We start from the raw sequence: 104764 nt of genomic DNA, 5'->3' as shown, positions 1-104764 counted from the left end.
ATACAATAGGTCTGTTTATTTTGAAAAACAAACTTGGCAATAAAAACAGCAACAAAAGGACTTTACACTAAAAAAACAACTGGTTGTTTTAAAATTTTATTCAATTGTATAAAATTAAAAACAAAACTTAAAAATGTCATTTAAGATTCAGCTTCGATAGTTTTTATTAGCTTTATAGTGGTATAAAACCATTTCATTTTTAAAGAATAAGACCTTTCAATTTTATAGCTTTAAGAAAAATAAAGAATACATAAATTATCATTTTGCCCAAATAGAATTGACATAACTGTAAGACGCTTCAAAAATGTTAATATAGGCTTCAAAAATTACAAGCTTATAATAAGTTTCAAGCTATTTTTACAATTGAGATTTAAGAAAATGGCACGTAAAAATACAGCTTACTCTATAAAGTTTTCTAACCAAATCATCAATAAAAACTAAAAGAAGAACCATTATTATTTATGAATAACAAATCGCAAAAACTTTCTGTACTAGAAAAAATAGGTTACGGTTTAGGTGATTTTGCAGCAAATTTGATTTTTCAAACTTTGCTCACATTTTTAGCTTTTTTTTATACTGATGTATATAAAATTCCAGCTGGAACAGCCAGTATAATTATTTTTATCGGAGGTTTTATCGGTGCGTTTTTTAATATTATTATGGGTGTTATTGCAGATCGCACTCAAACAAAATGGGGGAAATTTAGACCCTGGATTTTATGGACGGCTTTTCCGTTTGGAATTGCCGCTGTTTTGTCTTTTTTAACTCCAGATTTTGAACTTGGAGGCAAGATAACCTACACACTCTTAACTTACTTTTTTTTGGTTCTGATTTATTCAGCAAACAACCTGCCTTATGCTGCTTTGAGCGGTGTTCTAACAGGAGATATGAAAGAGAGAAATAGTCTTTCCTCCTACCGTTTTGTTGCAGTAATGGTCGCTCAATTTATTATTCAGTCTCTTTTATTACCACTGGTTTTAATTTTTGGAGACGGCGATAAAGCGGTTGGTTTTAAAAATACCATGATGTTATTTGCAGTTATTGGGGTTATTTGTTTATTGATTACTTTTTTTACCACACGAGAGAGGATTATACCTGCGCAAAATCAGGAATCTTCTGTTAAACAAGATTTTACAGATTTATGCAAAAATGGCCCATGGCTGGTCATGCTGCTTGTTACGATTCTTGTATTTATAACCTTATCCTTAAAAGGCGGCATGTATGTTTTTTACTTTAAATATTATTTGGACGCCGCAGCACAGGCTGCTTTTTTGAAGGATATTGGTTTTACTTCGTTTATTACTCAAATGAATTCTATCTTGTCATCAATGGGATTTGTTGATTTTCTGTGGCCGCAAGATGCTCCAACCTCAGCATTCAGTCTTTTTAATGCAGGAGGAATTATTTTTATGATTATCGGAATTTTATTTTCTAAACCGCTTGCTGATTCTTTTGGCAAAAGAAACATTTATATCATTTTCATTTTTTTGTCTGCTGTAAGCCTGCTTTTATTTAATTTTTACAGCAGAACTGCTATTGCAATGGTTTTTGTAACACAGCTTTTACATGGTCTTATTTATGGAGTAACAATTCCGTTATTATGGGCTATGATTGCTGATGTCGCAGATTACAGCGAATGGAAAAATAACCGAAGAGCAACTGCAACTGTTTTTTCGGCAATGCTCTTCGGTTTAAAAATAGGAATTAGTATAGGCGGTGCGCTTGGCGCTGCATTTTTATCTAAATACGGATATGTTGCAGAAGAAGTCAATCAGGTACCGGCTGCAGTAGAAGGTATTAAACTTTCTGTTAGTATTTATCCAGGATTTATATTTATAATAAGCGCAGTGCTTTTGTGCTTTTATGTTATAGATAAAAAAATGGAATTTGAGATTGAAAGCGATTTACAAGAACGAAGAAAAAACTAATTGCAGCGTTTTTTGTTAGTTGAAAAAACCTTTTATAAGCTAATGCACCGTAATCTTTATGGTACTTAATATGTTTTTTACTGATGTTCCTGTATAAAGTACAAATTGGTCCTTTTCAATTTTCCAGTCTGCTGTTTTTTCATCATAAAAAGCCAAGTCTTTAACCTTGAGTTTTAACATCCCTTTTTTTTGCTCTCCCGATTTAAGAAATATTTTATCGAATGCTTTTAATTCTTTTAAAGGTCTTAAAACAGAAGGATTTGTTTGACCGGCATATAATTGTACGACTTCTGCTCCATCTGATTTTCCGGTATTTTTGATGTCAAATTTCACTATAATTTCGTCATTAATATTGTAGATTTTTTTATCAGCATCAACATTAGAAATTTCAAAAGAAGTGTAAGACATTCCGTAACCAAAAGAATATTGAGGTTCAATTCCTTTGGTATCAAACCAGCGGTAACCTACTAAAATATCCTCATCATAATTTACTTTTAAATCATGCCCGGGATAGGTTCCCAGCGCATGAGCCGGAGACTGGCTTAACGAAACAGGAATCGTAAAAGGCAGTTTTCCCGAAGGAAATTCTTTTCCGCTCAATACATCAATTACAGCATTTCCAGCTTCCATTCCGCCGTACCAGCCCCAAACCAAAGCAGGCACACGAGATGCAACATTTGCAAGTTCCAGTGGTGAACCTGCGATAATTACAACAATCGTTTTAGGATTTACCTTAGCGACTTCCTCAATTAACTTTTCCTGTCCATACGGTAAATGCATGTGTAATCTGTCAAATGATTCCGAATCAAAATCATGGTTTAAACCTGCAAAAATAATCGCAGCATCCGATTTTTTGGCTTGAGCCACAGCTTCTTCAATTAATTTCAAATCAATCTTATCTGTATTCAATTGTCCGTCACTGCTTCTTTCTACCACATGAGATTGTTTTTCATATCCTTGTGCAAAATTTACCTGCATAGACTTTCCGTATTTTTCAGTTATCGCATCAAGCGGTGTAACCTCATACAAAGCCTTGATCTCTGAACTAAAACCTCCGCTGGAATGTTTTCGAACAGCATTATCTCCAATCACAGCAATTGATTTTAAAGCCCTCATATTTAGAGGTAAAACATTTTCATTTTTTAAAAGAACAATTGCTTCAACTGCAGAGCGGTAAGCGGCTTGCTGGTGTTCTTTGGTGTTGATCGATCCTGTTTGACGTGTTTTAGAATCCAAAACTTTAGTTTTAATCATGACTCTCAAAATGTTCGCCGCCTTTTCGTTAACTACACTTTCTTTTATACGGCCTTCTTGTACTGCTTTTATTAAAGGATCTGCAAAATACCAATCATTGTAATTTTCTTTTTCGGTTCCCATTTCTAAGTCTAAACCGGCCAAAGCTGCTTTCTCTGTGCTATGAACCGCATCCCAATCTGACATGTAAACGCCTTTGAAATTAAATTCCTTACGCAAAATCGTTCGGCTTAAATAATCATTTTCCGTACAATATTCACCTCTAAATTTATTATAAGCTCCCATAACACCCAATGCACCGGCATCGACAACTGAGGATTTAAAGCCAGGCAGATAGATTTCGCGCAAAGCTCTTTCGCTCATCGTGACATCAACTACAAAACGATTTTGTTCCTGATTATTGGCGACAAAATGCTTTACACAGGCAGCAACATCTTTGGTTTGTAAAGCTTTTATATAACTTATAGAAAGTTGGGAAATAAGAAAAGGATCTTCACTAAGATATTCAAAGTTTCTACCACAGAGAGGCGTGCGAATAATATTGATTCCGGGACCCAGCAAAACATCTTTTTTGCGAAAACGAGCTTCTTCGCCTAAAACGATACCACGTTGTTTTGCGAGTTCTAAATTCCAGCTTGCCGCCATTGCAGTTCCCGGAGGAAAACAAGTAGAATAGTCGTCTGTTTGTCCGGTATACTTCCAGTCGTGACGGTTCATTTCTGCCCTTACGCCATGCGGACCATCAGATAGAGCCCATTCTGGAATTCCCAGATGTTCTATTCCTGTTGTATAAAATTTTGAATTGCCGTGCAGCATACCGACTTTTTCCTCCAAAGTCATTTTATTAAGTAACTGCTGAATTCTTTTTTCAGACGCTTCATTTGTCTGTGAAAATGCGCTTTGAAAAAATACTGATAACAAGACATTAGTTATAAATCGTAATTTCATTTTATATATTTTAGAAAAACCTTTGGGTTAAATTGAAAAATGGATTTGGTGTTGATTCGTGAATAAAATCAATTATGAACGTTTAAAAAGCGACTGAATAAAGAAAATAGGATTGCTGCAAATCGAACATTTCATAGAATAAATGAAACCGATTTGCCTGAAATAATTTATCTGAAAATTGCAGCTTTTTTTGTCTTTTTTTTGAAGTAAAAAGGAATATTGAAATTGATAAAAAGTATATTAAGACTAATACATTAATAAACAGCGCATATAAAATGCGCTGTTTCTCAAAATACTAACTTAAACTAACAAAATTAACTTCCTTTAATAACCAGGATTATTATCACTTGGTTTTATATTTGGGTTAGAAGACGTTTCTCTGTTTGGTATTGGCCATAATTCATTTTTACCAGCTTGAAAACCAGTTCCTGCCAATTCTACGCTGGCGTTGCCCCATCTCATGATATCATCAAAACGGCTTTGCTCTCCGGCAAATTCTACTTTGCGTTCGTGAACAATTGCTGCAAAAACAGCTTCTTTTGTTGGGACAATTGAAGTGGTTAAACCTGCACGATCCCGAATTAATGTGATATATGCAATTGCAGCTGCTTGAGAACCTCCATCTCTTTGGTTTTCACATTCTGCTTTCATAAGAATTACATCTGCATAACGCATCACTTTGAAGTTAATACTGGATTGTACGGCCTCGTCTTCTTTTTTGTAATAGTTTTGATATTTTTTCCATCCGGCTTTTCTAAGACCTGCAGAGGTATTAAAATTTGATGCTATCATAGTTTTAGTTCCATTTAAATATTTGGAACCCGGCACATAAAAAGTATCTCCAAAACGTAAATCTCCGGCTTCATAAGAATTTAATAAATTGTCTGGCGGATAGACATTGTACCAGCTTAAATTACCATATTCCTGTCCTCTAAGAGTCGATTCTGCAAAACCTGTTCCGCCGCTGTTTCCCGGATCATCCCATTTGTTACCCGTTCCATTTTTTTCATCAAATTCAACTTCAAAAATTGATTCTTTACCGTGCTCGGTTTCTTCCATAAAATTATTATAAAAACTACCTTTATCTTCAAGACTAAATCCGGTAACATTGTTTAAAGCATTTAATGCCAGATCGTATTTCTTTTCGTAGAGCAATACTTTACCCAAATAAGCATAAGCAGCTTCTTTAGTTGCTCTTCCTACTACTTCGGCACTCTTAGACAATAAATTTTGAGAAGCGAATTCAAAATCTGCCCGAATCAAATTGTAAACTTCTGCCTTGGGACTTCTTGCAGCACCAATAATAGTTCCGGCTTTATAAATTGGCACATTTCCAAAACGATTCACTAAAAGAAAATAATAATAGGCTCTTAAAAAATGGGCTTCTCCTAAAAATTTATTCTTTTTCTCTTGTGATAAAATTGAATTTGGCAAAGCATTAATTTTAGCTTCATTCTCAAGTACAAAATTAGCTCTGGATATTCCTAAAAAGCAGGATTCCCAATAGTACTGAATAATATCATTTCCTGCATTAAAAGAAAAATCCTGAAAAGGTTTTTTATTACCTTCTAATTGCGGATTTCCTGCTGCATCCTGCCCCATAAGATCCATGGCAAAAGCAAGATTTCTGGCATAAAGACCTCTTGTCTGCAAATTGGCATAGGCTGCATTTACAGAAGATTCTACCTGAGCTTCGGTTTTAAAGAAAGTGTCGGGAGATAATGTGTTTGGATTAGTTAATTCTAATTCCGAAGTGTCACATGAACTTATTGCGAAAACTCCCAACAATGCTGTAACTATATGTTTTATTTTTTTCATCATCTTATATATTAAAATTTAACATCAAGTCCAAAAATCACTGATTTAGGCTGAGGATATCTTCCTAAATCAATACCAGCAGAATTTGCATTAGTATCTGCACGCGCAATTTCAGGATCTAAACCAGAATATTTTGTAATCGTAATAAGGTTCTGCCCGCTTATGTAGAATCTTATATTAGAAAAATGACTGTCGAATGTTTCTCCAGAGAGTGTATATCCTAAAGTTATATTTTTCAATCTTGTATAAGAACCATCTTCAATATAACGCTGATTGGCAGAAGACCAGTTGATATCTGCTCCCTGTGCTCTAGGCAAAGTAGCCGATGGATTTGTTACCACTCCATTTACAACAACTGCTCTGTCTAAAACCTCTGTACTGGCATTAAACAAACGATTCATTCCTTTTAAATCAAACGTATTTGCATTGTAAATATCGTTTCCTTGAACTCCTGTTATGAAACAGTTAAAATCGAATTTTTTATAAGCTGCCGTAATGTTCAAACCATAAGTAAAATCCGGATAAGGATTCCCAATATTTGTTTTGTCACTAGAATTGATGATTTTATTACCGTCACGATCAATAATTCTAATATCACCTGGTTTTATAATAGTCTGACCCGGTCCAAAAACAGCATCTACTTCTGCCTGGTTTTGATAAATTCCGTTGGTCTGATAACCATAAAAATAGAATAATGGCTGTCCTACTTCCAGTCTTGAGAAGTTTTCTAAACCTGCTCTTGCTGTTGGCCCGCCTAATACACTCGTTACTCCGGGCGCCAAACTTGTTACTTCGTTTTTACTTGTTCCTAAATTAGCCGTTGCAGACCAGGTAAAATCTCCTTTTCTGTCATTGTAACCTAACGTTATTTCATATCCTGATACTTTTACATCGGCAATATTTTGAATTTGAGTTCCTCCGCCGGCAGATCCAACAGAAGCCGATAATGGTACCGCAAAAAGAATATCACTGCTTTTACTATTAAAATATTCCAAAGATCCTGTAAACTTATCCTCAAACAAACCAAAGTCCAAGCCAATGTTTCTGTCATTTTTAGACTCCCATTTCAAATCAGGATTCGAAGCAACTCCCAGAGAAACTCCCGGCGCATTGCCGCCGCCAATTGGATAATTATAATCTGCCAGTAATGTAGCACTGTATTGATAATTGTCTATTCTGTCGTTTCCTGTTGTTCCTGTACTTGCTCTAAGTTTTAACGTGCTAAAAACAGAATTTGCCATAAAACCTTCTTTGGCTATATTCCACCCTGCTGCAATGGAGTAGAAATTACCCCAGCGGTTATTGGCTCCAAAACGAGAAGAAGCATCTCTGCGTCCTGAAACAGCCAGTATGTATTTATCGTCATAATCGTAATTAATACGGGCGATGTATCCAATATTCTTTTCTACATAATTTGCAGAACTCAAATTTCCTTCATTATAGCGCAGCTGATCAATTTCGTCTGAAATATTGTAACGGCTTCCGGCTATTAAATTTTGTGACTTTCCATCAATTTTAGTGATAACTCCCAATACTTCAATATTATGCTTTGCTGCAATTGTAGTTTTGTAGGTTAAACTGTTATCAAAAACAATGGTTTGACCTTGAGTATTGGTTTCATTAGTTGTAGAAAATGCTTGTTTATGGTAAGAACCATCACTATAACTCGGAATAAAAGTATGATCCTTGCCTGTATAATAATCTAAGGAAACTTGTGATCTAAATTTTAGACCTTTAAAAATGTCTAATTCTGCGTAGATATTTCCTATTATAGATAAATTATTAATTTTCTGGTATCCTAAATTTGCGACACGAACAGGATTTTCTGCATCATTACCATCAATAGCGCTGGGTCCTTGGTATCCGCCTAAATTAGTACCATTGTAAACAGGTAAATAAGGCGCCATTTTAATCGCGTGTTCTAATAAGGTTCTTCCTCCTGAATTACGCTCTGGATTAATTGTACTAAAAGAGATTCCGACATTGCTTCCTACTCTCAGTCTGCCAATATCCTGAGTATTATTTGCTCTAAAAGAGTAACGTTCAAAACCAGTATTTATAACAGCTCCTTCTTGCTTTAAATATTCAGCAGAATAACGGCCTGTCGAAGTCTCTGTACCATTTGAGAAACTCAAATTATAATTCTGCATCAAACCAGTTTGAAAAATTTCATCCTGCCAATTGGTATTTACATTTCCAAATTCGGCAGCTCTTGCTGTTAAATCACTTCCTAAATCTTTAGCATATTGAAGATATTGCTGTGTATTTAAAACATCATATCTTTTTGTAATGGTTTGAGAACCTATATAAGTACTAAAATTGAGCTGACCAGGTCCTTTTTTACCTTTTTTGGTAGTGACCATAATTACCCCGTTAAAGGCTTTTGAACCGTATAAAGCTGTTGTAGAAGCATCTTTTAAAACAGACATTGATTCTATATCATTTGGACTAAGTCCTGATAAGTTGCTTGTAAGTACGCCGTCAATTACGTATAATGGAGCACTATTTCCCATTGTAGCCAGACCACGAATCGTAACTGTAGGATTAGAACCCGGTGCGCCATTAACAACTGTTACACCCGCAGCTCTACCTTGCAAAGCAGACTCAGCATTTGTAATAGGCACTGCTGCAATATCTTTTGAACCTACAGTTGAAATTGCTCCAGTTACCTTGGTTCTCTTTTGAGTACCGTAACCTACTATAACTTCATTTAAGTTCTGAGTGGTTTGGACTAATGTAATATCAATTACACTTCTGCCGCCAACAACTATAGTTTGTGAATTCAATCCTACATAAGAATACGTTATTTTGTCTGAAGCATTAACTCCTTTTAAAGAGTATTTACCATCAAAATCTGTTGAGGCACTATTTTGTGTACCTTCTACATTAACACTGGCACCTGGCAGCGGAAATCCTGAGGGATCCGTTACCGTACCTTGTATGGTCTTTGTTTGTGCAATCACATTTTGACTGCTGATTGTTAGCAATGCGATTATTGCAAATTTTAATACTAACTTCATAGTAATTTGGTTTTTTGATTAGTTTAAATAGTTAAGTGGTTGTAAGTTTTGTTATAATATTCTGAATCAGTCTACAGTATCCTGGTTATCATTAAAATTTGAATTAAAACGTAGACTGCAATACCTAATTCTGGTTTTATTTCATACTGTATTTTTTAAATTGTTAATACTCATTTTCTTTTGTTATGTGATTCAAAAATAAAAGGTTAACATAAATTTTGCCTGTTAATAATGATGCATAAACTATCAAATTTGTAGCATGAGGATTACAAAAATGAGTAAAATCAATGTTTTGTTATTTTTTTTCGTCGAAAACATAAATATCATATTAATATTTATACACTTAAATTTCAATCAAATAACAAAAATCAAGTAGTATTTATATAGATTTAATAATTATTAAAAATTAACTTACAGCGTTAATTTATTGTTCTATTAGGATCAAATTGCATTTATAAACAAAAATAAAACCCAACAAAAACCTTTAGATTGAAATTAAACCAAAAAAAGACGGTCTGTAAAACCGTCTTAAAAAGCACTTTTCAAAAAATCTATTATTTGTTGTCTGTCGGCAGCTTTCCGTATTTTTCTTTATAACACTTCGTGAAATAGGAAGGCGAGCTAAAACCTACTTTTATACTGATTTCGGTTATATTATCATTACCGATTTCGATCAACTCTTTTGCTTTTTCTAAACGAACATTTCTTATAAATTCATTTACTGATACACCAGTCAATGTTTTTATTTTTCGATACAGCTGGCTTCTGCTCAAAAACACTTTCGATGCCAAAACCTCAACACTTAAGTTGTATTCGCTCATATTTTCATTAATATAATTCAAAACACTTTTGATAAATTCATTATCCAATGTGGTTGTTTTTTCTTTGGCATTTGGAGAAATTCCGTTGTAGAATTTATTAAATATAATCTGCCTGCTTTTAATCAGCTGGATTAAACTGGATCTTAAAATATCCATATCAAAAGGCTTACTTAAATACAGATCTGCACCAGAATCAATCCCTTCCAGTCGATCCTGAACTAATGCCTTTGCAGAAAGCATCATTAACGGAATGTGACTGGTTTTTAAATTTGCTTTAATGTTTTTGCACAATTCCAAACCATTCATAACGGGCATAATTACATCTGTTAGAATTAAATCCGGCAATTTTTGCAAAGCCAATTCTAAACCTGTTTGTCCATTTTCTGCAACGATCACTTTGTATTCTTTTTTTAGTTCATTTTTTAAATAATTTCGCAGTTCAACATTATCTTCGACAATCAAAATTGTATAGGTTCGATCTTGTTTTTCCTGCTCTTCTGGCAACGAAATCTCTTCTATTTCGACAATTGGTTTAAAACTAATTTTATTTTCTTTTTTAAATTCCTCTGGATGGATTTCGTTTTCGTTAAAAAACTCTTTTCCAATAGGAAATAACAATTTAAAAGTAGTTCCAGTTCCCAGCTCACTTTCTACTTCTATAATTCCTTTATGTAATTCGACAAATCCGCGAACCACTTCAAGTCCAATGCCTGTACTTCCGTAATAAGCTTTATTCAAATTATTTACCTGATAAAAACGATCAAAAATTCTTTTAATATCTTTTTTATCTAATCCCGCTCCTGTATCTTCAACACTAATTTCAAAAGAAGGTTTACGGCTCGAAGCGTTTATTAGAGGGAAATGAATTAACTCATCCTTAACTGCAATTTTTATCTTAATACTGCCATTATCCGGAGTAACTTTGAAGGCATTAGAAATTACATTAAAAATAATTTTCTCAAACATTTTAGGATCTATCCAATCTTTTAGTTTGATTTTATCAGACTCAAACTCCAGTTTTATGCCTCGGCTAAAAGCTTCTTCTTCAAAATAACTCACAATGTCTTTTGCAAAACTCACTACTTCGACCAATTGGACTTTAAGTGTCATTTTATTGAATTGAAGCTGATTAAAATCCATTAACTCATTGATCAATCTTGAAAGTCTGTCTGAACTTTTTTGAATGGTTTGTATTTTATTCAATACATTTTCTGACAGCTCCTGACTATTGTTTTTGAGTATATCTCCCAACGGATTTAAGATCAGAGTAAGCGGCGTTCTAAACTCATGTGAGATATTGGTGAAAAATTGCAGTTTTTTATTGTTTAATTTTTCTATCTGCATTGCTTTTTTCTTTTCAAACTCAATCATTTGTTTTTGTTTGAAACGATTTTGATAATATTGATTTCCAAAATAGATTGCAGCTAATAACAAAAGTGAATAAAATAAATAAGCAAATGATGTTTTCCACCAAGGCGGTAAAATTTCAATTTGCAGCTCTAAAGGTTTCTGGCTCCAGGCTCCATTTTTTTCGGCAGTTTTTACCTTAAAAACATATTTTCCCGGTGCTAAGTTCGTGTACGTTGCAGAGCGTTTATTGCCAACGTAATTCCACGAATCTTCAAAACCTTCCAAATAATACGCAAATTCATTTCTGGCAGGAAAAGAATAATTAATTCCAATAAAATCAATTGTAAATACAGACTGATCATGTCTGAGGATAATCTTTTTTGTTTGCGATAAGACTTTTATTAAAGGCGAATTTTTTTCGAGAGGACCTACCGATTTATTAAAAAGCTTAAGATCTGTCAAATAAATTGGCAGCTGCTTTTTACTTTTTACCAAATTAGAAGGATTAAAATAGTTTAAACCTTCGTAACTGCCAAAATAGAGCAATCCCTTTTCATCTTTTAAAACAGAATTGTTATTAAAATCATTTGCCAGAAGACCGTCGTAAATAGAATAATTTACAGTTGTTTTATTTTTTAAATCAAGCCGGGTAATTCCTTTTTTACCGCTCAGCCAAATACCTCCATCATTGGATTCTACAATAGATGAAATTGATTTTTCATAAAGTCCTCTAAAATTTACATACCATTTTAGAGCAGCTGTTTTTTTATTGTAACTAAATAGTCCTGCCCCGTCTGTACCAATCCAAATTTCTTTGTTTTTGGCCTGATATAACGTATTAATTGTATGTGTACTCTTATGATTTTTAAGCTTTTCAGACATTTTATTCCGCAAAGAAGTTACCGAAAAAGTAACAAAATCCTTGGTACTTACTTTGTACAAACCTGTTGTAGAGCCAACCCAAACATCATCATCAGAATCTACCATTACATTTCTAATGTCTAAATTGACTATTCCGTTTGTATAAAAGGGCTTAGAATTACAATGATGAAACTGCCCGTCTGAGGGCGTATAATAATGAAGACCCTTTGAGAAAGTTCCAATCCAGATTACGCCTCTTGAATCTTCGGTAATACTCATAATATTGTCGGAGGCAAGATTTGGAGTATTTTTTGTATTGTAATTAATAAAGGTTCTGCTTCCTTTTTTTAAAACAAAAATCCCTTCATTCCAGCTGGACAGCCAAATGTTCTCCTTTTTATCAATAAATACTTTTGTGATATTATCATTGGTTAATCCGGAACAAAAACCAGTATCAGATTTGGTAATATGCCTGAAGGTTTTGGTTTCAGGATTGTAAACATCAACACCTCCGCCTTCCATCGAAATCCATAAACGGCCGTCGCTATCTTTGGCAATACCTGTAACACAATTAGTCTGCAGCGATTGTGGATTTCCGGCTAAACTTTCGATTCCTCTTACCTTGCTGTTTAATTTATCAAAAACGCCTAAACCTTTATTATAATAGCCGAGCCAAATTCTTTTTTCTTTGTCTAAAAATAAGGACCAGACCGAATTTGAGCCTAAACTGCGAATATTGTATTTGCTGTTTACATATTTTTTCTGAACAATGCCTTGATCGTTAACGATAATTAGTCCGTCATTTTCTGTTGCACAAAGAATTGTTTTACTGTCGGCGGCCAGTATTGACATAATTCTTTTTTTGGTAATAGGATAAGAAACCGCTTTTTTTGACTGAGTATTTAGATCTGCCTTGACAAGTCCTTTGTATCCGTTGCCGATCCATAAATTTTGTCTACTGTCAAAAACCATCGATACTATCGTCCCCGAAAGTAATTGGTCTCCTATTTCTGCCTTTACTTTTTTTACCTCATTCTTTATCTCATCCACCACTTTTAACCCAGAATTAGTTCCCAGATAAATAGTTCCTTTATGATCTTTTGCTAAACAGTTTATAAGGTAATTGGATGGATTTAAAACATCAAGTTTAACATTGGAAATCTCGTGCGATTTAATATTTAACTTCAGCAGACCATTATTAAATGTTCCTAAAAAAAGATTGCCATGGTTGTCTTCGATGATACTTTTGACTGAAATAACCGCTTCTTTCGTGCTTTTTTGTTTAAGATTTATATTTTCAAACGAGTCCAGATTTCTATTGTAAAGACACAATCCTTCATCGGTTCCGACCCAAAGCTGTTTATTTTTATCCATGTAAACAGCATAAATTAAATTACTGTTGATCGAATTGCTGTTGTTTGAGTTTTGCTCATAAGCTTTGTAATTAACACCATCATATTTATACAAACCTGCACCGTTTGTTCCCATCCACATTACACCAAAATGGTCCTGTGCAATGGTATAAATACCACTTTTTGAGGTCTCATTGTCAACGATCCGAAATTGGTAATTTTCAAATGCATTCTGAGAAAACAAGCAGTTTATTGTAAAAGAAAATAAGACAACAATAATTCTTAAACATTTTTTTGAGGACATTATAAATGATTATTAAATTAAAATTCAATGTGTATTATTTAATAAAAGCCAATTATTTATTTTAGAAAGAACAGCTTAAAACAACAGACTTACAACCTATTAGCTTTATACTCTTTGTTAATTCAACAACAATATTCCCCCATTAGAAGGAATTTTTACTTCAATCTCTCTGCCGTTAAATTTCAGGGTTTTAAGTTTTCCGTTTAAGTTCTCGTCATCAAAATAGTATTTTAGAGTTGTGCCAGAAGCAATCATTGGCAGTTTTATTTTTATGCTAAGTATTTCTTTCTGCCCGTTTACTCCAGCTATGTACCATTTTGTTCCTTTTCTTCGGGCAAGCACCACATATTTGCCGGGATATCCTGCTAAAAAGCGCACCTCATCCCAAGTGGTCGGTACTTCTTTCATAAAATCTACTGCCCATGCAGGCGCATCTGTTAAATTATTTGGCGCCAAAGCAAAATGCTGTACACCACTCTGAAAAAGCACTGCAGCTACCAAAGCAAATACATCAGAAGTCATTCTTTTGGACCCTTTGTTGGGAGTATTTTCGCTGTTGTAAAATTTATTTAAGGCACTTCCTCCAAAATCCATACTTCCTACCGCATTTCGAATAAAAGGATGTATCGAAGCATTAACCGCTTCCTGATCACAGCTTGCCTGGCCAAAATGAAGGTTTTCACTAGCCAGAACAGCTTCACTGGATGCAAAGTTTGGATACATGCGTTCCCATCCCCGAGGCAGTGTACAACCGTGAAAAATAACCATTAATCCAAAATCATTGGCGTCTTTTAGAATCTCTTCGTATAACTTCATGGTAACTTGCTTATCACCTCCAAAAAAATCAACTTTTATTCCTTTTACATCAATACTTTTTAGCCACGCCATTTCTTTACGGCGTATTATTCCATTTTCCATCATGCCTCTAGGACCTTGAGGAGCATCATTCCAATAGCCATTGGAGTTGTACCACAAATACAAACCAACTCCTTTTCGGTCACCATAATGGGCCAGCTCTGCTATTTTATCTTTTCCTATCTGAGTATCCCAGAGCGCATCGATCAAAATGGTTTCATACCCCATTGAAGCGCTAAAATCAATGTATTGCTGCTGTACAGGATAAGTAGTATTATTATCCATTTTCATTATCCAGCTCCACGACCCTTTGGTGTATTTGTATTCTTTAGAAGCTTCGTATTTTGGCTTAACCAAGTCAAATGGTATTGTAGTTTCTACTATTGGAGCAAGGTTTTCGCCTATTGTAATGGTTCTCCAAGGAGTTTCACCAATAAGCGGAATGCCAGGTGCAGTTGTCCCGTTGCCGTTATTTTCTCCTTCCATAGGAAATCCTATTGTATATAATCCTTTGTCCTTACCAATTAACCTGCTGGCACAATAACCGCTGTCTACGCCTGTCTCGGATATTAAAACCCATCCGTTAGTATTGACTTTAAAAAGACATGGAAATGTATACCCTTCTCCAATACCATTTTTTCCCATCGGAGCATCCAAAGCATAGGAAGTTTCATAACTTGGCGCTGTTCTGGCATATCCTGTCATAGATTTGCTTTGCGGACAGAGAAATGTAGTTGTTCCTTGCGGCAGTAGATAACCAGAAGCTTCTTCCTGTACAACACAGGCTCGGGCGTCATTTTGCGGTTTTATTTTATATTTAAAAGCAACATTATTATTACTTACCCTAAACACAATATCGAGAGCTTCTTTATTGTTTTTGGTGAATGAAAAAATAGCTTCTGTTGCTTCATAATGCACATTGCTGTTCTTAATATTCGGAAGCTGATAGTTTTCATCAATTTTATTCTGCACTGCATCGGCTTTTAAAACTAATTCTGTTGTAAAATCGCCGACATTGGTTTTTAAACCCAGCGGAGACTTTTCTAAAAATGTTTTATCATTATAGGAAACACTGTAAAAAGTCATTCCGTTGGTGATGAATAAACTAACTTTAGTTTTTCCGTCAGGACTTTTTACAACTGATTGTGCATTTAATTTAAAAAAAACAAACAGGCATAGACATAAACTGTATTTGAAATTCATAAACGCTTTAGATTAATTATTTTTATACAATAAACTGAAAGATAATTATTTATATTTTTAAAATCAGCTTTACTTTCAACGATAGATTAGATTCTCATTTGATTTTTTGAGAACCGTTTTATTCCTGCGCTTGATCTTCAAGATGGAAATAATCAAAATCGACATAACCTCCGAGTTCTTTAACGGCATAGTTGAACAACCCAAATCGATATCCCATAAAATGAGGAATTGTATAGGGCATTTTTATTGGGTTTCCGATACTGGTCCACTTTTTACCATCTAAGCTGTAAAAAAATCTGCCTGTATCTGTTTTATCTTTAAAATCGCATACGACTTTAAAATATACTTTATCCTGAAGTAAAGAAACACTTTCGACTTCCCTCTGATTCCCTTTGACGGCATCAAGCATGACCATTTTTTTTGAACCATTCTCAACTTTTACAGCTAAAAGTCCAAATTCTTTCTGTAATAAAGAAAGTCCCGCAAAGTCACCCTCTTTCATTTTAGAAACTTCCAATAATACAGACGCCGAACATTCAGGACCAAAAGTTCTTTGTGTCAAAGTATTTTTAGCCTGAGTTAATGTGTTTGTAACCGAAGCCGTTCTTAATCTTAAATATCCTTTTCTTTCCTTTACAGACCAAGAGGAATTATCCGGATTATGATTCCACTGCCAGACTAACGGCAGTTCTCTGTCTCCTTTTTTACGGCTGAAATCATCAGAGCTCACTATTCCCGGAATTAAGCCTTTGCTGACAGGCAAATCCAGATATTGAGGAACTTTTCCATTTTCACCCAAAATGGGCCAGCCGTTTTCCCATTGTACGGGAACGAAATAAGGAATTCTCCCTACTCCTCCAAAATCTCTAAACAAATACGAAAACCATTTTCCGTCTGGAGTATCAATAAGTCCTCCCTGTGCAACACCTAAATCCTGAAGCCCCACTTTTCCTTCCCAAGGTCCGGAGAGATTATCGGCTTTGTGAATAACGACCGTTCGCATGCCTTCTTTGGGCCAGGTTATGTTAAACAGGTAATATTTACCCTTTACTTTAAAAAGCTGAGAACCTTCAGACTGAAGCATGATGTTGTTTCCGGCGGGCGCACTGGCATTTTCAATCAATACTCTTTTTGTTTCTTTTTTAACCGCCAACAAATCAGAATTTAACTCTATAATCTGCAATTTTCCTGCTCCCCAAACCATATAAACGCTGCCATCATCATCAAAAAAAATCGAATGATCATGATACGATTCATTTAAAACTATTCTCTTCCAAGATCCTTTTTCAATATCTTTTGTTGAAAAAATATACGTTTTTCCAGTTGTCCCAGAAAAAGTACTTACATAATAAATGCCATTATGATAACGAAGACTGCTCGCCCATGAACCTCTTCCGTAGTCATTTTTTCCGTTATTCAGATTTAAACGGTCATCACTGTCTTCCAGTGTTTCGTATACATAAGTTAAAAGCTCCCAATTTATTAAGTCCTTCGATTTCATGATCGGCAGCCCCGGATTCATATGCATCGTGGTGCTGCTCATGTAATAAGTGTCGTTAACTCTTATTATCGAGAGATCAGGCACATCTGCAAAAATTACCGGATTCTGTGCTTTTTTCTGCTGGGCATAATTGCTGGTACAACTTAGCACTGCAATTAAAACAACGTACAAAAAAATATTTTTTATTTTCATAGTATTGCTGTCGTATAAAATTTTAAAACTATTTACAAAATGAAATTGATCCATATGCAGAAGCATTATAAAATTCGTAATTGATGAAATTTTGGACTGGACATTCCTTCCTTTACTACTATTTTAATGCTGATATTTTCCTTTTTTTCCATATCCAATCTGATTTTTTTATCCTCTAAAGAAATTATTTTAGCAGGTTTATCATTAATAAGAATGCTGATTTGATCCATTTTAAATTGATCCAGAACAGTTATATCCAAAAACTTTCCCGATGCATTTTTATTTATCATTTGGTATGAAATATACGATTTGGTACTTCTCCAAAATTTACCTTCGTCATAACCCGAATCGCTTTTTTCTCCTCTGTAAAAATGATCAACTTCGGGCTGCTGTTCTCCGCAGTTAATTTTATCTATTGTCGCACTTTCAAGAGCGAGTTCTTTTATTTCCTGCTCACGCATTTTCTGTTGTTTTTCTTTATACTCTTTTTCCGAAAAAATTTGAAAATACATTTGATAACGAGCATCATGCAGTTCGAAAAAAGGTTCTAATTCTAATGAATCCAAAGCAAAATGCATATTTCCTAATTCCTTTAATCGTAAAATAGAACTGGCTTCATCTCCTATTAATGTGTAGGCTTTGTCGATCGGAATGTATTTTCCGGCTGCAACATGTCCCATTCGGCTGTCATCTGCAAATAATCCGTCTAATGCTTGTGCAGACGTCTTAGCCGCCAGAACAATTGGTCCGTTTACAAAAGCACTCCAATTAGAGCCGTCGGGCAGGCGCTCCAAATGAGTTTTGGTTTTGAATATGATATTTACGCGGTCGGCAGATTTCCACTTTCTGGTAAGTGTAACATAACCAGATGTTTTTACTTCGATTTGTTGTTCTTTTCCGTTTATGAATATTTTAAAATCTTCTGCCCATTTAGGATGACGAATGTTTAAATCAAAAACTTTAGATTTCTTAACTTTTAAAACGAGTTCTGAACTGTTTTCATAAGGAAATTTTGTTATCTGTTCTATTTCAATTCCGTTTTCATTCCAATTTAAAACTGACGCGATAAAAAGGTTCACAAAAACAGCATTGTCTGTATGGCTGTAAATTAACTCGCCGTATTTGGTATGATTTTCCAGCCCTGATCCTACACAGCACCACATACTGGTTTCTGGCTGAGAATATACCCGATAATGATTCGGTCGAATTGGAGTAAAATATACAAAACCTCCTTTTTGAGGATGCTGGCTCGAAAGAATGTGATTGTAAAGTGTACGCTCATAGAAATCGAGATAATTTATATCGTTTTTATGCAGGAACAAGGCTTTACTCAGACGTTCCATATTATACGAATTACACGTTTCTGGTCCTTGATTCGATTTCAGCATACCGCTAAAATCATCAATAGCATTAAAATGTTCGGCAACGCTATTACCTCCAAATGCTACACTGCGTTTCTGCGTAACATTATCCCAGAAAAAAGCCGCCGCTTCGTGCCATTGCTTGTTTCCAGAAACAGATCCTATTTTTTCGAAACCAATAACTTTTGGTATCTGGGTGTTGGCATGCATACCGGTAAGTTTATCTTCTTTTTTTAATAAAGAATTCAAAAGGGATTTATGCGAAATTTTTTGTGCTGTTTCGAGGTATTTTTTATCCTTTGTAATTAGGTATAAATCTGCAAAAGACTCGTTGATGCCGCCGTGTTCTGTTTTTAAAATATTTTGAATCTGCTCTTCTGTAAGCGGCTCAATTAACTGAATAAACCAATCTCCTAATTTTATTAAAATCTCTTTTGCTTTTTCATTTCCGGTATATTGATACGCATCGTTTAAACCGGCAAAAAGTTTATGAATATTGTAAATGGGAACCCAAGTATTATTCAATCCAAAATTACTTCCGTCGATGTCTCCATTATGAATTCGTTTCCAAAAAACCTTTCCTTGAGGAATGCCTCCCACATAACCGTCTCCATTTTTTTCCTGACAGCGGGACAGTTCAGAAAGCATATAATCTAATCTGTTTTTAAGCTCTGTATTTCCGGTAGAGGCATACATCTGGGATAAAGCTGATAAATAATGACCTGCAATATGACCGTCAAGACCCATACTTTCCCAATTGCCATACCGTTCCGATTTTACAGGTAAAGCGGCGTCTATTAGATAAGGTGCCAAAAGTTTATCGGGATTTAAGGCAAGAATATAATTAAGATCAACATCTTGTGCATTTTTAAACGGACCTGCATTTAATCTTACTTCCTGAAGAGGAAAAGTTTTCAGCTGGGCAACTGCCGAAAATCCAACAAATACTACCGCTGAACAAAATAATCTTCTGTATTTTACTTTAAAATTCACCATAATCAATCTTATTAATTTTCTGGATACAAACAGGATAGATTGCTTCATTTTCAATATTTTATAAACTTAAAATTTATCCTGAAGGATGCTTGCACTTTCAGGAGCTCCAAGATAAGAAGATTTTAATGCACCAGTATCAATCAAAATTTTCTGCAATACGATTCCGGGATCTAAGACTCTAAATCGCAAGGTATGCCTTCCTGTTTTTAGAATTTTATGTGAAGTTACAGAATGAATCATGTGTTCTGCCTGCCATTTTCCTAACTCGCCACGATAATTTGCGTTAAAATTAACCTGCTGCGGTTTTTCTCCATCAAAAGAAATTTCATAACGCAGTCCCTTATTGCTGTTAAAATTAAGTGTAGGAGCCAAAAGCAGTTCTACTTTAAAATCGCCTGTAGAAGTAAAATTCATTTCATATTCAACAAAAATATTTTCCTTCGAATCTGGATATAAATTTGAAGGAAATACCGTTATACCGCTTTTTGTTTTTCCGAAATCCGGAATTACTTCCCAATGAATTTTGTCTGAATTATTTACTTTAGAAAAATGTTCGGCTTCTATAGAAACATACCCTTCTTTCTCTAAAAATACTTTTTGTGCTGTCTCACTTGTTTTAGTAACATAGCTGATTTTTGGGAGAATATTTTTGGGAGTATCGTGCCAGGCTTTGTAACCAATTCTCATTTGATCCATTATATGAGTCCATTTCCCGCCTGAAATTTCATTGTTGTATTTATGCTGCAAAATAGAATCTCTCGAAAAATTAAATTTAACCTGATCTGCATACGTATTGGCCAGAATGTTTTCTTCTGCAGCCAGTTTTTTATTTTTGGCTTGTGCATAATACATTTCATAAAGATTGCTGCAGGCATCTATAGGATATAAAACCAACTGAAAATAAGCATCTTTATATTCATTTGGAATATCATTGTAAATTCGATACGCATCGAGGGATAAATTTTTATAATCATTTACAACGGTTTCAAATTCATTATAATTTTCCAGACTGTAGGTATTGCTGTCCAGCATTTCTGGGGTAACGCGTCTGTTGAATTTTGGATATGTATTTAATAAAACTGCGATTTCTTTAGAATGCTTTTTTCCAAACTGTTGGACAGCCCAGCTTTCGGTAAATTCAAAAAGATTTTGAGAATTGAATTTCTTTGGATTCCATGCCATATCTAAAAAGAAGCTTATCGGAAATTCCATTGGTTTAAGATCCCCAACATTTACAATCCAAACCTTATCGACGCCATGCTCATAACTGAGATTCATTTGCTCCCAGACTCTTTGTATCGGACTAATATTTATCCATTTTGAATTTCGGGGTCCTCCCACATAATCAAAGTGATAATACATTCCGTAACCGCCTTTGTGCAGCGGTTTGGTCAAATCAGGAAGTTTGCGCACATTTCCCCAATTGTCATCACAAAATAATAAAATTACATCGTCAGGCACGCGCATTCCCTGATCGTAATAATCCTGAACTTCTTTGTACAAAGCCCAGACCTGAGGTGTTTTTTCTGGTGATTTTCCTGTTTCTTTCTCAATAATAAGGCGCTGTTGTTTTACGATATTTTCCAGCAGACTGATATTTGTTCCTTCGCTCATTGCTTCATCTCCATCGCCGCGCATTCCTACCGTTACCAGTTTTTCCCAGTTTTTACTACGCTGGATACCGCTTTTCCAGAATTGATCTAAAACCTCTTTATTTTTAGAGTAATCCCAAACATTAGCAAGATTGTTTTTCTTAATATAACGATGCCAGTCTGTTTGTGCCAAAGCCATAGGTTCATGATGCGATGTTCCCACAATAATGCCCATTTCATTTGCCAGAGGCCCGCTTGCAGGATCATCATCATAAAAAGCACTACCCCACATGGCAGGCCAGATATAATTGGATTTTAAACGCAGCAGCAATTCGAAAACTTTCTCATAGAAACTGCTGTTAAATCCTCCGAAAGTTTTTTTTGCCCATCCGCTCAATGCCGGAGCTTCATCATTTAGAAAAATCCCTCTGTATTTTACGGCGGGTTCTCCATCTGTATAAATTCCTTTTATAAAATAAATAGTTTCATTTTTTTTTACAGGAACATCTGCCCAATAATACCAGGGAGATACACCTATTTGTTTGGACAACTCATATATTCCGTAAATGGTTCCCCTCTTGTCGCTTCCCACAATAACGATGGCTTCCTCAATTCCTTTAAAGGGATTTTTTATGTTTTGAATGATAAATTTTTCGTTTTTACCTTTGAGTTGTTTTCCATCGATTTTATTTGCTTTAACTAAATCATCAATCACAGAATTGGTTCCGATTGTTCCAATGATAATTAATGGCGATAATGCATTTTGTTTCTGATTTAAGATTGATGGTTTTTCTCCAGTCACTTTCTCAAAATCTATTTGTAAATTAGTGATTGCACGCAAAACTCCGGCATCAGATCCGCTGCTGACAAGAAAATATAAGTGTGAAGATTTCTCTTTTATTGTAATAACATTGTTCTCTTTTTGAGTTGTAATAAACGACTGCGCTTTTAAAATACCAGAACTAAAAACGATAAGAAGTGTGAGGATATATTTTGAAAATGTCTTCATGAACTTTAGTATTATGCAATTCAATTACTTTTTTTTTAATCTTTATTTATTCTGAAACAATAATGGCGCAAACATCGATAAATCGTGTCTCCATACTGGCCACGTATGTCCGCCAGAATATTCGCTGTATTTGTATTTGATTCCGAGCTGGTCGAACTTTTTCATCATTATTTTGCAATTTTCATAAGCAATATCTTCTATGCCGCCCATCGAAATCCAAAATTCTTTAAGGTTTGAATTAATTAACGCGGTATTGTTTTTCATAAATTCATATTGTGGATCAGATAAAGTTGTATTATTTGCCCACCAACCCGAACTGAATACGCCTATATAAGAAAACAAGTCAGAATTTTTAACGCCCGCATAAAGCGTTTGCAAGCCTCCCATTGATAATCCGGCCAAAGCTCTGCTTTCAGCGTCTTTTGCGACTTTAAAATTACTTTCTACAAAAGGTATTGCTCCGGTTTTCAATTCATTTTCAAAAGCTTTTAGTGCATTTTCATTAAAACCTGCCACGCCGCCTGTATTTCCCATATTGCCGTCCAGCATTGCGATGATCATGGGTTTTGCTTTATTTTCGGCAATCAAATTATCTAATATTAAATTTGCTTTTCCCTGAGCATACCAGCCTCGCTGATCTTCACCTCCGCCATGAAGCAGATACAAAACCGGATATTGTTCACCACCTGTTTCATAACCGGGCGGTGTGCACACATACATTTCACGCCAGGAATTCGTTACTTTTGAAAAATATTTTTTGATTACAATATTGCCATGCGCAACCATTTTTAAATCGTAGAATTCTCCTTCTTTATTAGGAATCTCGATACCCGAAGCCATGCGGCTCATTCCATAAAACGATTCACTTGCCGGATCAGCCACAGCCACACCATCAATAATCAAAGAGTAATAATTAAATCCTTTGTTTATAACATCTGTGGTAACGGTCCATAAACCCGTTTCATCTCTCAGCATATCATATTTTCGTCCTAAATCTATTTGCACTTTTGAAGCTTCTGGCGCTTTGATCTTAAAAATAACGCGGTTGTCCGGTAGAATTTGAGGATATTTATTATTTCGAATATTGGTCTGCGCAGCTTCGCCCAAAATCGTATATGCAGCAAAATTAGACTGATCTACTGCCTTAAATAAAAACTGAGAAAACATATATAAACCATTTTTCCAGACTTTAAAATCATGAACACCCGGCTCAATATAGTAAATATGAGGTACGTCATTTTTATAAAGATACTCGTGCGTTCGCCTGCTGTTGCCAATAAGTCCATCATTATCGCCACAAGAAATCCACAGTAATTTAAGTTTCTTTTTTGCTTCCTGCGGATTTGGAAGTAATTCCTCCGGCATTTTTGTATTTGGTGCTGCGGAGAATGCACCCACCCACGCAAATTTATCTAAATTCCCTAATCCGAAATTCAAAGACTGACCTCCCCCCATTGAAAGACCTGCAATCGCTCGGTGTTCTCTGTCTTTATAAGTCGAATATTTTTTTTCAATAAAAGGAATTAAATCATTTAAAAGGTCTTTTTCAAATACTGCAAAGGCTTTTATTTTATCTGGAGCCATAATATTTCCTGAAGCACTATCGTCCTTCATTGCCCGGCCATTTGGCATTACTACGATCATAGGCTCAATTTTTCCATCGGCATAAAGATTATCCAATATAATCTGCGGATTTCCTCCGTTCAGCCATTCCTTTTCATCGCCACCTATTCCGTGTAAAAGATATAATACAGGATATTTTTTCTTTTTATTAAATCCCGGCGGTGTATAAATAGTGGCTCTTCGTGTAGATCCTACCGTTTTAGATTCATAAGTGATGGTTTCAATTTTTCCTTGCGCCGCATCTGAATTTAACTGATCAAAACCAATAGGCCCCTGAACCGTAATAAACTCTTTGCCATTGTATATTTTATAACCTAATAACGAAAGCATTTTTACAGCATAACGCCTTCCTAATTCTCTGTAACCATCTGCTGTAAAATGCAAATAATCTGATGCAGCTTTGCAGCCACTAGATGAAATCACGTAGGCATTTGGTATGGTTTGCGGTAATGTGGCAATAATTTTATTCATACTCGCACATTTTCCATTCTGGTCTTCGCTGACCGTTTCTCCAGAAAGCAGCGGTACTTTTTTTGGATCTAAATTCAGGTCCTTCATTAAATTATCATATACAATCTTTAGCTTTTTTGTCCAAAGTGTATCACCTGTATTCGATTCTCCCTGGTGTACTAATATCCCTTTGATTACCCCTTTTTTCTGGGCAATTTTAGCCATATCTACTAATCTTTTGTAAGGATTGCCATCGTACTGCTGGATCATGCCTTTCATCCAGTCTGGTGCTGTCGAGATGTAACTTTCAGATTTATCTTTATCAAAAAGTTCAATCTTACAACCGCCAACTGCAACATTAATGATACCTATTTTTATATTTTTGGGAAGATTTTCGGTCATGGTTCTTCCAAAATAATCTGTTGGTGTTAATCCTGTAGTACAGCGGCATAATGGGGAAACAGCTTTATACCATTCCCCCATTTTTCGACCAATTTCCGGACAGTTGACTGCTTCCAGAACCTGAAATCTATCATCAATTCCGGTGGCATCCTGCGGTTCAATTTTTGCACTGCCTTCCATATTAGACTGGCCAAAACTCAAATAAACCTGAAAGTTAGGATCTTGCGAATACGCTTTTTGTCCGATTGAAAATAAAACTGCAAATGCAAAAAATCTAATTATTGATTCCATTTTATAATTTGTTTAGTGTCAAAAAACATTAAATGCTGGCCGATAAATTTGTAAACAAACTGCTAAGCCACGCACAATTTTATTTAAATAAATTCAAATCTATCGCTTGTCCCATTGTGAGATAACCGAGTTCGTTTGGATGCAAAAAGTCACCGTCGTGCAGGTTTGATGAAATGGTTTTTGAGCCTATTTCTGAAGTCATTATTTTATCAAAATCAATAACAGCATCAAAGTTTTTACTGCTACGAATCCAGTTATTGACAATGTCTCTCGCTTCTTGTTTGAAAGGCGCGTCATAGAATGATTTTTGAAATGGTAAAATTGTACATCCATACACTTTAATCCCTTTAGAATGCGCCTTTTCTATCATGACTTTATACGCTTCGATTAGTTCGTTGGCTCTGATGGGGGCATCTTCGGCACGTTTAATACCGCCAATATCGTTTATGCCTTCCAGAATAATGAGCCATTTTGTTCCTGCCTGAGAAAGCACATCTCTGCCAAAACGATCCAATGCAGTAGGTCCCAGACCTCCTTTTAGAACACAATTTCCTCCGATTCCTAAATTTAATACTCCAATATGACGCGTGCTTTTGTCTGCATTTAGACGTGCTGCCAAAATATCAGTCCAGCGGTTTTGTTTATTTGTTCCTGAGCCGCGTCCGTCGGTAATTGAATTTCCCAGACAAACTACGTTAACCTCATCATTATCGGCACAAATATCCAACCCCGTAATAGAATACCAATGGTCTGTTTTTACAGCTCCGGCAAAAGAGGCATTGTTGTTTTGATCTCCTTCTAAAATGTAGGATGTCGTGCGTGAACCAGGATGACCGGATACTTTTGAGGAAACTTCTCCGTAATGAATCGTAATCGCTAAAAGCTGTCCCGGTTGTAATTCAAAATCAAAAGCATCTGAAAACACTTCTTGTCCAGGTTCGAGTGTTATTTCTGAATTTCCATTAAACAGAAGCATCTTCTGCGTTTTTGGATCAATAACAGGCGCATCAATTACATTGGCAACACTTACAGATTTCAAAACTGTAGGCTGATCACTAAACAAATTAGAAAATCGTAATTTAATACGTTTGCCTCCCAATGATACTTTAATAATCTGACGCAGTGTATGCTGTGCAAGTCCCGGCGATGGAGGCATATTGTTTGGTTCAACCAGCATTTGAGCCGAAGCCCAGCTGCCTGTCCAATTTTGATGGTCTTTTTTGGATACTGATGAACTGGATTTGCAACCTGCAATTAAAAACAGGAAACTTAAAAGGACAATCGATTTTATATATCTTCTTTTTAAATTCATGTATTAAAAATTAAGGTTTTGTTGTTAATTCAAATTAAAATAAATCCTGTCTTATTGTGGCTGCGCATCATTTGCTGTTGTAGCATACAATCCTATTAATGCTCCCGTAAAACCTCCGGCTGCATTTGTTGACAGAATATCTCCTGAAACTGCTGTTCCTAAATTTACAAAATCAGCACCATTAAGAGCATAGCTGTATTCATAACTATCACCCGCTGCTTTTACCTGAAGACGAATGTTTTTTATATTGTCAATTTTAGCACTTGCGATAATTTTTGACTGTCCACTTTCTGTTCTTTGTAACAGGATATATGTATCTTTTCCTTTTTTAGTTACACCAAATACATAATTAAATCGCTCATTTTGCAGATTTACAATTCCTGCCAGTTCTTTTTCAGATGAAGGATTGTAATCTAAAGTTGCTGTGAAAGAAAAGGTATTGTGCTGTTGTCTGTAAAAAAGCGTTGAAGTGGGTTTAAGCTCTTTAATATTTACATTAAAGGGATTAATCTGCAGTCCTTTTTTTGTTATAGAAATAAAATTTTCACGAGGTCCTCTTAATCCAATCCATCTGTAATCTAGTTTTTTAGAATTAAAATTTTCAATAAACGTAAAGTTTCCATTGGGGAAAAATCCGTCTTTGCCTGTTTTATTTTCGGTAACTCCCTGAGGCATTTTTAGTTTTGGTTCTAAGGGCACAAGTCCGTTTTCAAAAACAGGAAAAACACCTGACCAATCTACTGGCAGGATAAAGGTTTCACGGCCTGTATTCACTCGATCTTTATCATTAGGGCGAACACCTAGAAAAACTCCGTAATATTTATCATCAGGTCCTTGAATTAAATCAGCATGTCCAGCCCAGTCTACTTTTTGTGCTCTGTCTTTTGGAAAATAACGCTGTGTCAGAATCGGATTACTGGATGATGGTTTGAATGGTCCTTTAGGGCTGTCGCTTACAAAAACAACTTCACTGTGATTACCTCCTGTACCACCTTCGGCACACATTAGATAATAACGTCCGTCTTTTTTGTACAAATGAGGAGCTTCAATCCAGATCGGTTTTTTAGAGAGATCTACGCCTCCGTCTACTATAATTTTATCTGTGCCGGGAATAACTTTATCATTCATTACGTCATATTCCCAAACCTTAATGACGCGATGTCCCTGATACAAATCTTTGCCTTTATCGGGTGCGTCATTATGAACTACATAGCCTTTTCCGTCATCATCAAAAAATATGCACGGATCAATGCCATCAAATCCTAATTTTATAGGACTTCCCCATCCTTTCATAGGATCTTTTGTTTTTACTATAATATTGCCCAGCCCTCCTGAAAATGCCGTTACAATCATATAGAAAGTATCGTTATGAGGGTTGTAGGTTATTCCCGGAGCATATACGCCTTGGCTTATTCCTGTATCATGCGGATTAAATTCATCTATATTATTTAAAACGCCTCCTAAATCTGTCCAGTTTACCAAATCTTTAGAATGGAAAATGGGTACTCCCGGAAACATGGCAAATGAAGAACATACCATGTAGTAATCGCTGCCTTTTCTTGTAATGGCAGGATCGGGATAACATCCCTGCAGTATTGGAGTATAAAATTCGTCTGGTTTTAAAGGGTTATTTTTATAGATCTCATCCTCTCCTGTGTAAGTAACATTAGAAAAAAACGGACCTTTTTTGGATTGTTCTTTTTTAGGAATATTTCCCTGTGCCATGCCATGAAAAGAGCACAGAAAAAGTACTGTAAGCACAAAAAATATTTTTCTTGTAATCATTGTTATGGTGTATTATGTACTAAATATTTCAGAAAATCATAAAAAGCCGAGAGTATTATCCCTCGGCTTCCAACTAACACAAACTTAAATCATGACATAGGCACACTAAAACCTATAAATAATTATTTAATTTGCTGGAAAATTTTAAATATTAGTACCCAGGATTCTGATAAGCTTGTTTGTCTGCTGCCGACATTTCCATACCATCTAATTGTCCTTGTGGAATTGGTCTCAAATAATGGTGGGCATCAATTGTTCTTGTTACTACCTGTGGTGTATGCTGACCAAAATTTGAACCGCCAATAGAATATTTTCCAGCCAGTTCATTCCATTTTTGAGTTCTTACCAAATCATACCAGCGGTAACCTTCACCGTAATATTCGCGAGAACGTTCTGCCAGAATATAGTTAATATCAATTACTGCAGGAGTTGCATTTGTTAATGCAACGCTGTTGTCTGCATTTTTTGCCACTTTACCATTATTGTCCCAGCGCCATTTTCCTGCACGGGCTCTGATTACATTTATAAGATTTCTGGCAGATGCAGCGCCAGAAGCTCCTTTTACTGCAGCTTCTGCGGCAACAAAATAAAGCTCTGAAAATTTGGCTACAGGAAACGGTCTGGTACTTCCGGCATTTGGCTGTCCTAATCCTCCGGCATTATCTGTACGATAAGGTCCTAATTTCCATAAACCCGGATAAACTATTCTGCTTATTCCTAAAGGAGAAATTACATAATCTGCTCTTCCTGGTAAAATTCCGGCGCCAACACCGCTGTCACCTGCTCCAGAAGGATAGGTAATTGGTGCAGCCGGTTCTTCATTAAGAAAAGTTAGAATCGCATCACCTGGTTTTACAGGTAAGCCATTAGCATTATATAAGGTTGCCACATCGGTTAATCCGGTTCCTATAAGATTCCAGTTGCCGCGGTAAACAGCTGCAAATGTTCCATCATATCTCGAATCATTTGTTTTATCTGCAAAAGTATTGGTAATAACTTCTATAGGCGGCACCATTCTTACCCACGGACGGCCTAAAAACTGATCTGCCGCACGCTGCACTGTAGATACCGATGCTCCTGATGCATTTTTACTTCTTATGGCTGTATAATTCCATGTTCCCATCCAGCCTGCAAAATTATCTGGAGCACCGCCGCTGCCGTAGGAAAGACTTCCTCCGTTGTAATATTCGCTGTCTTCTGTATGGTCTGCATAAAGCAGCATTTCTTTATTACGGTCATTAGATCCTAAGCTGACATCATAAAAATAATTCTGTAATGCATACGGTCCCGGATTATTAATTCCTTCTATGGCAATATTATAAGCCTGTTGAAAATACCATTGTGCATTATGTCCGTCCGGATCTGTTCTAGGCGTTTCCGGATAGGTGGGAATATTATTTGGATTTTCCAGCCACCATGCGTATGTCAAATAGGCTTTAGCTAATATTAAACGAGCCAGAGTTTTAGTTGCTGTACCTGTTAATCTAGGAGCATCCGGCAGTTCGTTTACTGCAGCTAAAAGATCTGGAAAAACGGCTTTTGTGTAAACTTCTGTAACGGTATTTCGTTTTGAAGATCTGGAAGGCTTGCTGTTAAATTTGAGTTCGCCTGCTCCTAAATCTAAAGGCACACCTCCAAAAGTCTGCACGAGCAAAAAATAATCAAAAGCTCTAAAAAACTTAGATTCTGCTATAAGGCTGGCGGAGACACCCACTGCGGCTCCATTATCAATAATACCGCTGGCTGTATTTATATCATTATATGAATTATTCCACAAAACGTCGGAACGGCTTGAGTTAGGATTTATAACTCCAACTCCGGATAGATCGTGATCTTTGAAATTCCCATCGGCCTGCTGTCCATAAGTTGCTTCATCGGTACCGGTTTGGCAGGCATTATAAAAATAGGCTTGTCCGTAAATGTAACGAAGGTGTGCATAATGCGAGGTTAATCCCTGAATTACTCCCTGTTCTGTTTTAAAGTAACCCGGTTCGTAAAAATCATGCGGCTTTTCTTCTAAAATATCAGAGCAGCCTGCAAAGGAGAACAAAACTACTGATCCTATAACTAAATTTTTAAAAATATATCGTTTCATGATTCTCTTGATTAAAATGTTAAATTAAGTCCGAATAAATAGTTTCTCGTTGTTGGAGTATTTGTTCCAATAACCAGAAATCTACGCTGGTATGACGCTACAGCCTGATTTTCGTCACCGTACGAATTGGTTTCCGGATCCATTCCTGATTGTTTGTGGTATGGTGAAAAAAGAACAAAAGGGTTTTGAGCCGTAAAATAAACGCGCAGTTTTTCTATACCTAAGTTTCTCATAAATTCCTGATCCAATGTATAACCAAGAGTTAATGCTCTAATTTTTACATACGATGCATCAAAATATCCCATTGTCGACATGTATTTTGGATTATCACCGCTTCTGATTCCTCTTGGATTTGGAAATTCTGCATCTCTATTATCTGGTGTCCAATAATCTACATCAACATTGCTTCGGCGGCCGTTAAGAAGATTAAGATAACTTGCTCCTCCATAAAGTGTACTAACTAATACACCCCCGCTTTTGAATGCTCCAACAGCAGAAAAATCAAAACCTTTGTAAGTTAAGTTTGTATTGAAACCTCCCTGAAAGTCAGGATCTGTTTCTATAATTTGTCTGTCACTTGCATTAATTGCACGAGTTGGGGTTCCGTCTGGATTAAAACCTCCGGTATATTTAACTTTGATAGACCCAACAACCGTTCCCTGCTGATTGATACCCGTTGGTCCCGGCTCTAGTACAGACATATAAGGATCACCTTCCTGCCAAATACCTACTTTTTGATAATCATAAATAGAGTTAATATTATAGCCTACAAACCAAGAATTACTCTCGTCTCTTTGAGATCCGGAAGCAAGTGCAACCAGTTTATTCTGATTTGCATATAAGTTGAATCCAACAGTCCAAGTCAACCCTTTTGGATTGTCCAAAATGACTCCGTTTAAAGATATTTCGTAACCTTTATTTTCAGTCTCTCCAACGTTTGCAACATAACTGCTTACACCAGATGTTGCCGGAAGTCCAACTCTCTGCAAAAGATCTTTTGTGTGTGTTTTATAATATTCAATAGTACCCGATAAACGATTGTTGAAGAATCCAAAATCTAATCCGTAGTTCCATGTGGTAGAAAACTCCCATCCCAAATCCGGATTCGGCAGTTCGGTAACATATACACCTGTGGAGTTTGTGGTTCCAAAATTATACGGTCTTGTGCTTAGAGCGCCCAAAGTAGCATAAGGATTAACAGCCTGATTAGACGTCTGGCCATATCCTGCACGTAATTTTAGTAAATTAATCCAGGAAATCTTTTTCATGAAAGATTCATTAGAAATGGTCCATCCTGCAGAAACGGCCGGATAAGTTACCCATTTATTTCCATCAGATAATCTTGATGATCCGTCTGAACGAATTGTACCTGAGATAAAATAACGATTATCATACGAGTACATCAGTCTAGCCATGTAAGATGTCAAACCCCATTGTGTATAATCCTGATTTGCGGGATTGATCACTGCTTCTTCTTCACTTTGTCCTAAATTATAAAACTGAAACGCATCAGAAGTAATTCCGTTTCTTGATATCTGCGAAGTATTTCCTGTAAACTGCTCATTCGAATATAATCCGACAAAATTAATAGTGTGCTTTTGTGCAAAAGTTCTATCGTAGGTCAGCAAGTTTTCTATAAGCCACTGTGTTGATAAAGTATTACTAATAGAAGCATTTGATATGGTGGCAGGATTTACATCAAAAACACCTTGTCCTTCATAATAACCGCTATTGGATATACGAAAGTTCAATCCGGTATTCATACGGTATTTTAAACCTTCTACTCCGGGTATCTTCAATTCAGCAAAAATATTATTATACGAACTAAAAGCTCTGGTTAAATTGACATATGATTCATTCAGATTATTAATAGATTCTCGGGTGTACACCCATTGATCATCTGCTGCCATCCTAACGGTTCTTTTTAACGAACCATCTGCATTATACGGATTGGCTAACGGAGAGGTTGCTAAAATTGTACCTGTACCAATATTATCTCCATTGGTAACAGCATAATTGCTGTTTGTATTGAATCCTACACGAAAAGAAGATCCTAACTGCTGGTCTACACCTGCTCTAAGACTAAAGCGCTCAAATTTCTGCCCCGGCAAAACCGACTCTTCTTTATAATATCCTAAACCTGCATTATAAGAGCCGCGCTCACTTCCTCCGGAAACACTCACATCATGACTAATCATTTCACCAGATCCGTAAAGCGATTTCTGCCAGTCTGTATTTGTGCCTCTTGATTCATCAATACCATCTGTATATAAACCGGTATAATCACGAAGTGCAGCAAACTTAGCTCCATCCATCATATCATAGTTGCCAAAAACCTGCTTAATACCGCTAAAACCATTATAATTAAATGTCGCTTTTTGATTTTTACGCCCTTTGTTACTGGTTACTAATATCACTCCATTTGCACCACGAGAACCATAAATAGCCGTCGCAGAGGCATCTTTTAAAATATCTACAGATTTGATGTCTACAGGATTGATATCTCCTATTGAACCTGCAAAGGGAACTCCGTCAAGAACAATTAAAGGGTCATTACTTCCCGTCAATGATCTGGTTCCTCGTATGCGTATCTGCATTGCCGCTCCGGGTTTTGAAGAAGTTTGTGTCAATTCTACTCCAGGCAGTCTTCCCTGCAATGCCTGAGTAATATTTGCGGCAGGAACTTCGCTTAATTGTTTTCCTCCAATTGAGGCTACAGATCCTGTTACGGCTTCCTTTACCTGAGTTCCATATCCAATAACTACAACTTCTTTTAAAGCATTTGAATCTTCTTCAAGTTTTACGTTAATAATAGTTTGTCCATTTACGGTTACCTCTTTTGTTTTTAAACCCAAAAAACTAAAAACAAGTACACCGTTAGAAGGTACATCAATAGAATAAGTTCCATCGAAACCAGTGCTTACTCCAGTTTTTGCACCCTTTAAATTCACATTAGCCCCGGGAATAGGCCCAGCGCCATCAGATACTGCTCCTGTAACTTTTGTCTGCGCATTTGAATGTATTGATAACGCAAACATTAAGATTAAAAAACAAAAGCATTTAAAATGCTTTGTTTTACTTATAACAATAAGGTTAGTCATAAAAATTAATTTAGTTAGTTAATATTCTGTTGGTTTAGTTAATAAGTGTATTGGTAACAAATATATAAAAAACAACTAATACACAATCGGTTGTTTGTATTTTTTTTTAATAAATAATTAAAAAAACAACACTAAAAAAACATTGTATATAATTTATATCAAAATAAAATAACAAATATCTATTTTAACAATTCCTTTTATTGCTAATTTTAATAATTATATGATGTTTTTTGTGTTTTATTAAAAAAAATATAAAAGAAAAAAAAGTGAATTAAAGTATTGTGCGAACAAGAAAACAAACCCAATTTCACAAGAATAGCTTGTTAAATCAGCACTTTAAAAATATTTAGCTTCCGTCATTCAATAATCACTATACTAATGATAATCAAATAAGTAAGAAATCACTACAATAAAAACAATCGGTTGTTATAAACAAAAAAAAAGAGCTATTTTAAAATTAATTTAAAAAAGCTCTTTCATTGGACAGAAAAATTAAAAAAGATAATGATCTACTTAGCAATACATTAATAGAATTCTACAAATTCATTTTTTTAGCATCTTCCACAAATTGATTCAAACCAATATCTGTTAAAGGATGCTTTAATAATCCTTTGATTGCCGATAAAGGTCCTGTCATAACATCAGATCCTGCTTTTGCACAATTTACAATATGCATCGTATGCCTGATCGACGCAGAAAGGATCTGTGTCTGATAATTATAATTATTGTAGATTTCTCTTATTTCAGCAATTAAATGCATTCCGTCGGTAGAGACATCATCTAATCTTCCCAAAAAAGGAGAAACATAAGCCGCGCCTGCTTTGGCTGCCAATAATGCCTGACCCGCAGAAAAAACCAAAGTAACATTTGTTCTTATTCCTTTAGACGAAAAATATTTACATGCTTTTACACCGTCTGCAATCATAGGCAATTTAACCACAATCTGCGGATGGAGCGCTGCCAGTTCTTCTCCTTCCCTAATCATTCCGTCGAAATCTGTCGAAATAACTTCAGCAGAAACATCGCCGTCTACAATGTTACAAATATCAAGGTAGTGTTTTAAAATATTATCTTTTCCGGAAATGCCTTCTTTGGCCATGAGCGACGGATTTGTTGTAACGCCGTCTAAAACACCCAATGACTGAGCCTCTCTTATGTCTTGTAAATTGGCTGTATCTATAAAAAATTTCATGTTTTTTAATTAAAGTTGTTAGTACTATCAGCTGTAAAGCCACAGTAAAAATGGTATTGGTCAAAAAATTAAGGGAAACCTAATGTATAATTCTGTTTATTTAAATTTAAACGATCTATAGCTATCACATAGGTTTTAAATGTTCTTCCTTAGAAAAAAACTTTCAATCTATCGATCTTCTAATTCCATACGGATCAATAGTGATGATTGAACCATCTTCTAAATAATCGATTTTGGTTACTTTCATACTTCTCAAATGTGTTATTCCTTTTGAAAGACTGGAATCGTGGTAAAATAAGTACCATTCGTTTTCGACTTCACAAATAGAGTGATGCGATGTCCAGCCCACAACGGGATTTAATATTCTTCCCTGATACGTAAATGGTCCGTACGGATTATCTCCGATCGCATAACAGATAAAATGCGTATCACCTGTAGAGTACGAAAAATAATATTTTCCGTTGTATTTATGCACCCAGGAAGCTTCAAAAAAGCGACGATTATTATCACCTGCCAGTATCGCTTCTCCATTTTGATCAAGTATTACTATCTCCTTCGGATCTTCTGCAAACTCCAGCATATCAGCTGTAAGCAAAGCTACAATTGGTCCAAGAGCAGTTTCTCTTGCCTGCGGTTCTTCATTATTCCGGTTGTAGATATTGTTTCGATACTTCTGAAGTTGTCCGCCCCAGATACCGCCAAAATAAATATAATGTTTGCCATCTTCGTCTTCAAAAACTGCCGGATCTATACTGTAACTTCCTTTTATAGCATCGGGTTCCGGTTTAAAAGGTCCTGCCGGATCATCTGCAGTCGCAACGCCAATCTGAAAAATTCCATTGGCGCGTTTGGCTGGGAAGTACAAATAATATTTTCCGTTTTTATGAGCTGCATCCGGCGCCCACATTTGTTTTTCTGCCCAGGCAACATCGTCTACATGCAGTGCAACACCATTATCTACTGCTTTTGATGAAATACTATCCATTGAAAAAACATGATAATCTTCCATTCCGAAATGATCTCCATCATCATTAAACGGAATTCCAGCATCGATATCGTGTGACGGATAAATATAAATTTTACCATTAAATACATGAGCCGAAGGGTCGGCGGTATACATGTGTGATACTAAAGGCTTTGAAATCGCCTGTTCATTAATTTCCTCGAAATTAATTTGGTCAATGCTATCTTCAGGCATAGTGCTATTGTTGTTATGTTCTTCTTTCTTTTAATTCTGTTTCTATTTGTATTTCCATTTGTTTATTAATTTTATAAAAAAACAGCAATCCAGCTCCAATTAAAAATGGGATTGCAGGGAAAACACTTACCAATAATTTTATTCCACTAATAGCCGTTTCTGTCTGTACCGTCGTATTTGGAATGTAATTAAAATAACCTAAAAACAAGGTAGTCAAAGCTCCTCCAATACTCAAACCGGCTTTTAATCCCACCATCATTGCAGAGAAAATAATAGCCGTTGCACGACGATTGTTGAGCCACTCTGAATAATCGGCTACATCTGCAATCATTGCCCAGAGAATTGGAATTGTGATTCCGTAGAAAAATCCATGTAGAATCTGGGAGAAAAATATTAAGGAAATTGAAGTTGGCGCAAAGAAATAAAAAGCGATGATAAATAATGTTGAGATGAATAAAAACAAACCAAAAACATTCCGTTTCCCGTATTTATCCGCTAGGTTTTTAGACAGTGTAATACCGACAATCATAAAAATAATACCGCCCGCATTAAACAATCCAAATCCCGCAGCAATAGGATCACTGCCAAAATAATTCAATCCAATATTGGATAAAAAATCTAAGATTGGCTGAATAAAAACCTCCAGCTGTTGTTTGTTTACATAATTTTCAAAATAATACACATAAGAACCGCCTTTCATCGCCAAGGTTATAAAAACCAGAGTTGTCAGCGTCAGCATAATAATCCACGGTCTGTTTTTGACCAAATCACTCAAATCTTCTTTTATACTTGATTTTTGTTCTGGTTTAGGAATAATTCTTTCTTTGGTCGTCAAAAAGGTAATTAAAAGCATTATCGTTCCAATAATCGCCAGAACGGTCATTACTTTTTCGATTCCGATTGCCTTATCGCCGTTTCCGGCACTTTTTATTATTCCAAGCATAAAAACCTGCACAAAAAACTGAGCAAACATTACTGCCACAAAACGGTACGACGACATACTGTTTCTTTCGGCCATATTCCCTGTAATTACACCGCTCAAAGCAGAATAAGGCAGATTATTTCCCGCATAAAAAAGCAATAAAAAGGTATAGGTTACCACTGCATAAATTACTTTTCCATTATATGAAAAATCGGGAGTAGAAAAAGCCAATAAGGCAACAACTCCAAGAGGAACCGCTGTTAACAAAATCCACGGTCTGAATTTTCCCCATTTTGTTCTCGTTCTATCGGCCAAAACTCCAATAATCGGGTTGAATACAAAAGCCGCAATCAAGCCTACAATTAACATGATAATGGAGGAATCTGTAGGAGACAATCCGTAGATATCGGTGTAAAAATAAGCCAGATAGGTCATCAGAGTCTGAAAAACCAAATTGGCTGCCAAATCTCCTAAACTGTATCCGATTTTTTCCTTGATGGATAATTTTTGTGAAATGTTATTCATTATTGCTTTTGGTGGTTAGTTAGTAGTTTAGATTCTGTACTGTTTTAAAACAATACAGAAAGACAATTAAAAAAAAAAACAATCGGTTGTGTAAAATTATATAAAAAAAGGTTTTATACAAATTTAATTAGCTTTATTTAAGCATTTTATACATTTCACAATCGATTGCTGTTTTATTACTTATAATTTGCGATTTTCGCTGTTTATTTCTTATCTTCTTTTAAATTCAAGATGCTTTCGTAAGCTTTTTTATGTTTTAGATCTGCATCAAATGGCAGCGGATAATTGGTTCTTCCTTTTATCGGCCAGTCATTAAGCCAGGACTGCCCATCGTGAACACCCCAAAAAGTAACTCGGCTAATTTTATCTTTATGTTTCAGGAATAATTTAAAAATACCTTCATAACGTGCAGCTAGTTTATTTTGAATCGAATCTGGCAATGATTTCGGATAGGGATTCATTTTGGCACTTCCTTCAAAATTCTGATTCACATCTGCACCTTTCAAGTCCCACGGATTTGGCAAAACGGTTATATCCAATTCTGTAAAAGCAACCTTAATTCCTAAAGCAGAATACTCTAAAATGCTTTTTTCAATTTCTTCCAAAGACGGACTAGCCAGCCTCCAATGTCCTTGAATACCAACTCCATCAATTTTTCCGCCTGCAGCTTGAATTTTCTTAATCAAATTTATTGCTCCCGCTCTTTTTGCCGGTTCTTCGATATTATAATCATTATAATAAAGTGCTGCTTTAGGGTCTGCTTTTGCAGCAAGTTTAAAAGCGTCTGCCAAATATTTTTCGCCAAGTGTATTCAAAAAAACAGATTGTCTCAAAGTTCCATCTTCATTTAGAGCTTCATTTACCACATCCCAGGAACTTATTTTTCCTTTGTATCTAGAAACGACAGTATTAATATGGTCTTTCATAAAGGCTTTCATCTCGGTACTGTCTTTGATTTTTTCCATCCAAGGTGCCAATTGACTGTGCCAGATCAAAGTATGTCCGTGAAGAAACATTTTATTGTTTTCTCCGTATGCTATAAATTTATCTGCTAAAGCAAAATCGTATTGATCCTTTTGCGGATGCACATACATTGATTTCATTATATTTTCTGCTGTAATCGCATTAAATTCTTTTCGGATCAAAGAATCTTCCTGTGCATTTTTTTCTTCAATTTGATCTGCACTTAAGGCTGTTCCTATATAAAAATCGTTTTTATACGCCTCTTTTAAGGAAAGACTTTCTTTCTGTGAAGTACAGCTTACCACCAGAAAAGTCGTGACGACAAATAAGTAAGGATTAATAAATTTCATATCTTTTGGTTTAATAGTTAATAGTTTTTCTTCTTACAGAGACCTGACAGGTTTTAAAACCTAAGGTCTAATCCCGTATAATTACAAATCTAATTTGTACACAATTCCCATTTCTAAACCTCGTAATTCGGCAAGACCTTTTAATCTTCCCGTGAGAGAATAACCGGGATATAGTTCCTTTACTTCTTCTACAGCATGCAGAAAACCATGATCAGGACGCATTGGCAGACTTATTTTTGTTTCATTCATCAACAAAAGAAGTTTCTCTACAATTCTTTCCATTTTAACATCGCCGTTTAAATGTTCCGATTCCCTAAAAATAGTTTCGCTTTCGCGAATGGTATTTCGAAGATGTAAAAAGTGAATTCGGTTTCCATAATCAGCTATAATTTTTTCCAGATTATTTTTTGGGTCTGCACTTAGCGATCCAGTACAGTAACACAATCCGTTTGCTGTTGAAGGAACTGCTTCAAAAATGTTTTTTAGATCTGCCTCTGTAGAAACAATTCTTGGCAAACCCAAAACCGAAAACGGCGGATCGTCTGGATGAATGGCTAATTTTTGCTCGTTTTTCTCTGCAATTGGAACCACTTCTGCTAAAAAATAAATCAGATTTTCTCTTAGTTTTTCATTATTAATATTGGCATAATTATCTAAAAGAGATAAAATCTGTTCTGCTGTAAAGTTGATTTTACTTCCCGGCAATCCCAATAAAACATTTTTAAAAAGCAGTGCTTTTTCTTCTTCAGACAATTGACTGCCAAACTTTAAAGCGCTTTCTTTTTCTGAATCCGAATAATCGTTTTCTGAATTAGGTCTTTTCAACAAAAACACATCAAAAAAAGTAAAAGCATCCTGATTGTACAATAAAGCTTTGCTCCCATCCTGATTGACAAAATTATGCTGGGTTCTTACCCAATCCAGAATCGGCATAAAATTATACGTAATAATTTTAATGCCGCAATCTGCCAGGTTTTGTAAACTGATTTTATAATTTTCGATGTATTGAAGATAATTACCAGAAGCTCGTTTGATTTCTTCATGAACCGGAAGACTCTCGACAACCGTCCATTCCAGACCTGCATTTTTAATCATCAGCTGTCTTTCCTTAATATCTTCAATTGTCCAGACATCTCCAACCGGAATCTGATGCAGAGAAGTTACAACGCCTGTGGCTCCGGCTTGTATAATATCAATTAGTTTTACGTTATCCTGAGGTCCAAACCAACGCATGGTTTGCTGCATTTTTATCATACTACTATTTTTTATAAACACATAGAAACATAGATTTTTATTTAAATTGAAAAGATTAAACAAAAGAAACGAGTTTCTAACACATAGTCTATGTGTATTAATGCAAGTGTAACGCCTCTTTAGACAAAAAAAAAGCTATGTTTCTATGTGTTTAAAATATTTAAAAATTAAAATCCGATACTGTTACCTCCGTCAACTGGTAAAACTGTACCAGTAGTATATTTTGATTCGCTTAAAGCGAAATAATAAACTGCATCTGCAATATCCGAAGGTTCTCCTAAAAATCCCATTGGCGTTCTGGAAAGCACTTTATTCTTTCTTTCCGGATCGTTGTCGAGTGCCGTAGAAGACATTTTTGTTTTTATAAATCCCGGTGCAATACAATTTACGCGGATTCCGGCTGGAGCCAGCTCAACTGCCATAGCACGTGTCATCGATTCTATTGCGCCTTTGCTTGAAGAATAGGCAATTACTTTTGGAATTCCGTATTGCGATGCCATCGAACTGATATTGATAATACTTCCGCTTCCATTGGCTTTCATATTTTTTACGACTTCTCTGCTTACTGCAAAGACACTCAAAAGATTAGTATGAATTACAGATAAAAAATCTTCATCGGTAACATCCAAAAACTCTTTTTTTAGATTAATTCCTGCATTGTTTACCAAAATATCGATTGGACTTTTTTGAGCAATGCTCTCAATCATTGCAGGAATTCCTTTGAGGTCATTTAAGTCGAATATTACCGGAATGGCATTTTCACCAATTTCTGCACAAGCTTCTTCTGTTTTTTCTTTTGATCTTCCGATAATGTACGTTGTGATTCCGTTGTCACAAAGTTTTTTTGCGGTTGCAAATCCTAAACCTGAATTTCCTCCGGTTACAATTGCTGTTTTTCTGCTCATAATTTTTAAAATATATTTATTCGTACGCGGATAAAACGGATTCGCTGTCGCGAAAACGCGGATTTACGCGGTTTTTTTTTATTTTATTTTTATTGGAAAAATCCTTTTTTTTCAGTGTCTTCGCGAAAGCGAATCCGTTTAATCCGCGTTACAATTTATCCATTTCCCGGTGCAAATGGGAATTTTAATGATTTAAAATAATCTAATGCTTGTGCTGGTTTCTCAACGCCCGCCGGAAGATCTTTACCAGAAAACTGCTGAAAATAAAGTAAACACGCATCACGCCACCACTTTGCTTCTTTGTATTGAATTTCCAATAACATTTCTACTTCTTTAAAACGTTCGCTGTCAATGTATTTTTCTGCATTCTTCCAAACCTGCTGCATTTCTTTTACCTGATTAACTCCTTCCTGATATTTCAATGCCATGCCGTTCCAAAGTGTTTCTCCATTTTTTAATTTATAATCCCAGGAAACGTGATGAAACCACAATAAATCTTTCTCCGGACAGGTTTCTAAATTACCAAAAAAAGCTTTTACTTCTGGTGCATATTGCAAAATAGCATTTGTACCTGACTCAGATCGATCAAAACCAATTCCGTTTTTATCTGCTTTATGATAATAAGTCGGATTCCATTCTGGCCGTGACAAATTAGAAACCCAAGGTCCGGGTCCATAGTGATGTCCTGTGTCCATAATATGATGAAGTCCAAGCGGTGTCATGTAATTAACTACAGCTTCACGCGATTCAATCATCATGTTTTTTACCGGTTTTATAAAATTTTCATCGTTAGAAAAAGTACATTTCAGCCATTCCTCAGCAATAGTTTCCGAATCTAAATAAGGATTCCACGCCAGTCTTCCGAAACCGTACCAGTTTGCCTGCGCAAAAGGATGTCCAGTCCAGTTTAGATCATTTCCTATATTGGCAACACCTGCAATTCCTGTAATCTTATTGCCGTGCAAAGTCCCGTCAATAACTTTTGCCACGGTGGAACCTTTTCCTTTTTTATACGTATCTGATTCTAAAACCTCCTGAAATAGTTTAGGAAGAAAAACCAAATGTGTACTAAACCCTAAATATTCCTGTGTGATTTGAAATTCTATCATCAAAGGCGTTTTGGGCATTGCGCCAAATAAAGGATGAAAAGGTTCTCTCGGCTGAAAATCGATTGCTCCATTTTTAACCTGAACGATTACATTTTCTTTAAATTTTCCGTCATAAGGCTCAAATTCTGCATAAGCTTGTTTGGCACGATCATTTGCATCATGTTCAGAATATACAAAAGCTCTCCACATAATTACACCTCCAAAAGGCGCAACCGCATCGGCAAGCATATTGGCGCCGTCAACGTGATCTCTTCCGTAATTTTGAGGACCGGGCTGGCCTTCTGAGTTGGCTTTTACCAAAAATCCGCCAAAATCAGGAATTCGTTTGTAAATTTCTGATGCTTTATTTTTCCACCACTTGATCACTTCAGAATCTTTTGGATCGGCAGTTTTCAGATTTCCAATTTCAATTGGTGCCGAAAATCTTGCTGTTAAATAAACTTTTATTCCGTATGGTCTAAAGACATTTGCCAGAGCTTCGACTTTTTCTAAATATTGAGGTGTCAAAATCAAGGCATTGGCATTTACATTTGTCAAAACTGTTCCGTTAATTCCGACTGAAGCATTTGCTCTCGCATAATCTATATAACGCTGATCGATAAAATCGGGAAGTTTTTGCCAGTTCCATAAAGAAAATCCGGCATAACCTCTTTCAATTGTTCTGTCCAGATTATCCCAATGATTTAAAATTCTAATGTTCGTTTTTGGAGAATCGGCAATATTTAGATTTTTTATCGTTTTATTGGTCTGCATGATTCTCAGAAAATTAAAAACACCATACAAAACAGCGATATCATTTTTTCCTGTAATAATAAGTTGTTTTTTATTTTTAACAGCAATCGATTTGATGATAAAACCTTCTTCATTTAATTTTTGGAAATCTGATTGAAGACTATTTTTTAGCTCTGTATCCAAATTAGATTGAGAACCTGCAATTAGATTATACTCTCCTTTTAAAGCTGTTTTGATTTCGGGAACGTTTCCTAACATTTCCAAAAAACCTGTTTCGAGTTCTTTCTTCGCTATTTTGATAGTTTCAGAATTTCCTAATACCACAATTCCCTTAAGATTGTTTTTATATTCTAAAGCAATCGAAGAATTTACTATTGCATTATACTGCAGCCATAATTTATAATCTTTTTGAGCTGAAGCTGAAAAGGAAATTAAAACTGAAAGAATTAGATAACTGATATAACTCTTATTGGTAAATGGAATTATTTGAGATACTTTGAGATTTTCTAATTTGAGCATAATTCATTTATTAGTATTAAAACCTGATCATTAAACAAAAAATATATTTAAAAAATAAATTATTAAAAATATTTTGCCTCTTGCAATCGGTTGTGCTAAAATACAAAAATTCAGGAATAAAAAAATAAAAAAGGCAATTGTTCGCTTTTTATAACAAAAAAATATTTTTCGAATGGATTTTTCAAATACATTTTAAACAAAAAAAACCTGCTGATATCAAGAATATCAGCAGGTTTGCTTGAATTTTTATATAAAGTTAAATTCTCTTAGAAGATTCTCGTACTACAACCTGAGTATTTAAAAAAGTAATTTCTTTCGCATCTTCTTCTTTAACAGATTTTAGATTTTTTATAATCAATTCAGCCGCGGCTTTACCCATTTTTTCTGCAGGATGTGTAATAGTCGAAATATTTGGCTCAATTATTTCTGAAATTGGATCGTCATTAAAACCAATGACCGCAAGCTCTTCGGGTACTTTTACACCTCTTTTTTTGGCGGTCTGGACTGCACTCACCGCAAGAATATCTCCAGGAGCAAAAAGTCCGTCAGGCGGTGTTTTTAAGTCAAATAACTGATTACAGGCCTTTACTCCTTCTTCATAAGTCATATGTTTTAGAACTACAATCAGATCATCTTCAATTGCCAGATCGTGTTCTGCCAATGCATCCATATAACCGCGCTTTCTTTCATTATAAAGAGTACCAAATTCTGATCCGGCAGTGAGATGCGCAATTCTTTTACAACCTTGTTCTATTAGATGTTTTGTAGCTTTATAGCCCGCTAAATAATTATTGATTACAACTCTAAAAGTATCATAATCTCTTGGAACCCTGTCTACAAATACAAGCGGAATATTATTATTGGAAAACTGATGAAAATGAGAAGTATCTTTTGTCTCCATTGCCAGAGAACAAATTACACCGCTTACTCTATTACTGTACAATGATTTAGCCAAATCTACCTCCATCTCGTACGAATCATGAGATTGCATAATAATTACAGTATAATCAGATTTTTGCGCCGTGATTTCGATCCCGCTGATTAAAGAAGATAAAAAGGGCTGTGTGATTGTTGGAATTAAAATTCCAATAGTTCTGGATTTATTGCCACGCAAACCTGCTGCTAATGTATTGGGAACAAATCCCATTTCTTTAGCGGTCTGCTTTACTTTTTTTATTGTCTTATCACTTATGCTGTGATGATCTTTTAAAGCCCTCGAAATTGTTGATGTTGCAAGATTCAAACGCTCCGCAATATCATAAATCGTTACATGTCTGTGCTCTTCCATGAGTTTTAATACTATAGTGCGTAAATGTAGCTATTTTAACTATATAATAGCTGATTTCTAAGAGATTTAGTATAAGTGAGAATCAGATATTGAACTAAATCGAATAAACTTATTTTTTATTTTCAGAAAAAAATCATTACTTTACACAATCGGTTGTTATAAGTGTTGGTAAATCTAAATTGATCTTTTTAATAATATCATGTAAAACCTATGAAATCAAAAAAAATAACCTCCCTAATTGTCCTGTTAATTACTGTTTACTGTTATAGTCAAAAAGAAAAAAAAGAAAAATTTTTATTTCAGGATCCAAACTTAAGTTTTGAAAAACGAGTTGATGATCTTGTAAAACGCTTAACATTAGAAGAAAAAGTATCGCAAATGCTCAATTCTTCTCCGGCAATTACAAGACTGGAAATTCCGGCTTACGATTGGTGGAATGAAACATTGCACGGCGTAGCAAGAACTCCTTTTAAAACTACCGTTTACCCTCAGGCAATTGCAATGGCTGCAACATTTGATAAAAACTCACTTTATAAAATGGCCGATTATTCGGCACTGGAAGGAAGGGCAATTTACAATAAAGCAGTTGAGCTAAACCGAACAAACGAGCGTTATCTGGGATTAACGTACTGGACGCCAAATATCAATATTTTTCGAGACCCGCGCTGGGGACGCGGACAGGAAACTTATGGAGAAGATCCGTATTTGACAAGTATTTTAGGAGATTCCTTTGTTAAAGGTTTACAGGGAGACGATCCTAAATATCTAAAAGCTGCTGCGTGTGCCAAACATTATGCTGTACACAGCGGGCCTGAATCGCTGCGTCATACTTTTGATGTTGATGTAACTCCATACGAACTTTGGGACACTTATTTACCTGCTTTTAAAAAGTTGGTAACAGAATCTAAAACAGCCGGTGTCATGTGCGCTTATAATGCTTTTAGAACTCAGCCTTGCTGTGCCAGTGATATTCTTATGACTGATATCTTAAGAAATCAATGGAAATTTGACGGTTATGTGACGTCCGACTGCTGGGCGATTGATGACTTTTTTAAAAATCACAAAACACATCCCGATGCAGAATCAGCATCTGCAGATGCGGTTTTTCACGGAACCGATATAGATTGCGGTACAGATGCTTACAAAGCCTTGGTTCAGGCTGTAAAAAACAAAAAAATCAGTGAGGATCAAATTGATATTTCGGTGAAACGTCTGTTTATGATCCGCTTCCGATTAGGAATGTTCGATGCTCCGGCAATGGTAAAATATGCCCAAACGCCATCTTCTGTTCTTGAAAGTGCAGAACATCAACAGCATGCATTAAAAATGGCCAGACAATCAATTGTTTTACTTCGAAATGAAAAAAATATCCTGCCTCTAAAAAAAGACCTGAAAAAGATTGTGATTCTTGGTCCTAATGCTGATAATTCCATTTCGATTTTAGGAAATTATAACGGTACTCCAAGTAAACTAACTACTGTTTTGCAAGGCATTAAAGAAAAACTTGGCAGCAGTACAGAAGTAGTTTATGAAAAAGCGATCAACTTTACCAATGATACATTATTAGTGTATCAGAATCTTAAAAATCAATATTCTTATGAAGGAAAACAGGGTTTTAAAGCGGAATATTACAATAATGTAAATTTATCAGGAAATCCCGAGACAGTAAGAACTGAATCAGAAGTGAATAACTTTTGGCAGGAAGGAGAAGCTGTTGTTAAAAACATCAAAGCAAACCATTTTTCGGCACGTTATACCACAAATTTTACAGCATCTCAGGACAGCTCGATTACTTTTGAACTCAATGCTGATGACGGATACCGCTTTTTAGTAAATGGAAAAGAAGTTATTAACGCATGGAAAAAAAATCGATGGGGAGAAAAAACTTTTAAATTAAACACCTCAAAAAATACGGTTTACAATCTGGTGCTGGAATATTGGCAGGGAGAAGGAAAAGCAAACGTAACATTAAATACAGGCAATTTTGAAAAAACTGATTTTAAAAAATTAGTAGAAAGAAATAAAGATGCTGATGCTTTTATTTTTGTTGGAGGAATCTCACCACAACTTGAAGGCGAAGAAATGCCGGTTAACTTTACTGGCTTCTCCGGCGGTGACAGAACTTCGATTCTGCTTCCGGAGATTCAGACACAGCTGATGAAAGCTTTAAAAAACTCAGGAAAACCAGTAGTTTTTGTGATGATGACCGGAAGTGCAATAGCGATTCCGTGGGAAGCAGAAAATGTTCCCGCAATACTCAATGCGTGGTACGGAGGACAAGCTGCAGGAACTGCAGTTACTGATGTTCTTTTTGGAGATTATAATCCTGGAGGAAAACTGCCTGTAACTTTTTACAAAAGCGATTCAGACTTACCTGCTTTTGTAGATTACAGTATGGACAACAAAACCTATCGTTATTTTAAGGGAGATCCTCTATATGGTTTTGGATATGGCTTGAGTTATACTTCATTCAAATATGATCAGCTAAATATTCCTTCTAAAATTAAAAAAAACGAATCTGTTCCTGTCTCAGTAAGAATTAAAAATACTGGCAAAACTGAGGGGGAAGAAGTTGCTCAATTGTATCTAATCAATCAGGATTTATCTATAAAAACACCTTTAAAAAGTTTAAAAGGATTTGAACGACTTCACTTAAAACCGGGCGAAAGCAAAACAATTGTTTTTAACCTTTCTCCTGACGATCTTTCGTATGTTACGACCGATGGAAAACTTAAACAATATGATGGAAAACTTAAACTAGCCATCGGAGGTTCTCAGCCAGATGAAAAAAAACCACTAAACAGCAATATAGTTTCTCAGATTATTCAAATAGGAAAGTAACATTCAAAAAAAAAATCCAAATCCCAACTTTACAATTGGAATTTGGATTTTTTAATTTATGATCTATATCGTTTAGTCTAAAACAAAACTCACACTTACATTTGCTGTGATTTCGATTTCTCCAATCGCTAATGTTTCATTTGAAGCTCCCATTGTATCTGCTTCTTTCATTCTCATCGCAGCATACATTGGCTGTGGATGATATACTTGAGAATTATCAGAAATCGTAAATGCTTTACCTACTTTCTGTCCTAAAACAGACACGTATTCTTCTGCTTTTACTTTAGCATCTTTCATAGCCAGTTTTCTAGCTTCTGTTTGATATTGTGCTAATTTAGAGGATTCAAAAGAAACTTTGTCAATGCGATTAATTCCCTGCTGTACCAAACCTTCCATCAATTCATCATATTTAGACAAATCTTTTACAATGATTTCTACAGTTTGTACTGCATTATAAGAAGTTTTCTTTTTCTCATAATCGTATTGTGGATTAAGAGCAACTTGTTTTGTTTTGAAATCTGCTGTCGGAATATTCATTTTTTTGATGAATTTCAGAACGGCATCCATCTTTTCGTCATTTTGTTTTTTAACGTCTTTAGCATTATTCCCTTTTGTTTCAACCGAAGCTGAAATACAAACCTGATCAGGCGCTACTTTTACTTTTCCTTCTCCATTAACATTAATTAGAGGTATTTGTTTGATTTCCTGGCCGTAAGACATAGTCATAAACATGATTGTTAAAAATAATACTAGTTTTTTCATTTTTGTTAAATTTTTATTGTTCGGGAAAAGCAATTCAAAAGTTATGCCATCCTTATAATTTACCCAATTTTGCCATTCCAAAAAGGATCAAAATCGGAATTGCGAGCAGTACAACCATCAAAGTATTGTCTACAAATAATGAAGGTTCTTTTATCAAAGTAATCAAATAACCGCCTACAGCACCTCCAAAATGCGCAGTATGCCCAATGTTGTCATTTTTGGCTTTCATTCCATAAATTGAATACAATAAATATAAAATTCCGAATAAAATTGCCGGTATAGGAATAACAAAGAACAAACCTAAAGTCTTTTCCGGATGTAATAAAATTGCCGAATATAAAACTCCCGTTACGGCTCCCGAAGCTCCAACTGCCCTATAACTATAGTCGTCTTTGTGGAACAGCAGCGTAAGTAAGTTCCCAAAAATTAGACTTCCGAAATAAATCAGAACAAAAGAAAGCGTATCAAACCAATTGATAACTTCGGGTGCAAAAACCCAAAGCGTATACATATTAAAAATCAAATGCAGCATGTCTACATGCAGAAAACCAGAAGACAACATTCTAATCTGTTCGCCTGAACGAATGCTTCCGATATGGAATTCGTATTTTCTAAAAAAAGAAAAATCATTAAAACCCTGGTAACTAATCAAAGCGTTGGCCACTATGATCCCAACTAAAATAACATTCATATATAATATTTAATTTGAATTGTAAATATAATCAATATCGGGCATAAGTTAGGAAAAACCCAAAATATCAATCACTATCGATTTTTGCTTTATATTTGTAAAAAAAAATTCATGCAGTTTCTTGTTTATATATTAGCCTACCCAATTTTATGGCTTATCTCTATACTCCCTTTCCGAATTTTCTATTGGTTTTCAGATTTTATATTCTTTCTGGTATATTATGTTTTAGGATATAGAAGAAAAGTGGTTAGAGAAAATCTTACTTTGGCTCTGCCTCATTTAAGTGATGCTGAAAGAAAAGTGATAGAAAAGAAATTTTACCAGCACATGTGCGATATGTTTCTCGAGATGATTAAAACAATGAGCATGTCTGCTGAAGAAATGGACAGAAGATTTGCTATTACCAATCTCGAAGTTATTCAGGAATACGAAAAAAGAGGCAGAAGCGCTATTTTGGTTACTTCACATTATGCCAGCTTTGAGTGGATTCTTACCATTAATACAAAACTAAAATTTAAAGGAATTGCTGTTTACAAAAAGATTGCGAATCCTTATTTTGATAAATTAGTTCGAAAAATCCGCTCTAAATACAATACTGAATTAGTGGAAACCAGAAAAACTATTCCGCTGATGGCACAGAACCAAAGAAACGGAATTTTAAGTCTTTACGGTCTTGCGAGCGACCAGTCACCAAAACTGGACCGAATCTTTCATTCGAGTACTTTTATGGGAATTGAAGTTCCAGTACACACAGGATCTGAGATGCTGGCAAAGAAATATGATTTAAGCGTTATTTTCTTTAAAGTAAAAAAAGTGAAACGAGGATATTACGAAGCGTCTTTTATTCCGATTGCAGATAATCCCAGAGAATATGATGATTTTAAAATTACAGAAATGTATTTACATGAAGTCGAAAAACAAATTCTGGAAGCTCCCGAATTCTATTTATGGACACATAAAAGATGGAAACACAGAGTTCAAAAATAATTATAAGTCTGAAAAGCAGTTTTGTTTTTCAGACTTTTTTATTTAATGAAAGTTCAATTTAGAGACAAATACTTTCTGATATTCTAAAAAATATTTTGATGGGTTTTTGTAATGATTTTTTTTAATATGATAAAGAGTAAACCTTATATATTTGACGTGTTATAATTTCTATAAAACAAACTAAATCAAAATCATTAACCATGATCAATAAAGTACTTTATACTAATTTATTATTGTTCACTTTTATTGTTTCTGCTCAAAGTCCAAAACGCGGTATTGCTTACGGATATCATTCTAAAGCAGATTTGCTGGCATTAAAGCCCGGAGTTTCCTGGTGGTACAACTGGTCGCCACAACCCGATACAGAAGTAAATGCCGATTATGAATCTTTGGGAGTTGAATTTGTGCCAATGGTTTGGGGTAAAATCACTGATGCAGAAGTACAGACTTTTATAAGCAATATAAAACCGGGAGCTAAATATTTATTAGCTTTTAATGAACCCAATTTTAATGATGGAGCAAGATTAACGCCTCAGGAAGCAGTAAATGCGTGGGCGAATGTAGAAAAAATCGCGGCTGCAAAAAATCTAGAAATTGTAAGTGCTTCTCCTGCTTACAACGGCCCGAATAATTATGGCGGTTACAGCGATCCAGTTGCCTGGCACAATCAGTTTTTTCTTTTATGTCCAAACTGCAAGGTCGATTATATCGCTTTTCACACGTATGATAGTACGGCAGGTTCTGTACTTGGTGTAACTGGAAATCTTAAAAGTTTTAATCGTCCGATATGGGTAACTGAATTTGCAAACAGAGTGATTCAAAGCGCTGCAGAAAAAACTGCATTTATGAAAGAGATTATAACCGGTTTTGAAAATGATCCTGATATCTATCGCTATTCATGGTTTTCCGGCAGAGTTCAGGCAGATTGGATTGATATGCTCGAAGGACAGCTTTTAAGTCCGCAAAGCGGCGTTTTAAACCCTATCGGGAAAGAATATGTTAATACTTCTTATACTTCTAAAAAAATAAATATTCCCGGAAAAATAAATGCTAACAAGCATTATCGAAGAAAAGGCACAACGCTTCAAACTACAACAGATTCTGATACAGGACAAAATGTAGGCTTGATAAACGCAGGAGACTGGAATGAGTTTATGCTGAATGTTGCAGATGCGGGGAGCTATAATTTGAATTTTAGAGTGGCTGCTCCGGCAATTTCAGGCAAATTTGACATTCTTGTAAACGGAGTAAAAGTTAAAACAGACGAGACTTTTCCGGCAACTGGAGGCTGGCAGACTTATACAGATAAAATGGTAAATGGGATTGTTCTGCCCAAAGGCGAAGTTTATCTTAAGATTCTTTTCAAATCAAATGATATGAATTTTAATTACATTACTGTTACCGCAGCAAATTTAGGCGTTCATGATTCTGAATTCGAAAAAAACAGCCTTACAGTTTATCCGAATCCAATAAAAAATGAATCTATACTTCATGTTAAATCCGAATTCTCAGAACCACTGACTGTAAAAATTATAGACTTAAAAGGAGCTCTGATAAATAGTTTTGACAGCTATTCTACAAATGAGGATATTAAAATTGGAGACAAACTTTCTAAAGGAGTTTATATTATAAAAGCTTCTTACGGCTCGGTAGAAAAGTCAATTAAAATCATTAAAAATTAAATTAAAACTTCATTTCAAAAAAAAACTCTTTCAAATAATGAAAGAGTTTTTTATGAATTTTACTGAGAATTAAATTCCAGCAATTACTTTTATTTCGTCAATAATTCGCAGTGCCAAAACATCTGCTTTTTCCTGAGACGGAGCTTCAGTATATATTCTGATAATTGGTTCTGTATTCGATTTTCTTAAATGTACCCATTCTGCAGCAAAATCAATTTTTACACCGTCAATTGTCGAAATTTCTTCGTTTTTGTATTTCTCAGTCATTGCCGCTAAAATGGCATCAACATCAATTTGAGGGGTTAATTCAATTTTATTTTTGCTCATATAATACTCTGGATAAGAAGCACGCAAAGCAGAAACCGACATCTTTTTATTCGCTAAATGTGTCAGGAATAAAGCTACTCCAACCAAACTATCACGGCCATAATGAGATTCAGGATAGATGATTCCGCCATTACCTTCACCGCCAATAATAGCATTATTTTTTTTCATCAATTCAACTACATTCACCTCACCTACTGCGCTGGCTTCGTAATTTCCTTTGTGTCCCACTGTTACGTCACGCAAGGCACGTGAAGAAGACATATTTGAAACTGTATTTCCCGGAGTTTTGCTCAAAACATAATCGGCACAAGCCACTAATGTATATTCTTCTCCAAACATTTCTCCGTCTTCGCTGATAAAAGCCAAGCGATCAACATCCGGATCAACTACAACTCCTAAATGAGCACCTTCTTTTACAACCAATTCAGAAATATCAGTCAGATGCTCTTTTAATGGCTCCGGATTATGAGGGAAATGTCCGTTTGGTTCACAGTACAATTTCACAACTTCAACACCCATTAATTCCAGTAATTTTGGTATAATGATTCCACCAGAAGAATTTACGCCATCAACAACCACTTTAAATTTAGCCGCTTTTACGGCTTCAATATCTACCAAAGGCAGATTTAAAACTTCGTCAATATGGATATCCATATAAGCATCGTTTATCGTGATTTCGCCCAGATTATCAACATCAGAAAAGTCAAAAGCTTCTGCCTCTGCAATTTCAAGAATTTTAGCTCCTTCTGCACCGCTTAAAAATTCACCTTTTTCATTTAGTAATTTTAGAGCGTTCCATTGTTTCGGATTATGAGAAGCAGTTAAAATGATACCGCCGTCTGCTTTTTCTAAAGGCACAGCAATTTCTACAGTCGGCGTTGTAGAAAGACCAAGATCAATTACATTAATTCCTAAACCAATTAAAGTATTTACCACCAGGTTATGAATCATTGGTCCGGAAATTCTGGCATCACGACCAATAACAACTGTTAATTTATCTTTTGAAGTATTATTTTTTAAAAAGGTTCCGTACGCCGATGCAAATTTTACTGCATCAACCGGAGTCAGGTTATCTCCAACTTTTCCACCGATAGTTCCACGAATTCCCGAAATTGATTTTATTAAAGTCATTTTTGTGAGTTAGGGTTATTTTTACTACAAATATAAAAAAGTTACTACGGTTCTGGGTAACTAAGGTGGTAAGATTTTTTAAAAAAAGTTGCTAAGGTACTAAGATACTAAGCTGCTAAGGTTTTAAATATTAAATTAAAGCTATACCCATCAATGCAAATCAAGGCCTAAAAGTTTTTTCTTTGTGTTTAAAGGCACATTCCGACTTTTGATTTTTATCGTTCACTAAAAACGATGTGAAAAAGTTTTCATACTTTTACTAAAAACAACTTAGTGTCTTAGCATCTTAGGAATTTAGTATCTCAAAAAACTCAGAACCTTAGCATCTCAGAACCTTAGAATCTCAAAAAAATGAACTTCCTAGCCCATATATATCTTTCTGGTGAAAATGATTTAATCAAAATTGGCAATTTTATGGCCGATGGTATTCGAGGAAAACATTTTGAACATTTTCCTCAAGATATCCAGAAAGGAATTTTACTGCATCGTTTTATTGACACGTATACTGATTCTCACGATATTTTTAGACAAAGCACCAAAAGGCTGCACGAAAAATACCATCATTATGCAGGTGTAATTGTCGATATTTTGTACGACCATTTTCTAGCAAAAAACTGGAGCAATTATTCAGACGAAAAACTCGAAAGTTTCATTAATAGGTTTTATCGTTCGCTTCACGAAAATTACGATATTTTAACTGAGAGAACTCAGGATATAATGCCGTATATGATTCAGAGAAACTGGCTTTTAAGCTATAGAACTGTCGAAGGAATTCATCAGATTTTAACTCAGATGGACAGGAGATCAAAAAATGCTTCCAGAATGCAGTTTGCCAGCGAAGAGTTAAAAGAATTTTATACCGAATTTGAACAAGAATTTACACTTTTTTTTGAAGACATTCAGAAACAAGCAAAATCAAAACTCCTTTCTTTATAAATCAATTTGTTTATAAAGACTAAAACTATTTCTGCTATGAAAAAAATTACCATTTTACTTTGTTTTATTTCGGCTTATGGTTTCTCACAGCAAACTCCAAAACCTACTGGTTTGGTGGTTACCAAAGCTATGGTAGTCTCTGCACGCGAAGAAGCTTCAAAAATTGGAGCAGATATCATGAAAAAAGGCGGTAATGCGTTTGATGCTATGGTGGGCACAGAACTGGCTTTGGCTGTTGCATTTCCGTTTGCTGGAAATATTGGTGGAGGCGGTTTTATGGTTTACCGAAAAGCAAACGGTGAAGTCGGATCATTAGATTATCGCGAAAAAGCACCTTTGGCTGCCACAAAAGATATGTTTTTGGACAAAGACGGAAACGTAATTAAAGGAAAAAGTACTGCTACTGCTTTGGCTGTTGGTGTTCCGGGAACTATTGCAGGCGTTTTTGCAGTACATAAAAAACTGGGATCAATGCCCATGTCTGAAATTTTGAAACCTGTAATTGCACTTGCAGAAAGAGGTGTTATTGTTACTAAAAAACAAGAAAAAAGTTTAAAGGATTATCATGAAAGTATTGTAAAAATAAATGGTGAATCTTCTGATGCGTCGAGAATTTTTAAAGAAAACGATACTATTAAATATGCCGCTTTAGCGAATACTTTAAAAAGAATTCAAAAAAATGGAAGAAATGAATTTTACAAAGGAAAGACTGCCAAAATTCTTGTACAATATCTTAAAGAAAAAGGTGGTATTATTACGCTTCAAGATTTGGCCAAATATGAAGCAAAATGGAGAAATCCACTTCAATTTACTTATAAGGATTTAAAAATTACCTCGATGTCGCCTCCAAGCAGCGGTGGTATCTGTCTGGCTCAAATATTAAAAATGATTGAACCTTATGATTTATCTAAATTAGGTCATAATTCAGATAAATCGATTCAGGTAATTGTCGAAGCCGAAAGAAGAGCGTATGCCGACAGAAGTTATTTTTTGGGTGATCCCGATTTTGTAAAAATTCCGATAAATGAACTTTTGGCAGATGCTTATTTAAAAAACAGAATGTCGTCTTTTAATGTTGAAAAAGCCAGTTTATCATCAGAAATAAAAGAAGGAAAAGTAAATTATAACGAAAGTACTGAAACAACACATTATTCTATTGTGGACCAATTCGGAAACGCGGTTGCTGCAACTACAACTCTTAACGACGGTTATGGTTCTAAATATTATTGTGATGAGCTGGGTTTCTTTTTGAATAATGAAATGGATGATTTTAGTGCCAAACCCGGTTCTCCGAATATGTTTGGTTTAGTTGGAAATGAAGCCAACAGTATTGCACCGCAAAAGCGAATGTTAAGCTCTATGACTCCAACAATTGTAGAAAAAAACGGCAAACTTTTTATGGTAGTAGGAACGCCGGGAGGTTCTACAATTATTACTTCTGTATTGCAGACTATTCTAAATGTTTACGAATATAATTTTAGCATGCAGGAAGCTGTAAATGCTCCTCGTTTTCATCATCAGTGGCTTCCTGATCTTATTACTTTTGAGCCCGATACTTTTGATGCAAAAACGATAGAAAGACTAAAAGCAAAAAATTATTTGATTAACGAAAAAGCAACTCCTATAATTGGTAAAGTAGATGCAATTCTCGTTTTACCAAATAATAATCTTGAGGGTGGAGCCGACTTTAGAGGCGATGACAAAGCTGTTGGATTTTAGCACTTAATAACCTGACTAAAAACTACTTACAAAATATAATTTTAACATATTTTTTTTTAAATAAATGGAGTATTTTTTTTACTAAATTTGCCCCGAAACTAAAAAAAACTATATGTCGGAAGAATCTTTTTCAGAAGAAAAACAACCAAATAAAAAGTCAAGAAATATAAAAATCGGAGTTGCAATAGCTATTGTTGGAGTACTTGGATTTATTTTTATTCCTAAAATTTGGGCCAAGTATAATAAAAAGGAAGCAATATGTCTAAATGGACAAACCGAAATCTACGAGAAATATAAAGATGCTGTAGTTTTAGTAAAACATACTTATACTGTCGAAATTTCTATAAAAGGATCTAAACCTTTTCAATTAGAAGTTGATGACAGCAATCTGGAAGAAAAAACAATATCAGGAACAGGATTTTTCGTTTCTGAAGATGCAAAAATAGTAACCAATCATCATGTTGCCGAACCTTGGCTGTACGGTGAAGACAAAAACGTTCCTTCTTCTTTTGATTATTTAAAAGAACATATTGCTGGTATTTTACCTGATTCTATAAATGAACGTGATTACAAAACTTTTCTTGAAAAAAACTGGGACAATTATTATGCTGAAGAAGGTGAAGGAGAAGGTGATGGTGAATATGAAGAAACGGCTCAAGCTGCGGCGAGTGCTGTAGATTCTTCTGCGACCGTTGTAGCTGCAAACGATAATACTGAAGCTGCAGAAAGCACTACAGTTGAAGCTGCTCCGGCAAAAGAAATAAAATATGTAAGTACAGATGATATTACAATAACTTCAAAATCGGTTGAAATAAGCGTTGCACTTCATGGTTCTAAAGAAGATTGGCTTAAATGTAAAGTCTATAAAATTGCTGACGGAAGTGAAGTTGATGTAGCTGTATTACAACTAGTAAGCGAAACATTACCGGGATCTGTACGTAATATTGTTGATTTAGATACTGCCATAACGGATGATTCTAAAATTAAGCCGGGAACAAATGCTATTTTGATAGGTTACCCAATGGGAATGACGCTTGCCAATACACGAAGCGGTATAAAAGTTCAAGTGTATGAAGGTCAGATAAATAAAGAATCTGATGGCGTAAGCATTCAATATAACGTTACTTCTACTCATGGAGCAAGCGGATCTCCTGTATTTAATGAATGTGGTCAGCTTATCGCTGTTAATTATGCCGGATTTGATGTCGCTCAAGGATACAATTTTGGAATTGTCGCCAAGCACGCAGCGTCTTTAGTCGACTAATTTTTTTATAAGAACTATTATTAGCTTAACTTTATGGAATAAAAGGCTAAATTTGCAATCCATAATTTTTTAAAACAGAATGCTAAAAAAATATTTCAGAAGACTAGAAAGCATTATTGCTTTGGCTAAATCATTAATGACGCCAAAGCAATTTATTTTTTTATCAAGTGTTTTAATCGGTATTTCATGCGCATTTGCCGTAATCGTTCTAAAAACTTTTGCCCATAGCGTTTTCTCTTTTGCTACTTATATTAACGGAATTTTAAAACTAAGTTTTATTAACAGTATTCTGCCTATTATTGGTATTGTTCTAACGGTTTTGGTGGTGAAAAAAGTATTAAACGGAAGTATCCAAAAGGGAACCTCACAGATACTTTATGCAGTTGCTAAAAAAGCAAGTATAATTCCGAAAAAGCAAATGTATGCGCAGATCATTACCAGCTCATTAACAGTTGGTTTAGGAGGTTCTGCAGGTTTAGAAAGCCCCATCGTAATTACAGGTGCTGCATTTGGTTCTAATTTTGCTCAGAATTACAAATTATCATATAAAGACCGGACCCTCATGATTGGCTGCGGTGTAGCAGCAGGAATCGCAGCAGCATTTAATGCTCCGATAGCAGGCGTTCTTTTTGCGATTGAGGTTTTGTTGGTAGATGTTAGTATTTCTGCCTTCACTCCTATCATGATTTCTGCAGCAACAGGTGCTTTGGTTTCTGCCATTGTGTTAGACGAAACTATTCTATTGAGTTTTAAAACGCAAGAAGATTTTAACTACCGTAATATTCCTTTTTATGTCATTTTAGGTGTTCTTACAGGACTTGTCGCAATTTATTATTCTAGAAATTTTCAGAGAGTTGAACATTATTTTTCTAAACTCGAAATCGGACCTTACAAAAAAGCTTTACTAGGTTCATCTTTGTTAGCCATTTTGATTTTTATATTTCCGACCTTGTTTGGCGAAGGTTATGAAAGCATTAAAACACTTTCTGAAACTGATCCTGGAAAATTACTTGACAACACACTATTTGCAGATTTTAGAAATAATAACTGGGTATTGCTGCTGTTTGTAGGAGCAGCAATGATGGTAAAAGTATTTGCCTCGGGTCTTACGATAGGAAGCGGAGGAAATGGAGGAAACTTTGCTCCTTCTCTATTTTTAGGTTCTTATCTGGGTTATTTTTTCTCAAAATTCGTCAGTATGACTGGTTTATCAAAATTACCTATTGGCAATTTTACTATGGTTGGAATGGCGGGAATTCTCAGCGGATTATTTCATGCCCCGCTTACTGCAATATTCTTAATTGCGGAAATTACAGGAGGTTACGGATTGATGATTCCGCTTATGATTGTTTCTTCAATAAGTTTTGCAATTTCTAAAAAATTCGAAAAATATTCACTTGATGTAAAAGGTCTTGCTAAAAAAGGACACGCTTTTACGAGTAATAAAGATTCTAATATTTTATCAACTTTAGATATTGATACCATTATTCAGTGCGATTATTTAACCGTTCATCCGGATGAAAATTTAAGCAAACTTGTCGATTTAATTTCGCATTCAAATCAAGTGGTTTTTGCTGTTGTAAATAATGAAAAAGATTTGGTGGGAATTGTTCATTTTAATGATATCCGCGAAATAATATTTAATGCTTACAGAGTAAAATACACACAGATAAAGGATGTCATGAAAATACCTCCGGCTACTATATTATCTAACGACAGTATGGAAATTGTAATGAGCAAATTCGAAAGTTCAAAATCTGCATTTCTTCCCGTTTTACGACACGACAAATACTACGGTTTTATTTCTAAATCTATTGCTCTAGAAGCCTACAGAACCAAACTTCGTTCTATGACAATTGAATAAGCTTAATATCGGATAAGTTAAAAATTTTTATTATCCGATATTAAGAAGTACTTTTGTAGGAATATGTGGAATATAGACTTAACATACAGAGAAGAATTTCAATCAACATTTGATAGATTGTACCAAAAAAGGCTTGATTTGCAAAACAGCAGACCACTGCCAAACATTGCCTTGCATAAAATCCGCGAAAGCTTATCTCTGGAATGGACCTACAATTCTAATAGTATTGAAGGAAATACGATGAGTTTGCGGGAGACACAAATGGTTATACAAGAAGGAATAACGATTAAAGGGAAATCTTTAAGAGAACATTTTGAAACCCACAATCACGATAAAGCAATTGATTATTTATATTCAATCGTTGATGATAATTATAAAATGAGAAGTATTGATATACTGTCACTCCACGGATTAGTTTTGCGTTCTATCGAAGATGATTTTGCAGGACGATTACGAAATGGCGGTGTTCGAATTTCCGGCGCTAATTTCATGCCTCCAAATGCGAATAAAGTTTCAGATTATTTAGATGAACTGATTGATTTTATCAATACAAATCCGCTGGGTTTAAACGATATTGAACTGGCAACTATTTACCACCATAAACTAGTTTGGATTCATCCTTTTTTTGATGGAAATGGCCGTACCGTTCGCCTGAGCATGAATTTGCTTCTAATGCGTTGTGGTTTTCCGCCGGCAATTATTCTCAAAAATGATCGAAAAAAATATTACGAAGCACTCAATCAGGCTAACAATGGAAATTATCAAAAGCTAACACTTTTGATGTGTCAGGCTTTGGAGCGAACTTTAAACATTTATTTAAGCTCGATGCCAGGCAGTACTTATGATTACCAGCCAATTATAGATATTGTGAGCGAACCCGATACTCCTTACGGCCAGGAATATGTTAGTTTACTAGCCAGAACAGGAAAAATTGACGCTTATAAAGAAGGCCGAAATTGGTATACCACAAAGGAAGCTATTGAAGAATATATGGCAACCCGAAAAAGAAAACGCTAGTTCATACTGGCGTTTTTTGTTATTAATTGTAACATAAAGTTTTGCTATTGAGCACAAAAAGAATAAATCAAAGTGGTAACTTTGCGTTTTGCTCAAATTTATGCTAGATAAAGACAATACTATTGAAGTTCTTGGTGCAAGAGTTCATAATCTAAAAAATATCGATATTTCTATTCCGCGTGAAAAACTTGTTGTAATAACAGGACTTTCTGGCTCGGGAAAATCATCATTAGCGTTTGATACCATTTATGCCGAAGGACAGCGCCGCTATGTTGAAACGTTTTCGGCGTATGCAAGACAGTTTCTAGGCGGATTGGAGCGTCCGGATGTGGATAAAATTGACGGACTTTCGCCAGTAATCGCTATTGAACAAAAAACAACCAGTAAAAGTCCGCGTTCTACAGTTGGGACAATTACGGAAATATATGACTTCCTTCGTCTTTTATATGCTCGTGGCGCAGACGCTTACAGTTACAACACTGGCGAAAAAATGGTTTCTTATTCTGATGATCAAATTAAAGATTTGATCATGGAGGATTTTAATGGAAAACGAATAAACATTCTCGCTCCGATTATTAGAGCCAGAAAAGGTCATTATGCGGAATTATTTCAACAAATTACCAAACAAGGATTTCTAAAAGTTCGTGTCAATGGTGAAGTTCAGGATTTAGTTTCGGGAATGAAATTGGATCGTTATAAAACTCATGATATTGAAATTGTGGTTGACCGAATGCTGATTGAAGATACGGAAGACAATCAAAAAAGATTGGCGGAAAGTATTAATACCGCAATGCATCACGGAGAAAATGTTTTGATGATTTTAGATCAGGACTCAAACGAAGTGCGTTATTTCAGTAGAAATTTGATGTGTCCGACAACTGGAATTTCATACCAAAATCCAGAACCGAATTTATTTTCGTTCAACTCTCCAAAAGGGGCTTGTCCGCATTGCAACGGTTTAGGAACAGTACACGAAATCAATGTTAAAAAGATTATTCCGAATCCGAAGTTATCGATTAAAGCTGGTGGTTTTGCTCCGCTTGGCGAGTATAAATCGTCGTGGATTTTTAAGCAATTAGAAGTTATTGGAGAAAAATTCGGATTTAAAATAACAGACTCTATTGAAAAAATTCCCGAAGAAGCCATGAACATGATTTTGCATGGCGGAAAGGATAAATTCACAGTAAATTCAAAAGATTTAGGCGTTACGCGCGATTATAAAATAGATTTTGAAGGAATCTCGCATTTCATCAAAAATCAATATGACGAAAGTGCTTCTACAACAATAAAACGCTGGGCAAAAGATTTCATGGACGAAGTAAATTGTCCAGTTTGTGATGGCTCACGTTTGAAAAAAGAATCGCAGTTTTTTAGGGTAAATGGAAAAAATATCACAGAATTATGTGATATGGATATTTCAGACTTAACAGCATGGTTTGCAGATTTAAACAGTCATTTATCAGACAAACAACTTTTGATTGCTTCTGAAGTAGTTAAAGAAATTAAAGACCGTTTGAACTTTTTGATGAATGTTGGTTTGAATTATTTGGCTTTAAGCCGAAGTTCAAAATCACTTTCCGGAGGTGAGGCACAGCGTATTCGTCTGGCAACCCAAATTGGTTCTCAATTAGTTGGGGTTTTATATATTTTGGATGAGCCAAGTATTGGTTTGCATCAAAGAGATAATGAAAAACTAATCAAATCTCTGGAACAGTTACGCGACATAGGGAACTCGGTTATTGTGGTTGAACACGATAAAGATATGATCGAAACGGCAGATTACGTAATTGATATTGGACCAAAAGCTGGAAAATACGGTGGAGAAATTATCAGCATTGGAACTCCGGCTGAAACTTTAAAATCGAATACGATTACTGCTCAATATTTGAACGGTACAATGAAACTGGAGATTCCGAAAGAACGCAGAAAAGGAAACGGAAAGTTTTTAAAACTGTCCGGAGCAACTGGAAATAACCTAAAAAATGTTTCGATCGAATTGCCTTTAGGACAATTAATTTGTGTTACAGGAGTTTCAGGAAGTGGGAAATCGACTTTGATTAATGAGACGCTCTACCCTATTTTGAATGCGTATTATTTTAACGGCGTAAAAAAACCACAACCTTACAAAAAGATTGAAGGTCTGGAACATATTGACAAAGTAATTGATATTGACCAAAGTCCGATTGGGAGAACGCCGCGCTCGAATCCGGCGACTTATACGGAGGTTTTTACCGAAATCAGAAACTTGTTTACCATGACTTCTGAAAGTATGATTCGTGGTTACAAAGCCGGACGTTTTAGTTTTAACGTAAAAGGCGGACGCTGCGAAACCTGCGAAGGTTCTGGAGTTCGAACCATAGAAATGAACTTTTTACCGGACGTTTATGTGGAATGTGAAACTTGTCAGGGGAAACGTTTTAACAGAGAAACGCTGGAAATTCGATATAAAGGAAAATCAATTTCGGATGTATTGAATATGACGGTTGATGAAGCGGTTCCGTTTTTTGAAATGATTCCAAAGATCTATAGAAAGGTAAAAACAATTCAGGATGTTGGTTTAGGGTATATTACGCTTGGTCAGCAAAGTACAACACTATCTGGCGGAGAAGCGCAGCGTATAAAACTAGCTGGAGAATTGTCTAAAAAAGATACGGGAAATACATTTTATATCCTGGACGAACCAACAACTGGACTTCACTTTGAAGACATTCGCGTTTTGATGGATGTTATCAACAAACTGGTTGATAAAGGAAATACAATTCTGGTTATCGAACACAATATGGATGTAATAAAACTTGCAGATTATATTATCGATATTGGCCCGGAAGGCGGAAAAGGCGGTGGACAATTAATCGCCAAAGGAACTCCGGAGGAAGTAGCGAAAAATAAAAAAAGTTATACGGCCAAGTTTTTGAAAAAAGAATTAGGGTAAAGAAGAGATCTTTTTCAAAGTTTAAAACACTAAAATTCTATCTATGAAAAAAAATATAGAATTTATGATAAAACATCAAAAAATCGTTTAAAAAGAATTGAAAAAGCAAAACTTTACCAGAGAGAATGCTTGATTAGGATAAAGTTTTCGGATTTTCAATTCAATAATAGGTGACAAATGAATTTTAAAAAAGAAGCATATCCCGAAAATTTAAATAATTTATTTAGTTCTGCAGATAAAATAGCTAAGAGTATTTTAGAAAAATTAAATTCTCCTGAGTGTCCAACTGTTTCAAATTTATATGACTCAATCAATGGTAAAATTTTCATAAATAAAAAAAAGATTGACGAATTGGGATATAGTGCAACTAGAAGTTGTACTAATCCAAATGACTTTAAGGGATTGTATGTTTTTGGCAAAGAAGAAGATAATTTTATAATTCCTGTATATGTTGGTATAAGCCGAACAGTTTTTAGAAGATTAAGACAACATGCTTGGGGAAAAAATCATAACCAATGTAGTTTAGCGTATTTAAAAACTGGAGAAAAATGGAAAACTGAAAATAGAGATATTGATCGGGCAACAATAACAAATGATGAAATGAATCCTGCAAGAGATATAATAAAAAAATACAAAGTTGTATTGTGGCCAGTAGATAATGATTACGAATTATATTTCTTGGAAGTAACTTTAGCTGGTATATTCAAAACCTATTGGAATAGTTTTAAAACACATTAATTCATATTATACGATTTATAAGATAATTAAACCTAACAGGTTTTAAAAACCTGTTAGGTTTCTTTTGATTATCAAAAACTTATAAACAAAATCCAAAATTTCCTTATTAACTAAACATTACTTTTAGATTATAAACTTCCGTTTTTATAAGAATTATAATAAAAAGTGCTAATTTAGCATCCGCCCTTTTTTAAATTCAAACTTTAAAAAAAGCTATTTCAATTGAACCAAATGTTTATTTTGAAACCTAATGCCCTAGCCCTGATGGGAACGGCATCCTTTTGTGGTGGTCCCGAAGTCTCGGGACACCACAAAAGATATAGTGGACAGCAGGAAATAGCTCCTTACTTCGACTACATTTAAAACGACACAGCTAGAAATAAAAATATAAATAATTAAGATACCTAAAATGAGATTAGAAGATTTTGATAATGATGAAGATAAAATAATTCAGGACCGTTTGAAACAAAAAACGTGGAATGAAATCAGGACCAATGACAGTTGGGCGATTTTTAAAATCATGGCTGAGTTTGTAAATGGTTACGAAAGCATGGGAAGAATTGGTCCGTGTGTGTCTATTTTTGGATCGGCGAGAACAAAACCAGAAGATAAATATTATTTACTGGCTGAAAAAATTGCATTTAAAATTAGTAAGGCTGGTTATGGCGTAATTACAGGCGGAGGGCCGGGAATTATGGAAGCTGGTAATAAAGGCGCACATTTAGGAGGCGGAACTTCTGTTGGTTTGAATATTGAACTGCCTTTTGAACAGCATTTTAACCCTTACATTGACCATGATAAAAACCTGAATTTCGATTATTTCTTTGTGAGAAAAGTAATGTTCGTAAAATATTCGCAAGGTTTTGTAGTGATGCCGGGAGGTTTTGGAACTCTGGACGAAATGTTTGAAGCGATCACTTTGATTCAGACAAAAAAAATTGGAAAGTTTCCAATTATTTTGGTTGGAGTTGAATTCTGGTCTGGTTTGATTGATTGGGTAAAAACGGTTTTGGTGGAGAAAATGCAAACTGTAAGTCCTGATGATTTGAACTTATTTAAGATTGTAGATACTGAGGATGAAGTTGTTGAAGCGCTGGATAAATTCTACAAAAAATACGATTTGAGTCCTAATTTCTAGAAATATTTTAAACCATATAAGCGATATAAGTAAATATAAATTGACACTCATGAAACTGATTCGCTAAAGCGAAAACGCGGATGAAAATGGATTTGTTTGAATTTTGGTCCAGAAACTGGGATAAAATTTGGGATTTCATTCTCTAACTTATATCACTTATATGGTAAAATCATATTAAATTTCAAAGCTGTTTTTATAACAGCTTTTTTTATTCTATTTTTACAGAAAACCAAAACAACTTTATGCTCGTAACTTAAGTATATCGTTAATTTTTAAGACATCCTTGAAATCAATTTATAAAATTATAATTTTTGTTTTTGTTTTATTAAACTCAATAAAACAGTATGCGCAGCATCAGTCTAAGATCGAGGCTGCGGTAAATCTTGAAATGAAAACACTCAATGTCAGACAGGACATTACATTTTACAACACTTCTAACGATTCTATTATTTCGATTGTTTTAAACGACTGGAACAATGCTTTTTCTGATAAAAATACACCATTGGCTAGACGTTTTTCTGATGAATTCTACAGGGGATTTCATTTGGCTAAAGCCGAAGAAAGAGGAAATACAACCATTTTGAATCTGCTGGATTCTGACAATATGGCTCTGCAATGGGAAAGAACTGATAAGAATCCGGATTTTATTGTGGTAAAACTGAATCGGAAATTAGCTCCAAATGAAAAAATTGATCTGCATTTAATTTATATTGCAAAAATCCCGAATAGTAAATTTACTCATTATGGTTTTGATCAGAACGGTAATATGAGCTTGAAAAATTGGTTTTTAAGTCCTGCACGTTTTGAAAATCATCGTTTTATAAAGTACAACAATTTTAATCTGGATGATATTGCAAATGCGGGTACAGATTATGAAATTGAGATTAAAATTCCGAATCAATATACTATTACAACAGATTTAAATTCGGTTTCTAAAGATATCAGTAATACGGCTTTTACTACTTACTCTTTTTCCGCAAAAAACAGAACCGATTTTAATTTTATTATTGAAAAGCAGAACAGTTACAAAAGTTACACCAGCAACGGCTTGGAGGTTCTCTCTAATTTAAACAGTAAAAAGCTTGACGAGATTCAGAAAGCTATTATTATTAATAGGGTAATTTCATTTTCTGAAAGTTTTATCGGAAAATATCCGCACGAAAAAATTACTGTTTCTGAGGCAGATTATGAGCGAAATCCCTTTTACGGACTCAATCAGCTTCCATCTTTTATCAGTCCGTTTTCAGATGATTTTATCTTTGAAATCAAATTCCTGAAAACCTATTTGAATAATTACCTCAAAAACAGCCTTCGTTTGGATCCAAGAAAAGACAATTGGGTCTATGACGGAATCCAGATTTACACGATGATGAAATTTATTGAAGAAAATCATCCGGATCAAAAAATGCTGGGAAGTCTTTCGAACATGAAACTTTTTAAAAGTTATAACATTACCAATCTGACATTTAACGAGCAATACAGTTATTATTATATGCTGATGGCGCGTAAAAATCTTGATCAGCCGCTTGGTGAACCAAAAAATAATCTGATAAAATTTAATGAACAAATTGCGAGCAAATACCGTGCAGGCTTAAGTCTGAGTTATCTGGATGATTATTTAAACCAAAATTCGGTTCCTAAAAGTGTTCAGGAATTTTATAATCTGAATAAAGAAAGACAGGCAAATCGATATGATTTTGAAAAAATATTAACTAAAAACAGTTCAAAAAATATAGATTGGTTTTTTACGACCATTATTGATTCCCGAGATATTATTGATTATAAATTTTCTAATGTTTCTCGAACTGCAGACAGCGTTCGGTTTTCGATTAGAAACAAAAGCGGCATTTTTGCTCCTATTCCTGTTTATGGTATTAAGAAAAATGAAGTCGTTTTTAAAAATTGGATAGAGCCAAAAAACAGCGATTCTATCTACCAGTTTGATCGGAAAAATGCAGACAAAATAGTACTGAATTACGATAATGAAGTTCCGGAATTTAACCTGAGAAACAACTGGAAATCATTAAAAAGTGTGGTGGTAACCAACCGCCCAATAAAGTTTAATTTTGCCAAAGATCTGGAAGATCCTTATTACAACCAGATATTATATATACCTACGCTTACTTATAATTTGTATGATGGTTTTACGCCTGGAATACGTTTTCATAACAAAACTATTTTAGACAAACCTTTTGTATTCGATATCAATCCTGCATATTCTATGACTGCCGAAACAATAACCGGTTCATCGGCTTTTTCGTGGAGTGAAAATTACAGAGACAGTAAACTTTACAATATTAGGTATTCGATCAGCCAGAATTATTTTCATTATGCCGAAAATGCAACATATTTACGATTGAATCCGATGGTTCAGTTTCGAATTCGTGAAGAAAATTTCAGAGACAATAGAAAACAGCTTATTCTGGCCCGTCAAGTAATTGTAAACCGAGAAGCGAGTCAATATATCACTGATAATTCTAAACCCAATTATTCGATTTTTAATGTTCGTTATTCTAACGTAAAAACCGAACTTATTGATCATTTTAGTTTTATGAATGATGTACAGTTTTCTTCTGATTTCGGAAAAATTTCCGGAGAAGTAGAATACCGGCATTTATTTGAAAACAATCATAAACTCAATTTACGATTGTATGCCGGAACCTTTATATACAATACAACAAATTCAGATTATTTTAGTTTTGGTTTAGACAGACCGACTGATTATCTGTTTGATTATAATTTTTTAGGAAGATCTGAGAGTACAGGTATTTTCAGCCAGCAGTATGTGATTGCAGAAGGAGGCTTTAAATCTAAAATAGCACCACGCTACGCCGATCAATGGATGGCGACAATGAATGCGAGCTATGCACTCTGGAACTGGATCGAGGTTTATGGAGATGTTGGTTTTCTTAAAAACAAACATTCTAAGACTGATTTTGCGTATGACAGCGGTATTCGTTTAAATCTTGTTCCTGATTATTTTGAACTTTATTTTCCGGTTTATTCTAATAACGGGTGGGAAATTTCTCAAACAAAATACAATGAAAAAGTTCGATTTATTGTCACATTTGCTCCTCGAACATTAGTCACACTTTTTACCCGAAAATGGTTTTAATTAAATAAATTTTAAAGAAAAACATACGAAATTATCATTAAAAATAAATTTTATATAAAAATACATCAAAAAAAGTACGTAGTTTTTTGATTTTAAATACAAATAATTAAATTATATTTATTTTAAAGAATTATGATTATTGATTGTTTTTAAGTAATTTCGCAGTCTAATACATGACCCTCAAGATTATGATAAAAGAAAAAAGCAATACTACATTAACATTTGAAGATTTCAAAACTGAGGTATTGAACGACTATAGAATTGCAGTAACCAGCCGCGAATGTAGTCTTTTAGGTCGTAAAGAAGTATTAACAGGAAAAGCTAAATTTGGAATATTTGGCGACGGAAAAGAAGTACCGCAGCTTGCAATGGCTAAAGCCTTTAAAAATGGGGATTTTCGTTCTGGATACTATCGCGATCAAACTTTTATGATGGCTATTGGAGAATTAAATCCAAAGCAGTTTTTCGCAGGTTTATATGGTCACACTGATTTAGATTTTGATCCAATGTCTGCCGGAAGACAAATGGGCGGACACTTTGTAACCCACAGTTTAAACGAAGACGGTTCTTGGAAAGATTTAACAAAACAAAAAAATTCAAGCTCAGATATATCTCCTACAGCAGGGCAAATGCCAAGATTACTTGGATTGGCTCAGGCATCAAAAATTTACAGAAACGTTGACGGTATTACTACTAAAGATAAATTCTCTGTAAATGGTGATGAAGTTGCCTGGGGAACTATTGGTAACGCAAGTACTTCTGAAGGTTTATTTTTTGAAACCATAAATGCTGCAGGAGTTTTACAAGTTCCGATGGTAATGAGTGTTTGGGATGATGAATACGGAATTTCTGTTCATGCCAGACATCAAACAACAAAAGAAAACATTTCTGAAATCCTAAAAGGATATCAGCGTGATATGGACTCAAAAGGTTATGAAATCTTTAGAGTAAAAGGCTGGGATTATGCCGAATTAGTTTCGACTTACGAAAGAGCCGGCGCCATTGCCCGTGAAGAACATATTCCGGTTTTAATTCACGTAAACGAATTAACACAGCCACAAGGACATTCTACTTCAGGATCTCATGAACGTTACAAAAATAGCGACAGACTGGCTTGGGAAAAAGATTTTGATTGTATCCGCCAAATGCGATTATGGATGATTGCGATTAATATTGCGTCTCCGGAGGAATTGGCAGAGATTGACTTTCAATTAAAAAAAGAAGTTCTGGAAGCCAAAAAAGAAGCTTGGAACTCTTTTATAAATCCTATTATTGAGGATCAAAAGAATCTGATGGCTTTATTGGAGCAGATTGCTGAGGTAAGTATAAACCATAAAGAAAAAATTCAAAAATACATTACGGAATTAAACGCGATAAAAGCGCCTTTGAAAAAAGATATGCTTTCTATTGCGAGAAAGATTCTTCGTTTTATTGAAGTTCCAAACAGTAAAGTTTTATTGTCCGACTGGATTACGAATTATCTTGCTGTGACTCAGGAAAAATTCAGCAGTAATTTACATTCTGAATCTGCCAAAAATGTATTTTCTGTAGAGAAAGTACTTCCTGAATATGCAGAAAATGCTAAACCGGATCTGGATGGCCGAATGATTTTACGTGACAATTTTGACGCTTTGTTTACCAAATATCCAGAAACATTGATTTTTGGTGAAGATGTAGGAAACATTGGTGACGTAAATCAAGGTTTGGAAGGCATGCAGGAAAAATACGGTGAACTTCGTGTTGCCGATGTCGGAATTCGTGAAGCTACTATTATTGGTCAGGGAATCGGAATGGCATTGAGAGGTTTGCGTCCGATTGCTGAAATTCAGTATTTAGATTATTTACTATACGCTATCCAAATCATGAGTGACGATTTGGCTACCTTACAATATAGAACTGTTGGAAAACAAAAAGCACCGTTAATTATTAGAACACGCGGACACCGTTTAGAAGGAATCTGGCATTCTGGTTCACCAATGGGAATGATTATCAATGCTATCCGCGGTATTCATGTTTTGGTACCTCGCGACATGACGCAAGCGGCAGGTTTTTATAACACGCTTTTAGAATGTGACGAACCAGCTTTGGTAATTGAATGTTTAAATGGTTATCGTTTAAAAGAAAAAACACCTCTGAATTTTGGAGAATTCAAAACACCAATTGGAGTAATTGAAACCTTAAAACAAGGTGCTGATATTACTTTGGTTTCTTACGGATCAACTTTAAGATTAGTTCAGCAGGCGGCTAATGAATTGCTGGATTTAGGAATCGATTGTGAAGTGATTGATATTCAATCTTTGCTTCCGTTTGATATTAATAAAGATATTGTAAAAAGTATTGCCAAAACAAACCGTCTTTTAGTTATTGACGAAGATGTTCCAGGCGGTGCTTCTGCCTATATTTTACAGCAGATTTTAGAAGAACAAGATGCTTATAAATATTTAGACAGCAAACCGCAGACATTGGCAGCAAAAGCACACAGACCAGCGTACGGAACGGATGGTGATTATTTCTCTAAACCTTCTGCCGAAGATATCTTTGAGAAAGTTTACAGTATGATGAATGAAGTTAATCCTTCTAAATTCCCTAGTTTATATTAAGGATTTAGAATTTTAGATACTAAAAAAGCTCCAATATTTGGAGCTTTTTTGTTAATTTTAATTCTTTATCAACTTTGTCAAAGTTTAAAACTTTGACAAAGTTCTACATAATCTTTAGCGAGCTGCTTGCGAAGATTTCTCCTTCGTCGAAATGACATAAAATCATAAAAAAGAAGAAAAAATCCGCGTTAATCTGTGCTTTCGCGACAGCGAATCCGTGCAATCCGCGTACTATTTCGCAAACTAAGATCCCAAAATAGCCCTCGCCTTTTCTAAATCTTCAGCCGTATCAATTCCGATTCCGACATGCGTTGTTTCGACCATTTTAATGCGCTTTCCGAATTCTAAATAGCGAAGTTGTTCTAACTTTTCAGACGCTTCTAAAGATTTCATTGGTAAACTATAAAAGTCTAACAAAGCCTGTTTTCTAAAAGCATAAATCCCAATGTGTTGAAAATAACGAACACCTGCATCTTTGTCTCTGGGATATGGAATAACCGATCGTGAAAAATACAGTGCAAACTGAGATTGATCAACCACAACTTTTACATTATTTGGATTATTGATTTCGTCTTCGTTTGTAATTTCGCGCATTAGTGAAGCTAAATCAATCTTTTGATCGGTGTCATTTTTAAAAACAGACAAAACTTGCTCCAAAGGTCCTCCTTCTGTAAAAGGTTCGTCACCTTGTACATTTACTACAATATCTACATCAAGATTTGCAACAGCTTCTGCGATACGATCACTTCCAGATTCGTGTTCTTTGATGCTCATTATGGCTTTTCCTCCATGAGAAACGATTTCATCATAAATTAAATCTGAATCGGTTACCACAAAAACATCATCAAACAATTTTGTAGCTACAGAAGCTTCGTAAGTTCTAAGGATTACAGTTTTTCCACCCAAATCCTGCATTAGTTTTGCAGGAAAACGCGTCGATGCGTATCGTGCCGGAATTACAGCTATTATTTTCATATCATTTATTTATTCTTTGTGAACCTCCGTGTAAATCTTACTGTTTCTCTGTTGTAAAATTATATCACAAAGTTGCACAAAGATTTACACAGAGTTGCACAAAGTTTTTTTACATTATTTTTACGGATGTCATACTTAAGGAACCCGCCAACAATTTATCATTGAACAAACTCAGTTCTTCTGATTTTTCCTTTAAACCTAAAGTATATAACAAAGGTAAATAATGGTCTGGAGTTGGAATTGCAACTTGAACTGCCTTATTCATTTTTTCGAAATCAATCAAAGGCTGAAAATTTCCATCTAAGAGATAATTATTTACAGTTTCTCTTGCTTCAATTGCCCAATCATAGCCGTAATTGTCTTTGTCAAAATTCCTGAAATCAACCAAGCGAAGATTGTGCACGATATTTCCACTCCCAATAATTAAAACACCTTTGTAACGAAGTGATTGTAATTTTTGAGCCAATTCAAAATGATACTGTCCAGATTTTGTATAATCAATACTTAACTGAATTACAGGAACATTGGCTTCTGGGTACAAATGTTTTATAACACTCCACGCACCATGATCTAAACCCCAATGTTCGTCTAACTCGACATTTACTGGATCTAATATTTTTTTTGTTTCCAAAGCTAATTCCGGACTTCCTTTTGCGGGATACTGAACATCAAAAAGTGCCTGCGGAAAACCTCCAAAATCATGAATTGTTCTCGGCATCTGCATTGACGTAACTTTGGTTCCATTTGTAAACCAATGTGCCGAAATACATAAAATGGCATTGGGCTGAGGCAATGTTTTTGCCAAATCACGAAAACCTGCTACAAATTGATTTTCTTCGATTGCATTCATCGGACTGCCGTGTCCTAAAAACAAAACCGGCATTTTATCTGTATTCGAAAACGTAGACGAAATCGAATGTAAATCGTTTAATGTTGTCATAGTAAAAAAATTCAATCACAAATTTTACTAATTTACACAAATCTTCATGTAAAAATAATTCGTGCTAATTCGTGAAATTCGTGTTTTATTCCTCAAAACTTTCGTCTTTAAATCCTATCAAATATAATTTATTTTTAGCACGCGTCATAGCCGTATAAAGCCATCTGATATAATCTCGGTCAATTCCGTCGGGAAGATAAGGCTGTTCTATAAAAACAGTATCCCATTGTCCACCCTGCGATTTATGACACGTTATGGCGTACGAGAATTTCACCTGCAGGCCGTTAAAATATTCGTTATTTTTTACTTTCTGAAACTTCTTGTATTTCGTCGTTTCATCTTCATAATCTTTCATCACTTCTTCGTACAAACGATTTGATTCTTCGTAGGTTAGAGACGGAGATTCGCTTTTTATTGTGTCAAGAATCAAAACTGTTTCAAAAGGTTTCTGATCGGGATAATCGACCATTCTGATTTTTACTTTCGCAAAAGTAAATCCGTATAATTCTTTAATTCCGAACATTTCCAGAACTTCGATAATATCGCCGTTGGCAATAAATCCAGCTTCATCAGTTTCTTTCAGCCAAAAATAATTATTCTTTACAACCATCAAAAAATCACCCACAGAAAGTTCACTTTCCTTAAACAAAATTCTGGTTCTGATTTGCTCGTTGTATTGATTTGCTCTTTTATTTGAGCGAACTATAAAAGCGGTATCTTCGATACTATAATTACTGTACGCGGTATTTATAGCGTCCTGAATATCGTAACCATCTGTAAGTCTAACTATATCTTTAAACTTTTTTACATTAAATCGAAATTCGGTTATAAAAGATTCTTTCAATAACTCACGTAATTCTGTGGCATTAAACAAAATTCCTGAGTTCTCTTCCTGACGCATAACTTCGTCTAATTCGATATGTTCTATCTCTTTATTATAATGAATTCCAAGAGTCTGAATATCTAAAGCCGGGCTGATATCCAGATTTACCGGCGGAAGCTGTGCTGTATCTCCCAGCAGAATCATTTTACAATTGACTCCGGAATAAACGTAGCTAATCAAGTCATCTAGCAGCGAATTGCTGTCTAAAGTGCTGTCTGAAATCATCGAAGCCTCATCTACAATAAAAATCGTGTTTTTATGTTTGTTCACTTGTTTGGTAAACGCTACTCCGCCGCCAGAAGATTTCTTAGGGAAATATATTTTTTTATGAATCGTAAATGCTGCCGTATTTGAATAATTGGCAATAACTTTTGCCGCGCGTCCAGTTGGCGCAAGCAATACAAACTTCTTATTTATATCTTCTAAATTATGTACAATTGTAGAGATTACAGTAGTTTTTCCTGTTCCTGCATACCCTTTGAGTACAAAAATGGTATCATTTTGAGGCTCTGTTAGAAAAATAGCAATTTTCTGAAAAAAAATATCCTGTTTATAAGTGGGTGCAAAAGGAAAACGTTTTTGTAAAACGCTGTAAAACAGTGATGAATTCATAAGTTAAAATTGAAATACAAAGTACGGTTTTTTTAATGGCAATAACAATTGTAATGTCGATGTCAATTACAATTGCAATTGCAAAATTCGATCTAAATTTAAAAAGTAACTTCATGAAAATTTAAACCTAGCAATGCGAAACCTTTAAAATTAAATTACCTAAAGCTTAAAAATTAAAAATATAACATCTTACTAACTTTCATATAACATTAATTTTTGAAATTGCAGTTGATTTTTGAATTTTGATTTTTGTCATTGATATTGCTGCGGCAATTATTTTTCTTGCTTTTTAATTTGTAAGTTTGTGTTCGAATTAAATTCCTTCTTGAAACCAAAAACAGGTAACGAATTATAAATCAAATATGTCATTGCAAAACCTTAACATTACTTCCAAAAAATACAAAAAACTTTCTATTCAGGTTTCTCTTACCGGGTTATCATTTTGTTGTTTTGATACTTTAAATAATATTATCACAACCATGAAAGAAGTTGAGTTCGATACTTCAAACAAGACGGTAAAAATTGAAGATTTATTGACAGATGTTTTTAAAAATAATGCTGAGCTGAAGCAGTCTTACGATGAAATAATGGTTATTCACACTAATAATCTTTCGACATTTGTGCCAACTGCTCTTTTTGATGAAGATTATTTGGGAAGCTATTTACAATACGACACTAAAGTCTTTGAAACAGACTTTTTTACCTACGATCAGATTTCAAATTATCATATGAATTCTGTTTATATTCCGTACATTAATATCAATAATTTCCTGATAGATAATGTTGGATCTTTTGATTATAAACATGCTAACAGTATTTTGGTCGAAAAAATACTGGATGCTTCGAGAAATAATGACGAAAAGAAAATGGTGGTCAACTTCAATCCCGGCCATTTTGAAATTATCGTTGTACAAAATCAAAAACTCTTACTATTCAATTCATTTGAATACAATACACCAGAAGATTTTCTCTACTATATCCTTTTTACAGCAGAACAATTGAGTTTAAATCCAGAAACTTTTCAGCTTGAACTATTAGGCACAATTAGCGAAAATGATCCCTTTTATGCAATTGCGTACAAATACATTCGGAAAATTTCTTTTTTAGATGTAACTTCATTGCAGGAAAAGAATAATTTTTCTACTGCTCAAAATCAAAAACATTATATTCTATTTCAATCATGAGAATTATTTCAGGAAAATACAAAGGGCGACGCATATTTCCACCAAAAAACCTTCCTGTAAGACCTACGACTGATATGAGTAAAGAAGCATTGTTTAATGTTTTAAATAATCATTTTAGTTTTGACGGCTTAAAGGTTTTAGATCTTTTTTCAGGAACTGGAAATATCAGCTATGAGTTTGCTTCACGAGGAAGCGCGCCAATTACGTCTGTAGATGGTGATTTTGGATGCGTAAAATTCATCAAGCAGGTTTCGTCAGAATATGATTTTGATATTGCAGCAACAAAAAGTGATGTTTTTAAATTTCTTGAAAACTGTAAAACATCGTACGATATTATTTTTGCAGATCCGCCGTATGGTTTAGATCAGGCTGTTTTTGAGAAAATTGTTCTTACGGTTTTTGAAAGAGATCTGCTTGAGGACGATGGAATGATGATCATCGAACATTCTAAATACACAAAATTAGATCATTTGAGTAATTACTCTTTTCAAAAAAGTTACGGAGGTTCTTTCTTTACGTTCTTCGAACTGAATTCTACAGATGATGACGAAGAACTTCCTGATGATTCTATTATAAAAATTATTGACGAAGACGAAGGATAATATCTCTTCTATAAAACTAAGAAATCCCTTGAAATTCAAGGGATTTTCTATATCATCTAATTCGGTTTTCATTCTCATTTATACTCTTTTCTTTATACTGAGAATCTTTAATCTTCCCGAAAGAATAACGAATTGCAATAGAAACTTCCTGTACATCACCCAAATATCGTGCTTTCGAATTTACATTATTAACCGTGAATTGTTCTGCATAGATTGTATTCTTAAAAACATCATTAAAATTTAAAGTGCAATTCCATTTTTTTCCAAAAGTCTTATTTAGCGACATATCAAAAACCAATTGGGCTTTTCTTTCAAAAACGCCATCGTTTTGTTTGGTCATCCCCCAAAACGAAAGCACATATGTAAAATCTTTTGGCAGTTTAAAAGTGTTATTCGAGTAATAATATAAATAAGGTTTTAAAGAGCTGGACAATGCAGAATCATCTTCGACTTTATTTTTTATAAAGATTAAAGAGTTTGTTGTGGTCCAAAATTTATACGTAAAAGGCAATGTCAAATCAATCATAAAACCACTTTCTCTTTTATAATTCACGTCAGTTATCGTCAGTACATTGGTTTCTTTATTGAATATAAAGCTAGAATTGACCGTGTTTTTGGTATTATAAAAACTTAATTTTATCGTTTTATCATGATATTGATAAGAGCTTGAAATTTCATCTACTAATGCAGGAACCAAATTTATACTGCTGCCGTACAAAAAATACGGATTTATATAAACTGCAATCTGACTCAATGAAGAATATTTTGGCCTTACAATGCTTTTTGCATAATTAAGATTGATACTTTTTATGCTGTCTATTGGAAATGTAAACTGAACTTTGGGAAATAAATTGGTATAATTTTTATTAATCAAAGGCGAAATTTCAGATTTGAATTTGCTGTATACATCTGTATTTTCTACTCTTAAACCAACAGAAAAATCGATTTTTTTTATCTTTCCGGAAAATTGTGTGTAAGCTGCTAAATTTCTTTCTTTAAAATCATAATTTGATACTGTATTTTCATTTTCATCAAAATTATAAATATCAGAATCTGATTTAGAATCGGCATTCAGATAAAGTGCTCCATATTCTAAATTCATTTCGTTTTTAAACTTTTTTTCTAAATCGATTCTTCCGGAAAAAACATCTACATTAAACTTCTGATCTCTATTTTGCGACAATTCAAATCCATTTTCATTGAAATTATTTTCAACAAGACTCCACCAATGCTGTTTATAATTAGAATACTGAAAACCTGCAAATAACTGTGTATTAATTGCTTTTATCTTTTTAGAATAATTTACAAATGCATTTACAAAATTCTTACTGCTGGTATTATCACTTAAGGTAAAAACATTGTTTTCGTCATTTTGATTTTTATTATAAGTAAAAGTATTAATATCAAAAGAGTCGTCTTGAAGTTTACTATTTACATTTATAGAAAAATAATCATCGTCATTTATTTTATAAAATAAACCTCCGCCAAATATATACTGCTTTCTTTTTGTAGTGGATTCTACATTATAATTAGAAATAATAGACGCTTCCGGAATCTGATAAGCAATACTATGACTTTCCCAAGGATTTAGCCGGTTATAATTAAAATTGGCTTTCCATTCCAGTTTTCCTCTTTTAAAACTCGAATTGAATCCGAGGTAATTATTGTAATTTTTTTTAGATGAAGCAACTTCGGATATTTCAGTTCTAAAACTATCTTTTTTACTTAGTTTTCTGGTAATTAAAATTACAGAACGACCTTCTGCTTCATATTTTGAAGATGGATTCTTAATAATTTCAATCGTTTTGATGTCGGCAACCGCCAAAGCATTCAGATCATTCATTTCGACTTTTTGATTATCTATATAAATTAATGGATTTCCTTTGCCTAAAACTGAAATATTCTCGCGATCTGAACTAATCTGAACCAATGGAAGTTTTGAAAGCAGGTCAATCGGATTTGGAATTGTATTGTAGATTGAATTTGCAACATCTACTTTTATGTTTCCATTCGTATTTGTAAAAGTCTTTTTGTTTTGACTGATTACGACTTCACTCAGATTATTTGAAATAGAGTCTTTGGGCGTTTCATTTTGGGCACTTACAAACAACGAGAGAAGAAAAAATAAAAGAATCAAAAAGATTTTTACGGGCACAGAAATAAAATTCATCTTAAAGAAATATGGGTTAGCAATACCACAAAAATGCTTTGAAAAACCAGTTCTGAAAGTTAATTGAAGGTTAATGCGGGGTTAAAGCCTTTTTTATCTCTTAAAAACATTATTTTTGAAATGAATTGTCAAGTTATATGAAGCAAAGAATCAATTTATTAATCGCTTTTTCTGTTGTCGCGCTAATCGTTTTATCGAGTGTACAATGCTATTTGGTAAAAACGACTTACGATTATAAAGTTGCGCAGTTTCATACAGAAATCAAAAATGAAATCGCTCAGATTACCAATAATTACAGCGATATTGATTCATTTTTAGCAGCGAGAAAAGATGCGCTGTACAAAACATTATCTGAAAATTATATTCAGGGAAAAAATACGAAGTCGGATATTAAAAAAGGGATTCTGGAAAATGAATTTAAAGATGCTTTGACTCAGAAAATTCAAAGGAAACTTGAAAGAGATCTGCCAAATTTTAAAATTGATTTTGCGATCATTCTAAACAAATTCATTTTGTATAAAAATGCCTGGAAAAACGATACGATCTTCTCTGAAAAACCTTTTATTGAGAATAAATTATACGGAAATCTGGCTTCTTTAAATCATTCTTTTCTGGTACGAAATTATGTGGGAACTACAAACGGAACTTTTGAAAATCAGGATTACAAATTATTGACAGAAGATTCTATGTATGTTTCTGTTATAGATTGGGAAATGATCATTTTAAGGCGAATGACCGTTATTTTGATATTGTCTTTATTTTGTATTCTCACATTGATCAGCCTTTTTGTAATTGCAATTAAAGCTCTAATTAAGCAAAAAAAGGTAAGCGATGTCAAAACCGATTTCATCAATAATATTACACACGAACTCAAAACACCTCTGGCTACTTTGGGTATTTCAACAAAGATTTTAGAGCAGAAAAATATCCGTGATAATGATGAAAATTTTAATGCGATTGTAAATACAATTTCCCGTCAGAACAATCGACTCCAAAACTTAATCGATCAGGTTATGGCTAATTCTCTGGCAGAAAATGAAATAGAATTAGAGAAAGAAAAAATTGAAACCGAAGATTTTCTTTTTTCAATTGTAAATGATTTCAAATTAACGTTTCCTAAAATTGACATTCAAACTGATTTTCAGACTCAGAAAACAAATCTTATTTTGGATAAATTTCATTTGACAACTGCACTATTAAATGTTTTGGAAAATGCTGTTAAATATGGTTCAAACAAAATTGTGGTAAAAACAAAACAAATAGAAAATCAGTTTTCTATTGCTATTGAAGATAATGGAATCGGAATTTCAAAAAACAAACAGGCTTTACTTTTTGAAAAATTTTATCGAGTTGAACAAGGCAATCTGCACAATACAAAAGGGCTTGGTTTAGGACTTTATTATGTGGATCAGATTATTAAAGCGCATCAGGGAACGATTGCTGTTATGAGCGATTTAGGAAAAGGCGCTGTGTTTACCATTATGTTTAAAGTTTAATTTATTCTTTTGAAAAAAATTCTTTTAGCCGAAGACGATGCAGATTTTGCAAACGTTTTAAAACAATATTTAGAATTGTACCAATATGAAGTTTTGTGGGCTGAAAATGGTCAAATCGCTTTAGATTATTTTCAAAAGCAAACTTTTGATATTTGCGTTTTTGATGTCATGATGCCTAAGCTTGACGGATTTTCTTTAGCTGAAAAAATAATCAAAATCAATCCTGATATTCCATTTATTTTCCTGACTGCCAAAAAATTAAAAGAAGACAAAATTAAAGGACTAAAACTTGGCGCCGACGATTATATCGTAAAACCTTTTGAAGCTGAAGAATTGATTTTAAGACTTCAGAATATTTTAAAAAGAAGTACTAAGAAAACAGTTTTTCAGGAATCAGAATTAATGCAGATCGGATTGTATTCTTTTGATACCAAACGTTTTTCTTTAAAAATAGAAAACAAAACACAGCAGTTAACAGAAAAAGAAGCTGCGCTGCTTCAATACTTTTATTCGCATCAAAATCAATTATTAAAAAGAGAGCAAATCCTGAAAGCTGTGTGGGGAAATGATGATTTTTTTTCTGGCAGGAGTATGGATGTTTATATCAGTAAAATTCGGAAATACTTAAAAGACGACGCTTCAATACGTATAGAAAGCATTCGGAATATCGGAATAGAATTTAAAATAGCTAAGTCATAACTTTTAATTTTTCTTTTTTTCGAATCCTAAATAATAGCTTATTCCTAATCCTAATGTATTAGTATTAAGAGAGCTGTCATAATTATTTACTTCTTTTAAAACTTTACCGAGATCTACACCATTGTAATAGAGATTTATAGAAAAAGAATCATAGGTTCTGTCTGAAATGACAATATCGATTCCGACGCCAATTCCAAACGTTTGCTGCCATTCTGAAATCGCTTCTTTTTTAGTATCTGATTTTAATGGATTACTTTGATTTATAACTGTATAATATCGCTCTGCTCCTATTTTTGCCACATTAAATCTGGGCAGTATCTGGATAAATACATCGCCGGAGTTAACTTCACTGCTGTACAATGAGATTTTTGGCGTTAGGTTGATATTAAACGCATAAGCTCTGCTGGTACGCAGATCAAGTGCAATTCCCTGCTCGTTTACTTTACTGTAATCTTCTAAACTTCCTGCAAAATAACTTACTCCAATTTCTGGTTTAAGAAAACGGTGAATTTTTACTTCAACACCACCTCCTACTTCCGAGAAAAGATTGTTTTTGAAGTCTGAATGTTTATAGATTGAAAGATTTGCATAAACTCTTGCGTGTTGTGCATTTGCATTTGCGACAAACAAAACGAGCAAAAGGCAGCATATTATTTTCTTCATTATCTTATTTCAATTACAAATATTGTAAAAAATGGCGTTGAAAAACAAAACAATAAAATGAGAATAATAGAGCTCTTTTCATCTGTGCCAATTTGGTTAGTCAGCACAAATATAACATTTAAACCATGCGGTGAAATTAAAAATATAATTTTTTCTTACAGAAAAATAATGTGAAAAATATAATTTTTGCCACGCAATTATATAATGGTAAAACGTTGTAAATTAAATAGATTTGTTATGAATCATAAAACTAAATATCATGAACCTTAAAAGATTTTTCGGAGGATTACTTACAGTCCTCGGTATTGTCGGCCTAATATATACAGCAGTTATTTTTGCTGGGACTTCTGGTGAAACCAGAGACATCAAATCATTAATTATATACGGAATATTAGGCGTCGTGTTTTTCATGTCCGGAATCAGTCTGGTACGTGCTACAAAAGACGAAGCATAAATAAAATATTGATACTGCCACGAAGACACAAGTCTAAAAAAAAATTGTAAACATTAAAGAATAAAAATTACCATCTTGTGTTTTCGCGGCAAATCAAAATTATCCCTCTGATATAGGATCTAAATTCAAATCTGTAAAATCTCTTTCACTTTTAGAGATCACGATTGTTGCTGTTGTATTTCCTATTAAATTGGTAATTGCTCTTGCTTCGCTCATAAATTTATCTACACCGAGCAAAAAAGCCAATCCTTCTACCGGAATTTTATGAATTGCGGTTAATGTAGAGGCTAAAACAATAAAACCACTTCCGGTTACTCCCGCAGCTCCTTTAGAAGTTATCATTAAAATTCCTATAACGCTCAGAATTTCGAAGAAACTCAAATGAACGTCATATAGTTGTGCCAAAAAAATTACAGACATTGATAAATAAATAGAAGTTCCATCGAGATTAAAAGAATATCCTGTCGGAATTACTAATCCTACAACCGATTTACTACAGCCCATTTTTTCAAGTTTTACCATGATATTGGGCAGTGCAGCTTCTGAAGATGAAGTTCCTAAAACAATTAAAAGTTCTTCTTTAATATATTTTAAAATTGCAAGAATACTGATTTTATAATATTTTAGAATACTTCCTAAAACAAGAAAAACAAACAAAATCATGGTAAGATAAACGCACAGCATTAATTTGCCCAGCGGAATTAAAGTCTGCAGACCAAACTTGCCAATCGTATACGCCATGCCGCCAAAAGCACCAATTGGCGCGAGATACATTACATATTTCAACCCCATAAAAACTACTTTTGAGATACGCTCTAAAACTAAAATAGTCTGCTCTCTTTTTTGATAGAAATTCAATGCTATACCGCAGATAATTGCTGCAGCTAAAACCTGCAGTGTAAAATTGGATAAAAAGAATTTCAGCCAAGAGAAATGTTCTGCAGTTCCACTTGTATATTGACTTGCATCCTGTAAGGCCAAACCGGTTTTGTCGATTTTTCCTGGTTTAAAAACGTAGGCAATTGTAACACCGATTGCGAGTGCGATAGTCGAAACAATTTCAAAATAAGTTAAAGCTTTAATTCCGATCCTGCCTACTTTTTTTAAATTTCCCATTCCTGAAATTCCCAAAACAATGGTCAGGAAAATAATAGGTCCTATAAAAAGTTTGATAATATCTACAAAAGTTTTCCCGACAATTTCCATTTTCACTCCGTTTTGAGGAGAAAAATGCCCCAATAAAACACCTGTAATAATAGCAATCAGCACCCAAAAGGTAAGATTGGTCAGGATAGTATTAAGAGTGCTTTGTTTGGGTTTATTTGAAGAATTAGGAGTTGTAATATTCATGAAATTTAGTTAGATAGTTTCACAAATATATAAAAAAAGCAGACCTATAAGCCGGATTCTGTCCCTGATAAATCAGGGCCTTATCATTTATCTAGACTTACAATTACTCATAAGCTCAAGCTACCTACCCTTCAGCAACGAACGAGAAGCCCTTAAATGCTGATATACTTGGTATTTCACCGCATAGAGTTTACCTGGTTTCACTACAGCATTACCTGTACATACTTTCTGTTGCACTTGTCCTTGACTTATTACTAAGACCGACGGGTGTTACCCGCTATGCTTCTCTGTGGTGTCCGGACTTTCCTCCCTCCCGATGAATCGGAACGACGATAAGGCGGTCTGCGCGGCAAAAGTAACACTTATAACTGAGGAATTGAGATTTTAGAATTCAGATTTTCAAATCAAATTCATAACATTTTAATTTTAAAATGGTTATCTTTAAAATTCAATAATTTTAAAATGTAATAATCATGAGTAAAATGTATCATTACGCAACCGTTTCAAAAGCTTTAGATCAATTGCATGAAAAAGGATTTACCTGCGACTTCAATTTAAACTCAGACGCGATCAAAAAGAATCCCGAAAAATTTGAAATTGTACATGTGTATCGATACGAAGGGGAATCAGACCCAGGCGATGAGGCTGTTGTGTACGGAATAAAATCAAATTCTGGAAAAAAAGGCGTTTATGTATCCGGATTTTCTGCAGATTCAGACTCTGAAACTTCGCAGTTATTACTAGAATTGAGTATTAAAGGGAGGTAATTTCTCAATTTATTTTTTTGAACGCTATCTCCAATTCAACCAAAATTTGTCTTTCGACGAATGAGAATCTTAGTTTAAAATCTTCATTCGTCGAAATGACGTAAAATGTAAAAACGCTATTATTTTTGGATTTAAGACATAAAAAAAAGTCCATCATCGAGACGGACTTTAATTAATTATTCTGTTGGTATTTTCAATTTCCAACCCACTTGTATGAGATCTGGATTTTTAATAATGTCTTTATTGGCTTCAAAAATAGTCTGCCATGAAACGCCGTATGCTTTTCCTATTTTAGAAAGTGAATCTCCTTTTTCTACGGTATATTCTCTCGAGATACCTTGATTTACTTCTATATTCATTACAACATCTGCTGATCTGTAATCGGGATCAAGCTTATTGTAAGCATCCCAAAGTTTATCTTTATCTTCTGCCGAATTTACTGAACCATCAATATACAAGACATTGTCCTGCTCTCTCACTTGTAAATTTGCAGTTTTTAGCTCAGAAGCTAAATTTGTCAAATTTCTATATTTATCTTGTAAACTCATAACAGCGTTATTTAATGATTAATTTGTTTTCAACTTTTTTAGGTTTCAATTCCTGCACACTTTGCATTAAAGGCTGCAATTGACTTCTTTTAACTTCACCCGAAAGAGTAACAACACCACCTACAACAGTAGCGCTCACTCCATCGTAAGCTTTTACAACCTCACTAACAGATTTATCCAAATCGCCGTCTGAATTAATGATAACAGCTGCCGCAGCAGGTTCTTGATTTGCAACAGGAAGTTCGCATGCATTTACTACAGATTTTACTCCTTTAGTCGCTTTTACACTGCGTTCGATATTTTTTTTGAAAGCTTCGTCTTCACAAGTTCCTGTAATTGTAGCAACACCTTCATGTACTGTAACTTGTACTTCTGGCGCATCGCCTAATTTTTCACTAATTGCTTTTTCAATATCCGCATCTTTAGGTGTGCAAGATGCAAGGGAAACAACCAGCCCCATTCCCAATAAAATTGATTTCATTTTCATAACACTATCTTTTAATAATTAAGTATTTAAAATTAAACAGATTAAATATCAATACATTATAAGAATGCTAGTGGGTTTTATATCTTTTCCAGTAAGGTCAATTGAGCTTTGCAAGTGAGCTGTATGAAATGTGCGGGAAATTCTCAAGTTAAAAACAGCAACTAATACCTTGGGTAAACATCGTAACTTGAACGCTCTTCATTTGTATTTTTTATTAATTTATTCACGCAGTTTTGTTGAAACAATAACTCCAATTGTTTTTTGCTCAGATTTTGAGCATTAACAATGTCACTATTTTTAATTCCTAAAAATAACCTTCCGCGAATCGTAAGATCCGTAATGCTGTCTAATTTAATAATCGTGTTTTTATGTGAATCTTCCTTAATAGTGGTAATGGCAGTCGCGTAAGTATTGTAATCATTAATATAAAAAGTAAAATTTATAAAACTATGAGATTCCGTGTAGGGAGCACCAACAACGCTTTTATTCCATTTATTATACAATGCATTTTTAGAAATGGGAAGCTTATAAATTTTATCGCTTTTTACTTTAATATTAATCTGCAGTCGAGGCTGACTGTCTGCCAAAAGCGTAAAAAAACAGAATATGCCAATTATTGCATTTAGCATAAAATAAGACTTCTTGCTTTCTGCTTGTTTTTTTTCAAAGTATTTATAAGAAAAAGGTAAAATCGAAATCGCTATTAAATCTGAAATATCTACAGTTCTGTAAAATGCCAAATTGGAGACTTCTGAAATAAAAGCAATAAAATTATTTGAGATTTCTAATTTCCAAAAAATAAAAAACAGAGCAGTTACAATATAAATCCTCAATGAATGTTTCGGAAGGAATATCGAAACGAAAAATGGAAAAACAAATAATCCTGCAAAATCGCTTAATTTACCCGTAATCACATTGTGAAACTCGTATTTTAGATAAAAGTCATTTAAAAGCAGGACTATAATTCCTAAAACAAGCAGCTCCGAAGTGAAAAGTTCTAACTTAATTTTTTTCATATTTATTTATTAATTATTGATGCTGAGAAACATCATTATACTGCCAGAGAACATTTATGATTTTCCATTCTCCGTTGGTCTTCACAATATGCATATAGTCGATCCAAGCATCTGCAAGCAATTTTACCGACGCAGTTCTAGTCGAAACATCTAATAATTTGATTTCTTTTCTCGGATTGTTCGGAAATTTATCGCCTTTTACATTGTAAGTTTCGGCCAAAATAACCATATTTTCTGCAAAAAATTCAGAAATAAAATCTTTCTGGGCTGTCTTATTTCTAAAAACTGATCTTTTGACCATACGAGGATGCAGCGCACTTTCCATAAGTTTTGAATTCGGGTTGTGCTGTGCCTCAATATAAGCCAAAGCAACACGTTTAATCTCTGATGTGTCTTGTGCGGTTTGCGCCTGAATTTTATAAGAACAAAATATAACAGCCAGAATTGCAAAATATTTTTTCATGCTATAGGATTAATTAAGTATTTTTTAATAAAATTCTGATTAACGATTTTCGTTTATTAACAGTTAAAAATAATCCTTTTTTATCTACAAATAATAAATCCAAAAAATTAAAATTAACAAATATCAAATGCAATAAACTAAAATCTCTTAATGCCCGGTAATAAAACTTACACCTATTCAAACACTTAAAAATCTTTCAATTTTTAAATTTTTAAATCATTAAATTATACTCTATATTTGCTATCGAATAAAAAAGAATATGGAACAATTTGTAGTATCGGCTCGTAAATACCGCCCGCAGACCTTTAAGGATGTTGTGGGGCAGAAAGCCATTACCAACACGTTGTTGAATGCCATTGACAGCAACCACCTTGCTTCTGCTCTTTTATTTACAGGACCACGTGGAGTTGGAAAAACGACTTGCGCGCGTATTTTGGCCCGAAAAATTAATCAGCCTGGATACGACGATCCAAATGAAGATTTTGCATTTAACGTTTTTGAATTAGATGCTGCTTCAAATAACTCGGTTGATGACATTCGAAGTCTGATTGATCAGGTTCGAATCCCGCCTCAAACCGGACAATACAAAGTTTATATTATTGACGAGGTGCATATGTTGTCTTCGGCTGCTTTTAATGCTTTTCTTAAAACATTAGAAGAACCGCCAAAGCATGCTATTTTTATTTTAGCAACAACAGAAAAACACAAAATCATTCCGACGATTTTATCTCGCTGTCAGATATTTGATTTCAAAAGAATTACTGTAAAAGATGCAAAAGAACATTTAGCAGAAGTTGCAGCAAGTCAGGGAATCAATTTTGAAGATGATGCTTTGCACATTATTGCCCAAAAAGCAGATGGCGCAATGCGTGATGCTTTGTCTATTTTTGACCGTGTGGTTTCGTATTGCGGAACAAATCTTACGCGTCAGGCCGTAACCGAAAACCTAAACGTTTTAGATTACGAAACTTATATTTCGATTACCGATTTACTTTTAGAAAATAAAATTCCGGATCTTTTATTGGCATACAACGATATTCTGGCAAAAGGTTTTGACGGACACCATTTTATCGCTGGTCTGGCTTCTCATTTTAGAGATTTGTTAGTGAGCAAAACTCCTGCAACTATTGCTTTATTAGAAGTTGGAGAACAAGCACAGCAAATGTACGGCGTTCAGTCTCAGAAATGTTCTCAGGAATTTTTATTAAAAGGAATTGACATTGCCAACGACTGCGATTTAAAATACAAATTGAGTCAGAATCAACGACTTTTAGTTGAGTTATGTTTGATGCAATTGGCCTCTATCAACTTTGATGGAGAAAAAAAAAAGCTGAGCAATTCATAATTCCACCCGTTTATTTTAAAAATGGCGGTTATTCTATAGTTGAAGTCGAAAGTCAAAAGCCAAAAGCTGAAACTCAGACCGCAACTGAAAATCCAAATCAAAAAACTGAAAATCCTGCAGCAAACATTCAAAGCACTGTAAAAGAGCAAGCTGTAGAAACACCAAAAGTTCAAATTTCTGAAGCACCAAAATCGGAAGCAGGCGGCGCACCCAAAGTTTCTGCTTTTTCTCTATCGAGTATTCGCAAGAAAAAAGAAATGGAGGCAAATAGTAAAAGCTACGTTAAGCCTTCTTCTGTCATGCCTACAGAAGATTTTACAGAAACAGAAATGCTGGTGCAATGGAATAAATATGCAGAACGTTTAGGGCAAAAAGGTTTAAGGATTATGGAGTCTTTACTGCTTATAAATGACCCGACTTTAAACGGAACTGTAATTACGCTTGAATTGCCAAATGAAGGTTCTAAATTAGATTTTGAAAGCCAGCTTAATGGTCTTTTAGGTCATTTAAAAGGACATCTGCACAATCATGATATTACGATTGAAGTAGTTGTAAATGAATCGATAGAAACCAAACGTAGTTTTAATGATCAGGATCGATACAATCGTTTATTAGAAATAAATCCAAACATTGAACTTTTACGCTCTACGTTTGGATTGGATATTAATGCTTAATTTTTTTTCTTCGAATTTGCGGTTTTTGCAGCAAAAATAAAAAGATTCTATTTATTTTTCAGTCCGAAATTATAGATTTTTTCAAGCCATTTTTTCTTTTGGACTTCATCGGCAGTTTTTACGATTCCGATATAACTCACTTTTACGGGCTTTACACCGCAAAACTCCAAAACAGTTTTCTTCAATTGATTTACACTTGGTTTTCCATAAAACAACTTGTAATACCAGCTTGGCTGGTCTAAAGTGGTAATAATATGAGCCGTTTTTCCTTTGAGTAATTTATCCCACCAAACTGAATTTTCACGGTATTGAAAAGCCATCCCAGGCAAAAATAAACGATCGATAAAACCTTTAGTAATTGCAGGAAGTCCGCCCCACCAAATTGGATGTATCCAGACTAAGTGATCTGCTTTTTTAATTTTCTCCCACGATTCCAGTAAATCAGGTTCTAAATCGGTTCGTTTTTGGTAGCCAAATTTTAAATTCGGATTAAAATTTAAAGATGCAATTGTAATGGTTTCAACAATTGCCCCAGAAGCAAGTGCTCCTTTATTATATTCGCTTGCGATAGCAAAATTAAAGCTGTCGGGATTAGGATGACCGTTTATAATCAGTATTTTTTTCATATTGTTCTTTTTCCAAAAATACTATTCAGCTTATTTATTTCACTGGACAAATGTCTATAAAACTGCTTTTCTAATTCGGCTTAGATGTCGTGGTGTAACTCCCAAATACGACGCTAAATATTGCAATGGAATTAACTGCAGGTATTTTTGATGATTTAGATATAATTCTTCATAACGCTGTGCGCCGGATAATTTCTGAAAAGAAATCATTCTTTTTTGAAGATTTACAAATTCTATTTCAGTTAATTTCCTGCCTGTTTCCTGCCAGTTAAAACCTGATTTATAAAGTTTCTCCAAGGCTTTTCGATCTAAAACCTGCAATTGGGTATCGGCTAAAGCCTGAATGTTTTCTTCGGCTTTTTCTTCGGTTATAAAGCTGGCAAATGAAGCCATAAGTTCATTTTCGAAAGCAAAACAATTGGTAATTTCATCACCTTTATGATTCAGAAAAAAGGAACGTAAAATACCGCTTTCAATAAACACAATTTCATTACAAACCTGATTTTCGGTCAATAAAATTTGTCCTTTTTTAAGAGAACGAAATGTAATCAAACTATCTAAAAGATCTAATTCTTCGGGAGAAAAATTCTGAAGAGATTGAAAAACTGATTTCATTATGAAAAAGGTTTGACGCTAATTAAAACCGGCGCCTTAAAAATTAAATTTTCCCGTAATACATTGCTTTTACGATACCATCAGAAAGTCCAATTTTGGGTACATAAATCTGGCGCGCACCACTCCATTTCATTGCATTAAGGTAAATTCTTGTCGCATGGATAATTACATCGGCACGGTCAGAATTTAAACCTAATTCTGCGATTCTCTGTTCGTAAGTCAGCGAATTTAAAAATGCATATTGAGAATTAATATAAATGTAAGACAGCGGTTTTTCCTGCTGTTTTCCAGACATTTTAAACAATTTATTGATGTTACCACCAGAACCAATCAGTGTTACTTCTTCATAATCTTTGGTATTGGTTTTAATCCATTTTTCGATTTCATCCCAAACCACATCGTGAACCATATTATTTAACAAACGTACAGTACCTGCTTTAAAAGATCTTGAATTAACCATTTTCCCGTCAGAGAAAAGAGTAAATTCTGTACTTCCGCCGCCGACATCTACAAAAAGATACGTTTCGTCTGTTTTAAGCAAATGGTGCAGATCTGTAGAAGCAATAATAGCCGCTTCTTTTTTACCATCAATAATTTCAATTTTAATGTCTGCTTTCTTTTTAATCAGCGCTACAACTTCTTTGGCATTATAAGCTTCTCGCATTGCAGAAGTTGCAAATGCCATATAGCGCTCTACTTTATGTACTTTCATTAAAAGGTGGAATGCTTTCATAGCATCGACCATCCTTTCTATATTTTCTTCTGAAATCTCTCCAACTGTAAAGGCATCTTGTCCCAAACGTATTGGCACACGAACAAGCGAGCTTTTATTAAATTGAGGCTCTTTGCCGTCTTGTTCTACAACATTCGATATCAGAAGCCTCATAGCGTTTGATCCGATATCTATTGCTGCATATTTCTTAATATTAATCATGCTCACTTATGATTTTTAATTTTAAATTTATTGTTTAATTAGCTCTTCTGCCGGATTATTACCTTGTTCTAACAATTCAATTTTTTTTTGGTAATATTTATAAGTTTCAAGCTGAGCTCTAAAAGGGGCATGATGATTTCTTGGCTTGTATTTATTGTCTAATTTATAAGAATGATATCTTACTTTTACGTTTCCTTTCCAGGCAATATTAAAGTTATCTATTAGTTCTTTTTTAATTTCAAGATCATAAATAGGGCACGTAACTTCTACTCTTCCGTCCAGATTTCTAGTCATAAAATCTGCTGACGAAATATAAACTTCTGTCAATCCGGCATTTCCAAAAATATAAACTCTAGAATGTTCCAGATAATTATCTACAATACTAATCGCTTCTATATTTTCGCTCATTCCCGGAATTCCTGGAATTAGCGAGCATATACCTCTTACCTGAAGCTGAATTTTTACTCCTGCATTACTTGCTTCGTACAATTTGTCGATCATTTTAAAATCTGACAAACTATTCATTTTTAACTTTATATGCGTTTTTCTACCGGCTAAAGCGTGCAAAATCTCACGATCTATCAGTTTTATAAATTTGGTTCTGGTATAATGAGGCGATACGATTAAATGCTTGTATCTATGAACTCTGTAATTTATATCGAAGAATTCAAAAATCTTAGTAATATCTTTTAGAATTCCCTGATGACAAGTAAAAAGCGTAACATCGGTATAAATTTTTGCTGTTGATTCGTTGAAGTTTCCGGTCGAAACAAATCCGTAACGACGCGTTTTTCCTTCTTCGGTTCTTTCTATTACACAGATTTTACTGTGAACTTTTAATCCCTTTATTCCAAAAATAAGTTCAATTCCTTCGGTCTGCATTTGTTCTGCGTAAGAAATATTGCTTGCCTCATCAAAACGTGCCTGAAGCTCGATCTGAACGACCACTTTTTTTCCATTCTTAGCAGCATTAATCAAGGAGCTAATTACCTGCGAATTTTTAGCAAGTCGATATAAAGTGATCTTTATACTGGTAACTTTTGGATCTAATGCAGCTTCACGCAAGAACTTTGTCAGATATGAAAATGACTGATATGGCGCATGCAGCAAGTAATCTTTTTTACTGATTTTTTCAAGAATGCTTCCTCCAAGTCTTAAATCAGGAATTGGCAGCGGATCATTTGTTTTATAAAGAAGATCATATCTTCCTAAATTTGGAAAACTCATATAATCACGTCGGTTATGATATCTTCCGCCGGGAATTATACTATCTGTTTCTACGATTTTCATTTTATCTAAGAAAAAATGAAGTGTGTCTTTTTCTATTAAACTGTCGTAAATAAAACGAACAGGTTCTCCTATTCTACGATCTTTTACCGATGTTGCAATTTTTTCGAGCATACTTTTACTCAAATCGCTGTCGATATCCAGCTGTGCATCACGGGTAATTTTGATCATGTGTGCTGATACACTTTTATAATCGAAAATATTAAAAATGTTCTTCAGGTTATATCGAATTACATCGTCGATCAATATAACATACTGTTTTTCATCATTTGAAGGAAGTACAACAAAACGATTTATGGTTTTCGGTATTTCGATTACTGCATAACGAACTTCATCGTTTTTATTCATTTCTAAACGAACTGCCAAATAACCTAATGTATCTTTTAAGACCGGAAATTCGGCTAAATCATTTAGAATGATTGTCACTAATTCGGGACTTAATTTTTGAGTAAAAAAGTCTTTTAAAAAATTTTCCTGATCAACATTAATTTGATCTTCGTTTATAATAAAGATATTTTCTGCTTCTAGTTCATCTTCTATATTACCCAAAATACGGAGACTTTCAGATTGCTGCTGAATAACAATTTCTGTAATATCTTTAATTAACTGATGCGCAGAAACCCCACCCAAATATTTTTCTCCGGAGATACCAGAAAGACTTAATCTTCGAATTGCGGCATACCGAACTCTAAAAAATTCATCTAAATTGTTCGAAAAAATTCCAACAAAACGCAGTCTGTCTAAAAGCGGTACTGTGTTGTCTGCTGCTTCCTGAAGCACTCTTGCATTAAACGCTAACCAACTTTTTTCTCTATCGATATATTTCTGTTCGTACACTTTATTTATTTTAGATCTTTGGGGAAAATTGTTTTATGTGTTATGCCTTTGTTGATTGTATCCCAGCTTTCTGATTCGAATTTTAAAGCTACAAATCCTGAAGTTGGAACATTTTCTATAAAAACATCTCCAAATTTATTAACAAAATTTGTAATAGCCTCGTTATGTCCAAAAAGAATAACGCTTTCTAAACTATTATCACATGATTTAATAACCTTTTCCAGCTGTTTATCATCAAAGGTATAAAGGTCGTCTTTATAAACGATACTTTCTATAGGATACGAAATATTCTGAGCAAAAATCAGAGCAGTTTCTGAGGCCCGCGCTGCTGTACTGCTCCAAATTATATAGGTCTTCGGAAGAAATTTTGAAATATTAGTGGATACTTCATGAGCATCTAAAATCCCTCTTTTCATTAAAGGTCTGTCGAAATCTTTTAAAGGTGCTTCCCAGCTTGATTTTGCATGACGTATTAAAATTAAATTTTTCATAAGTAGAAGTTTAGAAACCTCATAAAGGCTTCAGATTTTAATTAAGTTCTAATTTACAAAAGATATTTTAATCCCTTTCATTTTTTTAACTCCCTTAACATTTTTCCTGAATTCAAACAAGAATTAAAATTTTAGGAAGCTGCAAAAAAAAATCGCTGTAACTCCAAAAAGTTACAACGATCACTAAAAAACCAACCAAGTTCAATATTTTAAATTTTCGCAAAAATGTTAGTGTAATATTTTCTTCCTGAAGCATCTGCTGTAACAGACAAACCAAAATGAGTATAATCTCCCTCTATATTTTCTTTATGTCCGGGACTTTCCAGCCAGCCTTTTACAGCATCTGCCGGTGTTTTGTAATTGTAGGCAACATTCTCTCCTACTTTTTTTGCACCAAGAAGATTCATAATATTCGAGGAACGGGATTCAAAATTATCATGATTTACAACATTGTTTTTAATCATGTATTTGTTGTGCTCTTCGCTTTTAAAAGAAATATGATTAACCGTAGTTAATGATTTTAAACCAATACTTACACGGTATTCGTTTATCAATCTCATTGTTTCTACTTCAAAATCATTATAAGTATAATTGGTAACAATAGTTGTCGGCGTTATTGGAGTACCATTGTCGGCAGCTTCGCTGTCAGCAGAACATGCATTCATTGCAATAAATATTGCAATGAATAACATGGCGCGCATAATCTTTTTCATAGTCGACTTTGGTTTATGCATTAAAGTAGATGTTGGGGCAAATCCTTTAAATCTTTATATAAATATCATTGTTTTCTACTTCAAACATATCTAATTTATCGATAAACTACAAAAATAATCGATAAAATGCATTATTTTATGTTAATTAAATATAAAATTCTTACATTTAAGAAGAAAGTCTTTCTGTTTTCCATGAAAAATCAGATTGGCTTGTATATCGAATTCTATCGTGAAGTCGGTTAGGTCTTCCCTGCCAAAATTCTACCTGTAAAGGAGTTACTAAAAAACCGCCCCAATTATCAGGTCTCGGAATTTCTTTTCCTTCAAACGCAGCTTCTAATTTCTTTAAATTTTCTTCGAGAAAAGTCCTTGACGGAATTACTTCACTTTGATTGGAAACAATCGCGCCCAGTTTGCTGCCGTCGGGACGGGAATCAAAATAACCGTCTGATATATTTTCTGATGTTTTTTGAGCAATTCCTTTTATAATAACCTGACGCTCCATTTCCTGCCAAAAAAATGACAAGCAAACATGAGGATTTGCTTCAATAGCTTTTCCTTTATCTGAATTATAGTTCGTATAAAATATAAATCCTTCTTCAGAGAATTTCTTCAACAAAACAACTCTTGCTTTAGGAAAACCATCCAGACCAATTGTAGAAACTGTCATGGCATTTACTTCTCCGTTTCCTCCAAAATCTTCTACTTCATGAAACCATTTATTAAAAAGATTAATAGGATCTTCTGGAATATTACTTTCCAGCAGTTCACTCTTTTCGTAAGATTTTCTATAATTGCTTAAATCATTCATTTTTTTTAGGTTTTAGTTTTTTTGTTTCATGTTTGAAGTTTCAGGTTTCATGTTTGAAGTTTCATGTTTCAGGTTTCATGTTTCAAAAGAAAAAACTCAGAATCTTAGTACCTCAGAAACTTAGAAACTTTAAATTCAAAACTCAAACGAAACTCCATCATCTGCTAAAAGAACATTTGGAAAAACTTCCTGAGCTTCGGTTTTAAAAGATTCAATTCCATCATATCTTGTAGAATAATGCCCTAGAATCAATTGTTTTACATTTGCTTTAACCGCAATTCTTGCCGCTTCTTTTGCTGTCGAATGCAGCGTTTTTTCTGCAAGTCTGGCTTCTGATTCCAAAAATGTAGCTTCGTGATATAAAATATCTACATTTTCAATAATCGGAACTACGGCTTCATGATAAACCGTATCTGAACAAAAAGCATAACTTTTTGGTTTTACAGGATCAAAAGTAAGTTTTGCGTTTTCGATTACAGTACCGTCATCAAGTGTAATATCACTTCCGTTTTTTATTTTCTGGTAATATGCTATATGTATGTCATATTGCTTTACGGCTTCCACATTTAGTTTTCTTTCGTCTGGTTTTTCCTGAAAGAGAAAACCGTTTGTATAAACACGATGTTTTAGCGGAATTGTTTTTACAATAACACGTTTATCTTCAAAAATAACTTCACTTTCCTTGGATTCTAATTCATGGAAAAATAAATTATAGGTCGTCCAGGATTCCGTTAATTTTAATTGAAGAAGAATTAATTCTTTAATTCCTTTTGGACCGTAAATATGAAGATCGGTAGTTCTTCCTAAAAGGGAAAAAGTCGAAATGGTTCCGATTAATCCATATAAATGATCTCCATGAAGATGAGAAATAAATATGTGATTAATTTTTGAGAATCTAATCTTGTTTTTTCGAAGCTGTACCTGAGTACCTTCACCACAGTCAATTAAAAACAATTGATTTTTAATTTCTAAAACCTGCGAAGTCGGATTAGTAAGCGTTCTGGGAGTTGCGGCATAACAGCCAAGTATGGTTAACTTCATTTTAGATTATTGATTTTAGATTTCAGATTGATAAAAATTTTAGAATTGATAATAAGATTTTAGATTCAGTGATAATCTAAAATCAACAATCTAAAATCTAAAATTAAAACCCGAGGTCTCTTTCGATTTCTTCCATTTCGATAATATCGTGTGCTTCCAAAAGTGAAGGAACAACAAGTAATTTATCTGAAATAGCGTTAAAATCAAGATCAGACACCACAATTACAAAAGACTTTTTTGCTTTTTTATGTGTTTTAGAAAGAGGCAGAAAAAGCTTCAAATCTTTTTCTGTCAATGCAGAATCTGATGACAAATCGATTATAATATTGTGTTTTTCAAAGGTTTTAAACTGCTGCGTAACTTTTTCAAGAAAAGAATTTACATCTTTTTGTGTATCTTTAATCGTAACGGTATGTCCTTTTTGATCTACTTTCATTTTATAATTATAGGGCTTGTTTTACAAAAGCTAAGGTACGAAGTTTTTTTATTTTTTAGTTTCAGGTTTCAAGTTTCAAGTTTCAAGTTTCAGGTTTGTCGACCGTTTGTCAAAACTTGAAACCTGAAACTTGAAACAATATCGAATTATTGAATTTTTGAAGCTAAAAGATAAATAACAGCCATTCTGATCGCTACGCCATTTTCTACCTGATTTAAGATCACTGAATGATCAGAATCGGCTACTTCAGAAGTTATCTCAACTCCTCTGTTGATTGGCCCCGGGTGCATGATTACGATTTCTTTTCCGAGAGAATCCAAAAGTGGTTTATCAACTCCGTATTGTTGTGCATACTCACGTGTTGAAGGAAAGAAATTTACATCCATACGTTCGTTTTGTACACGAAGCATGTTCGCAACATCGCACCATTCTAATGCTTTCCTTAAATTCGGCTCTACCGTAACACCGAGCGATTCAATATATCTCGGAATTAATGTTTTTGGTCCGCATACTTTTACCTCTGCGCCCTGCATCTGCAAAGCATATATGTTGGATAAGGCAACTCTCGAATGCAGAATATCGCCAACAATAACCACTTTTTTTCCGGCAACATCACCCAATTTTTCTCTGATAGAATAACTGTCTAATAATGCCTGAGTTGGGTGTTCGTGTGCTCCGTCTCCTGCGTTTACAATACTGGCTTTGACATTTTTAGATAAAAAATAAGCCGCTCCGGGATTGGAGTGGCGCATTACAACCATGTCTACTTTCATGGAAAGGATATTATTTACAGTATCGATCAGGGTTTCTCCTTTTTTTACCGAGGACTGAGCTGTAGAAAAACTAATAACATCTGCAGATAAACGTTTCTGCGCTAATTCAAAAGAGAGTTTGGTTCTGGTACTGTTTTCAAAGAAAATATTGGCAATGGTAATATCTCGTAATGAAGGAACTTTTTTAATTGGTCGGTTGATGACTTCTTTAAAATGATCTGCCGTTTCAAAAATCAGGTTAATATCATTCTCGTTGATGTATTTTATTCCTAATAAATGATTTACGCTTAATTCTTTCATTTTTGTTTCTTTAATATTATTTGTCAAGTTCCTGAATTTCTGAAATTATTCAGTTCTTCAATGCTTCTTTAAAGAGCAGCTACTCTATTGAATCATTCTGTCTACAACCTCGCTGTAATCCTGCAGATCTCTTGCATCTTCATCAAAAATTTTCTGCCATCTGAAACCCGGAATTTCAATTTTCGATCTTGAAGTTTCATTCCAGTTTACTTCAAAACCATTGTTTCGTAAAACTTCGGCAACTTTTTTTCCAACCTCGATTGTAACTGCATCATCAGAATTATCAACTTTTTGGAAAGCGATATACAAACTCGGATTTTCAACAGCTACTGCTCTGACTAAATCCTGTTCGTGATAAAAACAATAACCGTCAGATTCGACTTCATTTTCCTGAAGTTCTCTTTCAACTTCAACTACCTCATATTCTCCGTCACTTGTAGTGTAACCTGCATTATGAAGCGCAATTATATTTTCTCCGCATAATTCATCAAACGCTTTTATAAGCCTTTCAGTATCTGTCGGACTTTTCCATTGTTTACTTTCTGAAAGTAACTTTTGGTATTCTTCTCTTATTTTATCAAAAGCCCATTCTTCTGAGATTTCATCGTCAAATTCGTTATCTTCAATTTCTTCCAGAATATTTTCCTGAATCTCATCAAGAGAAAGAAATCCCATTCTTATCTGATTAAAAATTGATTCATAAATAAACGCTTCGTTCTCTGTCATTTTTTTTATTGTTTAACCGTTTATTTGTTTAACTGTTGATTTTGTTGATTTGTTTAATTGTTTCGATTTGACGATTAAACTAATTTGTTACTAAATGAACAACATCTTCACCATCATTTTCTTTCCAGCTCACTATTACTTTCTCCCCATTTATAGCATCAACCTGACGGCCTCTGTAATCGGGCTGAATTGGAAGATTACGACTGAAACGTCTGTCGATTAATACCAACAATTCGATTTCTGAAGGTCTGCCAAAAGATTGAATTGCAGTTAATGCAGAGCGAATGCTTCGTCCTGTAAACAAAACGTCATCGATAAAAATGACTTTTTTATTTTCGACTATAAAGTTGATTTGAGTTTTATTGGCTTCTAATGGTTTATCGGTTCTGCGGAAATCGTCTCTAAAAAAAGTGATATCCAGATATCCTAAAGAGATTTCAGGTGTCTGGTATTCGTTTTCTAAAATTTGTTTTAAACGCTCTGCCAAATAAACGCCTCTCGGCTGAATCCCGATTAGAATAGTATCAGAGAAATCAAGATGTTTTTCGATTAACTGACAAGCCAAACGATGGAGTATGATAGTAACTTCTTTTGAATTAAGTAATACTTTTTGGCTCATAATTAAGTGTGATGTTTGGTTGGGCAAATATACGAAATCAGAATTTATTTGTTGGGGTGTTGGGTGGGGAAATATTTTTTTTTGGTTTTGAGAAGTCTTTAATAATAAAAGTTATACTTTTTATAGATATTTTAGCACTAGTAACTTATTTCTATATTTATTATACAAAGAGTTGGCAGTATTTATTAGACAAAAACCTTAACATCAATAAGGTAATGATATGAAAGATATTTGGAAACAGCCTGCAAAAGGTTTTAGTGAACAAACCATTGGAAGAACAGAAGAGCAAATCGTTCAAAAAGAAATCGAAATTGGTTTTAAATTTCCAGAACTTTACAGAGAACATATGAAGCTACAAAATGGTGGTCATTTATGGAAAAGTGCCTTGAATTATAACGGAGAAGTAAACGAACTTTTATGTAATGACGCTACTTTTGATCCAATAATTAATCACAATGGGTATAAGACCTTAAAGGATGTTTTATTAGAATACATGGATAAAGAGAAATTAGAAAGTTCTACAAATACAAATTTTCTGTATTTAGACAGACTTCCTATTCTTTCAAATATGGGCGGTCATACAATATTGTGTTTTGACTATGGTTATAATGTTGAAAACGAATATGAAATACCCGAAATTGTATATTTTGAATTAGAGTATGCCGAAGATGGCTACGAAGAGAGAATAAGATTAAAATCCTATGATGAATTAATCAGCAACTTAGTTTATTATGGCTATGAATCAACTTCATATTATGTTGGTTTAAAGTCAAATGAGTCTATTGAGAAAATTTCTGAATTGATTGAAAAATCACTTGACCTGCAACTTGAAATAAAGACAGATGATGGTTATGGCTGGTACAACTTCGAAAAATGGTATTATGGAGTATTTAAGTTAAATGCAAGTCTGTCAGCATATGTTAAATTGACACCAAATCAATTTTTGAGTAACACATTTCTTTTCCAAAATAACAAAGAATTTAATTATGTTATTGATATTCATCTAAGAATTGGAGTAGATTCTTTTCAAGATAATTCCAATTTTGTAAAGTCAATAATACAGAAAAAGTTTCAACAATTTTTATCGAATGTAGATTGGATTTTTTTAGAAATACCATTTAATAAGGAAAATAAAATTGAGTTAGAAAAGGTAATGCAAACATACAAGGATTAAAACCGTCTTATAACTAATACATTATAACGACACAAAAAACAATTTATGGGAACTTGGGGAACAGGAATTAAATCAAACGACACTTCGTCAGATATATATGATGACTTTTTTAAGTTGTACAATGAAGGAAAATCTGTCAAAGAAATCTCTGATCAATTAGTTACAGAAAACAAAGAATTAATCGAAAACAAAAGCGATTCAAATAATTTTTGGTTTGCTTTGGCTTTGTGTCAATGGGAATGCAAACAATTAGAGAATCCACTATTAGAAAAAATAAAAAAGATAATAGAATCTAAAAGTGACCTTTTAATCTGGAAAGAGTTAGAAGCAACTGATGTTGATATCAAACAACGTGAAATTGATTTAAATAAATTTCTAACAAAACTCCAAACAGAGAAAAAAACTGCTAAAAAAATAGTTATAACAAAATATTATAATTCGATATTTAAAAAAGGGGATTGCTTCATTTTTAAAATGATTGATGGGAATTATGGAGGTGCTTTAGTATTAACAGACGAACAAAATACAGAAATTGGTGCAAATTTTATAGCATTAACCGATATAAGCAAAATTGAAAAACCAACAATTAATGATTTCAAAGAAGCAGAAGTTTATATAAAAAGAGAAAAAGATGTAAATCATTTGCTTGCTAAATTTGGCAAAATTAAAATTGAGGTTAATGATATTTCTCAAATTGGAATGGTTACTGCTGTAGATTTTAAAAGAGAAAAAATAGAGTTTGAAACAATTGGCAATCTTAAACTATATAGAGAATACAAAATTGGAAATAGTTTTAGAGGAATTCCTTGGAATCAACTTTTGCAAATAGTGCCAAATAAAGAAAATGATGAAAAGTTATATGGAAAACCAAAAACTAAAATAAAATTAAGCAAATGGACAAAATGGCACTGGTTGTAAAATATTGATTTTTGCGGTAAACTCGTATTTACGTTCGTAAAAAATTTACAATTTGACAGAAAATAATCAGCTCATAAGTTCATAACCTTGCCAATCTTAAGAACGTTAACAGACATCTTTAACGACCACATAAACAAAGTATTGACTACTGCTTCAAATGTTTAGATTACTGATGGCTGTACTGCAAAATATATTCAACTTAAAGTGAACAAAAAGTAATTATTCTAAATAAAATATGATAATAGGAAACAAAGAGACTTTTGCTGTTGAGCTTATTGCAAACGAAAATAATCCAAAAATGGGTTATGGAAAATTATGGCTGCAAAATAGTTTTCTAGGAACAAGTGAAGATTTAATTTATTTGAATGGTTATCTAATTTCTTTAATTGATGAAATTATTAATTCAAAAGAAATCAATTTTGAACTTGAAAATAGAAATGAGATCGAAATCTTTGAAGTCTTGAAATCTAAGTCAAAAAAACGTTCCGACTATGCCGTTATAGGATCTACTTTCACAGATGATTTTGAAATTTATTCTTATAAAAAAGACGACAGTATAATTGTATTATGGAAATTGATGCATGAAAAGGAGATGATTTTTAATGAACTGAAAAAATACAGTAAAGAAATTCAGTTTGCGACTGTTCCATTATTTGAACTTGAAATAGTAAAGAAAAAAGTATTAGAAATAATAACTTAACTGATCTATTATAAACTTAAAAACAGTCTGCTTTTTTCTTTCAATACTTTCATTTTATGCTACTTAACATGTTTTTATTCTAAAAAAACAATCAATTTAAGTATATTTGAAAAACAAAAAAACTTACGACTATGAGAAAAATAATTGTCTTATCGATGATTACAATCGATGGAGTAATGCAGGCGCCAGGCGGACCTGATGAAGATACATCGGGCGGTTTTGAATATGGAGGCTGGGTGGCACCTTTTGGAGATGAAGAATATGGAAAAGTGATGCAAAAACAAATGGAACCTGCGGATATTCTTTTAGGCAGAAAAACATTTGATATTTTTGAAGACTATTGGCCGAAACATGCAGAAGGCTGGCCGGGAATTAATGAAGTCAGTAAATACGTTTTGTCTTCGACCCGACAAAATTCTGATTGGAAAAACTCTGAATTCCTTTCTACCATAGAAGATATAAAAAAACTTAAAAATTCTGAAGGCGGCGATATTAAAGTTTGGGGAAGTGCAACGCTTGTACAACTTTTGCTTAAAAATGATTTGGTTGATGAACTTGCCTTAAAAATTCATCCCATAATTCTGGGTAAAGGAAAAAAATTGTTTGATGATGGAGCAATTCCGTCGGCGTTTACTTTAATAGAAAGTACGATTACACCAAGCGGCGTAATTGCTGTGAGTTACAAACGAGCCGGAGAAGTGAAGACAGGAACTATTGGAGAATAAAAATCTTGACTGTCCTCAAAATCATAAAACTTTTTCCATAAATTCTATAAAATTTTTTCCTGATTCCTGAAGTAATTTTATTATTCAAATTTTAAAACAGCAAAATCATGCAAAAAATCATTACACGTTTGTTAATGGTATTCGTAATACTATTTTCATTTACAAGCTGCGAAGTTATTGGAGATATTTTTAAAGCCGGAATGGGAGTCGGGATTTTTATTGTGGTTTTTATCATCGCAATTATCATCTGGATTTTCGCCCGATTTTTTAGAAAGTAAAACATAAAAAAAATGCCCGTTATAATCATAACGGGCATTTTTGTTTTTATTAAAGATTGTACATCTTTTTTCTTTGTTCCTGAATCTTTTCATCATCAAGATATTCGTCAAATGTCATGTAACGGTCAATTACTCCGTTTGGTGTCAATTCTACAATTCTGTTACCAACCGTTTGTGCAAACTCGTGGTCATGTGTTGTAAAAATTACAGAACCTTTAAAGTTTTTTAATGAGTTGTTAAAAGCTGTAATAGACTCCAAATCTAAGTGATTTGTTGGTTCATCCAGCATTAAAACGTTAGCGCGTTCCATCATCATTCTAGACAACATACAACGTACTTTTTCTCCTCCAGATAAAACACGGCTTGTTTTTAAAGCTTCTTCTCCAGAGAAAATCATTTTACCTAAAAATCCTCTAATAAATACCTCATCACGTTCTTCTTCTGTTTTAGCATATTGGCGTAACCAATCTACTAAACTTAAATCATTTTCGAAGAAACCATGGTTTTCAGCAGGAAGATAAGCCTGATTGGTTGTAATTCCCCAATCAAAATTTCCAGCATCTGCAGTCTGTTGATTGTTTAAGATTTCGTAGAAAGCAGTTGTAGCACGAGAATCTTTAGAGAAAAGAACTATTTTATCGCCTTTTGCCATATTCAAATGAACATCTTTAAATAAAAGTTCACCATCTACAGACGCGGCTAAACCTTCTACATTCAAAATCTGATCTCCGGCTTCACGATCCTGATCAAAAATAATTGCAGGATAACGACGGCTTGAAGGTTTGATTTCTGAAATGTTTAATTTAGAAATCATTTTTTTACGAGAAGTTGCTTGTTTAGATTTTGCAACGTTTGCACTAAAACGACGAATGAATTCTTCTAATTCTTGTTTCTTCTCTTCGGCTTTTTTGTTTTGCTGTGCACGTTGTTTTGCCGCTAATTGGCTAGACTCGTACCAAAACGTATAGTTTCCTGAATAGTGATTGATTTTTCCGAAATCAATATCTGAAATATGTGTACAAACCGCATCCAAAAAGTGACGGTCGTGAGATACTACGATTACAGTATTTTCATAATTTGCCAAGAAATTTTCTAACCAGGCGATTGTCTCGAAATCCAAATCGTTGGTAGGCTCATCCATAATAAGCAAATCCGGGTTTCCAAAAAGTGCCTGTGCCAAAAGCACACGAACTTTAATTTTTCCCTCTAAATCACCCATCGTGGTATAATGATGTTCTTCGTTAATTCCTAAGTTAGACAACATTGCAGCAGCATCAGAATCTGCATTCCATCCGTTCATTTCTTCAAACTGAACTTGTAACTCCCCTATTCTGTCTGCATTTTTGTCGTTGTAGTCCAAATAAAGCTCATCCATTTCTTTTTTAACAGCGTACAAAACTTTATTCCCCATTAAAACAGTTTCCAAAACCGTATGCTCATCAAACAAGTTGTGGTTTTGGGTTAAAACCGACATACGCTTGCCTGGTTCTAAATGTATGTGCCCGGAAGTTGGGTCCATATCACCTGAAATAATTTTAAGAAAGGTAGATTTTCCAGCACCATTGGCTCCAATAACGCCGTAAATATTTCCGTGAGTGAATGTGGTATTTACTTCGTCAAACAAAATTCGTTTGCCAAATTGAACTGATAAATTATTGACTGTTAACATGAATGTCTTTTTAATTAATTTGGTGCAAAAGTACGGAAAAAGGTTTAATTTTTCTCACCATGTAAGTGATATAAGTTCATTAAAGCTAAACTTATAATCTACTAACTTCAAAATTCACCATATAAGTAATATAAGCACATTTAAACTAAACACTTATAATTTCTTATTTTTTTAAATTTAAACGCAACATTACTTATAATCTATTATATGTACTTATATGGTTAAAAAAATCTAGAGTTTACTTTCTTTTGCCAGCGCCACTTCTAAACTTTCAAAATTGGGTAAAACTTTGACAATCATACCTTCTTTATTCAAAATAAAATGTGTGGGGAATGAATTCAACTGCAAAGCTTCATTCATGTAAATTTTCATATCTGGAATTACAGCATATGATAATGGCTTTCTGACCAAAAATGTTTTTAATTGTTCCGGAGAATCTTCGGCTAAACTTATAAATAGAATGTCTTTTCGGTTTTTGTATTCTTCTGTAAGTTTATTTACCTGCGGAAATTCTCTTATACAGGGCGTGCAGTGTATGTACCAGCATTTTATCACAATAATTTTCCCTTTCATGGATTCATTAGAAACTAAATTGCCTTCTAAATCTTTAAAAGAAAATTTAGGAAAAGCCTTTCCTTCCATTTCGAAATTCTTAAGAGCATCAAAACCAATCTGGTTGATGGTTGCTTTTATACTGGTATCTGATTTTGGCTGAATTTTGAATAGCTTATAAACATACATTCCTGCTTCAGATTTTAATCTAATTGGAATGAAATTTCCATTGGCCAGCTGATCCAGAAATGTTTCTTTTGAAATTTCTTTTGAAGCTGCATCAAGAGCTGTAAAATCTCTGGAAAGCATTATATTTTTAGCTTGATAAACAGACCATTCGCTAAAATTTTTCTGAATTTGGATTGTATTTACTTCTGGATTTCCGAATTTATTTTGACTGAAAGAGGAAGTGAAAACTAAAAATGTGATTATAATGCTGATTAATTTTTTCATGAAGCTTATATGCGATAATTTCAAAAGCAAAAATACTTAAAAAAATAGATTTACTTTGTTCCATATAATTTAAAAGCAGATCAGAAGCTTATTTGTCACATCCTTTTAATATCTTGTATAATTAAATATTGCAAAGTAAAATAAGGCATCAAATAATCATTTATGGAAGAAAGAGAAAAATAGCTGGATGCTGTTGAACAATTCAGGTTAAATATTGATGTCGTAATTTCTTGCCCAAGCTGTAATTATGAATCTTTAAAAATCAGGGATATCGCTTTTGATGAAAGTGATAAAAATAAGGGAGGAGAACGATTTATCGAATATTCAAAATGCGGTAGATTCGAAATTGTATTGTACCGGCAAAATTCCTGAAAATTGGTCTGTAAAAAATGCGAAAAAATAGAATATCTCAAATCAATTTATGATTAAAAACTGGAAAAAAAAGAATGAAAATGGTATCAGTATTTCAATAGATATCTATCAGCCTCATCTATTTTATTTTGATAAAGTAGATAAGAATACAAGTAGTGATTTTTTAAAAGGAACAAAGTTTGGAATTGCCTGGGAATATAATGGAAATGAAATCAATATTTTTGATAAAAACGGAACCGTTGAAGGTTTTCCCACTGCAAA

76 protein-coding genes and 1 other RNA gene (1 of these 77 only partly in view) are annotated in these 104764 nt (G+C 34.1%); 28 read left to right on the top strand and 49 right to left on the bottom strand.

Annotated features, from left to right (window positions below; translation table 11 throughout):
• The first annotated feature begins 461 nt into the window (after positions 1-461).
• Positions 462-1928 carry an MFS transporter gene (locus tag B0A68_RS03545; protein ID WP_035683331.1) on the top strand — a complete coding sequence of 489 codons (1467 nt, stop codon included), beginning with the start codon at positions 462-464 and terminating at the stop codon, positions 1926-1928.
• Between the two features lie 39 nt (positions 1929-1967).
• Here B0A68_RS03545 and B0A68_RS03540 read toward each other — a convergent pair whose 3' ends face one another.
• The 21 genes from B0A68_RS03540 to B0A68_RS03440 all read right to left on the bottom strand — a co-directional run bounded on the left by B0A68_RS03540 (position 1968) and on the right by B0A68_RS03440 (position 44381).
• A complete protein-coding gene (locus B0A68_RS03540; protein ID WP_035683329.1) occupies positions 1968-4130 on the bottom strand; it encodes a beta-glucosidase in 2163 nt (720 codons plus the stop codon).
• A gap of 324 nt (positions 4131-4454) precedes the next feature.
• The gene (locus B0A68_RS03535) at positions 4455-5951 is read right to left on the bottom strand and encodes a RagB/SusD family nutrient uptake outer membrane protein (protein WP_051892522.1); all 1497 of its coding nucleotides are present in this window, start codon (positions 5949-5951) and stop codon (positions 4455-4457) included.
• An 8-nt stretch (positions 5952-5959) separates the two neighbouring features.
• On the bottom strand, positions 5960-8968 hold the full coding sequence (locus B0A68_RS03530) for a SusC/RagA family TonB-linked outer membrane protein (RefSeq protein WP_035683325.1): 3009 nt from the start codon (positions 8966-8968) through the stop codon (positions 5960-5962).
• A gap of 554 nt (positions 8969-9522) precedes the next feature.
• Positions 9523-13656, bottom strand: coding sequence for a hybrid sensor histidine kinase/response regulator transcription factor (locus B0A68_RS03525; protein WP_035683323.1), 4134 nt, complete (start codon positions 13654-13656; stop codon positions 9523-9525).
• A gap of 117 nt (positions 13657-13773) precedes the next feature.
• Entirely contained in the window at positions 13774-15714 is a 1941-nt protein-coding gene (locus B0A68_RS03520; protein ID WP_035683321.1) for a glycoside hydrolase family 97 protein, read from the bottom strand.
• Positions 15715-15832: 118 nt separating this feature from the next.
• Positions 15833-17461 carry a glycoside hydrolase family 43 protein gene (locus B0A68_RS03515; protein WP_240475240.1) on the bottom strand — a complete coding sequence of 543 codons (1629 nt, stop codon included), beginning with the start codon at positions 17459-17461 and terminating at the stop codon, positions 15833-15835.
• Between the two features lie 11 nt (positions 17462-17472).
• Positions 17473-19812, bottom strand: coding sequence for a glycoside hydrolase family 127 protein (locus B0A68_RS03510; protein WP_240475239.1), 2340 nt, complete (start codon positions 19810-19812; stop codon positions 17473-17475).
• An 18-nt stretch (positions 19813-19830) separates the two neighbouring features.
• Positions 19831-22365: a glycosyl hydrolase 115 family protein gene (locus B0A68_RS03505; protein ID WP_035683317.1), complete on the bottom strand. Its 2535-nt coding sequence runs from the start codon at positions 22363-22365 to the stop codon at positions 19831-19833.
• Between the two features lie 42 nt (positions 22366-22407).
• The gene (locus tag B0A68_RS03500) at positions 22408-25131 is read right to left on the bottom strand and encodes an alpha/beta hydrolase-fold protein (protein ID WP_084679023.1); all 2724 of its coding nucleotides are present in this window, start codon (positions 25129-25131) and stop codon (positions 22408-22410) included.
• A 79-nt stretch (positions 25132-25210) separates the two neighbouring features.
• Complete coding sequence (locus tag B0A68_RS03495; RefSeq protein WP_035683315.1) at positions 25211-26443, bottom strand: SGNH/GDSL hydrolase family protein; 1233 nt, start codon at positions 26441-26443, stop codon at positions 25211-25213.
• Between the two features lie 51 nt (positions 26444-26494).
• A complete protein-coding gene (locus tag B0A68_RS03490; RefSeq protein WP_035683313.1) occupies positions 26495-28228 on the bottom strand; it encodes a glycoside hydrolase family 43 protein in 1734 nt (577 codons plus the stop codon).
• Between the two features lie 151 nt (positions 28229-28379).
• Positions 28380-30323 carry a RagB/SusD family nutrient uptake outer membrane protein gene (locus tag B0A68_RS03485; protein ID WP_035683312.1) on the bottom strand — a complete coding sequence of 648 codons (1944 nt, stop codon included), beginning with the start codon at positions 30321-30323 and terminating at the stop codon, positions 28380-28382.
• Between the two features lie 11 nt (positions 30324-30334).
• Positions 30335-33424, bottom strand: a complete 3090-nt coding sequence (locus tag B0A68_RS03480; protein WP_035683310.1) for a SusC/RagA family TonB-linked outer membrane protein — start codon at positions 33422-33424, stop codon at positions 30335-30337.
• Positions 33425-33959: 535 nt separating this feature from the next.
• Entirely contained in the window at positions 33960-34616 is a 657-nt protein-coding gene (gene fsa, locus B0A68_RS03475; protein ID WP_035683309.1) for a fructose-6-phosphate aldolase, read from the bottom strand.
• A gap of 163 nt (positions 34617-34779) precedes the next feature.
• Positions 34780-35814 (bottom strand): glycoside hydrolase family 43 protein, encoded by a 1035-nt coding sequence (locus B0A68_RS03470; protein WP_035683307.1) that lies wholly within the window; start codon positions 35812-35814, stop codon positions 34780-34782.
• A gap of 13 nt (positions 35815-35827) precedes the next feature.
• Positions 35828-37261 (bottom strand): MFS transporter, encoded by a 1434-nt coding sequence (locus B0A68_RS03465; protein WP_035683305.1) that lies wholly within the window; start codon positions 37259-37261, stop codon positions 35828-35830.
• Between the two features lie 203 nt (positions 37262-37464).
• Positions 37465-38574, bottom strand: coding sequence for an endo-1,4-beta-xylanase (locus B0A68_RS03460; RefSeq protein ID WP_035683303.1), 1110 nt, complete (start codon positions 38572-38574; stop codon positions 37465-37467).
• An 81-nt stretch (positions 38575-38655) separates the two neighbouring features.
• Positions 38656-39819, bottom strand: coding sequence for a mannonate dehydratase (gene uxuA / locus B0A68_RS03455; RefSeq protein WP_084679113.1), 1164 nt, complete (start codon positions 39817-39819; stop codon positions 38656-38658).
• Between the two features lie 176 nt (positions 39820-39995).
• The gene (locus B0A68_RS03450; protein WP_035683300.1) at positions 39996-40733 is read right to left on the bottom strand and encodes an SDR family NAD(P)-dependent oxidoreductase; all 738 of its coding nucleotides are present in this window, start codon (positions 40731-40733) and stop codon (positions 39996-39998) included.
• Between the two features lie 155 nt (positions 40734-40888).
• Positions 40889-43093 carry an alpha-glucuronidase family glycosyl hydrolase gene (locus tag B0A68_RS03445; protein ID WP_051892519.1) on the bottom strand — a complete coding sequence of 735 codons (2205 nt, stop codon included), beginning with the start codon at positions 43091-43093 and terminating at the stop codon, positions 40889-40891.
• Positions 43094-43349: 256 nt separating this feature from the next.
• Positions 43350-44381, bottom strand: a complete 1032-nt coding sequence (locus tag B0A68_RS03440; protein WP_035683298.1) for a LacI family DNA-binding transcriptional regulator — start codon at positions 44379-44381, stop codon at positions 43350-43352.
• 210 nt (positions 44382-44591) lie between these two features.
• Here B0A68_RS03440 and B0A68_RS03435 point away from each other — a divergent pair, with 210 nt between their 5' ends.
• The gene (locus tag B0A68_RS03435) at positions 44592-47222 is read left to right on the top strand and encodes a glycoside hydrolase family 3 protein (RefSeq protein ID WP_035683296.1); all 2631 of its coding nucleotides are present in this window, start codon (positions 44592-44594) and stop codon (positions 47220-47222) included.
• Between the two features lie 72 nt (positions 47223-47294).
• Here B0A68_RS03435 and B0A68_RS03430 read toward each other — a convergent pair whose 3' ends face one another.
• Positions 47295-47984 (bottom strand): SIMPL domain-containing protein, encoded by a 690-nt coding sequence (locus tag B0A68_RS03430; RefSeq protein WP_035687997.1) that lies wholly within the window; start codon positions 47982-47984, stop codon positions 47295-47297.
• A 52-nt stretch (positions 47985-48036) separates the two neighbouring features.
• The gene (locus B0A68_RS03425; RefSeq protein ID WP_035683294.1) at positions 48037-48675 is read right to left on the bottom strand and encodes a rhomboid family intramembrane serine protease; all 639 of its coding nucleotides are present in this window, start codon (positions 48673-48675) and stop codon (positions 48037-48039) included.
• Between the two features lie 111 nt (positions 48676-48786).
• Between B0A68_RS03425 and B0A68_RS03420 the strand changes: the two genes are divergently transcribed.
• Both B0A68_RS03420 and B0A68_RS03415 read left to right on the top strand, forming a co-directional pair.
• On the top strand, positions 48787-49662 hold the full coding sequence (locus tag B0A68_RS03420; protein ID WP_035683292.1) for a lysophospholipid acyltransferase family protein: 876 nt from the start codon (positions 48787-48789) through the stop codon (positions 49660-49662).
• A 200-nt stretch (positions 49663-49862) separates the two neighbouring features.
• The gene (locus B0A68_RS03415; protein WP_051892518.1) at positions 49863-51344 is read left to right on the top strand and encodes a glycosyl hydrolase; all 1482 of its coding nucleotides are present in this window, start codon (positions 49863-49865) and stop codon (positions 51342-51344) included.
• A gap of 69 nt (positions 51345-51413) precedes the next feature.
• On the opposite strand, the gene glmM is transcribed toward B0A68_RS03415, so the two are convergent.
• Complete coding sequence (glmM, locus tag B0A68_RS03410) at positions 51414-52802, bottom strand: phosphoglucosamine mutase (protein ID WP_035683290.1); 1389 nt, start codon at positions 52800-52802, stop codon at positions 51414-51416.
• A 351-nt stretch (positions 52803-53153) separates the two neighbouring features.
• On the opposite strand from glmM, the gene B0A68_RS03405 reads away from it, so the two are divergent.
• The 10 genes from B0A68_RS03405 to B0A68_RS03360 all read left to right on the top strand — a co-directional run bounded on the left by B0A68_RS03405 (position 53154) and on the right by B0A68_RS03360 (position 70125).
• Entirely contained in the window at positions 53154-53738 is a 585-nt protein-coding gene (locus B0A68_RS03405; RefSeq protein WP_035683288.1) for an acyl carrier protein phosphodiesterase, read from the top strand.
• 36 nt (positions 53739-53774) lie between these two features.
• Positions 53775-55457, top strand: coding sequence for a gamma-glutamyltransferase (ggt, locus tag B0A68_RS03400; protein ID WP_035683286.1), 1683 nt, complete (start codon positions 53775-53777; stop codon positions 55455-55457).
• A gap of 112 nt (positions 55458-55569) precedes the next feature.
• Complete coding sequence (locus B0A68_RS03395) at positions 55570-56721, top strand: S1 family peptidase (protein WP_035683284.1); 1152 nt, start codon at positions 55570-55572, stop codon at positions 56719-56721.
• A 79-nt stretch (positions 56722-56800) separates the two neighbouring features.
• The gene (locus tag B0A68_RS03390; protein WP_035683282.1) at positions 56801-58585 is read left to right on the top strand and encodes a chloride channel protein; all 1785 of its coding nucleotides are present in this window, start codon (positions 56801-56803) and stop codon (positions 58583-58585) included.
• Between the two features lie 63 nt (positions 58586-58648).
• A complete protein-coding gene (locus B0A68_RS03385; protein ID WP_035683281.1) occupies positions 58649-59602 on the top strand; it encodes a Fic family protein in 954 nt (317 codons plus the stop codon).
• 100 nt (positions 59603-59702) lie between these two features.
• Positions 59703-62534, top strand: coding sequence for an excinuclease ABC subunit UvrA (gene uvrA / locus B0A68_RS03380; protein WP_035683279.1), 2832 nt, complete (start codon positions 59703-59705; stop codon positions 62532-62534).
• Between the two features lie 177 nt (positions 62535-62711).
• Positions 62712-63272, top strand: a complete 561-nt coding sequence (locus B0A68_RS03375; RefSeq protein ID WP_035683277.1) for a GIY-YIG nuclease family protein — start codon at positions 62712-62714, stop codon at positions 63270-63272.
• A 409-nt stretch (positions 63273-63681) separates the two neighbouring features.
• Positions 63682-64410 carry an LOG family protein gene (locus B0A68_RS03370; protein ID WP_035683276.1) on the top strand — a complete coding sequence of 243 codons (729 nt, stop codon included), beginning with the start codon at positions 63682-63684 and terminating at the stop codon, positions 64408-64410.
• 364 nt (positions 64411-64774) lie between these two features.
• The gene (locus B0A68_RS03365; RefSeq protein WP_035687992.1) at positions 64775-67525 is read left to right on the top strand and encodes a gluzincin family metallopeptidase; all 2751 of its coding nucleotides are present in this window, start codon (positions 64775-64777) and stop codon (positions 67523-67525) included.
• Between the two features lie 188 nt (positions 67526-67713).
• Complete coding sequence (locus tag B0A68_RS03360) at positions 67714-70125, top strand: alpha-ketoacid dehydrogenase subunit alpha/beta (RefSeq protein WP_035683274.1); 2412 nt, start codon at positions 67714-67716, stop codon at positions 70123-70125.
• A 243-nt stretch (positions 70126-70368) separates the two neighbouring features.
• Here B0A68_RS03360 and kdsB read toward each other — a convergent pair whose 3' ends face one another.
• The 3 genes from kdsB to B0A68_RS03345 form a co-directional block, all read right to left on the bottom strand.
• A complete protein-coding gene (kdsB, locus tag B0A68_RS03355; RefSeq protein WP_035683272.1) occupies positions 70369-71100 on the bottom strand; it encodes a 3-deoxy-manno-octulosonate cytidylyltransferase in 732 nt (243 codons plus the stop codon).
• Between the two features lie 109 nt (positions 71101-71209).
• A complete protein-coding gene (ygiD, locus tag B0A68_RS03350) occupies positions 71210-72040 on the bottom strand; it encodes a 4,5-DOPA-extradiol-dioxygenase (protein WP_035683270.1) in 831 nt (276 codons plus the stop codon).
• An 85-nt stretch (positions 72041-72125) separates the two neighbouring features.
• On the bottom strand, positions 72126-73535 hold the full coding sequence (locus tag B0A68_RS03345) for an ATP-dependent DNA helicase (protein WP_035683268.1): 1410 nt from the start codon (positions 73533-73535) through the stop codon (positions 72126-72128).
• Positions 73536-73897: 362 nt separating this feature from the next.
• Here B0A68_RS03345 and B0A68_RS03340 point away from each other — a divergent pair, with 362 nt between their 5' ends.
• Positions 73898-74719, top strand: a complete 822-nt coding sequence (locus tag B0A68_RS03340; protein WP_035683266.1) for a DUF3822 family protein — start codon at positions 73898-73900, stop codon at positions 74717-74719.
• Positions 74716-75321, top strand: a complete 606-nt coding sequence (locus B0A68_RS03335; RefSeq protein WP_035683264.1) for an RsmD family RNA methyltransferase — start codon at positions 74716-74718, stop codon at positions 75319-75321. Before B0A68_RS03340 ends, B0A68_RS03335 begins: the two co-directional genes overlap by 4 nt.
• A 52-nt stretch (positions 75322-75373) precedes the next feature.
• On the opposite strand, the gene B0A68_RS03330 is transcribed toward B0A68_RS03335, so the two are convergent.
• Complete coding sequence (locus B0A68_RS03330) at positions 75374-77491, bottom strand: outer membrane beta-barrel family protein (protein ID WP_035683263.1); 2118 nt, start codon at positions 77489-77491, stop codon at positions 75374-75376.
• A 137-nt stretch (positions 77492-77628) separates the two neighbouring features.
• Here B0A68_RS03330 and B0A68_RS03325 point away from each other — a divergent pair, with 137 nt between their 5' ends.
• The gene (locus B0A68_RS03325) at positions 77629-78987 is read left to right on the top strand and encodes a sensor histidine kinase (RefSeq protein WP_035683261.1); all 1359 of its coding nucleotides are present in this window, start codon (positions 77629-77631) and stop codon (positions 78985-78987) included.
• Positions 78988-78996: 9 nt separating this feature from the next.
• A complete protein-coding gene (locus tag B0A68_RS03320) occupies positions 78997-79686 on the top strand; it encodes a response regulator transcription factor (RefSeq protein ID WP_035683259.1) in 690 nt (229 codons plus the stop codon).
• Positions 79687-79689: 3 nt separating this feature from the next.
• Here the strand turns inward: B0A68_RS03320 and B0A68_RS03315 are convergent, their stop codons facing one another.
• The gene (locus B0A68_RS03315) at positions 79690-80349 is read right to left on the bottom strand and encodes an outer membrane beta-barrel protein (protein WP_035683257.1); all 660 of its coding nucleotides are present in this window, start codon (positions 80347-80349) and stop codon (positions 79690-79692) included.
• Between the two features lie 259 nt (positions 80350-80608).
• Here B0A68_RS03315 and B0A68_RS03310 point away from each other — a divergent pair, with 259 nt between their 5' ends.
• A complete protein-coding gene (locus tag B0A68_RS03310) occupies positions 80609-80803 on the top strand; it encodes a hypothetical protein (protein WP_035683255.1) in 195 nt (64 codons plus the stop codon).
• A gap of 99 nt (positions 80804-80902) precedes the next feature.
• On the opposite strand, the gene B0A68_RS03305 is transcribed toward B0A68_RS03310, so the two are convergent.
• The gene (locus B0A68_RS03305) at positions 80903-82153 is read right to left on the bottom strand and encodes a cation:dicarboxylate symporter family transporter (RefSeq protein ID WP_035683253.1); all 1251 of its coding nucleotides are present in this window, start codon (positions 82151-82153) and stop codon (positions 80903-80905) included.
• Positions 82154-82184: 31 nt separating this feature from the next.
• Positions 82185-82502, bottom strand: an RNA gene (gene rnpB, locus B0A68_RS03300) — RNase P RNA component class A.
• 124 nt (positions 82503-82626) lie between these two features.
• Between rnpB and B0A68_RS03295 the strand changes: the two genes are divergently transcribed.
• On the top strand, positions 82627-82920 hold the full coding sequence (locus B0A68_RS03295; RefSeq protein ID WP_035683250.1) for an SH3 domain-containing protein: 294 nt from the start codon (positions 82627-82629) through the stop codon (positions 82918-82920).
• Positions 82921-83096: 176 nt separating this feature from the next.
• Here B0A68_RS03295 and B0A68_RS03290 read toward each other — a convergent pair whose 3' ends face one another.
• The 4 genes from B0A68_RS03290 to B0A68_RS03275 all read right to left on the bottom strand — a co-directional run bounded on the left by B0A68_RS03290 (position 83097) and on the right by B0A68_RS03275 (position 85434).
• Positions 83097-83468, bottom strand: a complete 372-nt coding sequence (locus B0A68_RS03290) for a LysM peptidoglycan-binding domain-containing protein (RefSeq protein WP_035683249.1) — start codon at positions 83466-83468, stop codon at positions 83097-83099.
• Positions 83469-83475: 7 nt separating this feature from the next.
• The gene (locus B0A68_RS03285) at positions 83476-83955 is read right to left on the bottom strand and encodes a BON domain-containing protein (protein ID WP_035683248.1); all 480 of its coding nucleotides are present in this window, start codon (positions 83953-83955) and stop codon (positions 83476-83478) included.
• A 161-nt stretch (positions 83956-84116) separates the two neighbouring features.
• Positions 84117-84971, bottom strand: a complete 855-nt coding sequence (locus B0A68_RS03280) for a hypothetical protein (RefSeq protein WP_051892516.1) — start codon at positions 84969-84971, stop codon at positions 84117-84119.
• 13 nt (positions 84972-84984) lie between these two features.
• Positions 84985-85434, bottom strand: a complete 450-nt coding sequence (locus B0A68_RS03275) for a nuclear transport factor 2 family protein (RefSeq protein ID WP_035683246.1) — start codon at positions 85432-85434, stop codon at positions 84985-84987.
• Positions 85435-85693: 259 nt separating this feature from the next.
• On the opposite strand from B0A68_RS03275, the gene dnaX reads away from it, so the two are divergent.
• Both dnaX and B0A68_RS03265 read left to right on the top strand, forming a co-directional pair.
• Positions 85694-86779, top strand: a complete 1086-nt coding sequence (dnaX, locus tag B0A68_RS03270; RefSeq protein ID WP_035683244.1) for a DNA polymerase III subunit gamma/tau — start codon at positions 85694-85696, stop codon at positions 86777-86779.
• A gap of 257 nt (positions 86780-87036) precedes the next feature.
• Positions 87037-87453, top strand: coding sequence for a hypothetical protein (locus B0A68_RS03265; protein ID WP_035683242.1), 417 nt, complete (start codon positions 87037-87039; stop codon positions 87451-87453).
• A 47-nt stretch (positions 87454-87500) separates the two neighbouring features.
• Here the strand turns inward: B0A68_RS03265 and B0A68_RS03260 are convergent, their stop codons facing one another.
• From B0A68_RS03260 to pyrR, 12 genes are all read right to left on the bottom strand, one after another.
• Positions 87501-88079 (bottom strand): NAD(P)H-dependent oxidoreductase, encoded by a 579-nt coding sequence (locus tag B0A68_RS03260; protein ID WP_035683240.1) that lies wholly within the window; start codon positions 88077-88079, stop codon positions 87501-87503.
• Between the two features lie 54 nt (positions 88080-88133).
• Positions 88134-88694, bottom strand: coding sequence for a Crp/Fnr family transcriptional regulator (locus B0A68_RS03255; RefSeq protein ID WP_035683238.1), 561 nt, complete (start codon positions 88692-88694; stop codon positions 88134-88136).
• A gap of 43 nt (positions 88695-88737) precedes the next feature.
• The gene (locus B0A68_RS03250) at positions 88738-89628 is read right to left on the bottom strand and encodes a Ppx/GppA phosphatase family protein (RefSeq protein WP_035683235.1); all 891 of its coding nucleotides are present in this window, start codon (positions 89626-89628) and stop codon (positions 88738-88740) included.
• Positions 89629-89655: 27 nt separating this feature from the next.
• Positions 89656-91752, bottom strand: coding sequence for a polyphosphate kinase 1 (gene ppk1, locus B0A68_RS03245; RefSeq protein ID WP_051892513.1), 2097 nt, complete (start codon positions 91750-91752; stop codon positions 89656-89658).
• Positions 91753-91757: 5 nt separating this feature from the next.
• Positions 91758-92243, bottom strand: a complete 486-nt coding sequence (locus B0A68_RS03240; protein WP_035683233.1) for a SixA phosphatase family protein — start codon at positions 92241-92243, stop codon at positions 91758-91760.
• A gap of 209 nt (positions 92244-92452) precedes the next feature.
• Complete coding sequence (locus tag B0A68_RS03235; RefSeq protein ID WP_035687984.1) at positions 92453-92956, bottom strand: CAP domain-containing protein; 504 nt, start codon at positions 92954-92956, stop codon at positions 92453-92455.
• Positions 92957-93122: 166 nt separating this feature from the next.
• Positions 93123-93767: a pyridoxamine 5'-phosphate oxidase gene (gene pdxH / locus B0A68_RS03230; RefSeq protein WP_035683230.1), complete on the bottom strand. Its 645-nt coding sequence runs from the start codon at positions 93765-93767 to the stop codon at positions 93123-93125.
• A gap of 135 nt (positions 93768-93902) precedes the next feature.
• Positions 93903-94808, bottom strand: coding sequence for a ribonuclease Z (locus B0A68_RS03225; RefSeq protein WP_035683228.1), 906 nt, complete (start codon positions 94806-94808; stop codon positions 93903-93905).
• Positions 94809-94911: 103 nt separating this feature from the next.
• Positions 94912-95244 carry a hypothetical protein gene (locus tag B0A68_RS03220; RefSeq protein WP_035683226.1) on the bottom strand — a complete coding sequence of 111 codons (333 nt, stop codon included), beginning with the start codon at positions 95242-95244 and terminating at the stop codon, positions 94912-94914.
• Between the two features lie 146 nt (positions 95245-95390).
• The gene (locus B0A68_RS03215; RefSeq protein ID WP_035687982.1) at positions 95391-96317 is read right to left on the bottom strand and encodes an aspartate carbamoyltransferase catalytic subunit; all 927 of its coding nucleotides are present in this window, start codon (positions 96315-96317) and stop codon (positions 95391-95393) included.
• Positions 96318-96401: 84 nt separating this feature from the next.
• Entirely contained in the window at positions 96402-97043 is a 642-nt protein-coding gene (locus B0A68_RS03210; protein ID WP_035683224.1) for a DUF6891 domain-containing protein, read from the bottom strand.
• 79 nt (positions 97044-97122) lie between these two features.
• Positions 97123-97662 (bottom strand): bifunctional pyr operon transcriptional regulator/uracil phosphoribosyltransferase PyrR, encoded by a 540-nt coding sequence (pyrR, locus tag B0A68_RS03205; RefSeq protein WP_035683222.1) that lies wholly within the window; start codon positions 97660-97662, stop codon positions 97123-97125.
• A gap of 220 nt (positions 97663-97882) precedes the next feature.
• Between pyrR and B0A68_RS03195 the strand changes: the two genes are divergently transcribed.
• The 5 genes from B0A68_RS03195 (at position 97883) to B0A68_RS24390 (ending at position 101457) form a co-directional block, all read left to right on the top strand.
• The gene (locus tag B0A68_RS03195) at positions 97883-98836 is read left to right on the top strand and encodes an SMI1/KNR4 family protein (protein WP_035683217.1); all 954 of its coding nucleotides are present in this window, start codon (positions 97883-97885) and stop codon (positions 98834-98836) included.
• A 45-nt stretch (positions 98837-98881) separates the two neighbouring features.
• Entirely contained in the window at positions 98882-99754 is an 873-nt protein-coding gene (locus B0A68_RS03190) for a hypothetical protein (RefSeq protein ID WP_035683215.1), read from the top strand.
• A gap of 235 nt (positions 99755-99989) precedes the next feature.
• Positions 99990-100454: a hypothetical protein gene (locus B0A68_RS03185; RefSeq protein ID WP_035683213.1), complete on the top strand. Its 465-nt coding sequence runs from the start codon at positions 99990-99992 to the stop codon at positions 100452-100454.
• 131 nt (positions 100455-100585) lie between these two features.
• Positions 100586-101179: a dihydrofolate reductase family protein gene (locus tag B0A68_RS03180; protein WP_035683211.1), complete on the top strand. Its 594-nt coding sequence runs from the start codon at positions 100586-100588 to the stop codon at positions 101177-101179.
• Between the two features lie 107 nt (positions 101180-101286).
• Complete coding sequence (locus B0A68_RS24390) at positions 101287-101457, top strand: hypothetical protein (protein WP_165571328.1); 171 nt, start codon at positions 101287-101289, stop codon at positions 101455-101457.
• A gap of 49 nt (positions 101458-101506) precedes the next feature.
• On the opposite strand, the gene B0A68_RS03175 is transcribed toward B0A68_RS24390, so the two are convergent.
• Both B0A68_RS03175 and B0A68_RS03170 read right to left on the bottom strand, forming a co-directional pair.
• Positions 101507-103126, bottom strand: coding sequence for an ABC-F family ATP-binding cassette domain-containing protein (locus tag B0A68_RS03175; RefSeq protein ID WP_035683207.1), 1620 nt, complete (start codon positions 103124-103126; stop codon positions 101507-101509).
• A gap of 231 nt (positions 103127-103357) precedes the next feature.
• Entirely contained in the window at positions 103358-104131 is a 774-nt protein-coding gene (locus B0A68_RS03170) for a TlpA family protein disulfide reductase (RefSeq protein WP_035683206.1), read from the bottom strand.
• A 421-nt stretch (positions 104132-104552) separates the two neighbouring features.
• On the opposite strand from B0A68_RS03170, the gene B0A68_RS03165 reads away from it, so the two are divergent.
• Positions 104553-104764, top strand: partial view of a hypothetical protein gene (locus B0A68_RS03165; protein ID WP_035683205.1) — the 5' end (the start) only. 370 nt of this gene lie beyond the right edge of the window; only the first 212 of its 582 coding nucleotides appear in the window; its start codon is at positions 104553-104555; its stop codon lies beyond the right edge, outside the window.

The organism is Flavobacterium reichenbachii (assembly GCF_002217435.1).
Classification (GTDB): Bacteria; Bacteroidota; Bacteroidia; order Flavobacteriales; family Flavobacteriaceae; genus Flavobacterium; species Flavobacterium reichenbachii.
The sequence above is the reverse complement of the archived record's forward strand: the minus strand, read 5'-3'. Positions and strand labels throughout refer to the sequence as shown.

Excerpts from the sequence above, each read along its gene's own strand:
- B0A68_RS03545 (WP_035683331.1), top strand. The coding sequence starts at position 462 with ATGAATAACAAATCGCAAAAACTTTCTGTACTAGAAAAAATAGGTTAC.
- B0A68_RS03540 (WP_035683329.1), bottom strand. The coding sequence starts at position 4,130 with ATGAAATTACGATTTATAACTAATGTCTTGTTATCAGTATTTTTTCAA.
- B0A68_RS03535 (WP_051892522.1), bottom strand. The coding sequence starts at position 5,951 with ATGATGAAAAAAATAAAACATATAGTTACAGCATTGTTGGGAGTTTTC.
- B0A68_RS03530 (WP_035683325.1), bottom strand. The coding sequence starts at position 8,968 with ATGAAGTTAGTATTAAAATTTGCAATAATCGCATTGCTAACAATCAGC.
- B0A68_RS03525 (WP_035683323.1), bottom strand. The coding sequence starts at position 13,656 with ATGTCCTCAAAAAAATGTTTAAGAATTATTGTTGTCTTATTTTCTTTT.
- B0A68_RS03520 (WP_035683321.1), bottom strand. The coding sequence starts at position 15,714 with ATGAATTTCAAATACAGTTTATGTCTATGCCTGTTTGTTTTTTTTAAA.
- B0A68_RS03515 (WP_240475240.1), bottom strand. The coding sequence starts at position 17,461 with ATGGATCAATTTCATTTTGTAAATAGTTTTAAAATTTTATACGACAGC.
- B0A68_RS03510 (WP_240475239.1), bottom strand. The coding sequence starts at position 19,812 with ATGAAGCAATCTATCCTGTTTGTATCCAGAAAATTAATAAGATTGATT.
- B0A68_RS03505 (WP_035683317.1), bottom strand. The coding sequence starts at position 22,365 with ATGAAGACATTTTCAAAATATATCCTCACACTTCTTATCGTTTTTAGT.
- B0A68_RS03500 (WP_084679023.1), bottom strand. The coding sequence starts at position 25,131 with ATGGAATCAATAATTAGATTTTTTGCATTTGCAGTTTTATTTTCAATC.
- B0A68_RS03495 (WP_035683315.1), bottom strand. The coding sequence starts at position 26,443 with ATGAATTTAAAAAGAAGATATATAAAATCGATTGTCCTTTTAAGTTTC.
- B0A68_RS03490 (WP_035683313.1), bottom strand. The coding sequence starts at position 28,228 with ATGATTACAAGAAAAATATTTTTTGTGCTTACAGTACTTTTTCTGTGC.
- B0A68_RS03485 (WP_035683312.1), bottom strand. The coding sequence starts at position 30,323 with ATGAAACGATATATTTTTAAAAATTTAGTTATAGGATCAGTAGTTTTG.
- B0A68_RS03480 (WP_035683310.1), bottom strand. The coding sequence starts at position 33,424 with ATGACTAACCTTATTGTTATAAGTAAAACAAAGCATTTTAAATGCTTT.
- fsa (WP_035683309.1), bottom strand. The coding sequence starts at position 34,616 with ATGAAATTTTTTATAGATACAGCCAATTTACAAGACATAAGAGAGGCT.
- B0A68_RS03470 (WP_035683307.1), bottom strand. The coding sequence starts at position 35,814 with ATGCCTGAAGATAGCATTGACCAAATTAATTTCGAGGAAATTAATGAA.
- B0A68_RS03465 (WP_035683305.1), bottom strand. The coding sequence starts at position 37,261 with ATGAATAACATTTCACAAAAATTATCCATCAAGGAAAAAATCGGATAC.
- B0A68_RS03460 (WP_035683303.1), bottom strand. The coding sequence starts at position 38,574 with ATGAAATTTATTAATCCTTACTTATTTGTCGTCACGACTTTTCTGGTG.
- uxuA (WP_084679113.1), bottom strand. The coding sequence starts at position 39,819 with ATGCAGCAAACCATGCGTTGGTTTGGACCTCAGGATAACGTAAAACTA.
- B0A68_RS03450 (WP_035683300.1), bottom strand. The coding sequence starts at position 40,733 with ATGAGCAGAAAAACAGCAATTGTAACCGGAGGAAATTCAGGTTTAGGA.
- B0A68_RS03445 (WP_051892519.1), bottom strand. The coding sequence starts at position 43,093 with ATGCTCAAATTAGAAAATCTCAAAGTATCTCAAATAATTCCATTTACC.
- B0A68_RS03440 (WP_035683298.1), bottom strand. The coding sequence starts at position 44,381 with ATGGAAGAGCACAGACATGTAACGATTTATGATATTGCGGAGCGTTTG.
- B0A68_RS03435 (WP_035683296.1), top strand. The coding sequence starts at position 44,592 with ATGAAATCAAAAAAAATAACCTCCCTAATTGTCCTGTTAATTACTGTT.
- B0A68_RS03430 (WP_035687997.1), bottom strand. The coding sequence starts at position 47,984 with ATGAAAAAACTAGTATTATTTTTAACAATCATGTTTATGACTATGTCT.
- B0A68_RS03425 (WP_035683294.1), bottom strand. The coding sequence starts at position 48,675 with ATGAATGTTATTTTAGTTGGGATCATAGTGGCCAACGCTTTGATTAGT.
- B0A68_RS03420 (WP_035683292.1), top strand. The coding sequence starts at position 48,787 with ATGCAGTTTCTTGTTTATATATTAGCCTACCCAATTTTATGGCTTATC.
- B0A68_RS03415 (WP_051892518.1), top strand. The coding sequence starts at position 49,863 with ATGATCAATAAAGTACTTTATACTAATTTATTATTGTTCACTTTTATT.
- glmM (WP_035683290.1), bottom strand. The coding sequence starts at position 52,802 with ATGACTTTAATAAAATCAATTTCGGGAATTCGTGGAACTATCGGTGGA.
- B0A68_RS03405 (WP_035683288.1), top strand. The coding sequence starts at position 53,154 with ATGAACTTCCTAGCCCATATATATCTTTCTGGTGAAAATGATTTAATC.
- ggt (WP_035683286.1), top strand. The coding sequence starts at position 53,775 with ATGAAAAAAATTACCATTTTACTTTGTTTTATTTCGGCTTATGGTTTC.
- B0A68_RS03395 (WP_035683284.1), top strand. The coding sequence starts at position 55,570 with ATGTCGGAAGAATCTTTTTCAGAAGAAAAACAACCAAATAAAAAGTCA.
- B0A68_RS03390 (WP_035683282.1), top strand. The coding sequence starts at position 56,801 with ATGCTAAAAAAATATTTCAGAAGACTAGAAAGCATTATTGCTTTGGCT.
- B0A68_RS03385 (WP_035683281.1), top strand. The coding sequence starts at position 58,649 with ATGTGGAATATAGACTTAACATACAGAGAAGAATTTCAATCAACATTT.
- uvrA (WP_035683279.1), top strand. The coding sequence starts at position 59,703 with ATGCTAGATAAAGACAATACTATTGAAGTTCTTGGTGCAAGAGTTCAT.
- B0A68_RS03375 (WP_035683277.1), top strand. The coding sequence starts at position 62,712 with ATGAATTTTAAAAAAGAAGCATATCCCGAAAATTTAAATAATTTATTT.
- B0A68_RS03370 (WP_035683276.1), top strand. The coding sequence starts at position 63,682 with ATGAGATTAGAAGATTTTGATAATGATGAAGATAAAATAATTCAGGAC.
- B0A68_RS03360 (WP_035683274.1), top strand. The coding sequence starts at position 67,714 with ATGATAAAAGAAAAAAGCAATACTACATTAACATTTGAAGATTTCAAA.
- kdsB (WP_035683272.1), bottom strand. The coding sequence starts at position 71,100 with ATGAAAATAATAGCTGTAATTCCGGCACGATACGCATCGACGCGTTTT.
- ygiD (WP_035683270.1), bottom strand. The coding sequence starts at position 72,040 with ATGACAACATTAAACGATTTACATTCGATTTCGTCTACGTTTTCGAAT.
- B0A68_RS03345 (WP_035683268.1), bottom strand. The coding sequence starts at position 73,535 with ATGAATTCATCACTGTTTTACAGCGTTTTACAAAAACGTTTTCCTTTT.
- B0A68_RS03340 (WP_035683266.1), top strand. The coding sequence starts at position 73,898 with ATGTCATTGCAAAACCTTAACATTACTTCCAAAAAATACAAAAAACTT.
- B0A68_RS03335 (WP_035683264.1), top strand. The coding sequence starts at position 74,716 with ATGAGAATTATTTCAGGAAAATACAAAGGGCGACGCATATTTCCACCA.
- B0A68_RS03330 (WP_035683263.1), bottom strand. The coding sequence starts at position 77,491 with ATGAATTTTATTTCTGTGCCCGTAAAAATCTTTTTGATTCTTTTATTT.
- B0A68_RS03325 (WP_035683261.1), top strand. The coding sequence starts at position 77,629 with ATGAAGCAAAGAATCAATTTATTAATCGCTTTTTCTGTTGTCGCGCTA.
- B0A68_RS03315 (WP_035683257.1), bottom strand. The coding sequence starts at position 80,349 with ATGAAGAAAATAATATGCTGCCTTTTGCTCGTTTTGTTTGTCGCAAAT.
- B0A68_RS03310 (WP_035683255.1), top strand. The coding sequence starts at position 80,609 with ATGAACCTTAAAAGATTTTTCGGAGGATTACTTACAGTCCTCGGTATT.
- B0A68_RS03305 (WP_035683253.1), bottom strand. The coding sequence starts at position 82,153 with ATGAATATTACAACTCCTAATTCTTCAAATAAACCCAAACAAAGCACT.
- B0A68_RS03295 (WP_035683250.1), top strand. The coding sequence starts at position 82,627 with ATGAGTAAAATGTATCATTACGCAACCGTTTCAAAAGCTTTAGATCAA.
- B0A68_RS03290 (WP_035683249.1), bottom strand. The coding sequence starts at position 83,468 with ATGAGTTTACAAGATAAATATAGAAATTTGACAAATTTAGCTTCTGAG.
- B0A68_RS03285 (WP_035683248.1), bottom strand. The coding sequence starts at position 83,955 with ATGAAAATGAAATCAATTTTATTGGGAATGGGGCTGGTTGTTTCCCTT.
- B0A68_RS03280 (WP_051892516.1), bottom strand. The coding sequence starts at position 84,971 with ATGAAAAAAATTAAGTTAGAACTTTTCACTTCGGAGCTGCTTGTTTTA.
- B0A68_RS03275 (WP_035683246.1), bottom strand. The coding sequence starts at position 85,434 with ATGAAAAAATATTTTGCAATTCTGGCTGTTATATTTTGTTCTTATAAA.
- dnaX (WP_035683244.1), top strand. The coding sequence starts at position 85,694 with ATGGAACAATTTGTAGTATCGGCTCGTAAATACCGCCCGCAGACCTTT.
- B0A68_RS03265 (WP_035683242.1), top strand. The coding sequence starts at position 87,037 with ATGGAGGCAAATAGTAAAAGCTACGTTAAGCCTTCTTCTGTCATGCCT.
- B0A68_RS03260 (WP_035683240.1), bottom strand. The coding sequence starts at position 88,079 with ATGAAAAAAATACTGATTATAAACGGTCATCCTAATCCCGACAGCTTT.
- B0A68_RS03255 (WP_035683238.1), bottom strand. The coding sequence starts at position 88,694 with ATGAAATCAGTTTTTCAATCTCTTCAGAATTTTTCTCCCGAAGAATTA.
- B0A68_RS03250 (WP_035683235.1), bottom strand. The coding sequence starts at position 89,628 with ATGATTAATATTAAGAAATATGCAGCAATAGATATCGGATCAAACGCT.
- B0A68_RS03240 (WP_035683233.1), bottom strand. The coding sequence starts at position 92,243 with ATGAAAAATTTAATTTTAATACGTCATGCAAAATCAAGCTGGGAAGCA.
- B0A68_RS03235 (WP_035687984.1), bottom strand. The coding sequence starts at position 92,956 with ATGAAAAAGATTATGCGCGCCATGTTATTCATTGCAATATTTATTGCA.
- pdxH (WP_035683230.1), bottom strand. The coding sequence starts at position 93,767 with ATGAATGATTTAAGCAATTATAGAAAATCTTACGAAAAGAGTGAACTG.
- B0A68_RS03225 (WP_035683228.1), bottom strand. The coding sequence starts at position 94,808 with ATGAAGTTAACCATACTTGGCTGTTATGCCGCAACTCCCAGAACGCTT.
- B0A68_RS03220 (WP_035683226.1), bottom strand. The coding sequence starts at position 95,244 with ATGAAAGTAGATCAAAAAGGACATACCGTTACGATTAAAGATACACAA.
- B0A68_RS03215 (WP_035687982.1), bottom strand. The coding sequence starts at position 96,317 with ATGAAAGAATTAAGCGTAAATCATTTATTAGGAATAAAATACATCAAC.
- B0A68_RS03210 (WP_035683224.1), bottom strand. The coding sequence starts at position 97,043 with ATGACAGAGAACGAAGCGTTTATTTATGAATCAATTTTTAATCAGATA.
- pyrR (WP_035683222.1), bottom strand. The coding sequence starts at position 97,662 with ATGAGCCAAAAAGTATTACTTAATTCAAAAGAAGTTACTATCATACTC.
- B0A68_RS03195 (WP_035683217.1), top strand. The coding sequence starts at position 97,883 with ATGAAAGATATTTGGAAACAGCCTGCAAAAGGTTTTAGTGAACAAACC.
- B0A68_RS03190 (WP_035683215.1), top strand. The coding sequence starts at position 98,882 with ATGGGAACTTGGGGAACAGGAATTAAATCAAACGACACTTCGTCAGAT.
- B0A68_RS03185 (WP_035683213.1), top strand. The coding sequence starts at position 99,990 with ATGATAATAGGAAACAAAGAGACTTTTGCTGTTGAGCTTATTGCAAAC.
- B0A68_RS03180 (WP_035683211.1), top strand. The coding sequence starts at position 100,586 with ATGAGAAAAATAATTGTCTTATCGATGATTACAATCGATGGAGTAATG.
- B0A68_RS24390 (WP_165571328.1), top strand. The coding sequence starts at position 101,287 with ATGCAAAAAATCATTACACGTTTGTTAATGGTATTCGTAATACTATTT.
- B0A68_RS03175 (WP_035683207.1), bottom strand. The coding sequence starts at position 103,126 with ATGTTAACAGTCAATAATTTATCAGTTCAATTTGGCAAACGAATTTTG.
- B0A68_RS03170 (WP_035683206.1), bottom strand. The coding sequence starts at position 104,131 with ATGAAAAAATTAATCAGCATTATAATCACATTTTTAGTTTTCACTTCC.